The 110,884-nt window shown below is 62.7% G+C and carries 115 protein-coding genes (2 of these 115 only partly in view); 90 read left to right on the forward strand and 25 right to left on the reverse strand.

Going from position 1 to position 110,884, the window contains the following annotated elements; translation table 11 throughout:
* Together recQ and GWQ44_RS02640 are read left to right on the forward strand one after the other, a co-directional pair.
* On the forward strand, window positions 1-197 hold the 3' portion of the coding sequence (recQ, locus tag GWQ44_RS02635; RefSeq protein WP_275926591.1) for a DNA helicase RecQ. Its footprint begins 1,930 nt before the window's first position; the window shows 197 of its 2,127 coding nt (coding positions 1,931-2,127); its start codon lies off the left edge, out of view; its stop codon occupies window positions 195-197.
* 119 nt (window positions 198-316) lie between these two features.
* Window positions 317-751: a MarR family transcriptional regulator gene (locus GWQ44_RS02640; RefSeq protein ID WP_275926592.1), complete on the forward strand. Its 435-nt coding sequence runs from the start codon at window positions 317-319 to the stop codon at window positions 749-751.
* A 97-nt stretch (window positions 752-848) separates the two neighbouring features.
* Here the strand turns inward: GWQ44_RS02640 and GWQ44_RS02645 are convergent, their stop codons facing one another.
* Complete coding sequence (locus GWQ44_RS02645) at window positions 849-3,038, reverse strand: patatin-like phospholipase family protein (protein WP_275926593.1); 2,190 nt, start codon at window positions 3,036-3,038, stop codon at window positions 849-851.
* Between the two features lie 71 nt (window positions 3,039-3,109).
* On the opposite strand from GWQ44_RS02645, the gene GWQ44_RS02650 reads away from it, so the two are divergent.
* On the forward strand, window positions 3,110-3,397 hold the full coding sequence (locus GWQ44_RS02650; protein WP_016962631.1) for a SelT/SelW/SelH family protein: 288 nt from the start codon (window positions 3,110-3,112) through the stop codon (window positions 3,395-3,397).
* On the opposite strand, the gene GWQ44_RS02655 is transcribed toward GWQ44_RS02650, so the two are convergent.
* Both GWQ44_RS02655 and GWQ44_RS02660 read right to left on the reverse strand, forming a co-directional pair.
* Window positions 3,391-4,284 carry a DMT family transporter gene (locus GWQ44_RS02655; protein ID WP_275926594.1) on the reverse strand — a complete coding sequence of 298 codons (894 nt, stop codon included), beginning with the start codon at window positions 4,282-4,284 and terminating at the stop codon, window positions 3,391-3,393. The two genes, GWQ44_RS02650 and GWQ44_RS02655, sit on opposite strands and share 7 nt — an antisense overlap.
* Window positions 4,285-4,335: 51 nt before the next feature.
* Window positions 4,336-5,145 carry an AraC family transcriptional regulator gene (locus GWQ44_RS02660; RefSeq protein ID WP_103742140.1) on the reverse strand — a complete coding sequence of 270 codons (810 nt, stop codon included), beginning with the start codon at window positions 5,143-5,145 and terminating at the stop codon, window positions 4,336-4,338.
* 132 nt (window positions 5,146-5,277) lie between these two features.
* On the opposite strand from GWQ44_RS02660, the gene GWQ44_RS02665 reads away from it, so the two are divergent.
* Window positions 5,278-6,099, forward strand: a complete 822-nt coding sequence (locus GWQ44_RS02665) for a UDP-2,3-diacylglucosamine diphosphatase (protein ID WP_016962634.1) — start codon at window positions 5,278-5,280, stop codon at window positions 6,097-6,099.
* Between the two features lie 17 nt (window positions 6,100-6,116).
* On the opposite strand, the gene GWQ44_RS02670 is transcribed toward GWQ44_RS02665, so the two are convergent.
* Both GWQ44_RS02670 and GWQ44_RS02675 read right to left on the reverse strand, forming a co-directional pair.
* Window positions 6,117-6,707 carry an HD domain-containing protein gene (locus tag GWQ44_RS02670; protein WP_016962635.1) on the reverse strand — a complete coding sequence of 197 codons (591 nt, stop codon included), beginning with the start codon at window positions 6,705-6,707 and terminating at the stop codon, window positions 6,117-6,119.
* An 83-nt stretch (window positions 6,708-6,790) separates the two neighbouring features.
* On the reverse strand, window positions 6,791-7,102 hold the full coding sequence (locus GWQ44_RS02675; protein WP_016962636.1) for a DUF962 domain-containing protein: 312 nt from the start codon (window positions 7,100-7,102) through the stop codon (window positions 6,791-6,793).
* A 159-nt stretch (window positions 7,103-7,261) separates the two neighbouring features.
* Here GWQ44_RS02675 and GWQ44_RS02680 point away from each other — a divergent pair, with 159 nt between their 5' ends.
* Window positions 7,262-8,323 (forward strand): AraC family transcriptional regulator, encoded by a 1,062-nt coding sequence (locus GWQ44_RS02680; RefSeq protein WP_275926595.1) that lies wholly within the window; start codon window positions 7,262-7,264, stop codon window positions 8,321-8,323.
* On the opposite strand, the gene GWQ44_RS02685 is transcribed toward GWQ44_RS02680, so the two are convergent.
* A complete protein-coding gene (locus GWQ44_RS02685; RefSeq protein ID WP_016962638.1) occupies window positions 8,280-9,734 on the reverse strand; it encodes a TrkH family potassium uptake protein in 1,455 nt (484 codons plus the stop codon). The genes GWQ44_RS02680 and GWQ44_RS02685 overlap by 44 nt on opposite strands.
* Before the next feature lie 122 nt (window positions 9,735-9,856).
* Between GWQ44_RS02685 and GWQ44_RS02690 the strand changes: the two genes are divergently transcribed.
* Window positions 9,857-10,423 (forward strand): nitroreductase family protein, encoded by a 567-nt coding sequence (locus GWQ44_RS02690; RefSeq protein ID WP_275926596.1) that lies wholly within the window; start codon window positions 9,857-9,859, stop codon window positions 10,421-10,423.
* Between the two features lie 82 nt (window positions 10,424-10,505).
* Here GWQ44_RS02690 and GWQ44_RS02695 read toward each other — a convergent pair whose 3' ends face one another.
* The 6 genes from GWQ44_RS02695 to GWQ44_RS02720 form a co-directional block, all read right to left on the reverse strand.
* Complete coding sequence (locus GWQ44_RS02695) at window positions 10,506-11,846, reverse strand: HAMP domain-containing sensor histidine kinase (protein ID WP_275926597.1); 1,341 nt, start codon at window positions 11,844-11,846, stop codon at window positions 10,506-10,508.
* A 66-nt stretch (window positions 11,847-11,912) separates the two neighbouring features.
* Window positions 11,913-12,350 (reverse strand): LTXXQ domain-containing protein, encoded by a 438-nt coding sequence (locus GWQ44_RS02700; RefSeq protein ID WP_016965847.1) that lies wholly within the window; start codon window positions 12,348-12,350, stop codon window positions 11,913-11,915.
* 138 nt (window positions 12,351-12,488) lie between these two features.
* Window positions 12,489-13,166, reverse strand: coding sequence for a response regulator transcription factor (locus tag GWQ44_RS02705; RefSeq protein WP_016965848.1), 678 nt, complete (start codon window positions 13,164-13,166; stop codon window positions 12,489-12,491).
* A gap of 7 nt (window positions 13,167-13,173) precedes the next feature.
* Window positions 13,174-13,584: a translation initiation factor 2 gene (locus GWQ44_RS02710; RefSeq protein ID WP_047302622.1), complete on the reverse strand. Its 411-nt coding sequence runs from the start codon at window positions 13,582-13,584 to the stop codon at window positions 13,174-13,176.
* Between the two features lie 110 nt (window positions 13,585-13,694).
* Window positions 13,695-13,994, reverse strand: a complete 300-nt coding sequence (locus tag GWQ44_RS02715) for a YciI family protein (protein ID WP_016965850.1) — start codon at window positions 13,992-13,994, stop codon at window positions 13,695-13,697.
* Window position 13,995: 1 nt separating this feature from the next.
* On the reverse strand, window positions 13,996-14,592 hold the full coding sequence (locus tag GWQ44_RS02720) for a septation protein A (RefSeq protein WP_016965851.1): 597 nt from the start codon (window positions 14,590-14,592) through the stop codon (window positions 13,996-13,998).
* A gap of 87 nt (window positions 14,593-14,679) precedes the next feature.
* Between GWQ44_RS02720 and GWQ44_RS02725 the strand changes: the two genes are divergently transcribed.
* The 5 genes from GWQ44_RS02725 (at window position 14,680) to rluB (ending at window position 19,481) form a co-directional block, all read left to right on the forward strand.
* Window positions 14,680-15,540: a PHP domain-containing protein gene (locus GWQ44_RS02725; protein ID WP_016965852.1), complete on the forward strand. Its 861-nt coding sequence runs from the start codon at window positions 14,680-14,682 to the stop codon at window positions 15,538-15,540.
* Window positions 15,541-15,553: 13 nt separating this feature from the next.
* Window positions 15,554-16,183, forward strand: coding sequence for an L-threonylcarbamoyladenylate synthase (locus GWQ44_RS02730; protein WP_042941347.1), 630 nt, complete (start codon window positions 15,554-15,556; stop codon window positions 16,181-16,183).
* A 120-nt stretch (window positions 16,184-16,303) separates the two neighbouring features.
* Window positions 16,304-17,002, forward strand: a complete 699-nt coding sequence (locus GWQ44_RS02735) for a ScpA family protein (RefSeq protein WP_173655933.1) — start codon at window positions 16,304-16,306, stop codon at window positions 17,000-17,002.
* Window positions 17,003-17,014: 12 nt separating this feature from the next.
* Window positions 17,015-18,028 (forward strand): SMC-Scp complex subunit ScpB, encoded by a 1,014-nt coding sequence (scpB, locus tag GWQ44_RS02740; protein WP_275926598.1) that lies wholly within the window; start codon window positions 17,015-17,017, stop codon window positions 18,026-18,028.
* Window positions 18,029-18,290: 262 nt separating this feature from the next.
* Window positions 18,291-19,481 carry a 23S rRNA pseudouridine(2605) synthase RluB gene (rluB, locus tag GWQ44_RS02745; protein WP_275926599.1) on the forward strand — a complete coding sequence of 397 codons (1,191 nt, stop codon included), beginning with the start codon at window positions 18,291-18,293 and terminating at the stop codon, window positions 19,479-19,481.
* Between the two features lie 170 nt (window positions 19,482-19,651).
* Here the strand turns inward: rluB and GWQ44_RS02750 are convergent, their stop codons facing one another.
* From GWQ44_RS02750 to GWQ44_RS02760, 3 genes are all read right to left on the reverse strand, one after another.
* Window positions 19,652-20,617 carry a leucyl aminopeptidase gene (locus GWQ44_RS02750; protein ID WP_275926600.1) on the reverse strand — a complete coding sequence of 322 codons (966 nt, stop codon included), beginning with the start codon at window positions 20,615-20,617 and terminating at the stop codon, window positions 19,652-19,654.
* A 63-nt stretch (window positions 20,618-20,680) separates the two neighbouring features.
* Window positions 20,681-20,818 carry a hypothetical protein gene (locus tag GWQ44_RS02755; RefSeq protein ID WP_016964425.1) on the reverse strand — a complete coding sequence of 46 codons (138 nt, stop codon included), beginning with the start codon at window positions 20,816-20,818 and terminating at the stop codon, window positions 20,681-20,683.
* Window positions 20,819-21,093: 275 nt separating this feature from the next.
* Window positions 21,094-21,450 (reverse strand): hypothetical protein, encoded by a 357-nt coding sequence (locus tag GWQ44_RS02760; RefSeq protein ID WP_179597571.1) that lies wholly within the window; start codon window positions 21,448-21,450, stop codon window positions 21,094-21,096.
* Window positions 21,451-21,845: 395 nt separating this feature from the next.
* Between GWQ44_RS02760 and GWQ44_RS02765 the strand changes: the two genes are divergently transcribed.
* On the forward strand, window positions 21,846-23,267 hold the full coding sequence (locus GWQ44_RS02765) for an amino acid permease (protein ID WP_275926601.1): 1,422 nt from the start codon (window positions 21,846-21,848) through the stop codon (window positions 23,265-23,267).
* 156 nt (window positions 23,268-23,423) lie between these two features.
* Window positions 23,424-23,837, forward strand: coding sequence for an alternative ribosome rescue aminoacyl-tRNA hydrolase ArfB (gene arfB, locus GWQ44_RS02770; RefSeq protein WP_016964427.1), 414 nt, complete (start codon window positions 23,424-23,426; stop codon window positions 23,835-23,837).
* Here the strand turns inward: arfB and GWQ44_RS02775 are convergent.
* The 5 genes from GWQ44_RS02775 to GWQ44_RS02795 form a co-directional block, all read right to left on the reverse strand.
* A complete protein-coding gene (locus GWQ44_RS02775; RefSeq protein ID WP_016964428.1) occupies window positions 23,834-25,033 on the reverse strand; it encodes an MFS transporter in 1,200 nt (399 codons plus the stop codon). The two genes, arfB and GWQ44_RS02775, sit on opposite strands and share 4 nt — an antisense overlap.
* A 116-nt stretch (window positions 25,034-25,149) precedes the next feature.
* Window positions 25,150-25,332, reverse strand: coding sequence for a hypothetical protein (locus GWQ44_RS02780; RefSeq protein WP_275926602.1), 183 nt, complete (start codon window positions 25,330-25,332; stop codon window positions 25,150-25,152).
* Between the two features lie 85 nt (window positions 25,333-25,417).
* Complete coding sequence (locus tag GWQ44_RS02785) at window positions 25,418-25,549, reverse strand: hypothetical protein (protein WP_016964430.1); 132 nt, start codon at window positions 25,547-25,549, stop codon at window positions 25,418-25,420.
* Window positions 25,550-25,765: 216 nt separating this feature from the next.
* Entirely contained in the window at window positions 25,766-26,083 is a 318-nt protein-coding gene (locus GWQ44_RS02790) for a plastocyanin/azurin family copper-binding protein (RefSeq protein ID WP_016964431.1), read from the reverse strand.
* 12 nt (window positions 26,084-26,095) lie between these two features.
* Window positions 26,096-27,067, reverse strand: coding sequence for a metallophosphoesterase (locus tag GWQ44_RS02795; protein ID WP_275926603.1), 972 nt, complete (start codon window positions 27,065-27,067; stop codon window positions 26,096-26,098).
* Window positions 27,068-27,216: 149 nt separating this feature from the next.
* Between GWQ44_RS02795 and GWQ44_RS02800 the strand changes: the two genes are divergently transcribed.
* Together GWQ44_RS02800 and GWQ44_RS02805 are read left to right on the forward strand one after the other, a co-directional pair.
* On the forward strand, window positions 27,217-27,723 hold the full coding sequence (locus GWQ44_RS02800) for a sigma-70 family RNA polymerase sigma factor (protein ID WP_016964433.1): 507 nt from the start codon (window positions 27,217-27,219) through the stop codon (window positions 27,721-27,723).
* Window positions 27,723-28,493, forward strand: coding sequence for an anti-sigma factor (locus GWQ44_RS02805; RefSeq protein ID WP_042940853.1), 771 nt, complete (start codon window positions 27,723-27,725; stop codon window positions 28,491-28,493). The genes GWQ44_RS02800 and GWQ44_RS02805 overlap by 1 nt, the downstream gene beginning before the upstream one ends.
* A 105-nt stretch (window positions 28,494-28,598) precedes the next feature.
* Here GWQ44_RS02805 and GWQ44_RS02810 read toward each other — a convergent pair whose 3' ends face one another.
* The 3 genes from GWQ44_RS02810 to phhA form a co-directional block, all read right to left on the reverse strand.
* A complete protein-coding gene (locus tag GWQ44_RS02810; protein ID WP_275926604.1) occupies window positions 28,599-29,795 on the reverse strand; it encodes an amino acid aminotransferase in 1,197 nt (398 codons plus the stop codon).
* Window positions 29,795-30,151: a 4a-hydroxytetrahydrobiopterin dehydratase gene (locus GWQ44_RS02815; RefSeq protein ID WP_007930096.1), complete on the reverse strand. Its 357-nt coding sequence runs from the start codon at window positions 30,149-30,151 to the stop codon at window positions 29,795-29,797. Before GWQ44_RS02815 ends, GWQ44_RS02810 begins: the two co-directional genes overlap by 1 nt.
* A 69-nt stretch (window positions 30,152-30,220) precedes the next feature.
* On the reverse strand, window positions 30,221-31,012 hold the full coding sequence (gene phhA / locus GWQ44_RS02820; RefSeq protein ID WP_047302636.1) for a phenylalanine 4-monooxygenase: 792 nt from the start codon (window positions 31,010-31,012) through the stop codon (window positions 30,221-30,223).
* 305 nt (window positions 31,013-31,317) lie between these two features.
* On the opposite strand from phhA, the gene GWQ44_RS02825 reads away from it, so the two are divergent.
* From GWQ44_RS02825 to GWQ44_RS03140, 64 genes are all read left to right on the forward strand, one after another.
* On the forward strand, window positions 31,318-32,871 hold the full coding sequence (locus GWQ44_RS02825; protein ID WP_179597563.1) for a sigma-54-dependent transcriptional regulator: 1,554 nt from the start codon (window positions 31,318-31,320) through the stop codon (window positions 32,869-32,871).
* Between the two features lie 240 nt (window positions 32,872-33,111).
* A complete protein-coding gene (locus GWQ44_RS02830) occupies window positions 33,112-33,852 on the forward strand; it encodes a flagellar basal body rod protein FlgF (protein ID WP_016965788.1) in 741 nt (246 codons plus the stop codon).
* 45 nt (window positions 33,853-33,897) lie between these two features.
* The gene (flgG, locus tag GWQ44_RS02835; protein WP_016965789.1) at window positions 33,898-34,683 is read left to right on the forward strand and encodes a flagellar basal-body rod protein FlgG; all 786 of its coding nucleotides are present in this window, start codon (window positions 33,898-33,900) and stop codon (window positions 34,681-34,683) included.
* A gap of 61 nt (window positions 34,684-34,744) precedes the next feature.
* A complete protein-coding gene (gene flgH / locus GWQ44_RS02840) occupies window positions 34,745-35,440 on the forward strand; it encodes a flagellar basal body L-ring protein FlgH (protein ID WP_047302642.1) in 696 nt (231 codons plus the stop codon).
* Window positions 35,441-35,455: 15 nt separating this feature from the next.
* Window positions 35,456-36,565 (forward strand): flagellar basal body P-ring protein FlgI, encoded by a 1,110-nt coding sequence (locus GWQ44_RS02845; protein WP_275926605.1) that lies wholly within the window; start codon window positions 35,456-35,458, stop codon window positions 36,563-36,565.
* A 10-nt stretch (window positions 36,566-36,575) separates the two neighbouring features.
* A complete protein-coding gene (gene flgJ, locus GWQ44_RS02850) occupies window positions 36,576-37,841 on the forward strand; it encodes a flagellar assembly peptidoglycan hydrolase FlgJ (protein ID WP_275926606.1) in 1,266 nt (421 codons plus the stop codon).
* 10 nt (window positions 37,842-37,851) lie between these two features.
* Window positions 37,852-39,903, forward strand: a complete 2,052-nt coding sequence (flgK, locus tag GWQ44_RS02855; RefSeq protein ID WP_275926607.1) for a flagellar hook-associated protein FlgK — start codon at window positions 37,852-37,854, stop codon at window positions 39,901-39,903.
* Between the two features lie 13 nt (window positions 39,904-39,916).
* A complete protein-coding gene (locus GWQ44_RS02860) occupies window positions 39,917-41,485 on the forward strand; it encodes a flagellar hook-associated protein 3 (protein WP_047302648.1) in 1,569 nt (522 codons plus the stop codon).
* Between the two features lie 121 nt (window positions 41,486-41,606).
* Complete coding sequence (locus tag GWQ44_RS02865; RefSeq protein WP_275926608.1) at window positions 41,607-45,176, forward strand: glycosyltransferase; 3,570 nt, start codon at window positions 41,607-41,609, stop codon at window positions 45,174-45,176.
* A gap of 266 nt (window positions 45,177-45,442) precedes the next feature.
* Window positions 45,443-46,216: a glucose-1-phosphate cytidylyltransferase gene (gene rfbF, locus GWQ44_RS02870; RefSeq protein ID WP_275926609.1), complete on the forward strand. Its 774-nt coding sequence runs from the start codon at window positions 45,443-45,445 to the stop codon at window positions 46,214-46,216.
* Complete coding sequence (gene rfbG / locus GWQ44_RS02875; RefSeq protein ID WP_047302653.1) at window positions 46,198-47,280, forward strand: CDP-glucose 4,6-dehydratase; 1,083 nt, start codon at window positions 46,198-46,200, stop codon at window positions 47,278-47,280. Before rfbF ends, rfbG begins: the two co-directional genes overlap by 19 nt.
* A complete protein-coding gene (gene rfbC / locus GWQ44_RS02880; RefSeq protein WP_179597553.1) occupies window positions 47,277-47,837 on the forward strand; it encodes a dTDP-4-dehydrorhamnose 3,5-epimerase in 561 nt (186 codons plus the stop codon). The genes rfbG and rfbC overlap by 4 nt, the downstream gene beginning before the upstream one ends.
* Entirely contained in the window at window positions 47,834-49,060 is a 1,227-nt protein-coding gene (locus GWQ44_RS02885) for a class I SAM-dependent methyltransferase (RefSeq protein ID WP_275926610.1), read from the forward strand. Before rfbC ends, GWQ44_RS02885 begins: the two co-directional genes overlap by 4 nt.
* Before the next feature lie 5 nt (window positions 49,061-49,065).
* Complete coding sequence (locus GWQ44_RS02890) at window positions 49,066-49,923, forward strand: NAD(P)-dependent oxidoreductase (RefSeq protein WP_275926611.1); 858 nt, start codon at window positions 49,066-49,068, stop codon at window positions 49,921-49,923.
* Window positions 49,913-50,983, forward strand: coding sequence for a class I SAM-dependent methyltransferase (locus GWQ44_RS02895; RefSeq protein WP_275926612.1), 1,071 nt, complete (start codon window positions 49,913-49,915; stop codon window positions 50,981-50,983). The genes GWQ44_RS02890 and GWQ44_RS02895 overlap by 11 nt, the downstream gene beginning before the upstream one ends.
* Window positions 50,984-51,003: 20 nt before the next feature.
* The gene (locus GWQ44_RS02900) at window positions 51,004-51,741 is read left to right on the forward strand and encodes a cephalosporin hydroxylase family protein (protein ID WP_016963137.1); all 738 of its coding nucleotides are present in this window, start codon (window positions 51,004-51,006) and stop codon (window positions 51,739-51,741) included.
* Between the two features lie 50 nt (window positions 51,742-51,791).
* Entirely contained in the window at window positions 51,792-54,731 is a 2,940-nt protein-coding gene (locus tag GWQ44_RS02905) for a TIGR00180 family glycosyltransferase (RefSeq protein WP_275926613.1), read from the forward strand.
* 94 nt (window positions 54,732-54,825) lie between these two features.
* Complete coding sequence (pseC, locus tag GWQ44_RS02910; protein WP_016963138.1) at window positions 54,826-55,995, forward strand: UDP-4-amino-4,6-dideoxy-N-acetyl-beta-L-altrosamine transaminase; 1,170 nt, start codon at window positions 54,826-54,828, stop codon at window positions 55,993-55,995.
* A 110-nt stretch (window positions 55,996-56,105) separates the two neighbouring features.
* Window positions 56,106-56,813, forward strand: coding sequence for a pseudaminic acid cytidylyltransferase (gene pseF, locus GWQ44_RS02915; protein WP_199010259.1), 708 nt, complete (start codon window positions 56,106-56,108; stop codon window positions 56,811-56,813).
* The gene (pseG, locus tag GWQ44_RS02920; RefSeq protein ID WP_275926614.1) at window positions 56,810-58,315 is read left to right on the forward strand and encodes a UDP-2,4-diacetamido-2,4,6-trideoxy-beta-L-altropyranose hydrolase; all 1,506 of its coding nucleotides are present in this window, start codon (window positions 56,810-56,812) and stop codon (window positions 58,313-58,315) included. The genes pseF and pseG overlap by 4 nt, the downstream gene beginning before the upstream one ends.
* Window positions 58,308-59,360 carry a pseudaminic acid synthase gene (gene pseI, locus GWQ44_RS02925; protein ID WP_275926615.1) on the forward strand — a complete coding sequence of 351 codons (1,053 nt, stop codon included), beginning with the start codon at window positions 58,308-58,310 and terminating at the stop codon, window positions 59,358-59,360. Before pseG ends, pseI begins: the two co-directional genes overlap by 8 nt.
* A 219-nt stretch (window positions 59,361-59,579) precedes the next feature.
* Window positions 59,580-60,506: a ketoacyl-ACP synthase III gene (locus tag GWQ44_RS02930; protein WP_047302672.1), complete on the forward strand. Its 927-nt coding sequence runs from the start codon at window positions 59,580-59,582 to the stop codon at window positions 60,504-60,506.
* 82 nt (window positions 60,507-60,588) lie between these two features.
* On the forward strand, window positions 60,589-61,875 hold the full coding sequence (locus GWQ44_RS02935; protein ID WP_275926616.1) for a 6-hydroxymethylpterin diphosphokinase MptE-like protein: 1,287 nt from the start codon (window positions 60,589-60,591) through the stop codon (window positions 61,873-61,875).
* Window positions 61,872-62,141, forward strand: a complete 270-nt coding sequence (locus tag GWQ44_RS02940) for a hypothetical protein (RefSeq protein WP_275926617.1) — start codon at window positions 61,872-61,874, stop codon at window positions 62,139-62,141. Before GWQ44_RS02935 ends, GWQ44_RS02940 begins: the two co-directional genes overlap by 4 nt.
* A gap of 233 nt (window positions 62,142-62,374) precedes the next feature.
* The gene (locus tag GWQ44_RS02945) at window positions 62,375-63,226 is read left to right on the forward strand and encodes a flagellin domain-containing protein (protein WP_016963144.1); all 852 of its coding nucleotides are present in this window, start codon (window positions 62,375-62,377) and stop codon (window positions 63,224-63,226) included.
* A 73-nt stretch (window positions 63,227-63,299) separates the two neighbouring features.
* The gene (locus tag GWQ44_RS02950; RefSeq protein WP_016963146.1) at window positions 63,300-63,671 is read left to right on the forward strand and encodes a flagellar protein FlaG; all 372 of its coding nucleotides are present in this window, start codon (window positions 63,300-63,302) and stop codon (window positions 63,669-63,671) included.
* 82 nt (window positions 63,672-63,753) lie between these two features.
* On the forward strand, window positions 63,754-65,211 hold the full coding sequence (fliD, locus tag GWQ44_RS02955) for a flagellar filament capping protein FliD (protein ID WP_103741583.1): 1,458 nt from the start codon (window positions 63,754-63,756) through the stop codon (window positions 65,209-65,211).
* Between the two features lie 129 nt (window positions 65,212-65,340).
* Window positions 65,341-65,736, forward strand: coding sequence for a flagellar export chaperone FliS (gene fliS / locus GWQ44_RS02960; RefSeq protein WP_047302680.1), 396 nt, complete (start codon window positions 65,341-65,343; stop codon window positions 65,734-65,736).
* Window positions 65,737-65,747: 11 nt separating this feature from the next.
* Entirely contained in the window at window positions 65,748-66,044 is a 297-nt protein-coding gene (locus GWQ44_RS02965; RefSeq protein ID WP_016963150.1) for a hypothetical protein, read from the forward strand.
* A 171-nt stretch (window positions 66,045-66,215) separates the two neighbouring features.
* Window positions 66,216-67,691: a sigma-54 dependent transcriptional regulator gene (locus GWQ44_RS02970; RefSeq protein ID WP_016963152.1), complete on the forward strand. Its 1,476-nt coding sequence runs from the start codon at window positions 66,216-66,218 to the stop codon at window positions 67,689-67,691.
* 128 nt (window positions 67,692-67,819) lie between these two features.
* Complete coding sequence (locus tag GWQ44_RS02975; RefSeq protein WP_177435169.1) at window positions 67,820-69,013, forward strand: ATP-binding protein; 1,194 nt, start codon at window positions 67,820-67,822, stop codon at window positions 69,011-69,013.
* 5 nt (window positions 69,014-69,018) lie between these two features.
* Window positions 69,019-70,425 (forward strand): sigma-54 dependent transcriptional regulator, encoded by a 1,407-nt coding sequence (locus GWQ44_RS02980; RefSeq protein ID WP_047302682.1) that lies wholly within the window; start codon window positions 69,019-69,021, stop codon window positions 70,423-70,425.
* 129 nt (window positions 70,426-70,554) lie between these two features.
* A complete protein-coding gene (gene fliE / locus GWQ44_RS02985; RefSeq protein WP_016963157.1) occupies window positions 70,555-70,881 on the forward strand; it encodes a flagellar hook-basal body complex protein FliE in 327 nt (108 codons plus the stop codon).
* A gap of 15 nt (window positions 70,882-70,896) precedes the next feature.
* A complete protein-coding gene (fliF, locus tag GWQ44_RS02990; RefSeq protein ID WP_016963158.1) occupies window positions 70,897-72,684 on the forward strand; it encodes a flagellar basal-body MS-ring/collar protein FliF in 1,788 nt (595 codons plus the stop codon).
* The gene (gene fliG, locus GWQ44_RS02995; RefSeq protein ID WP_011059975.1) at window positions 72,677-73,696 is read left to right on the forward strand and encodes a flagellar motor switch protein FliG; all 1,020 of its coding nucleotides are present in this window, start codon (window positions 72,677-72,679) and stop codon (window positions 73,694-73,696) included. The genes fliF and fliG overlap by 8 nt, the downstream gene beginning before the upstream one ends.
* Before the next feature lie 9 nt (window positions 73,697-73,705).
* Entirely contained in the window at window positions 73,706-74,542 is an 837-nt protein-coding gene (fliH, locus tag GWQ44_RS03000) for a flagellar assembly protein FliH (RefSeq protein ID WP_275926618.1), read from the forward strand.
* Complete coding sequence (gene fliI, locus GWQ44_RS03005; RefSeq protein ID WP_103741581.1) at window positions 74,532-75,890, forward strand: flagellar protein export ATPase FliI; 1,359 nt, start codon at window positions 74,532-74,534, stop codon at window positions 75,888-75,890. The genes fliH and fliI overlap by 11 nt, the downstream gene beginning before the upstream one ends.
* Before the next feature lie 6 nt (window positions 75,891-75,896).
* On the forward strand, window positions 75,897-76,346 hold the full coding sequence (gene fliJ, locus GWQ44_RS03010; RefSeq protein WP_016963162.1) for a flagellar export protein FliJ: 450 nt from the start codon (window positions 75,897-75,899) through the stop codon (window positions 76,344-76,346).
* 87 nt (window positions 76,347-76,433) lie between these two features.
* Entirely contained in the window at window positions 76,434-76,739 is a 306-nt protein-coding gene (locus tag GWQ44_RS03015) for an STAS domain-containing protein (RefSeq protein WP_011059979.1), read from the forward strand.
* Window positions 76,740-76,753: 14 nt separating this feature from the next.
* The gene (locus GWQ44_RS03020; RefSeq protein ID WP_275926619.1) at window positions 76,754-78,451 is read left to right on the forward strand and encodes a fused response regulator/phosphatase; all 1,698 of its coding nucleotides are present in this window, start codon (window positions 76,754-76,756) and stop codon (window positions 78,449-78,451) included.
* A gap of 31 nt (window positions 78,452-78,482) precedes the next feature.
* On the forward strand, window positions 78,483-78,827 hold the full coding sequence (locus GWQ44_RS03025) for an Hpt domain-containing protein (RefSeq protein WP_016963166.1): 345 nt from the start codon (window positions 78,483-78,485) through the stop codon (window positions 78,825-78,827).
* 95 nt (window positions 78,828-78,922) lie between these two features.
* Window positions 78,923-80,353, forward strand: a complete 1,431-nt coding sequence (locus GWQ44_RS03030) for a flagellar hook-length control protein FliK (protein ID WP_275926620.1) — start codon at window positions 78,923-78,925, stop codon at window positions 80,351-80,353.
* Between the two features lie 182 nt (window positions 80,354-80,535).
* The gene (gene fliL, locus GWQ44_RS03035) at window positions 80,536-81,036 is read left to right on the forward strand and encodes a flagellar basal body-associated protein FliL (protein ID WP_016963170.1); all 501 of its coding nucleotides are present in this window, start codon (window positions 80,536-80,538) and stop codon (window positions 81,034-81,036) included.
* Between the two features lie 9 nt (window positions 81,037-81,045).
* Window positions 81,046-82,014, forward strand: a complete 969-nt coding sequence (gene fliM, locus GWQ44_RS03040) for a flagellar motor switch protein FliM (RefSeq protein WP_016963172.1) — start codon at window positions 81,046-81,048, stop codon at window positions 82,012-82,014.
* 55 nt (window positions 82,015-82,069) lie between these two features.
* A complete protein-coding gene (gene fliN / locus GWQ44_RS03045; RefSeq protein ID WP_042940599.1) occupies window positions 82,070-82,531 on the forward strand; it encodes a flagellar motor switch protein FliN in 462 nt (153 codons plus the stop codon).
* Window positions 82,532-82,975, forward strand: a complete 444-nt coding sequence (gene fliO / locus GWQ44_RS03050) for a flagellar biosynthetic protein FliO (RefSeq protein ID WP_275926621.1) — start codon at window positions 82,532-82,534, stop codon at window positions 82,973-82,975. It abuts the gene before it with no gap.
* The gene (gene fliP, locus GWQ44_RS03055; RefSeq protein WP_011059987.1) at window positions 82,975-83,724 is read left to right on the forward strand and encodes a flagellar type III secretion system pore protein FliP; all 750 of its coding nucleotides are present in this window, start codon (window positions 82,975-82,977) and stop codon (window positions 83,722-83,724) included. The genes fliO and fliP overlap by 1 nt, the downstream gene beginning before the upstream one ends.
* Before the next feature lie 24 nt (window positions 83,725-83,748).
* On the forward strand, window positions 83,749-84,018 hold the full coding sequence (gene fliQ, locus GWQ44_RS03060; protein WP_011059988.1) for a flagellar biosynthesis protein FliQ: 270 nt from the start codon (window positions 83,749-83,751) through the stop codon (window positions 84,016-84,018).
* A 4-nt stretch (window positions 84,019-84,022) separates the two neighbouring features.
* Window positions 84,023-84,805, forward strand: coding sequence for a flagellar biosynthetic protein FliR (gene fliR / locus GWQ44_RS03065; protein ID WP_047302698.1), 783 nt, complete (start codon window positions 84,023-84,025; stop codon window positions 84,803-84,805).
* A 3-nt stretch (window positions 84,806-84,808) separates the two neighbouring features.
* Complete coding sequence (gene flhB, locus GWQ44_RS03070; RefSeq protein ID WP_047302700.1) at window positions 84,809-85,984, forward strand: flagellar biosynthesis protein FlhB; 1,176 nt, start codon at window positions 84,809-84,811, stop codon at window positions 85,982-85,984.
* Window positions 85,985-86,268: 284 nt separating this feature from the next.
* Window positions 86,269-88,398 carry a flagellar biosynthesis protein FlhA gene (gene flhA / locus GWQ44_RS03075; protein WP_016963178.1) on the forward strand — a complete coding sequence of 710 codons (2,130 nt, stop codon included), beginning with the start codon at window positions 86,269-86,271 and terminating at the stop codon, window positions 88,396-88,398.
* 11 nt (window positions 88,399-88,409) lie between these two features.
* Window positions 88,410-89,732, forward strand: a complete 1,323-nt coding sequence (gene flhF / locus GWQ44_RS03080; RefSeq protein WP_060838154.1) for a flagellar biosynthesis protein FlhF — start codon at window positions 88,410-88,412, stop codon at window positions 89,730-89,732.
* 118 nt (window positions 89,733-89,850) lie between these two features.
* Window positions 89,851-90,681: a flagellar synthesis regulator FleN gene (gene fleN / locus GWQ44_RS03085; protein WP_016963180.1), complete on the forward strand. Its 831-nt coding sequence runs from the start codon at window positions 89,851-89,853 to the stop codon at window positions 90,679-90,681.
* Window positions 90,678-91,418 (forward strand): RNA polymerase sigma factor FliA, encoded by a 741-nt coding sequence (gene fliA, locus GWQ44_RS03090; RefSeq protein WP_011060003.1) that lies wholly within the window; start codon window positions 90,678-90,680, stop codon window positions 91,416-91,418. The genes fleN and fliA overlap by 4 nt, the downstream gene beginning before the upstream one ends.
* A gap of 165 nt (window positions 91,419-91,583) precedes the next feature.
* The gene (locus GWQ44_RS03095; RefSeq protein ID WP_003183998.1) at window positions 91,584-91,955 is read left to right on the forward strand and encodes a chemotaxis response regulator CheY; all 372 of its coding nucleotides are present in this window, start codon (window positions 91,584-91,586) and stop codon (window positions 91,953-91,955) included.
* Between the two features lie 30 nt (window positions 91,956-91,985).
* Entirely contained in the window at window positions 91,986-92,774 is a 789-nt protein-coding gene (locus GWQ44_RS03100) for a protein phosphatase CheZ (RefSeq protein ID WP_016963182.1), read from the forward strand.
* A 12-nt stretch (window positions 92,775-92,786) separates the two neighbouring features.
* The gene (locus tag GWQ44_RS03105) at window positions 92,787-95,060 is read left to right on the forward strand and encodes a chemotaxis protein CheA (RefSeq protein ID WP_275926622.1); all 2,274 of its coding nucleotides are present in this window, start codon (window positions 92,787-92,789) and stop codon (window positions 95,058-95,060) included.
* Window positions 95,061-95,107: 47 nt separating this feature from the next.
* The gene (locus GWQ44_RS03110; RefSeq protein ID WP_016963184.1) at window positions 95,108-96,223 is read left to right on the forward strand and encodes a chemotaxis response regulator protein-glutamate methylesterase; all 1,116 of its coding nucleotides are present in this window, start codon (window positions 95,108-95,110) and stop codon (window positions 96,221-96,223) included.
* Window positions 96,223-96,963, forward strand: a complete 741-nt coding sequence (locus tag GWQ44_RS03115; RefSeq protein WP_016963185.1) for a flagellar motor protein — start codon at window positions 96,223-96,225, stop codon at window positions 96,961-96,963. Before GWQ44_RS03110 ends, GWQ44_RS03115 begins: the two co-directional genes overlap by 1 nt.
* Before the next feature lie 2 nt (window positions 96,964-96,965).
* Window positions 96,966-97,850, forward strand: a complete 885-nt coding sequence (gene motD / locus GWQ44_RS03120; protein WP_275926623.1) for a flagellar motor protein MotD — start codon at window positions 96,966-96,968, stop codon at window positions 97,848-97,850.
* A gap of 50 nt (window positions 97,851-97,900) precedes the next feature.
* Window positions 97,901-98,689: a ParA family protein gene (locus GWQ44_RS03125; RefSeq protein ID WP_047302706.1), complete on the forward strand. Its 789-nt coding sequence runs from the start codon at window positions 97,901-97,903 to the stop codon at window positions 98,687-98,689.
* Window positions 98,690-98,773: 84 nt separating this feature from the next.
* Window positions 98,774-99,670, forward strand: a complete 897-nt coding sequence (locus tag GWQ44_RS03130; RefSeq protein WP_275926624.1) for a chemotaxis protein CheW — start codon at window positions 98,774-98,776, stop codon at window positions 99,668-99,670.
* Window positions 99,671-99,749: 79 nt separating this feature from the next.
* Complete coding sequence (locus tag GWQ44_RS03135; RefSeq protein WP_011060011.1) at window positions 99,750-100,232, forward strand: chemotaxis protein CheW; 483 nt, start codon at window positions 99,750-99,752, stop codon at window positions 100,230-100,232.
* Window positions 100,233-100,625: a DUF2802 domain-containing protein gene (locus tag GWQ44_RS03140; protein WP_016965424.1), complete on the forward strand. Its 393-nt coding sequence runs from the start codon at window positions 100,233-100,235 to the stop codon at window positions 100,623-100,625. It abuts the gene before it with no gap.
* 87 nt (window positions 100,626-100,712) lie between these two features.
* Here the strand turns inward: GWQ44_RS03140 and GWQ44_RS03145 are convergent, their stop codons facing one another.
* Together GWQ44_RS03145 and GWQ44_RS03150 are read right to left on the reverse strand one after the other, a co-directional pair.
* Window positions 100,713-101,042 carry an EscU/YscU/HrcU family type III secretion system export apparatus switch protein gene (locus GWQ44_RS03145; protein ID WP_016965423.1) on the reverse strand — a complete coding sequence of 110 codons (330 nt, stop codon included), beginning with the start codon at window positions 101,040-101,042 and terminating at the stop codon, window positions 100,713-100,715.
* On the reverse strand, window positions 101,039-102,628 hold the full coding sequence (locus GWQ44_RS03150) for a flagellar hook-length control protein FliK (RefSeq protein ID WP_275926625.1): 1,590 nt from the start codon (window positions 102,626-102,628) through the stop codon (window positions 101,039-101,041). The genes GWQ44_RS03145 and GWQ44_RS03150 overlap by 4 nt, the downstream gene beginning before the upstream one ends.
* 196 nt (window positions 102,629-102,824) lie before the next feature.
* On the opposite strand from GWQ44_RS03150, the gene ccmA reads away from it, so the two are divergent.
* From ccmA to GWQ44_RS03205, 11 genes are all read left to right on the forward strand, one after another.
* Window positions 102,825-103,460, forward strand: coding sequence for a cytochrome c biogenesis heme-transporting ATPase CcmA (gene ccmA, locus GWQ44_RS03155; protein WP_016965421.1), 636 nt, complete (start codon window positions 102,825-102,827; stop codon window positions 103,458-103,460).
* Window positions 103,457-104,125 carry a heme exporter protein CcmB gene (ccmB, locus tag GWQ44_RS03160; RefSeq protein ID WP_042941197.1) on the forward strand — a complete coding sequence of 223 codons (669 nt, stop codon included), beginning with the start codon at window positions 103,457-103,459 and terminating at the stop codon, window positions 104,123-104,125. The genes ccmA and ccmB overlap by 4 nt, the downstream gene beginning before the upstream one ends.
* A 78-nt stretch (window positions 104,126-104,203) precedes the next feature.
* Window positions 104,204-104,959: a heme ABC transporter permease gene (locus GWQ44_RS03165; RefSeq protein ID WP_016965419.1), complete on the forward strand. Its 756-nt coding sequence runs from the start codon at window positions 104,204-104,206 to the stop codon at window positions 104,957-104,959.
* Entirely contained in the window at window positions 104,956-105,132 is a 177-nt protein-coding gene (ccmD, locus tag GWQ44_RS03170; protein ID WP_016965418.1) for a heme exporter protein CcmD, read from the forward strand. Before GWQ44_RS03165 ends, ccmD begins: the two co-directional genes overlap by 4 nt.
* Entirely contained in the window at window positions 105,129-105,584 is a 456-nt protein-coding gene (ccmE, locus tag GWQ44_RS03175) for a cytochrome c maturation protein CcmE (protein WP_016965417.1), read from the forward strand. Before ccmD ends, ccmE begins: the two co-directional genes overlap by 4 nt.
* A 3-nt stretch (window positions 105,585-105,587) precedes the next feature.
* Complete coding sequence (locus GWQ44_RS03180) at window positions 105,588-107,576, forward strand: heme lyase CcmF/NrfE family subunit (RefSeq protein WP_016965416.1); 1,989 nt, start codon at window positions 105,588-105,590, stop codon at window positions 107,574-107,576.
* Window positions 107,573-108,109: a DsbE family thiol:disulfide interchange protein gene (locus tag GWQ44_RS03185; RefSeq protein ID WP_016965415.1), complete on the forward strand. Its 537-nt coding sequence runs from the start codon at window positions 107,573-107,575 to the stop codon at window positions 108,107-108,109. Before GWQ44_RS03180 ends, GWQ44_RS03185 begins: the two co-directional genes overlap by 4 nt.
* Window positions 108,106-108,576, forward strand: coding sequence for a cytochrome c-type biogenesis protein (locus tag GWQ44_RS03190; RefSeq protein ID WP_016965414.1), 471 nt, complete (start codon window positions 108,106-108,108; stop codon window positions 108,574-108,576). The genes GWQ44_RS03185 and GWQ44_RS03190 overlap by 4 nt, the downstream gene beginning before the upstream one ends.
* Window positions 108,573-109,772 (forward strand): c-type cytochrome biogenesis protein CcmI, encoded by a 1,200-nt coding sequence (gene ccmI, locus GWQ44_RS03195; RefSeq protein ID WP_275926626.1) that lies wholly within the window; start codon window positions 108,573-108,575, stop codon window positions 109,770-109,772. The genes GWQ44_RS03190 and ccmI overlap by 4 nt, the downstream gene beginning before the upstream one ends.
* A 14-nt stretch (window positions 109,773-109,786) precedes the next feature.
* The gene (locus tag GWQ44_RS03200; RefSeq protein WP_016965176.1) at window positions 109,787-110,188 is read left to right on the forward strand and encodes a hypothetical protein; all 402 of its coding nucleotides are present in this window, start codon (window positions 109,787-109,789) and stop codon (window positions 110,186-110,188) included.
* 142 nt (window positions 110,189-110,330) lie between these two features.
* On the forward strand, window positions 110,331-110,884 hold the start of the coding sequence (locus tag GWQ44_RS03205) for a hypothetical protein (protein ID WP_199011547.1). Its footprint extends 589 nt past the window's final position; the window shows 554 of its 1,143 coding nt (coding positions 1-554); the start codon lies at window positions 110,331-110,333; its stop codon lies beyond the right edge, outside the window.

The following is a 110,884-nucleotide window of genomic DNA, read 5'->3' on the forward strand; positions in this document are numbered from 1 at the left end:
TAGGCAAGCAGCAGTTGTCTCTGGAACAGGCTCTGGACCTGCCGGAGGACCTGCTGGGAGAAATCCAGGATGCTTTCCTCGACGGTGAGGGTGAACTGCCTCCGGTGGCCGAGATCAGCGAGTTGTTCGCCGGACGCGTGCCTGAAGGGGTTTTGTATTGCGTGCGCGCGGCTTTGCAGTCGGAGTTTGAAATTTGAGGGGGTGCGTCAATGTTGTAACGATTCAGTCCCTTACAGGCCTTGCCTCCGGGCAAGGGGCATGCTTAGCTGACTAATAATTAGGTTTTCTTTATTTTCAGTCTGATCATGAGTGTTTTATGCCGTTAACCGATGAACACCGTTTTGGTATGCAACTGGCGCATATGTCTCGCGGCTGGCGTGCCGAACTGGATCGCCGCCTGGCAGGGCTCGGCCTGTCCCAGGCCCGTTGGCTGGTGCTGTTGCACCTGGCCCGTTTCGAAGACGCGCCAACCCAGCGCGAGCTGGCGCAAAGCGTTGGCGTGGAAGGTCCAACCCTGGCCCGTCTGCTGGACAGCCTGGAAACCCAGGGCCTGGTCCAACGCCAAGCAGTAATGGAAGATCGCCGGGCGAAGAAAATCCTCCTCTGTCCTTCCGCCCGGCCCCTGATCGAACAGATCGAAACCATTGCTACCGCCCTGCGCCATGAATTGTTCATTGGCGTCGACGATGAAGACCTGCGGGTCTGCATGCGCGTCCATGGGCGCATCCTGGCCAATCTGGAAAAGTCCTGACGCCTTTCGCCGGGGTTGCCTGACCCCGGTTCGTCCTGTTTTCGCCTACCCCTGAATATTGCTGATGGCGCCACCCGGTGCGGCACTTGCGCGTCTGTCAGAAGGTCTGGCCGAGGTTCAGCGACAGGGCCTTCTGGTTGTCGTCATTGAAGCCGTAGCTGAAATTCAAGGGCCCCAGCGGCGTGTCAAACCCGAGGAAGATGCTCGCGGCGTTGATATAGCCACTGTCGAAGGCGTTGTCGTTGTTCCACACCCGGCCACGCTCCAGCGAGCCCCCCAGATACAGCGGGAAGTCCAGCGGCAGGTAGGAGCGTGGCGTGAGCCGGCGCAAGTACACCGCGCGGGCCAGGGTGAGGTTCTGCCCGGACAACGCGTCCTGGCGGAAGCCCGACAACTGCCTGGCGCCACCGAGGAGGAAGCTGGATGTCACCACCTCGGCGTTGTCCAGGGTCCGGCCGTAGCGTCCGCCCAGGACGAAGGTGTTGGGGCCGCTGCTCAAGGCCTTGTCCAGCTTGAATTCCCACTGACGGTAGCGGTTGTCCGAGCCCAGGCTGGGTTCGAACTGGCGCAGGGTCAGTCCGATGTCCTCGCCGGAGTGCGGGAAGTAGACGTTGTCCAGTGAGTCGAAGGAATACTGCAACTGGTAATAGCCTTCGTTGAAGTGCTCGCTGGGCAAGTCGTGATCGCCGATGCGCACATCGGCCTTGCCCCAGGCTTCGCCGACACCGAAGCGGACTTCGCCGCTGTTGCCGATCTGTCGTCCCAGGTTGAGGCCGAGGCCGTAGCGTTCCACGCGATACTCGGCGATCGGATCGTTGTCCAGCACTGCTTCAACGTTCTGGGCTTCGGCGGCGATGAAGGGCGCAATGAAGTAGCGCGAGCCAGCGTCCAGTGGCTGGTAGAACTCGCTGTAGATTTCCTGCCGGTCGCCAAGTTGCACGCGGGTCAGCCACTCCGCACCGAGGCTGTTGATTCCGTTCATGCGGTAGCTGGCGCCGATATTGAAGGCGCTGTCGCCACGCATGTCATCGGACAGGTTCAGGCCCAGGCGCAGGTAGTCGGTGCCGCTGCGCTTGCCGCGGGCACTGATCACCAGGGTGTTGTCCTGGCCCTTGTGGGTCACGCGATACTGCACCTGCTCAAAGAAATCCAGGCCGTACAGGGTGCCCATGTCGGTCTCCAGACGGCCCAGGTCCAGGGGTTCGCCGATCCGCTGGCGGATGTAGTAGCGAATGACTTCATCGCTGACCTTGGAATCGTTCTCCACCTTGATCGCGCTGATGATCGGCGTGCGCTGGTTGGGCTGGCGCGCGGCCGTCAACTGCGCGTCCTGCGGCTCGGCGGGGCGCAGGCGAGCCAGGCGTGCGTCGAGGATGCGGGTGGCGCGATAGCCGGCGTCGATCACTTCCTGGGCGCGACCGAAGTCGGTGACGCCGAAGCTCGACAGCGAAGGTTGGATCAGCACGTCGTCCTTGTGCAGGGTCGCCAGCTGTTCTTCGGAGTTGCGTCGAGTCATCAGGGTGATGGACTGATTGAGCACATCCACCACGGTATTGAGTTGCTTGCGCGAGCGCAGCGGGGTGCCGATGTCCACCACAATGGCAATGTCGACCCCCATGTCCCGGGCCACATCCAGGGGAATGTTGTCGGTCATGCCGCCGTCCACCAGCAGCCGGCCATCCAGTTCCACCGGGGCGAATACCGCCGGAATCGACATGCTGGCGCGGATGACCTGGGGCAGGTGGCCTTTGCGGAACACCACCTTTTCGCCGCTGGCGATGTCAGTGGCCACGGCCCGGAAGGGGATCGGCAGCTTGTCGAAGTCCCGGGTGTCACTGGCGTGGGCCAGCTTGCTTTCCAGCAGCAACGCCAGGTTCTGGCCCTGGATCACCCCCAGGGGCAGGCCGAGACTGCCGTCGTCACGGAAGCTGAGTTTCTGCTTGACCAGAAAATCCCGATCGTCCTGTTTGCGCCGAAAGGGCACGTCTTCCCGGGGCGGGGCATCGGACAGGGCCTGTTTCCAGTCAATGTTCAGGGCCAGTTTCTCCAGCTCGTCGATCTTGTAGCCCGAAGCGTAGAGCCCGCCAATCACCGCGCCCATGCTGGTGCCGGCGATCGCGTCGATGCGGATGCCTTGCTCCTCCAGGGCCTTGAGCACGCCGACGTGGGCCAGGCCACGGGCCGCGCCCCCTGACAGCACCAGGCCGATTTTCGGTCGCGGCGCTTCACTGGATTGAGCGATCAGGGGCAGCAGACAGAGCAACAGGCAGGACAGCAAGCGGCGCATCGTGGATCTCGGGACAGGCGATAAAGCCGGCTATTATAGCGACGCCCTTGCACCCAGGAGTCCGCCGTACCATGACTGAACGTAAACCCGAAGTGGTCATCACCTATTGCACCCAATGCCAGTGGCTGCTGCGGGCGGCCTGGCTGGCACAGGAGCTGCTAAGCACCTTCAGCGACGATCTGGGCAAGGTGTCCCTGGTGCCTGCTACCGGGGGAACCTTTCATATCAGCTGCGATGGCGTGCAGATCTGGGAGCGCAAGGCCGATGGCGGCTTTCCCGAAGCCAAGGTGCTCAAGCAAAGGGTTCGCGACTGCATCGATCCCGAGCGCGACCTGGGACACAACGATCGGGGTCAGTGAGAGCCGGCCGGCGCCGTGGTGGCCTGCTTGTTTGAACCGGTCGAGAGTCGGCTCGACACCACGATCGCGACGATGATCAAGGCGCCGCCCATCAGCATGCGCAGCGTCGGATTCTCGCCGAACAGCAGCCAGGCCAAGGTAATCCCGTAGACCGGTTCCAGGGCGAAGACCACCGCCGCGGTGCGCGCCTTGATCACCGCCAGGCTGGCGACAAACAGGCTGTGGGCCAGACCGGTGCAGAAGATCCCCAGCAGACTGATCCACAGCCAATCCATGGCCCGCACCTGAGCAAGCTCGGGGGCCGCCACCGGCAGCAGGCACAGGGCGACCACCAGGTTCTGGCAGAGGGCCGCCTGCACCGCGGGAATGCGCCCGGAGCTGGCGCGGTTGTTCAAGGACAGTAGGGCAAACAGCAGGCCCGAACCCACGGCCCAGAGCAGGCCGGTGGTGGCCTGGCTGGCCAGATCGAAATCCGGGGTCACCAGCACCAGGCCGACACTCACCAGCACCACCAGCAGCATCTCATTGAGGCGGATCCGCTCGCGGAAGATCAGCCCTTCGAGAATCACCGTAAAGGCCGGAAAACTGGCAAAGCCCAGGGTCGCGATGGCCACGCCGGCGACCTTCACCGCAACGAAAAAGCTGACCCAGTGTCCGGCCAGCAACAGGCCACTGAGCAGCAGGCGCCGGCAATCGGTGGCGGCCAGTTTGTGCCAGGGCGTGGCGCGGGCCAGGCGCGCGAAGCCAGCCAGGGCCAGCACGGCAAAGGCCGCGCGGCCGAACACGATAACGGCAGGCGAGGCGACAGCCAGTTTGCCGAACACGCCGGTCAGGCCGAACATCAGGGCGCCGATATGCAGGGCACCAAGGGCGGTACGCGGAGTCATCTTGATCCTTGGGTAAAAGACAGTGATGGCCTTGAAGGGCTGCGGTTGAGTTTAAGAAGGGCCGGTGCCTGCGTCTGTCGCGATCCTGGGATTTTTTGTCGAGAGATTAGCCTGGGCTCCCTGCCTGAGCCGGCGCGGGGAGTGACCGAATTGGCGCAGCATGGCGGCGGCGAAGGCGCTCTGTGAGCTGTAGCCCACCCGGCTGGCGATCTCGCCGACTGGCAGGGTCGAGCCGCGCAGCAGTTCCAGGGCCATGTGCAGGCGTCGTCGCCGCACGTACTCCATGGGCGTGTCGCCACACTCGGCGATGAACCGTGCGTGCAAGTGGGCGCTGGAAAGACCGGCCACTCGTGCCAGATCGGCCACCTGCAGCGGATGGGCGGCGTGGCGCTCTATGTGGGCGTTCATGGCGGCGTAGGGCAACCGTCGCTCGCCAGGGTTAACCGATGTGCAGTGGTTGAGACTGGCCAACAGCAGCACCGCGCCCTGCTCGGCGATCAGCGGATCGTCCACCGGGCTGTCCGCCAGCCAGTTGACCAGGCGGCTCTGGCTTGGCCCAAGGGTCAGGCGCCCGGGCTGGTCGAGCAAGCGCTGGCTGGCTTCGGCGTGTAGGCCCAGGGACTGGCGCAGCCATGGCTCGCCGGGCACGTCCAGTACCAGGCACTGGCTGCCACTGGGGCTGCCGCAGACATGCCGTGCGCCTGCCGGGACCACCATCAGGCTCTGTTGCTGCACCTGGCCGCCTTGCCCTTCGACTTCGAAGTCGAGCTTTCCGCACAGGCCAAACACCAGTTGCGCGTGCTCGTGGCTGTGGGCGATCAGGTCGTGAGTGTAATGGCGCAGAGTGAGGATAGATCCCATCACGGTCTCCTTGGCAGAGGCGCAGTCTACACCGCCAGTCGGGCGGTTCGGGCTGTCATTGCATTGCCGCATTTTTGTCATGGGCTATTAATCGCTGGGGCGCAAGCTCGCAAAAAATCCCGGAGAGCGTCCATGACCCATGTCGAACTCGCCAAGCCCAGCCGCAAGCAACGGGTACGCACCTTATGGATTTCCGATGTGCACCTGGGGACCCGGGATTGCCAGGCAGAGCACCTGGCGCAGTTTCTCAAGGGCTACCAGGCCGATCGCATCTACCTGGTGGGGGACATTATCGACGGCTGGAAGCTGCGCGGCGGCATGTACTGGCCCCAGGCCCATACCAATGTGATCCGCCGCCTGCTGACCATGAGCAAGCGCGGCACCGAGGTGATCTACGTCACCGGCAATCATGACGAGTTCCTGCGTCGTTACTCCAAGCTGATCCTGGGCAATATCCAGCTGGTGGACGAAGCGGTGCATGTCACGGCGGACGGTCGCCATCTGCTGGTGATTCACGGCGACCAGTTCGACGTCATCACCCGCTATCACCGTTGGCTGGCCTTTCTCGGCGACTCGGCCTACGAGTTCACCCTGACCCTCAACCGCTGGCTCAATCACTGGCGGGCGCGTTATGGCTACGGTTACTGGTCGCTGTCGGCCTACCTCAAGCACAAGGTCAAGACCGCGGTGAGCTTTATCAGTGACTTCGAGGAGGCCATTGCCCACGAGTGCGTCAAGCGCGAGCTGCACGGGGTGGTCTGTGGCCACATTCACCATGCCGAGATCCGCAAGGTCGGCGAGGTGGACTATCTCAATTGCGGTGATTGGGTCGAGTCCTGCACCGCCTTGATCGAACATTGGGACGGCAGCATCGAACTCTATCGCCTGGCCGACGCCCAGGCCCGGGAAGCCCAACTCAAGGCCGAGCTCACGAAAATGGCGGAGCCGGCCTGAGCAAGAGCGGTCGGGCCTCAGTCGGCGGCGGACTGTTCCATGGCCGCCTTGTAAAGGGACTGCCGGGGCTTTGCGAACAGCCGTTGCAGCATGGGCTCGAAGAAGCTCAGGGGCAGGCTTTCATAGGCCGGATCGAAGGCTGCGGCATCGTATTTGGCGCAGAATTCGGCAGTGCGCTGGTACAGCGGATGCTCGCAAAATTGCTCGCGCAGATGGCGGTCCATGCCCAGATGGTGGAAGAAGTAGTAGCCCTGGAAGATTCCGTGCTTTTCCACCATCCACAGGTTCTCCGGGCTGACGAAGGGCTTGAGGATGGCGGCGGCGATATCGGGATGATTGTAGGAGCCCAGGGTGTCGCCGATGTCATGCAGCAGGGCGCAGACCACGTACTCCTCGTCGCGCCCGTCATGCCAGGCGCGGCTGGCGGTCTGCAGTGAATGGGTCAGACGGTCCACCGGGAAACCGCCAAAGTCGCCTTCCAGCAGTTGCAGGTGGGCGAGGATTCGGGCGGGCAATTGCTTGGCGTAGGCACTGAAATCCGCGGCGATGATCGCCCAGTCCTCTTGGGTGCCGTCCTGCATGTGGGTGAAGCGCGCGTGAGCCTTCATCGTTCGGCCTCTGGTTGTCAGGGAAAGTCGAGCCTGGCCATGGCAGTGGCCGCAGGGGCGCGAGGACGGATGGCCGGTCGGCTCTAGAACGGCACCTTGCCCAGGATCATGTCGCGGTACATGACGAAGTCCCCCAGCAGGCTGTACAGCGGATGCTGAAAGGTGGCCGGGCGATTTTTCTCGAAGAAGAAATGCCCGATCCAGGCAAAGCCATAGCCGGCCACCGGCAGCGCCAGCAACAGCAGCCAGGCTCCCTTGCCGATGGCCAGGGCCAGGAGGAAGATCACCAGGCTGGTGCCGATAAAGTGCAGGCGACGGCAGGTGCTGTCGCTGTGTTCGCTCAGGTAATAGGGGTAGAACTCGGCGAAGCTGCTGAACTGTCTGATGTTTTCCATGGCCGCGATCTCGGTTGTTTGTTGTTGTGCGGGCGCAGGTTCTGCGGAAGCTTAGGTGAGTCTAGAGTCCCTGGCAGCGCTGGCCAGTGACAATAGGCGCCACTTTAGTATCCTTGGAAAATCGGCCGTAGCATGCGGCTTGTCATGTAAGAAACCCTCATGAGCGAACGAACGACTTCTGCAAGCTGGGCCTTGGGAATAGTCAAGGCTCTGGAGATGGATGGCCTGGACTGCCGCGCTTTGTTCAAGCAGTTGGGGCTCGACTACGGCGCTCTCGAAGATCCCGACGCGCGCTTCCCCCAGGACTCGATGACCCGGCTCTGGCAGCGCGCCGTCGAGTTGTCCGGCAACCCGGCGATTGGCCTGAACATGGGCAAGGTGGTCCGTCCCGCGTCCTTTCATGTGGCCGGTTACGCCTTGATGTCGAGTCGGACCCTGGTGGAAGGCTTTCAGCGTCTGGTGCGCTATCAGCGGATCATCGCCGAAAGCGCCGACCTGAGCTTTCGTCTTTTACCTGAGGGTTATGCGCTGATTCTGACCGTGCATGGTGATCATCTGCCGCCCACCCGGCAAAGCGCCGAGGCCTCGCTGGCCTGTGCGCTGGCCCTGTGCAGCTGGTTGACCGGGCGGGCCCTGCAGCCACGCAAGGTGCTGCTGCAGGGCGAGCAGCCCGAGAACGTGCAGCCTTACAAGGAGATGTTCCGTGCTCCGCTGGCGTTCGCCGCGCCCTTTGATGCGCTGATCTTCGAACCTGCCGACATGGAGGCGCCGCTGCCCACGGCCAACGAGGCCATGGCCTTGCTGCACGATCGTTTCGCCGGCGAGTACCTGGCGCGCTTCTCGGAAAGCCGGGTGACCCACAAGGCGCGGCAGGTGCTGTGCCGCCTGTTGCCCCAGGGCGAGCCCAAGCGCGAGGCGGTGGCGCAGACCCTGCACCTGTCCCAGCGCACCTTGCAGCGTCGTCTGCAGGAGGAGGGCACCAGCTTCCAGACCCTGCTGGATGACACCCGTCGGGAGCTGGCCGAGCAGTATCTGGCGCAGCCGCGCATGACCTTGCTGGAGATTGCCTACCTGTTGGGGTTCGCCGATCCGAGCAATTTCTTCCGGGCGTTCCGCCGCTGGTTCGACATCACGCCCGGTGAGTACCGGGCACGCCTGCTGGCGCTGCCGGCGTCGGTCAATGACGCCAGAACGCCGGAATGCACAGCACGAACACCGTAATGATCTCCAGTCGGCCCAGGAGCATGCCCAGGGACAGGATCCACTTGGCGGCATCCGGCAGGGTCGAGAAGTTGCCCGCCGGGCCGATGGTTTCGCCCAGCCCCGGGCCCACGCCGGACACGGTGCTGGCGGCGCCGGTCAGGGCGGTCATCCAATCCAGGCCCAGCAGCGACAGGGCCAGGGCAATCATGCAGATGGTGATGGCGAAGAAGAACGAGAAGGTCAGGATCGAACGGACGATTTCCTCGTCCAGGCGATGGCCGTTGTACTTCTGCTTGATTACCGCCCGGGGGTGGATCAGTTGATTGAGGTTGGCCTTGAGCAGGATGTAGGCCACCTGGAAGCGGAAGATCTTGATTCCCCCGGCCGTGGAGCCCGAACAGCCGCCGACGAACCCCAGATAAAAGAACAGCATCAGTGAGAAATTGCCCCACAGGCTGTAGTCACCCAAGGCGAAGCCGGTGGTGGTGACCACCGAAGTCACGTTCAGCGCCACGTGGCGCAGGGCGTCCAGCCAGTGCAGATCGGTGGTCCACCAGTACCAGGTGCCCAGCACCAGCCAGGTCACCAGCAGCATGCCGAGCAGGCCCTGGACCTGCTGATCCTTGATCAACGCCTTGCGGTTGCCGCGCAGCGTTGCCACATAGAGGGCGAAGGGCAAACTGCCAAGAATCATCACCACCACCGCCACCCAGTGCACCGCCGGTTGCTGCCAGTGGGCCAGTGAGTCATCCGAGGTGGAGAAACCGCCGGTGGAGATGGCCGACATGGCGTGGTTGATGGCGTCGAACACGTTCATGCCGGCCCACCAGAACGCCAGGCTGCCGAAGATGGTGATGCCGACGTAGGTGGCGACGATCAGGCGCGCCACCATGTGCGAGCGCGGCATGACCTTTTCCGAGCGGTCCGAGGATTCGGTCTGGAACAGGCGCATGCCACCAATGCGCAGCAGCGGCAGGATCGCCACCGCCATGCCGATAAAGCCGATGCCCCCCAGCCAGTGCAGCATCGAGCGCCAGATCAGGATGCCCGGGGACATGCTGTCCAGGCCGCTGAGCACGGTGGCACCGGTGGCGGTGATGCCGGACATGCTTTCGAAGAACGAATCGGTGTAGCTGATGTGCTGGGTCAGCAGGAACGGCAGGGCGGCGAAGATACACACCACCACCCAGCTGGACACCGTCAGCAGGTACATGTCTCGCGGACGCAGGTGGATGTGTTCGGGGCGCCCCGGGATCACCAGGGCCAGCCCGGCGATGAAGGTGATCATGCTGGCCCAGAGGAAGGACGGCAGGTCGCCGGTGCGTTCGAAGATCACCAGTGTCGCCATCGGTACCACCATGGCGATGGCCAGGGTGATGAGGAAGATGCCGATGATGAAGCCAATGATTCTTAAAGTCGGCAACGCCATGTATTGCGCTCGGGCTGGTAGCTGAAGGGCGCTCATTCTACCTGCGGGGCAGGGCATGTAAACCGGCACCCCGGCGGCAGATGCCGTTAGAATGGCCGGACATTTTTTTCAGGAGGTGGCCGATGGAGGCTCTCGACGCTTTGCTCAACCGTGTTTCCGTGCCGCGCCTGGTGGAGCCCGCGCCCAGCGCCGCGCAGCGCGAGGCACTGTTCGCCGCCGCCCTGCGGGCGCCGGACCACGGGCAATTGCGCCCTTGGCGGTTCCTCACCGTCGAAGGCCAAGCCCGTGAGCAGTTGGGCGAGCTGCTGGTCGAAGCGGTACAGCTGCAGGGCGGCGAGGTGACTCAGGCCGCGTTGGACAAGGCCCGGGCCATGCCCCTGCGTGCACCGCTGGTGGTCGTGGTCGTGGCGCGGTTGCAGGAACACTTCAAGGTGCCCAAGTCCGAGCAATTGCTGGCGGCGGGCTGTGCAGCCCACGGCATTTTGCTGGCGGCCTATGCCCAGGGCATTGGCGCGGTGTGGCGCACCGGCGAGTTGTCCTATTCGCCGCACGTGGCCAAGGGGCTGGGCCTGACTGAAGGGGAAGAGATCATTGCCTTCCTGTACCTGGGGACGCCGCTGAACGAGCCTCGGGTGGCACCGACAGTCGATACCAGCGAGTTTGTCAGCGCCTGGACCGCCAAAGCCTGATTGGCTCCAGCGGCCTCTTTGTGGCATCGCGGGCAAGCCCGTTACCGCCGGACCTGGCGTTAGCGGCTTGCCCGCGCTGGTTTCAGGCTGGCGCTGGGGCGCCGGGCAGCAGCGGCAATTCCAGGGTGGCGATGAAGCCGCCCTGGGGGTGATTGTCCAGTATCAGGCTGCCACCGTGACGCTCCGCCGCCCGGCGGGCAATGGCCAGGCCCAGGCCGTGACCGGGCGCGCTTTGCCCTGGCGCGCGGAAGAACGGCTCACCCAACTGTTTCAGGTGTTCGGCGTCCACCCCCGGCCCGTGGTCGCGCACGCTGATCAGGATCCTGTCGCCCTGGCGCCGGGCCTGTACCTGGATCGGCTGTCCTGCGGGGTTGAAGCGCTGGGCATTGCGCAGCAGATTGTCCACCGCCCGTTCCAGCATGGTCGGCCAGCCCCGCAGGCTCAGCTGCGGCTGGGCGTCGATCTGCACCTGTTGCTCCGGGCAGGCCAGTTGCGCGTCTTTTTGCAGGGTCAGCAGCAAGGCATTGAGGTCCACGTCCTCGGCGCTGGCGTTGTCCGCGTCGACCCGGGCCAGCACCAGGATCTCGCTGATCAGCGCCTCCAGGCGATCGCATTCCCGGGTCAATCGGGGCCAGAGCCTTTCCCGCTCTTCGGGGGCGGCCCGCTCGGCCAGGGCCAGGGCGATGCGCAGCCGTGCCAGGGGGGAGCGCAGTTCGTGGGACACATCCCGCAGCAACTGGCGCTGGCTGCCAATCAGGCTTTGCAGGCGCGAGCCCATGCGGTTGAAGTCCCGGGCCAGGACGCCGAACTCGTCGCGCCGATTGGCCAGGCGCGCCAGGCTGTTCTGCTGATAGCTGGCCTGGCCCAGATCGTGTACCGCGCCGCGCAGGCGGCTCAGCGGGCGGGTGATGGACAAGGTCACCAGCAGGCTGAACAGGGTCAGCACCACCAGGGCGATGGCCAGGGCGCTGAGGGGCCAGGTCAGGCTGTCGCGGTGCCAGGCGTCCAGCTCCGGATGGGGGATGCGGTAGATGAACAGGTAGGTGTCGCCGGTGGTCGGGCTGGTGTATTCCGCGGTCAGGCGGCGCCAGGGCAGATGCCGGTCGTCATTGTTCTGCCGAGCCTCGAAGGCCGCCGCGCGGCGCGGGAAAGTCCCGCGGACCACCGGGTCGCCGCTCTCATTGAGAACCTGAACATCGATGTGGTACTGGCGCTTGCGCTGCTGGAGGATGTCCTGGGCGGCGTCTTCGCCCTGAGTCTCGTAGGTTTGCGTCCACTCCGCGGTGAGGCTGTTGAGCCCCGGATGGCGGCTGAGGATCCAGGCGTCCTGATTGAGCATGTGCCCGAGCAGGATCGACAACCCGGCAACCAGGGTGATGGCCAGCCAGAAGCTGGCCAGGATGCGCCAGAACAATGAACGCACAGAGACTCCTCGAACGCGAAAGCCCAGTGGCGCGGGCCACTGGGCTGGGGGATGAACGCTAACGCATTATTGCGCTTTTTGCGGTTGTTGCGCTTTCCAGGCCTTGAACTCGGCCCATTCGGCGCGACGTTCCTCTTGTTTCTTGACGATGGCGTCGAACTCTTTCTGCTGCTCGGGCTTGAGCAGGGCGCGGATGTCGGCCTGGGTCTTCTGCTGTTTGGCGGCCAGTTCGTCTTTCATGGCTTTCTGGTCGGCCGGCGAGAGTTTCTCCAGGTATTTTTCCACCACGGCCTTGCGGTCGTGCATTTGCTCGCCCATCAGCTTGCCGATCTGCTGGCGTTGCTCACGGCTCAGATCCAGTTGACCGAAGGGGCCTTTGCCGCGCATGTGCTCGCTGTGCCGAGGGCCGTCCATCGGCCCCATAGGGCCGTTGCCTTCAGGCATGGCCATGGCCACGGTTGGCAGGGCGGCGGCGAACAGCAGGGCGATCAGGGTCTTGCGCATGGTGTGTCTCCTTGTCTCATTCCCGGTAAGTTCCGGATGAGTTCAGGTTACCCAGATCAAGGTCAGCGGCGGTCAGTGGAGGGTAAAGCTTGGGTAAAGACGCCGGGCCGGCGCCCTGACAATGGCGTCGGGACGCGCTTACAGGCTGTAGTAGTAGCCGCGGCTGCGCAGGGCAACGATGCGCGGGCGACCATCGGGATGGGGGCCGATCTTCTTGCGCAGGTTGCTCACGTGCATGTCCAGGCTGCGGTCGTACAGGGTCAGCTTGCGGCCCAGCGCGATCTGCGCCAGTTCCTGCTTGTCCAGCGGCTCGCCGGGTTGCTTGAGCAGGGCCTCCAGCAGGCGACTTTCGGAAACCGTGAGGCTGATGTCCTGTTCGTCGATGGTGGCCACGCCACGAATCGGGCTGAAGCACAGGTCGCCCAGCTCCAGCTGGCTGGAGGCCGCCACCGGGTGGCTGCGGCGCAGGACGGCGCGCAGGCGGGCGGTGAGTTCGCGAGGGTCGCAAGGCTTGGCCAGATAGTCGTCGGCGCCCAGTTCCAGGCCAAGGATGCGGTCCAGGGGCTCGCCGCGGGCCGAGAGCATCAGCACCGGCAGGTCGGGGTGGTCGTTGCGCAGTTGCTTGAGCAGTTCCAGGCCGCTGCCGTCGGGCAGCATGACGTCCAGCACCACGGCTGCCGGGGCCGCTTCGGCCAGGGCCCGGCGTGCGCTCAGGCCGTCGTGGCAGGCACGTACTTGAAAGCCTTCCTGGCCGAGCCAGCTGCTCAGGAGCTCGCACAGCTCCTGGTCATCATCAATCAGTAACAGGTCGCTCATGAATCACTCAATTTAGCCATTGTCGACGCTTGCGATGCCCGCCACTGGCGAAGATACCGCAGAGCAGGGCGATGAGGGCCACGCCGCCGCCGGTGACGAACCATTGCTGCTGATCGGTCAGCAGTCGCGGCACCGGGTTGGCCTGGGCCTCTTTGAGCTGCAGCTTGAGGCGCTGGTTCTCCTGGCGCAAGCGGACCAGCTGTGGGCTTTCCCGTTCGGCGTCGGCGCTTTGCAATTGTTTGCTCAGCTCTTCTCGCAGGCGCTCGCTTTCTTTCAAGCGTTGCTGCAACTCGGTGATCTGACTGCCGGCGCTCAGGGACAGCGGCGTCGAATGACCGGTTTCCTGGGTTTCTTCGGCAAGGGCCGGAGCCCCGATCGACAACATGACCAACAGCAGACACAGCGGACCTTGGCGCATCGAAACTCCTGATTCCAATCGAGTGTTGGGCAGGTTGTCGGCCGTCAAACGAGAATAATGAGCGATTGAGAACGCGATGGACCCTGAAGGTTCATCGCGCCGGGGAGGATTTACGGCATCGATTGCCTGAACGGCTTGACCAGCACATTGGCGTAGACGCCAGCGGTCACGAAGGGGTCGGCCTCGGCCCAGGCCTGGGCGGCTTCCAGGGACTCGAACTCGGCCACGATCAGGCTGCCGGTGAAGCCGGCGGCGCCAGGGTCATTGCTGTCGATCGCCGGGTGCGGGCCGGCCAGCACCACACGCCCTTGCTCCTTGAGTACTTGCAGTCGCTCCAGGTGCGCCGGGCGCGCGGCCAGGCGTTTTTCCAGGGAGTTGGCGACGTCTGTGGCAATGATTGCGTAAAGCATGTCAGTCCTCGGTTTTCGGGGTGGTGGGATCGGCGTCATGCAGGTGGCGCGACAGGTAGATGCCCTGGCCCACCAGGAACAATACGGTCATGCCCAGGCTGCCGAAGACCTTGAAGTCGACCCAGATGCTCTGGAACGTGAAGGCGACGAACAGGTTGGCGGCGCCGCAGAACAGGAAGAAGGCGATCCAGGCGATGTTCAGGCGGGTCCATACCGGCTCAGGCAGGGTCAGGGCGTGGCCCATGATGCGCTTGATCAGCAGGCGGTCGCCGATGAAATGGCTGCCGATGAAGGCCAGGGCGAACAGCCAGTTGACCACCGGGGCTTTCCATTTGAGGAAGGTTTCGCTGTGGAAGGCCAGGGTCAGGCTGCCGAAGACCAGGCAGGCGACCAGGGTCAGCCACTGGCTCTTTTCCAGTTTGCGCTGGGAAATGAACAGCGCGCCGTACACCACCAGGGAACTGATGATCAGCACCGCCGTAGCGCTGTAGATGCCGCCCACGCTGACTTCGTGCCCAGCCAGGTCGACGACTCGGGGATCAATTTTGTAGACGATGAAAAACAGGAACAGCGGGATGAAGTCGATGAATTGTTTCACAGTGGCAGCCAGAAGCAGGATGTGGCGGCATAATAACAAACATCCTTGGTCGCGAAAGCGCCAGCTGACTTGAGGTTTTAACATCCTGTGAATGTCGATTTGCACTGCCATAGCACGGCCTCCGACGGCGCCCTGGCGCCCGCGGTTCTGGTTGCGCGTGCGTACGAGAGAGGCGTGCGAATCCTGTCCCTGACCGACCACGACACCCTCGAAGGGCTGGACGAGGCCCGTCAGGCAGCGGCGCAACTGGGCATGCAACTGGTCAACGGCGTCGAGCTGTCCTGCACTTGGGGCGGCGCCACTATTCATGTGCTGGGCTACGGATTCGATACCCGAGCCCCGGCCCTGGTGACCGCCATCGAGAAGCTTCACGCAGGGCGCTGGCTGCGTTCCGAGGAGATCAGCCGCAAGCTTGCCCTCAAAGGCATGCCGGGCGCCTTGGAAGGCGCCCGGGCCATCCAGCAGGAACTGGGCGACAGCGGCAACGCCCCGGCGCGGCCGCACTTTGCCGATTACCTGGTGCGTGCCGGCTTCGTCAAGGACCGCGCCGAAGCCTTCCGCAAGTGGCTGGGGGCGGGAAAGCTGGGTGACGTCAAGCTGCACTGGCCCACCCTGGAGGAAACGGTCGGCACCCTGCGCGAGGCCGGTGCCTGGGTCAGCCTGGCCCATCCCTGGCACTACGATTTCACCCGCAGCAAGCGTCGCCGTCTGATTGCCGACTATATTCAAGCCGGTGGTCATGCCATTGAAGTGGTCAATGGCCATCAACCTGCGGAGCAAGTGGGCAGTCTGGCTATTCTTGCTCGTGAATTCGGACTGCTGGTCAGCGCCGGCAGTGACTTTCATGGTCCAGGAGGCTGGTCCGAGATCGGCGAATACCGTCCGGTCCCCGAGGATCTGCCGCCGCTATGGTGTCGCTTCAAACATGAGCCAATTATTGCCGCCTGAACAGGTAGAGACAGTGAGTCAATTTTTCCAGATCCACCCGGAAAACCCCCAGCCGCGCCTGATCAAACAGGCCGTCGAGATCATCCGTGGCGGTGGCGTGGTGATCTATCCCACCGATTCGTCCTACGCCGTCGCCTGCCAGATGGGCGACAAGGCCGCGATCGAGCGGGTGCGCCGCTTGCGCCAACTGGACGACAAGCACAACTTCGCGCTGATCTGCAGCGACCTCTCGCAGTTGGGCCTGTTCGCCAAGATCGACACCGGCACCTTCCGTCTGCTCAAGGCCCATGTGCCGGGGCCCTATACCTTTATCCTCAACGCCACCCGGGAAGTGCCGCGCCTGCTGTTGCACCCCAAGCGCCGCACCATCGGCCTGCGGGTGCCGAGCAACCCGATTGCCCTGGCGCTGCTGGCCGAGCTGGGCGAGCCGCTGATGAGCGTCAGCCTGATCATGCCCGGCGACACCGAGGCCCTGAGCGATCCCTACGAGATGCGCCAACTGCTGGAACACCAGGTGGACCTGATCATCGACGGCGGCTTTGGCAGCACCGAGTCGTCCACGGTGATCAGCCTGGCCGACGGTGAGCCGGAAGTGATCCGCGTCGGTTGCGGCGACCCAGCGCCGTTCATGGCCGAGGCCTAGATGTCCGCAGTAGAAACCGTCGACGAACAGGCCGGCGCCCAACAGGAGCTGCCCTTCGCCATGGTCTACGGCCAGGCGGTCATGGAAATGCCCCTGGACCTGTACATCCCCCCGGATGCCCTGGAAGTCTTCCTCGAAGCCTTCGAAGGCCCGCTGGACCTGCTGCTGTACCTGATCCGCAAGCAGAACATCAACATCCTCGATATCCCGGTGGCGGAAATCACCCGCCAGTACATGGGTTATGTGGAACTGATGCAGTCAGTGCGCCTGGAGCTGGCCGCCGAGTACCTGGTGATGGCGGCGATGCTGGCCGAGATCAAATCGCGCATGCTGCTGCCGCGTTCCGCCGAGGTCGAGGAAGAAGAGGACGACCCGCGCGCCGAACTGATTCGCCGCCTGCAGGAGTACGAGCGCTTCAAGGCCGCCGCCGAAGGCATCGATGGCCTGAGTCGGGTCGGCCGCGACGTGGTGGTGCCCAAGCTCGATGCGCCCGAGGCCCGGGTGCGCAAGCTGCTGCCGGATGTGGCCCTGGAAGAGTTGCTGATGTCCATGGCCGAGGTGCTGCGCCGTGGCGACATGTTCGAAAGCCATCAGGTCAGCCGCGAGGCCCTGTCCACCCGCGAGCGCATGAGCGATGTGCTGGAACGGCTCAAGGGCGGCGGTTTCGTGCCCTTTGTCGAGCTGTTTACCGCCGAGGAAGGGCGCCTGGGGGTGGTGGTGACCTTCATGGCGATCCTCGAACTGGTCAAGGAATCCCTGGTCGAGCTGGTGCAGAATGAGCCCTTTGCGGCCATCCACGTACGGGCACGCGCCGAATAACGAGCTTAAATCATGAACCTGAATGAACCCCGCGAGCTGGCTTCCCTGCTCGAAGCCTTTCTGTTGGCCTCGGGAAAACCCCAGTCCCTGGAACGTCTGTTCGAGCTCTTCGAAGAAGCCGAGCGGCCGGACCCGGCCGTCTTCAAGAAGGCCCTGACCCTGCTCGGCAAATCCTGCGAGGGGCGGGCCTTCGAACTCAAGGAAGTGGCTTCCGGCTATCGCCTGCAGATCCGCGAAAAGTTCGCGCCCTGGGTCGGCCGCCTGTGGGAGGAGCGCCCGCAGCGCTACTCCCGTGCCCTGCTGGAAACCATGGCCCTGATCGCCTACCGCCAGCCCATCACCCGCGGCGAGATCGAGGACGTGCGTGGCGTGGCGGTCAACAGCAACATCGTCAAGACCCTGCTGGAGCGCGAGTGGATTCGGGTGGTGGGCTACCGCGATGTGCCGGGCAAACCGGCGATGTTCGCCACCACCAAGGCCTTTCTCGACCATTTCAACCTGAAGAATCTCGATGACCTGCCGCCCTTGGCCGAATTGCGGGAGATCGAGGCCGAGCCGGTGCTGGAGTTCGATGACGCCCCCGTGCCCGAGCACCTGCAGCAACTGGCCGACGCCAGCGCCGAGCAGGAGGAGCCCAAGGAGGAAACCAGCTTCCATACCCTGTTGCTGGAGCTGGATTCGATGGAGGAGGGAATCAAGACCGACTTTGACGACCTGCATCGCGATGCTCCGGTAGCGCTGGAACAGGGGGAGCAGCAAGAGCCGGTGCTGGATCTCCCCCAGGAAGAGGTTCAGGCCGAAGCTGACATCCCCGTTGATGAAGCCGATGAATTCCCGGTCGAGCCCGAGGATGAGCCGCTGCTCGACGCGCAGGACGATGTGCTGGGTGTCGCCGAGGCCCGGGCCAAGTTGCTGGCCGCGGTAGCCGCGCTGGAACCTTCTGCACCGGAGCTGAGTGAAGAAGAGGCCGAAGCCCTGGCCCTGGCCGAAGCCATCGAAAACGAACGCCGCCTGCTGGACGACTGATCTTGTAGGAGCTGGCTTGCCAGCGAAGGCGTCAGCCGGTTGGGTGCAAGGCCTGCGGCCTTCTTCGCCAGCAAGCCGGCCCTGCGCTGCTTCACCGGTGGGCGGAAAAAAGCCCGGGCGGCGACTTATCAACTAGTCTGTGATGCGCAATCGCCGCCATGAGCGTATGATTCGCGACCCTTTGGCGATCCCTTCGCCACAGAACCTGTTTTCACGTCTTCAGGCCGCTCAAGCCTGAAGCGCTACACCGGGAGGTGCCCAGATGAGCGATACCGATCAGAACGACCAGGAAATCCGTCCAGCCGGCGAGAAACTGCAGAAAGTCCTCGCCCGCATCGGCGTCGGCTCGCGCCGCGACGTCGAGTCCTGGATCAGCCAGGGCCGGATCAAGGTTAACGGCAAAGAGGCCACCCTGGGCCTGCGCGTCGACCTGCATGACGCCATTTCCATCGATGGCAAGGTGATCAAGCGCGAAGAGGCCGCCGAATCGGTGCGCCGCGTGATCATGTACAACAAGCCCGACGGCGAGATCTGCACCCGTGACGACCCGGAAGGCCGTCCGACCGTGTTCGACAAGCTGCCGCGTCCGCGCGAAGGCCGCTGGATCAACATCGGCCGCCTGGACATCAACACCACCGGCTTGCTGATGTTCACCACCGACGGTGAGCTGGCCAACCGCCTGATGCACCCGTCCTACGAGATGGATCGCGAGTACGCGGTGCGTGTGCGTGGTGAAGTCGACGACGAGATGATCGAGCGCCTCAAGGCCGGGGTCATGCTCGAAGACGGCCCGGCCAAGTTCACCGACATCCAGCAGGCGCCCGGTGGCGAAGGCTTCAACCACTGGTATCACTGCGTGGTGATGGAAGGTCGCAACCGTGAAGTGCGTCGCCTGTGGGAGTCCCAGGGCCTGGTGGTCAGCCGCCTGAAGCGCGTGCGCTTCGGTCCGGTGTTCCTCAACTCCGACCTGCCGATGGGCCGCTGGCGCGAAATGAGCCAGTACGAAGTCGACGTGCTCAGCGCCGAAGTCGGCCTGACGCCGGTGGCCTTGCCGCAGCTCAACGCCAAGTCCAAGGACAAGCTGGAGCGCATGCAGCGCAAATCCTCGCGTCCGGTGGGCAAGAGCGAGCGCGTGCGCACCCTGCGTCCGGCCAACGGTGCAGCGGCCAACCCGCGTGTCTCCCGTGAGCCACAGATCGAAGGCGAGCGTCCAGGGCGCAAGCCGGCGGCCCGTCAGGATGGCGAGCGCGCTCCACGCGCGCCGCGCCCGGCCACTGGCCGTGGCACCCCGGTAGCCGAGCGTCCGGCGGACACCAAGCGCCCGGCCAAGCCGGCACCCAAGTCCAAGCGTCCCAGCCTGGTGCTGGACAAGGACGCGCCGTCCGGCAAGCGTCGTGGCGCCCCGGCCGGCACGGGCCAGCGTCCTGGCTTCGGTCGTCGCAAGCCGGAGTAAGCTTCGGCCCGCCGACAAGAACGCCAACCCTCGGGTTGGCGTTTTTTTTTGCCTGCAACTGCGTAGCAGCCAGCTTGCCGGCGAATAGGCTCTCACCTCCTGGGCAAGGCTTGTGATCGCCTTCGCTGGCCAGCCAGTTCCGACACAAGCCAGCGTCTACGCAAGGACGGTTAAAAGGCGAACTGGCCGTCGAACACCGGCTTGTTGTCCACCGCCAGCACTCCCGAGCTGAAGATCAGATCCAGGTGGTGGCTGCCCTTGGCGCCGCCTCCCAGCCCCAGGTGCAGGCCGCAGTGGCGCTCCTCGAAGCCGGAATTGCGCCCGTAGAGGGACTTGATGCCCTCGTTGGTGCCGATGCCCAGCTCCTCGATGCGCCGGTTGGACGGGTTGGCATCCAGGTATTTGTTGAAGTCATTGGCCAGCCCGGGCACCTCGGTGGCGACGCGGGTGATGGTCGAGTTGTCGATCCACAGCTCCAGCGGTGCCTGCAGTACCCCGTATTTGCGGGCGAAGGGGATGGTGCTGAGGAAGGTCCCGAGAAACTTCACATGACCGTTGATGGCCTCGCTGTGGGTGGCGATTTCCCCGGGTGCCAGGTCGTAGTTGCCGACGCCGTTGATGTCGGTCCATTTTTTCACGCTGCTCAAGGGCGCTTCGAAATAGGAGCCCTGGGGGTCACTGAAGCTCAGGGTCGAGGCCTGGGACAGGCGGCGGATCAAGGTGGCGTTGAGGTCGGCGATGCGCTGCGGCTCGACGCTGAAGGTGTCGTAGAAGTACTCGCCGTAATCCTTGAACAGCAGCGACTTCTTCCAGTGTTCGGCCATCAGAGCGTGCAGCGGGCGGAGAAATTCCGGGCCGTCGGGGCGCGGCTGGGCCAGGGTCGAGGAGTCGTAGAAAAAAATGTACAGGTCGCAGTCGATGATCGCCCGGGCCAGGCGTTCGGCCGGCTCCATGTCCAGGCGCAGGGCGCTGAGCGCCAGCGGCGTGGTCTGGTGCGACTGTTCGATGATGGCGCTGACCATGGCCTGGTAGTCGGCGGTGTGGCCGATCACCACCTGCGGCGCCCGGGCGTTGCTCAGGGCCGGGTGGCGTTCGAGGTAGTACAGGAAATGGCGGATGGCGCGGCTCTGGTCCATAAAACCTCCCTGGAGGACAAAGGTGACCGGAGCAGGCGCACGGCCCGCTCCGGTCCGGGCGCCTTACATCGGCCACATCGCCGTGCCGAACGGCACCACGGCGTCGGCCTGCATCATTTCCACGGCTGCATCATGAGTGGCCGCTTCGAACCACTCGTCCAGTTGCAGTTCGGTTTCCAGGTCTTGTTCCAGTGTTTGCATGGTGACTCTCCTAGATGACATAGCGCATAGCAGTCCATTGGCGGAGCGGTTCAACAGCGCTGAACGGGATGCTTGCAAAGGCTGCCCAGCCGCTCCTCGTACCTGTCGGACGAGGCATCCGGCAAGTGGCTGGAAACCTAGTTCAGGGCATTTTGAAGTGCAAAAAAATAATTAGATTATTTTCTACTGAACTTTATTTTCTATTTTTTGCGCGGAATATTTTTCGCCTGAAAACAAAAAGCTGAGGCCTTCCCGGGGCCGCCGTGGCCAGCGCGTCAATTTGCAGTCGCGGGGCCGGATGATCTGTCCCGGCAAGTTGGCGTTACGCGTTGTAAAGAAAAAATTACGAAATGTTGCGTGTTGCGCCCTGAAACCGCGCAGGTCACGGCGCTGTAAGGAAAAGCTGCCGCCGGGCCGTGAGCTTCCCGCTTGCCGAGGCTCTGGCCCGCTTGTTCCAGAGCGCCAAGGCGGGTGAGATGCACACCTGCCTGCGTACAGGTGCATAACAAGAAGGAGGCGCAATGAACGCCGTAACCGACTTTCACCGACACCCTTCGAAGGGCGATGGTCATCGCACCTTCATCGACGACCCCACGCGGTCCGTCCCATGTTCCGCCGCCGATGTCGAGCATCGAGCAGGCCCCGCAAGATCCCGGTTACCGGCACGCTGATACAGCAGTGTCTGGCGGCAGGGGGTCAGGGGTGTACAATGCGCGGCGTTTTAACTGTGACCCAACTGCGTACCCGCGCATTTTGCGTCTGCGCCGCGCGTTTCAGCCTGCCCCGAGGGCGCTGAAAGCACCGCTGCCGGGCCAATAAACTCAAGGTTATCCACCTTGTTCACTCCGCCGCGTCACGAGCGTGGTGGGTTCGATTTCGTCACAGATAAAAACAAACAGGTGACGCATGACCGTTAGAAAAACGCTGAATTTCGGGTGCCTGCGCTGGGGTTTGCTCCGCGCCGCTTAAGCCTCACCGGGCGGCAACGTCTTGCAAACATCATCAAACCTTGCGTGAGAACCTTTTCATGAGTGGACAAAACTCGCATTCGGGCGAGCTGAAACGCGGCCTGAAAAATCGTCATATTCAACTGATCGCCCTGGGCGGCGCGATCGGCACCGGTTTGTTCCTGGGCTCGGCCGGGGTACTCAAATCCGCCGGTCCGTCGATGATCCTCGGCTACGCCATCTGCGGTTTCATCGCCTTCATGATCATGCGCCAACTGGGCGAGATGATCGTCGAAGAGCCGGTGGCCGGTTCTTTCAGCCACTTCGCCCACAAATACTGGGGCGGCTTCGCCGGTTTCCTTTCCGGCTGGAACTGCTGGATTCTCTACATCCTGGTGGGCATGTCGGAGCTGACCGCGGTCGGCAAGTACGTGCACTACTGGTGGCCGGACGTCCCGACCTGGGCCTCGGCGGCGGTGTTCTTCGTGATGATCAACGCCATCAACCTGGCCAACGTCAAGGTGTTCGGCGAGGCCGAGTTCTGGTTCGCCATCATCAAGGTGGTGGCCATCGTCGGCATGATCGCCCTGGGCAGCTACCTGCTGGTTAGCGGTAACGGCGGCCCGCAGGCCTCGGTGAGCAACCTCTGGTCCCATGGCGGCTTCTTCCCCAATGGGGTCAGCGGTCTGGTGATGGCCATGGCGATCATCATGTTCTCCTTCGGCGGCCTGGAAATGCTCGGTTTCACCGCCGCTGAAGCCGACAAGCCGAAGACCGTGATCCCCAAGGCGATCAATCAGGTGATCTACCGCATCCTGATTTTCTACATCGGCGCTCTGGTGGTGCTGCTGTCGCTGACGCCATGGGACACCCTGCTGGTGACCCTGAACGCTTCCGGCGACGCCTACAGCGGCAGTCCGTTCGTCCAGGTGTTCTCGATGCTGGGCAGCAACACCGCGGCGCACATCCTCAACTTCGTGGTCCTGACCGCGGCGCTGTCGGTGTACAACAGCGGCACCTACTGCAACAGCCGCATGCTGCTGGGCATGGCCGAGCAGGGCGATGCGCCGAAAGTCCTGGCCAAGATCGACAAGCGCGGCGTGCCGGTGATGTCGATCCTCGCCTCGGCGGTGGTGACCTTCGTCGCCGTGGTGCTCAACTACCTGATCCCGCAGCATGCGCTGGAGCTGCTGATGTCCCTGGTGGTGGCGACCCTGGTGATCAACTGGGCGATGATCAGCTACTCGCACTTCAAGTTCCGCCAGCACATGAACCGCACCGGCCAGACCTCGTTGTTCAAGGCCTTGTGGTACCCCTATGGCAACTACATCTGCCTGGCGTTCGTGGTGTTCATCCTCGGCATCATGCTGATGATCCCGGGTATTCAGATCTCGGTGTACGCGATCCCGGTGTGGGTGGTGTTCATGTGGGTCTGCTACCTGATCAAGAACAAGCGCAGTGCCCAGCAACCGCTGCAGGCGGCCAGTGCTTCGCTGAAGTAAGCGCGGCCCAGGCAATGACTAACCCGGCTGCGGCCGGGTTTTTCATGCCTGTGATTTTTCTGCGGGTTGAGATCGCTTGCGCCGGCCAGCGAAGAGGCCCGCCAGAGCCGGGGGAATGGGGGTATCCTGTGCGCCCTGAAGACGGATTCCTGTTCCATGCTGGTGATTTCCAACAACGTGCATCTGCCGGATGCCGAGATCGAGCTGACCGCCATCCGCGCCCAGGGCGCCGGTGGGCAGAACGTCAACAAGGTGTCCAGCGCGGTGCATCTGCGCTTCGATATTCCGGCCTCATCCTTGCCGCCGTTCTACAAGGAGCGGCTGCTGGCGCTGCGCGACAGTCGCATCACCAGTGATGGCGTGATCATTCTCAAGGCCCAGCAATACCGCACCCAGGAGCAAAACCGCGCCGATGCCCTGGAGCGCCTCACCGAGCTGATCCTCAGCGCCATCAAGGTGGAAAAGAAACGCCGCCCGACCAAACCGACCCTGGGTTCGAAGAAGCGCCGTCTGGAGAGCAAGGCCAAGCGCGGCAACATCAAGGCCGGTCGCGGCAAGGTGGACTTCTAGCCGAGCGCGCGTTCCTTGCGCTGCCTGGGCGCCTGACGGTACAGGTACAGGCTCAGTACCAGGCCGCTGCAGGCGGCGATGGCGGCGAAGAGGAAGATCGAGGCAAAGCCGAAGCCGGCGGCAATCGCCCCGGCCAGGGGGCCGGTGATGCCCAGCGACAGGTCGATGAACAGCGAGTAGGCGCCCACCGCCGCGCCACGGCTGGAGGCCGGCACCAGGTTCACCGCTTCCACCCCCAGCGCCGGGAAGACCAGGGAGAAGCCGAAGCCGCTCAAGGCCGCGCCGGCCAGGGCCCAGTGGGCGTCGGGGGCCTGCCACAACAGCAACAGGCCGAGGGTTTCCACCGACAGGCAGGCGATCGCCACTCGGAAGCCGCCGAGGCGGTTGATCAGGTTGCCGAACAGCAAGCGCGCTCCGATGAAGCTGGCGCCGAACAGGCTCAGGCACAGCACCGCGTTGTCCCAGTGCTGAGTGGCGTAGTACAGGGTGATGAAGGTGGCGATGGTGCCAAAGCCGATGGAGCCCAGGGCCAGGCCGCAGCCGTGGGGAAAGACTTTGCCCAGCACATGGATGAAGGGCAGGCGTTCGCCGGCGACGATCGGCGCGGCGAGTTTTGGCCAGGCCAGTAGCAGGCCGAGCACGGCCAGCAGGATGATGCTCACGCCCATGCTCCACAAGCCGAGATGATCGACCAGCCAGGCGCCCAGGGGCGCGCCGATGGCCAGGGCGCCGTAGCTGGCGATGCCGTTCCAGGAGATCACCTTGGCGGTGTTGGCCGCGCCGACCCGACCGATGCCCCAGCCAATCGAACCCGAGCCCACCAGGCTTTCCGCGCTGCCCAGCACCAGGCGGCCAGTCAGCAGGCTGAGCAGGCTCAGGATCGGCAGGTGTTGCAGCCAGGCCGAGAGCAGCATGAACACGCCGCTTAGTCCGCAGCCGGCCAGGCCGTACATGACTGCGCGCTTGCTGCCCAGGTTGTCGATGATGCGTCCGGCGTAGGGGCGGCTGAGCAGGGTGGCCAGGTATTGCACGCTGATCACCAGGCCGGCGATCACCGCGCCAAAACCCAGGTCGCTGTGCACATAGCCCGGCAGGACCGCCAGGGGAATGCCGACATTCAGGTAGCCGATAAAGGTGAACAGGACGATGGAGACGACTTGCAGCGTGACCGCCAAGGGGCGCTGGGAATCTGGCATGGGGATGGGTCCACGGCGACAGCTGAATAGATAGGCTGCTTATGATACCGATGTGGACGCTGGCGCAGGGGGAGAATTCGACGCGTTGTGCAGATCTTTCGGGCCAGGGTTTTGACTCAGGCGTCGTTGTCTTGCAGCAGGCGCGTGGTGACCAGGGCGGCGATAGCGTTTTCCTGGGTGCCGAAACGGGCCAGCAGGGCGGCCTGTTTTGGCGCGCTCAGGCGGTTCCACACCTCGATCATTTTTTCCGCGGTGCCGATCAGCACGCTGGCCTGGGTTTCGCTGAAGGAGTCGGTCATGGCTGGGTAGGGCTCGGGGGGAGGTTTCAGGCGGTGTGGAAAGCGCTTGAGTAGCGCTTTCCACACGGTCTGGTTACAGCGTTTTTCAGTCGTCGCTGTCGGCCTTGCGGCTGTCGGCGGCTTCTTGCACTACAGGCTTTTCAGCGCTGGCTTGGGGCGGGGTGGTCTGCTCAGTTTCGTGCAGGCTTGGGAAGGGGAGATTCGGGATCTCATGCATGTCGTTGCTCCTCGCAAAGTCTGTTTTTTAAATCGCTGGGTAGGTCCGCGCTTTTAAAAAGCCTGGGCAGGATACAGCAGTACAAATGACAGAAAGATTTTTATTTCCCCTAGGTCGAGGGTTATTGGTCAGCTTCTGTGTGCTTTGGCGGCCCATGAACCCCGGCTACGGCGGCCCGGTGCGGCGCCGCACAGGGCGCGGCACCGGGCTGGTTGCCTAGGGTTGTGGTGGGCTGACGATGATCTTGCCGATCATCTGTGGGTGCAGGACGCAGAAGTACTGGTAGGTGCCGGGGGTATCGAATTGGTAGGAAAAGCGGTCGTTGGTGTCCAGTGCCGCGGAACGGAACAGCTTGTGGGTTTCAGTCACCGTGTGCGGTATCTGGTCGTCGTTGACCCAGGTGACCCGGGTGCCCGCGGTGATTTGCACATCCTGGGGGTTGTACATGAACGCGCGGATATCGATCGTCACCTCCTCGGCCCAGGCGGGTGTTGCCAGGCAGCCCAGAAGCAGCAGTGTGAGCCATGTCTTCATCGCACGAGGACCTCAGACCAGGGTGGAGTCGAGCAGGGCCAGGGGATGCTCGCCCTGGGTCGCGCGGACATCGGTGATGCCCAGGTAATTGCGCAACTGGTCGGCGGCCACGGTCATCGGCCCGGGGTTGGCCGCGGCGCCGGGAGCCGGTTGCGGGTAGGCCGTGCCGCGAGCGGTATGGAAGGTGATGTTGCCCTCGACCTTCTGGATGACCTGGTGGATATGGCCGTTGAGGACGGTCACCGAGCCGAAGCGCCGCAACAGGGCGATGGCCTGGTCGCCGTCTTCGGTGCCCCAGCCCCAGGGCTGGTAGATGGTCCACAACGGGATATGGGTGAAGACCACGATCGGCGTGCTGCTGGCCACGGCCCGCAGGTCATCCGCCAGCCAGGCCAGTTGCTCGGCGCCCAGGCTGGCTTCATGACCGGGCTGCAGGTTGAAGACATTCACCAGGGCAATGAAGTGCACGCCTTGCTGGTCGAAGCTGTACCAGCCGTTACCCCGGGTGCCCTTGCCATAGCGTTGCAGGTAGAGCTGGCCGCCGCCTTCATCGAGGGTGTCATGCTCGCCTGGTACGTAGTGCACGGTGGACGGCAGGCCCTTGAGCAATTGGGCGGCGGTGTCGAACTCTTCAGCCCGGGACAGGTGGGTGATGTCCCCGGTGTGGAGGATCAGCGCGGGCCGCTTGGGCAGGGCAATGACCTTGTCGATGGCCACTTGCAGGGTCTTCACCGGTTCCGGGTTGGCTTCCTTGTTGAAGCCGATATGCGAATCACTGATCTGCACGAAATGAAAGCTGCTGTTCAGGGCGCTGGGGTCGCTCGGTTGGCCTGCCTGGTCCAGGGCGAAGGCCCGCGGAATTCCTCCGCTCAAGGCCCAGATGACGCCGGCACCGGCCCAGGCCGAGCACTTGAGCAGGGTGCGCCGGTCGGGATTCTGCGGGCCTTCGGTGGCTTGGGTATGCGATGTGGCAGGAGTGTCCATGGTGCGCCCTCGGTAGCGGTCTACAGTGATGGGTCTCACATCTGTAAAACCGCGCGGTGCCGGGCTTTATTCCGGGGAAGGCGAATTTTTATTTCGGGAATAAAACGCCGGCTTTCACCGTTATAGGCTGCAAAGGAAACGGAGCCACCATGACGCGATTCGAGGAACTGTTCCTGCCGCATCTGAAGGCGGCCTATAACCTCGCGCGCTGGCTGACCGATAACGACAGCGCGGCCCAGGACGTGGTCCAGGAAAGCGCGTTTCGCGCGGTGAAGTTCCTCCATCGTTTTGACGGCGGCAATCCCAAGGCATGGTTTCTGACCATCGTGCGCAACGAAAGCTACAACTGGCTCAAGGCTGCGGCGCGCCAGGGGGCGGTGGCTTTCGACGAGGCCTGTGGCGAGGACGAGCCGGCCCTGGCCGATGGGCGCACCCCGGAATGGCAACTGATCCAGGGGCAGGAGGCGGCGCAGTTGCAACAGGCGCTGCTGGCCCTGGCTCCGGTGTTTCGTGAGGTGATAGTGCTCAAGGAGTTGGAAGATATGCCCTACAAGGACATTGCGAAGATCGTCGACATCCCCCTGGGGACGGTCATGTCGCGCCTGGCCAGGGCCCGCTCCATGCTCCGGCAGCAACTGCAGAAGTCCCGGCCATGATCCACGCCATCGACTGCAAGACCTGTCGGGCCTGGCTGCATGGCTACCTCGACAACGAGTTGGAAACCAATGCCGCCGCCGAGGTGGCCGAGCACCTGCATCACTGTGCCGAATGTGCCGGTGAATATGCCGATGCCCGGCGCCTGGTGGCGCAGCTCAAGGCTCACCTGCCCTATCACCAGGCGCCGGCAGGCTTGGCCCGGCGCCTGCGGGCCAGTATCGAGGCCCCGGCGTCGCCTTCTGCGGGGTTGCTCCAGCGCTGGCTGGGACCTGGCGGCCGGCGCTGGCTGGCCCCGGGGTTTTCGACCCTGGCGCTGGCCCTGTCCCTGGTGCTCTACCTGGCGGCGCCTTCTGCCGAGCGGCCATGGCTGGATGAGGCGGTGTCCAGCCATGTGCGTTCGCTGATGGTCGATCACTTGAATGACGTGGTGTCCTCGGACCGGCATACGGTCAAGCCCTGGTTCACCGGCAAGCTGGATTTTGCCCCGCCGGTCTTCGACTTCAGTCAGCAGGGCTATCCGCTGTTGGGCGGGCGCCTGGACTACCTGCAGCAGCAAAGTACGGCGGCCCTGACCTATGGTCATGGGCGGCATTTGATCAACCTGTTCATCCTGCCCACGGCGGATGCCGATGCAGCGGCGCAAAACCTCTCCTTGCGCGGTTATAACCTGGTGGCCTGGCGGCGCAATCACCTGCGCTTCATCCTGGTGTCGGACCTGGAGCAGGGCGAGCTGGCGGCGCTGGGGCAGTTGATCCAGAAAGATCTTTGAGGCGGGGGCGTTGTTGCGAGGGTGGAGCCAGGGCTTGCGAACTGGGGCAGCAAGCCCGGCCTCGGCACCGCGGTGCAGAGGCCGGGCATGCCGGCAGGGGAGGGATCAGCCCTTGCAGACGCTGGCGATGGCGCGGGCCAGCAGGTCTAGGCGGGTGGCGTCGATCCCGGCCACGTTGGCGCGGCCGGAGCTGACCATGTACACGCTGTGCTGTTCACGCAGCGCCTGCACCTGAGTCGGGCTCAGGCCGGTGTAGGAGAACATCCCGCGTTGCACACCGATATGGGCGAAGCGCTCGGCCAGACCATGGGGTTGCAAGGCTTCCACCAGACCAGCGCGCAGTTGCGCGATGCGCTGGCGCATGGCTTCCACTTCGTCTATCCACAGGCGCTTGAGCTCGGCATCGCCGAGGATGGTGGCGACCACTGCGGCGCCATGATCCGGTGGCGTGGACCACAGGTTGCGGGCGATGTGGGCCAGCTGGCTGCGCACGTCGAGCAGCTTCTCGGCGTCCTGGGTGCAGACGATCAGCGCGCCGGTGCGATCGCGGTACAGGCCGAAGTTCTTCGAGCAGGAACTGGTGATCAGCACTTCTGGCAGTTCGGCGGCGAACAGCCGCACGGCCCAGGCATCCTGCTCCAGGCCGTCGCCAAAGCCCTGGTAGGCGAAGTCGATCAGCGGCAGCAGCTGGCGGCGGCGCACCACCTCCAGCACCCGTTGCCAGTCGGCCTGGCCGAGGTCGAAGCCGGTCGGGTTGTGGCAGCAGGCATGCAGCAGCACCACGTCGCCCTCTGGCACCTGATTCAAGGTGGCCAGCATGGCCTCGACGTCCAGGCGGTTGTCGCTGCCCACGTAAGGGTAGTGACTGACCTTGACCCCGGCCGCGGCGAAGATGGTTTCGTGGATCGGCCAGGTCGGATCGCTCAGCCACACGCCACGGCCCGGCAGGCAGTGGGCGATGAAGTCGGCGCTCAGGCGCAGGGCACCCGTGCCGCCCGGGGTCTGGGTGGCGCCGGCGCGCTGGCTGGCGATCAGTGGCGAATCGCTGCCCAGCACCAGTTCATTGATCACTTTGCCGAAGGTCGCGTCGCCGTGGCCGCCGATGTAGATCTTGGTGTCCTGGCGATCCACCAGGCGCTGTTCGGCCAGCTTCACCGAGCGCGGGATCGGCGTCAGGCCCTGGGCGTCCTTGTAGACGCCCACGCCGAGGTCGAACTTGTTCGGGTTGGGATCGCTGGCGTAGGCCCCCATCAGGCCGAGAATCGGGTCGCCGGGTACCCGGCCGATGGCGTCGAAATGCATTACTTGCGTCCTTCTGCGGTCTTGGCCACTTCGTCGGTACGAGCCGCCATGATGAAGTCGTTGCGGTGCAGGCCCTTGATCGAGTGGCTCCACCAGGTCACGGTGACCTTGCCCCACTCGGTGAGCAGGCCTGGGTGGTGGCCTTCGGCCTCGGAGATCTCGCCCATGGCATTGGTGAAGGCCAGGGCGAACTTGAAGTTCTTGAACAGGAAGACTTTCTCCAGCTGCATCACGCCGTCGCGAACTTCGATGTTCCAGTCAGGGATCTGCTTGATCAGTACCGGCAGTTCTTCGTCGCTGACTTGTGGGGCATCGGCGCGGCAGGCTTCGCAATGGGCTTGGTTCAGAGCGGTCATGGTGTGTTCCTGAGTTCGATTCTTGTTGGAAGTTACTATCTTTCGCAGCGGCTCGCGAGTGCGAACCGCTCAGGCCGCCTTGGGTTTTGGCGGGAACTTGGGCGCGTGCAGGCCCAGCTGCATGCCTTGGTGGACCAGGGCCATGATGTCTTCATGGGCCAGGTCGAACAGGCGCTTGAGGTTGGGCAGGACGAAATAGATCGGTTGCAGGATGTCGATGCGATAGGGCGTGCGCATGGCTTCCAGCGGGTCGAAAGCCTGGTGTTCCGGCGCTTCGGAGAGGCTGTACACGGTTTCCTTGGGCGAGGAGAGGATGCCGCCGCCATAGATGCGCCGACCGGCCGGGGTTTCTACCAGGCCGAACTCGATGGTCATCCAGTACAGACGCGCCAGGTACACCCGCTCTTCCTTGGTGGCTTGCAGGCCGAGCTTGCCGTAGGTGTGGGTGAATTCGGCGAACCAGGGATTGGTCAGCAGCGGGCAGTGGCCGAAGATCTCGTGGAAGATGTCCGGTTCCTGCAGGTAGTCCAGCTCTTCAGGGGTGCGAATGAAGGTCGCCACAGGAAAGCGCTTGCTGGCCAGCAGTTCGAAAAAGGTCTGGAAAGGAATCAGCGCCGGCACCCGAGCCACTTGCCAGCCGGTGGTTTCGCCGAGGACCTTGTTGATTTCGCTCAACTGCGGGATGCGGTCGTGGGGCAATCCGAGCTTGTCGATGCCATCCAGGTACTCCTGGCATGCACGACCCTCGATGACTTTCAGCTGACGCGTGATCAGGGTGTTCCACACCGCGTGTTCTTCGGGTGGATAGTCGATAAAACCTTGCGCGTCGGGCTCGCGGGCCACGTACTGCGTCTGCTTCATGCTGCTCTCCTGCCAGGGGATGCGTTCTTGTTATGTGTGACCCCAGTGATACCCGAGGGTGCGACGCTTTGCAGCAGGCGGCGGGTGTCTGTGAGGGGCCACTCGGCGCCTATTCGTAAAGTATTCGTTACGAATTTGCCCGAATGGCCGGCATGTTGTGGGTTTCCAGGTTTGAAAAAGCCCTTGGCTGTCACATAATCTTGACGATTATCTGCATCACCCAGCAGAAACTTTGCAAGTGTCGACGGCAAAAGCGTCGGCTTCCGGCGTTTATGCCTTCCCTTATCCGTTTCGGGCCTTTCTTCATGCGCATCAAAGTTCACTGCCAGAACCGCATCGGCATCCTGCGGGACATTCTCAATCTGCTGGTGGAGTACGGGATCAACGTGGCCCGGGGCGAGGTGGGCGGCGAGCATGGCAATGCCATCTATCTGCATTGCCCGAACCTGATCAATCTGCAGTTCCAGGCGCTGCGCCCCAAGTTCGAGTCCATCGCCGGGGTCTTCGGTGTGAAGCGTGTCGGGCTGATGCCCAGCGAGCGCCGGCACATGGAACTCAACGCACTGCTGGGCGCCCTGGAGTTCCCGGTGCTGTCCATCGACATGGGCGGTTCCATCGTCGCCGCCAACCGGGCGGCGGCGCAGTTGCTGGGGGTGCGGGTGGATGAGGTGCCGGGGATTCCCCTGTCGCGCTACGCCGAGGATTTCGACCTGCCGGAGCTGGTGCGGGCCAATCAGTCGCGGATCAATGGGCTGCGGGTCAAGGTCAAGGGCGATGTGTTCCTGGCGGACATCGCCCCGCTGCAATCCGAGCACGACGACAGCGAGGCCATGGCCGGCGCGGTATTGACCCTGCACCGGGCGGATCGGGTCGGTGAGCGCATCTACAACGTGCGCAAGCAGGAGTTGCGCGGTTTCGACAGTATTTTCCAGAGTTCGAAAGTCATGGCGGCGGTGGTGCGTGAGGCGCGGCGCATGGCGCCGCTGGACGCGCCGCTGCTGATCGAGGGCGAAACCGGCACCGGCAAGGAACTGCTGGCCCGCGCCTGCCACCTGGCCAGCCCGCGGGGGCAGTCGCCACTGATGGCCCTCAATTGCGCCGGGTTGCCGGAGTCCATGGCCGAAACCGAGCTGTTCGGCTACGGCCCCGGGGCCTTCGAAGGGGCGCGGGCGGAGGGCAAGCTCGGGCTGCTGGAGCTGACCGCCGGTGGCACCCTGTTTCTCGACGGCGTGGGGGAGATGAGCCCGCGTCTGCAGGTCAAGTTGCTGCGCTTTCTGCAGGATGGCTGCTTCCGCCGGGTGGGCAGCGATGAAGAGGTGTACCTGGATGTACGGGTCATTTGCGCGACCCAGGTCGACCTGTCCGAGCTCTGTGCCCGGGGCGAGTTTCGCCAGGATCTCTATCACCGGCTGAATGTGCTGTCGCTGCACATACCGCCCTTGCGTGAATGCCTTGATGGCCTGACCCCGCTGGTGGAGCATTTCCTCGATCAGGCCAGCCGGCAGATTGGCTGCCCGCTGCCGCGGCTGGCGCCGGCCGCCATGGAGCGTCTGAGTCACTACCACTGGCCGGGCAACGTCCGGCAGTTGGAGAACGTGCTGTTTCAGGCGGTCTCGTTGTGTGATGGCGGCGTGGTCAAGGCCGAGCACATCCGCCTGCCTGACTACGGTGCCCGCCAGCCCCTGGGGGATTTCTCCCTAGAGGGCGGCCTGGAGCAGATCGTCGGGCGTTTTGAAAAGGCCGTGCTGGAAAGCCTGTACGCCGAACATCCCAGCAGTCGGCAGTTGGGCAAGCGCCTGGGGGTGTCCCACACCACCATTGCCAACAAGCTGCGCGAATACGACGTCGGCAAGCCGTAATCCTTGCCGCAGCCTTGAGTAGCGGTGGCAGCCGGGCATGTATCCGGGCCGTTACTTGCCGTTTGCGGCATAAGGCCGCCGTTTTTCCGTCTCCGCTACCACCCTCTGCATTCCCTGTGGACCGGGCAAAGCCCTGTCCCGCCTGGGGATAAACCTTCTCGAAAAAACTTGGTGCGCTTATTGCTTATGGCTTCGCAGTACAGCGGTGGGCGGCAAACGTCCGGCAGATGAGGAACGATTGTGGACAAGTACCTTTATGTGGCAATGACCGGCGCCAGCCAGAATGCACTGGCGCAAAAGGCTCATGCCAACAATCTGGCGAACATCTCCACCAACGGCTTTCAGCGCGACCTGGAGCAGGCGCGCGCGATGCCGGTGTTTGGTGACAGTTTTCCGGCGCGGGCCTTTGCCATGGGCGAGCGGCCGGCGACGGATTTTACTCCCGGCTCCATGGTGGAAACCGGTCGTGACCTGGACGTGGCCGTCAGCGGCAAGGGCTGGATCGCCGTGCAGAGCCCCGATGGCAGCGAAAGCTATGTGCGCACCGGCAGCTTGAACGTCGACGCCCTGGGTGTGCTGCGTGCCGGCAACGGCATGCCGGTCATGGGCAATGGCGGTCCTATCGCCGTGCCGCCGGAGCAGAAGATCGAAGTGGGGCAGGATGGCACCATCAGCATCCGGGCCATGGGTGAGGGGCCGCGAGTCATGGCCGAGGTCGATCGCATCAAGCTGGTCAACCCGGACATCAAGAACCTGACCAAGGGGCTCGATGGCTCGATCAAGACCAAGGACGGCCAGCCGGCGCCAGCCGATGCCAATGTGCAGTTGGTGTCGGGGTTCCTGGAGTCGAGCAACGTCAATGCCGTGGAAGAGATGACGGCAGTGCTGGCCTTGTCCAGGCAGTTCGAATTGCACATCAAGATGATGAACAGCGCCAAAGAAGACGACCAGGCCATGGCTCGGGTCTTGCAGATCAGCTAATTACCAGTACCTAGCGCCGTAAAACAGGCGCGAGAGGAGAATCGAATGCTTCCGGCTCTATGGGTTGCCAAAACCGGTCTGTCCGCCCAGGACACCAACCTGAGTGTGATTTCCAACAACCTGGCGAACGTCTCGACCACGGGTTTCAAACGTGATCGCGCCGAGTTCCAGGACCTGCTGTACCAGATCAAGCGTCAGCCGGGTGCCCAGTCGACCCAGGACAGTGAACTGCCAACCGGCCTGCAGGTCGGTACCGGTGTGCGCATCGTCGGCACCCAGAAGAACTTCACCGCCGGCAGCCTGCAAACCACAGAGCAGCCGCTGGACCTGGCGATCAACGGCCGTGGTTTCTTCCAGATCCTGCAGCCCGATGGCACCACGGCCTATACCCGTGACGGCACCTTCCACCTCAATTCCAATGGCCAGATCGTCACCGCCAGCGGCTTTGCCCTGGAGCCGGCGATTGTCGTGCCCAACGACGCGCAGACCTTCACCGTGGGTCAGGACGGCACGGTGTCCATCACCATCGCCGGCAACCCGGCGTCCCAGGTGATCGGCAACTTGCAAACCGCCGACTTCATCAACCCGGCCGGCCTGCAGGCCCAGGGCAACAACCTGTTCCTGGAAACCGCCGCCAGCGGCGCGCCGCAGATCGGCACTCCGGGTCTCAACGGTTTCGGCACCACTCTGCAGAACACCCTGGAAGCATCCAACGTCAGCACGGTCGAGGAGATGGTCAACATGATCACCACCCAGCGTGCCTACGAGATGAACTCCAAGGTGATCTCCACTGCCGACCAGATGCTCTCGTTCGTAACGCAGAAGCTGTAATCAAGTCTTGAGGTCGCCACGGGTCTGACGTGGCGTGCCGGCAACATCGTGAGGAAGGGTCATGAATCGGTTTATTTGTGTTCTAGCGCTGAGTGGGAGTGCCGTGCTTGCGGGCTGTGTTGCCCCGCCGCCCAAGCCCAATGACCCTTACTACGCGCCGGTATTGCCGCGCACGCCGCTGCCTTCCGCGTCCAACAACGGTTCGATCTACCAGGCCGGCTTCGAGCAGAACCTGTACAGCGACCGCAAGGCGTTCCGGGTCGGTGACATCATCACCATCACCCTCAACGAGAAGACCGCGGCCAGCAAGGGTGCCAACTCGGCGCTGACCAAGACCAGCTCCAACAGCGTTGGCCTGACCTCGCTGTTCGGTGCCGTGCCCAACACCAACAACCCCCTGGGCAGCGGTGACCTGACCCTGAATGCCGGCTACAGCGGCAACCGCGCCACCAAGGGCGACAGCAAGGCCGCCCAGAGCAATAGCCTGACCGGTTCGATCACCGTCACCGTGGCCGATGTATTGCCCAACGGCATCATCGCGGTACGCGGCGAGAAGTGGATGACCCTCAACACCGGCGACGAGTTGGTGCGGATCGCCGGCCTGGTGCGGGCGGACGATATCGCCACCGACAACACCGTGTCCTCGACCCGGGTCGCGGATGCGCGCATCACCTACTCGGGCACCGGCTCCTTCGCCGATGCCAACCAGCCTGGCTGGTTCGACCGTTTCTTCCTCAGTCCGCTGTTCCCTTTCTAGGTGATGAGAAGCCTCATGTTCAACTTCAAGCACCTGATGGCGGCGGCCTTGTTGATGTCCACTTCCCTCGGCGTTCAGGCCGAGCGGCTGAAGGACATCGCCAGTATTTCCGGCGTGCGTTCCAACCAGTTGATCGGCTACGGCCTGGTGGTCGGGCTTAACGGCACCGGCGACCAGACCACCCAGACCCCGTTCACCCTGCAGACCTTCAACAACATGCTGTCGCAGTTCGGCATCAAGGTGCCGGCCGGTTCCGGCAACGTGCAGTTGAAGAACGTTGCGGCAGTGTCGGTGAGTGCCGATCTGCCGGCGTTCGCCAAGCCGGGCCAGCAGGTGGACATCACCGTTTCGTCCATCGGTAACTCCAAGAGCCTGCGTGGCGGCACCCTGTTGCTGACGCCCCTGAAGGGGATCGACGGCAACGTCTATGCCATCGCCCAGGGCAACCTGGTGGTGGGTGGTTTCGACGCCGAAGGGCGCGATGGCTCGAAGATCACCGTCAACGTTCCATCCGCCGGGCGGATTCCCGGCGGCGCTTCGGTGGAGCGGGCCGTGCCCAGCGGTTTCAACCAGGGCAACAGCCTGACCCTGAACCTCAACCGTTCGGACTTCACCACCGCCAAGCGCATCGTCGACAAGATCAACGACATGCTCGGCCCGGGCGTGGCCCAGGCCATCGATGGCGGTTCGATTCGGGTCACCGCGCCCCTGGACCCCAGCCAGCGCGTGGATTACCTGTCGATCCTGGAGAACCTGGAAGTCGATCCGGGGCAGGCGGTGGCCAAGGTCATCATCAACTCCCGGACCGGCACCATCGTCATCGGCCAGAACGTCAAGGTGTCGCCGGCGGCGGTGACCCACGGCAGCCTGACCGTAACCATTACCGAGGATCCGATCGTCAGCCAGCCCGGTCCGCTGTCCAATGGACAGACCGCGGTGGTGCCTCGTTCGCGGGTCAATGCGCAGCAGGAAGCCAAGCCGATGTTCAAGTTCGGCCCGGGCACCACCCTGGATGAGATCGTTCGCGCGGTGAACCAGGTGGGCGCGGCCCCGGGCGACCTGATGGCGATTCTCGAAGCCTTGAAACAGGCCGGCGCGCTGCAAGCCGACTTGATCGTGATTTGAGGTGGCGGCCATGGATATACGTAAGAGCGGATTGATTGGCAGCGGCGATTCCGGGTCCTATTCCGACCTCAATCGCCTGCAGCAACTCAAGGTCGGTGACAAGAACGGCGAGGCCAACGTGCGCAAGGTGGCGCAGGAGTTCGAGTCGCTGTTCCTCAACGAAATGCTCAAGTCCATGCGCAAGGCCACTGATGTCATCGCCCAGGACAACCCGCTCAATACTCCGGCCGCCAAGCAGTATCAGGACATGTACGATCAGCAGCTCGCGGTGTCCCTGTCGCGCGAGGGCGGCGGTATCGGCCTGGCCAATGTGCTGATGCGCCAGATGATGAAGAACAAGCCGGCCGTGCCGGGTGCCACGCCACCCGCAGCGGCTGCGCCGGTGGTGGCAGCGACGCCGACGCCGATTGCCGCGGGCACCAGCGCCCAGGATGGTCCCTTGAGCCGGTCCAACGGCCAGCGGCCGTTGTGGGCGTCGCGAGCCCATGATCCGTTGCGGACCAGCGTGGCCCATAACGACATGGTCCTGCTCAACCAGCGTCGCTTGTCGCTGCCGAGCAAGTTGACCGATCGCCTGTTGACCGGGATCGTGCCGTCGGCCGGCGCTGTTGCCGATGCTTCCACTCAGAACGCTGCGCCGAGTCGCACCACGGCGGCCGCGGATGCGGTGCTGCGCGGCGAATGGCGGGTCAGCCAGGGCTATGCCGCGTCCCAGGGCAAGATGCGCGTGTATGGCCGGGCCATGGCCCAGCCGCCGTTGGCGCCGGCCAAGCGTGCCTTCAGCTCCGCCGACGACTTCGTCGCCACCATGCTGCCAATGGCGCAGCAGGCGGCGCAGCGGATCGGCGTCGATCCACGCTATCTGGTGGCCCAGGCCGCGCTGGAGACCGGCTGGGGCAAATCGGTGATGCGCCAGCAGGATGGCACCAGCAGTCACAACCTGTTCGGCATCAAGGCCGGCAAGAGCTGGCAGGGCGCCCAGGCCCGGGCGATCACCAGCGAGTTCCGCGATGGGCAGATGGTCAAGGAGACGGCGGCGTTCCGTTCCTACGATTCCTATCAGGACAGCTTCCACGATCTGGTGACCTTGTTGCAGAGCAACAATCGCTATCAAGAAGTGCTGAAGGTGGCCGATAAACCAGAACAGTTTGTTCGCGAGTTGCAAAAAGCCGGGTATGCAACGGACCCGGATTACGCTAGCAAGATTTCGCAGATAGCCAAGCAGATGAAGAATTACCAGAACTACGCTGCGGCGGGCGTTTCCACGAATTTATAAGGTCTGAATCATGAGTTTGCTCAATATCGGGATGTCGGGGCTGGCCGCCAGCCAAACGTCGTTGATGACCACGGGTAACAACATTGCCAACGCCGACACCGCCGGGTACTCGCGCCAGCAGACCGTACAGGGCACCAAGGCCTCCGCTCAATTCGGCAATGTCTTCATCGGCACCGGTACCACCCTGGCCGACGTGCGCCGGGTGTACAACAGCTTCCTCGATGCCCAGTTGCGCACCGCCACGTCCCTCAACAGTGACGTCGCGGCCTACCAGGGCCAGATCAGCCCGATCGACCAGTTGCTGTCGGACAACGGCACCGGCATGAACGGCGCCCTGACCAAGTTCTTCGCCTCGCTGCAGAACCTCAACGCCAAGCCCACCGACGAGGCCTCCCGACAGTTGCTGCTCAGCGATACCCAGGCCTTGAGCAACCGTTTCAACTCGGTGTCCAGCCAGCTCAACGAGCAGAACAGCAACATCAATGGCAACCTGGCGAGCATGGCCGACCAGGTCAACAAGCTGGCCAACACCGTGGCTCAGCTCAATCAGAAGATTTCCGAGTTGTCGACCAACGGCAACGGTATGCCCAACGACCTGTTGGATGCCCGTAACGAAACCGTGCGCCAGCTTTCGACGTTCATCGGCGTTCAGGTGTCGGAGCGCGGTTCGAGCCTCGACCTGTACTTGGGCAGCGGCCAGCCGCTGGTGATGGGCAACTCCGCCAACAGCCTGGAAGTGGTGCAGGGCAAGAATGATCCGACCCGCTCCATGCTGCAGATCAATCGTGGTACCAGCACCGCGGACATCACCAACGTCACCACGGGGGGCGAGATTGGTGGTCTGTTGCGCTATCGCAGCGAAGTGCTGGACCCGGCCATGAATGAACTGGGGCGCGTGGCCCTGGTGGTAGCCGACCAGATGAACAGCCAGATGGCCCAGGGCATCGACAAGAACGGTGAGTTCGGCGGCAACCTGTTCAACGACATCAACAGCCTGCGGATGATCAGTCAGCGCAGCATGGCCAGCGCCGCCAACAGTGCCGGTTCGGGCAACTTCAATGTAACGATCAAAGATACCGGCAAGCTGAGCGCCAGTGACTACACGGTGACCTTCAGCAGCGCCACGGATTACAGCGTCAAGCGTTCCGACGGTACCGACATGGGCAGCTTCAGCACGACCACCAGCCCGGCGCCGGTGATCGACGGTTTTTCGCTGAACCTCACGGGTACGGTGGCCGCCGGTGACAGCTTCAAGATCATCCCGACGCGCAATGCTGCGGCCACCATCCAGACGGAAATGACTGATGCCAAGCGCCTGGCTTTGGCTGCGCCGTTGAAGGCTGAGCTCGGTGCCGGGGTCAAGAGCTCCCTGAGCATTTCTGCGCAGCCGTCCCTGGCGGTGCCGATCGACAACTCCGATGCCGCCAGCAAACTGGAAATGCAGACCGCCCTGAAGAACTCCGGCCCGGTCAAGGTGGTGTTCAATACGGCGTCCGGCGGCAGTCAGACCTACGACTACTTCGACGCCAAGGGCGTCAAGATGGGCAGCGGCTCCATCGTGCCCGGGCAGAGCAATGTCCTGAACCTGCAAGTCAATATGCTCGACGCCAGCGGCAACCCGATCACCGACGGCGGCACGCCACCGGTGACCAAGACCTTCACGGTGCAGATGACCGTTGCCGGTTCGCCCAATGCCGGCGACAACATGAGCATCTCGGTGAATGGCGCCGGCTCTTCCGATAACCGCAACGGCCTGGCGTTGTCGGGCCTGCAGACCAAGCAGACCGTGGACACCGGCTCGGCGAGCAAGGGCATCACTCTGGTGGATGCCTACGGCAAGCTGATCGAGAACGTCGGCGCCAAGGCCAGTCAGGCCAAGCTCGACACCGCTGCCAACGGATCCATCCTGGCCAACGCCAAGGGCGCCCGGGACTCGTTGTCCGGAGTCGACCTGGATGAAGAAACCGGCAACCTGGTCAAGTTCCAGCAGTACTACACCGCGTCTTCGCAGATCATCAAGGCTGCGCAGGAAACCTTCAGCACGCTGATCAACAGCCTTTAAGGAGCCGTAGCCCATGCGCATTTCTACCGCCCAGTTTTACGAGTCTTCGGCTGCCAACTACCAGAAGAACTTCTCCAACGTAGTCAAGAGCAGCGAAGAGGCCAGCAGCCTGGTCCGGGTCAAGACCGCCGCCGACGATCCGGTGGGCGCTGCCCGCCTGCTGCAATTGGGTCAGCAGGCCTCCTTGCTCGATCAGTACAAGGCCAACAGCAACTCGATCAAAGCCTCACTGGGCCAGGCCGAGTCGGTGATGACCAGCATCAACAACGTCCTGGCCCGGGCCAAGGAACTGGCCACCGGCGCGGGCAGCGCCGGTTATACCGATGCCGACCGGCAGGCCAATGCTTCCGAGCTGGGGCAGATCGAAGAGCAGTTGCTGAGCCTGATGAACTCTCAGGACGAAAACGGCAAGTACCTCTTCGGTGGCTCCAAGGACGATGTTCCGCCGTTCAGCCGCAACTCCGATGGCACCTACAGCTACAACGGTGACCAGAGCAGCCTGAAGCTGCCGGTGGGCGACACCATGATGATGGCGGCCAACAGTACCGGTTGGGATGTGTTCCAGCAGGCGCTCAACACCAGCCGTAGCCAGGTCACCATGACTTCGCCGGCGGTGGATGATGGACGGGTTTCCCTGTCCAATGGCCAGATGAGCAACAGTGGCGCCTACAACAGCCAGTTCCGCGCTGGCGAGCCCTATACCGTGTCGTTCGTCAGCGGTACCCAGTTGAAGATCCTCGATGGCAGCGGCAACGATGTGACCGCCGAGGCCAGCAAGGGCGGCGTGGTGGATACTTCGCCGAATCAGACGGTGAGTTTCCGTGGTGTCGATCTGACCCTGAACGTCAACCTCAAGTCCGGCGATGTCGCTAACACGGTGCTGCCGGGACACAGCTTCACCTTGGCGTCGAAACCGGACACCTTCAACGTTGCGCGTTCTCCGGGCAACCCGAGCATGACTCAGGTTTCAGCCACCAGCGTGACTGATCCGGTGGCCTACAACTCGACGTTCCCGAGCGGCAATGCGGTGCTCAAGTTCACCAGCGCCACCAACTTCGACCTGTATGCCGCGCCGCTGACCGCTGACAGCAAGCCGGTGTCCTCGGGGGTGGTCGGTCCGGGCAATATTGCCACTGCGGCAGGCGTGAGCTTCACCCTGACGGGCGCTCCTTCGCCTGCAGCCAACGATCAGTTCAGCGTGTCGGTTAACACTCACGAAACCCAGAACATCCTGGACACCGTGAGTCAGTTGAAAAACGCGTTGAACACACCCACTGACGGTAACGTCCTGGCGACCCAGAAGCAGTTGGCCGACCTCGCCTCGGGGATAGCCAACCTGGCCAGTGGTGTCGATCAGCTGTCCATCGGCATCAGCTCCATCGGTGGTCGTGGTTCGGCGTTGGCCACCCAGAACGAAATCAACGAAAGCCTGGCGTCAGCCAACTCCACCACCCGTTCCGCGATCAGTGATTCCGATCCGGCCGAAGTCATGACCCGCCTGACCCTGCAACAGACCATGCTGCAGGCCTCGCAGTTGGCCTTCAGCAAGATCACTCAGCTCGGCCTGTTCAACAAGGTCTGAGTGCACGGCGTTCGAGCCCCGCCTCGAATGCCGTGATCGTCGAGCCGTCAGCCGTCTTTTTTAAGCGGTTTTGCAGCCCTGGTCTTTCTGGCCGGGGCTCGCCGCTCGAGAGTTTGCAACCGTGAACCAAGCCCCTCTTGTCAGCATCGTTATCCCCGCCTTCAACCCACGCTTCTTCAGTCAGGCTCTGGACAGTGCCCTGGCGCAGACCTACCAGCCGCTGGAGATCGTCATCTGCGATGACAGTGCCGACGATGAGATCCAGCGGATAGTCGAAGCCATCGGCGAGCCTGTGCATCCCGTGCGTTACCTGCGCAACCCGCAACGCCTGGGCTTGCAGAAGAACATCCTGCGTTGCGTTGAAGAGGCTCGTGGCGAGCTGATCAAGGTCTTGTGCGATGACGATCGGCTGTTTGCGCCGAGTGTTGCCTTGCAGGTTCCCGTGCTGCTGGAGAACCCCGATGTCAGCCTGGTGTGTGCGTTGCGGGTGTTTGGCGATGCGGGAAACTTCATCCTGCCGTCGCGAATTGAAAACTGCCGCTTCACCCGAGAGGATGCATTGCTCAAGGGAAGTGACTTGCTGGCACTCTTCGAGGGTACTCGGAAAAATTTCCTGGGTAATTTCAGTGCTGCCTTGATGCGCCGTGCCGACGTGCTGGAGTTGCTGCCGGCGTTGATTCAGGACAGTGGCGGATTTGTTGCCTTGCTGGACCTGGCGCTGTTCATCTGCCTGATGCGCCGTGGCAATTTCGCCGCGCTGACCAGTGTGTTGAGCTGCGAACGGCTCTACCCAGAACGGCTTAGCAGCACCCCGGAAATGCTCAGTCTTGCCACGACTGAATGGCAATGGCTGGCGCAGATGCTGGCGGTACGCAGTGGCGAGTCCGCCCCTGCCTCAGGCTGGGTGCGCTATGTCGATCTGCTTCAGGCTCATGAGCGGCCACGTCAGTGGCAAGAGTTGTTCGTGGCTCGGGTTCTGGGCAATCGCAATACTGTGGTCAACGGGCGGGTGGGTGGCGAGAGCCAGAGCTACGATGAGTTCTATCGAGAATGGCTGGCGGTGCGCAAGTTTTCGGTGTCGGAGCAGCGGCTGATGGCACAGCGCATCGACAGTTGGCCGCGCCGGGTGCGTATCGTTCCGGTGGTCATCGACTACCAGGTGGACAGTGCCGCGCTTCGGCTAACCCTGGACAGTCTGGACAATCAGCTCTACGCGCCCCAGGCCGTGGTGGTTCTGTCCGAGGCCGAGTGTGGCGTCCGCGAGCGGGTTCTGCAGCAGCCGCTGCGGGCCGATTGGGCTGGACAGCTGAACGAACTGGTGCCGCAACTGGAGGGATGTGACTGGTTCTATTTGCTGCAGGCCGGTGATCGTCTGCGGGATTCCGCGCTGCTGGTGCTGGCCGAGCGGATCGCCAATACCCCGGCCATGCTCTGTGCCTACAGTGATGAAGGTGCCTTGCTTCGGGGGGAGTCCTGCGAGCCGGTGTTCAAGCCCGACTTCAATCTCGACTTGATGCGCACTTATCCCTATGTCGGACGTGCCCTGGCGTTTTCCCGCGAGCGTTTCATGCTTGAGGGCGGGTTCGATCCGGTGCGCGGCGAGCTGGCTCCCCATGATTTGCTGTGGCGGCTGGTGGAAGCCGCTGGCCCGCAGACCATCGAGCATATTGCCGATATCCAGCTGGAATCCGAGTTCAGCTTTGCTCAGTGGTTGTCCCGGCCACAGGTGATCGAGGCCAGTGAAGGCCTGGTGGCTGCGCATTTGCGCCGTATCGGCGTGCAGCACCGGATCGGTCATGATGACTTGCCCTTGCTCAACCGAATCGACTACTTGCACGAGACGCGAGCGCTGGTGTCGATCGTGGTGACCTGTGGTGACTCCCTGGCGGCCTTGCAGCTCTGCATCGAAGGCCTGATCGAGCAGACCGCCTACAACCATTATGAAATTCTTCTGGTGGATGGCGGCAGCCGAGACCCGGCCATGGCTGACTGGCTGGTGGCCATGGCGCAATTGGGCGGCTCCATGTTGCGGGTGCTGCCGTATCGCGGTCCTGACAACCGGGCAAGTCTGGTCAACGCTGTTGCAGCGCACGCGCGTGGTGAATACCTGCTGCTGCTCAGCCATCATGCGCGGATCTGCAGCGGGGACTGGCTGGACGAGCTGCTCAATCAGGCCCAGCGCCCGGAGGTTGGTGTGGTGGGCGCGCGGATTCTGAGCACCGACGGTTCCGTCCTGCATGCCGGACATATCCTGGGCTTGGCCGGTCCCGTGGGTTCGCCCTTTGTTGGCGAGGCACTGGGTGTCCGGGGGTATATGCAGCGGTTGCAAGTGGTGCAGAACTGGAGTTCGGTCAGCGGCGATTGCTTGATGGTGCGCAAGGAGGTATTCGACAGCCTTGGTGGCCTGGACGAGCAAGGGATCAATGGCGAACTCAGTACTGCAGACCTGTGTCTGCGGGTCGATCGAAATGGCTATCTGGTGGTCTGGACGCCACATGCCACCTTGATGCTGGCGCAGGCCGACACGCCGCCGGAGGCGATCGAACAGCAGGCCGTGGAGGCCGAGCATGAAGCCTTCTACCGTCAGTGGTTGCCGAAGATCGCTCGCGACCCGGCTTACAATCCGGCCCTCAGTCTGGGTTTCTCCAGCTTCAGCCTGGAGCCGAGCCTGCGTGACAACTGGAGTCCGTTCTGCGCCCGCAACTTGCCGTTGGTGCTGGGCTTGCCGGTCAATACCAGCGCGGTTGGGCACTACCGGGTCACTGGGCCTCTGAGTGCGCTCGAGGCAGCGGGCAGGGTCATCGCGCGGGTAGCCTATGAGTCGCCATCGACGGTGGAAATCGAACGTCTGTCTCCCGATACCATCGTCCTTCAGGGGCGTTATAGCGAAGGTGCCGTCGGCGATATCCTGCGGATGAAAAAGTACTCCCGGGCGCTGCGCATCTTTGAGATCGACGACTACATCGTCAGCGCGCCGAAGAAGAACGTCCACACGCGAAACCAACCGCTCAATACCGAACAACTGCTGCGCGAGGGCATTGCCTTGTGTGATCGGGTGGTGGTCACCACTCAGCCGCTGGCCGACGCCCTGTCCGGTATGCACGGTGATATTCGGGTCGTGCCCAACATGCTGGCGCCGGATCCATGGGCCACGCTCAGCAGTCGTCGAGGCACTTCCAGCAAACCGCGGGTTGGATGGGGGGGCGGTACCAGTCACACCGGCGATCTGGAGATCATCGCCGAGGTGGTGCGCGAGTTGGCCAATGAAGTGGAGTGGGTGTTCTTCGGCATGTGCCCGGATGCATTGCGCCCCTACGTGCATGAGTACCATCCGGCGATTGGCCTGCGAGGCTATCCCTTCAAGCTGGCCAGCCTGAACCTCGATCTGGCTCTGGCTCCCTTGGAGTTCCATATCTTCAACGACTGCAAGAGCAACCTGCGGTTGCTGGAATACGGGGCCTGCGGTTATCCGGTGATCTGCACCGATACCGAGGCCTATCGTGGCTTCCTGCCTTGTACCCGGGTCCGCAGCAATAGCACCGAGGAGTGGTTGCAGGCGATCCGCATGCACCTGGCCGATCCGGTAGCCAGCTATCGCATGGGTGATGAGTTGCGTGAGGCGGTGCATCGCGACTTCATGCTGCGCAGTGACAACCTGCAGCACTGGTTATGGGGTTGGTTGCCGGACTGATTCCATCGCTGGCCGGGACGTTCCGTAAGGTGACCGGCTGCTCTGCCAAGCCCCTGTCGCAGGTAGCGGCCAGGGGCTTTCTTTTGCCGCGTCCCAAGGCGTCGCCTGCGCAATTGGCGCACTTCCTGCAAGTCCCTCGCATATCGCCATAAAACCTTCGCAGCGAGGCTGTGCAAGGTATCTGGCTGCGAATGAATGATCTGCGGCTGGTGCTCAGCCAGGTCTCAGGAGGGCTGATTCAGCCCGCGAAGAGCAAGAGGACAGCGATGAAGGCCGTAATTCTGGCTGGTGGACTGGGTACGCGAATCAGCGAAGAGTCCCACCTCAAGCCCAAGCCCATGATCGAGATCGGCGGCAAGCCAATTCTTTGGCACATCATGAAGCAGTATTCCGCTCACGGGATTCATGATTTCGTGATTTGCCTGGGCTACAAGGGCTACGCGATCAAGGACTTCTTTGCCAACTACTTCCTGCACACCTCGGACGTGACCTTCGACATGCGCAACAACCGCATGGACGTGCATCAGAACTACAGCGAGCCCTGGAGCGTGACGCTGATCGACACCGGCGAGGAAACCATGACCGGTGGTCGTCTGCGCCGTGCCGGGCGCTACCTGCAGAATGAAGAGGCGTTCTGCTTTACCTACGGCGATGGTGTGTCCGACCTGAACATTGGCGCCCTGGTGGATTTTCATAAGGCCCACGGCAAGCTGGCCACCGTCACTGCAGTCCAACCGCCTGGCCGCTATGGCGCCCTGGAGCGTGATGGCGACCGGGTCCTGGGGTTCACTGAAAAACCCCGTGGCGACGGCGGCTGGATCAATGGCGGGTTCTTCGTGTTGTCGCCCAAGGTGCTGTCCTACATTGATGGCGACAGCACCACCTGGGAAGCCGAGCCGCTGATGCAACTGGCCATGAACCAGCAATTGCGTGCATTCGAGCACGGTGGGTTCTGGCAGCCGATGGATACCCTGCGCGACAAGAACCATCTGGAACAGCTCTGGCAAAGCGGGGAGGCCCCGTGGAAGCAGTGGGACTGAGTCCGGAGTTCTGGCGCGGCAAGCGGGTCCTACTGACCGGCCATACCGGCTTCAAGGGCAGTTGGCTGAGCCTGTGGCTGCAGAGCCTGGGGGCAGAAGTCAGTGGTTTCGCCCTGGATCCGGGGACTGAGCCGAGCCTGTTCGAACTGGCCCGGGTGGCCGAAGGGATCAATGATCATCGTGGCGACCTGCGGGACCTAGGCAGCCTGCTGGAGCTGATCGCCCAGGTCGAGCCGGAAATCGTCCTGCACCTGGCGGCCCAGCCCCTGGTGCGTGAAGGCTATCGTGATCCGCTGGGAACCTACTCGAGCAATGTCATGGGCACCCTCAACCTGCTGGAGGCGATCCGCCAGGTCGGTGGGGTGCGCGCCTGCGTCCTGGTGACCACCGACAAGGTCTACGCCAATCAGGAATGGCTGTGGCCCTACCGGGAAAACGAACCCTTGGGCGGCCATGATCCCTACAGCAGCAGCAAGGCCTGTTGCGAGCTGCTGGCCCAGTCCTATGCCTCCTCGTTCTTTGCCGCCGAGCGTTACGCCGAGCACGGCCTGGCCCTGGCCACGGCCCGCGCCGGTAACGTCCTGGGTGGGGGCGACTTCGCGCCCGAGCGGCTGATTCCCGATGTGCTCAGGGCCTGGTCCGCGGATGAACCTGTGACCCTGCGTTTTCCCCAGGCGGTGCGCCCCTGGCAGCACGCCCTGGAGCCGTTGGCCGGCTACCTGCAACTGGCGGCTGGTTTGTATGAGCAAGGTCCGCAATACGCAGGGGCCTGGAACTTCGGCCCCGGCGAGCAAGACATGTGCAGCGTCGGTGACGTGGTGGGGCTGCTGGCCCGGCACTGGCCCGAAGCCCCGGGGCTGCGGATCGAGCCCAGTGAGTTGCACGAAGCCGGCCTGTTGCGCCTGGACAGCAGTCGCGCCCGCCAGTTGCTCGGCTGGATGCCACGCTGGACCCTGGAGCAGTGCCTGGTGCAAACCCTGGACTGGCACCTGGCCTGGAAGAGCGGCGCGGACATGCGCGCCGTGACCCTCGGGCAATTGAATCTGTACCGGGGGGCGCTGTGAGCGAGTTCCAGGTACTGGCCCTGCCATTGGCCGGGTTGTTCGAGGTACGCCACAAGCGTTTCGAGGACCAGCGCGGGCACTTTTCCCGCCTGTTCTGCGAAGGCAGCCTGAGTGCCTTCGGCCAGCCGTTTCATATCCGCCAGATCAACCACTCCTGCACCCGGGAACGGGGCAGCGTGCGTGGCCTGCACTATCAAACCGCCGCGCGTCCCGAGGCCAAGCTCATCACCTGCCTGCGGGGCGAGGTCTGGGACGTGGCAGTGGACCTGCGCCCCGAGTCGCCGACGTTCCTCCACTGGCACGCTGAGCACCTGAGGGCGGGCGACGGCCGCAGCCTGTTGTTGCCGGCGGGCTTCGCCCATGGTTTCCAGACCCTGAGCGAGGATGCCGAACTGCTCTACCTGCACAGCGCCGACTACGCCCCCGAGCACGAGGCCGGGTTGTCGGTGCTGGACCCGCGCCTGGCGATCAACTGGCCGTTGCCTGTCAATAATCTGTCGACCCGGGATGCCAGCCACCCCTTGCTCGATGCTGCTTTCGCTGGAGTGAGTCTATGAATTGCCGCGGTTGTGGCGCCTGCCTGAGCCTGCCTCTGATCGACTTGGGCACCTCGCCGCCGTCCAACGCTTACCTGCGGGCCGAGCAATTGGATCAGGCCGAGCAATGGGTGCCGCTCAAGGTCCAGGTCTGCCAGCAATGCTGGCTGGTGCAGACCGAGGACTACACCCGCGCCGACCACTTGTTTGACGCTGACTACGCCTATTTCAGCTCGTTCTCCAGTACCTGGCTGCAGCATGCCCGGGACTACGTGGCGCAGATGGTCGAGCGTTTCGGCCTGGATGCCCGGAGCCGGGTGGTGGAAGTGGCGGCCAATGATGGCTACCTGCTGCAGTACGTGGCCCAGCGTGACATCCCTTGCCTCGGGGTCGAGCCGACCCGCAGCACCGCCCAGGCGGCGCGGGCCAAGGGTCTACAGATCCGTGAGCTGTTCTTCGGCCGTGGCACTGCCGCGCAGTTGCTGGAGGAGGGCTGGGCCGCGGACCTGATGGCGGCCAACAACGTGCTGGCCCACGTGCCGGACATCAACGATTTCCTCTGCGGTTTCGCTACTTTGCTCAAGCCGACGGGCGTGGCGACTTTCGAGTTTCCTCAGCTGCTGACCCTGATGGCCGGGCAGCAGTTCGACACCCTGTACCACGAGCACTACTCCTACCTGTCGCTGACCGCGGTCCAGGGCTTGTGCCAGCGCAACGGTCTGGAAATCTTCGATGTCGAAACCCTGTCGACCCATGGCGGCTCGCTGCGGGTGTTCGTGCAGCGTGTCGATGGCCCGCGTCGTGCCGTACTGGACAGCGTGGCGCGTCAGTTGCAGCTGGAGCAGCAGGCCGGGGTGAGCACCCCCGAGTACTACCAGACCCTGGCGCCGGCCGCCGAGCGGATCAAGCACGAGCTGCTGCGCTTTTTGCTCCAGGCCAAGGCCGAAGGCAAGCGCGTGGTGGGTTATGGCGCGGCGGCCAAGGGCAATACCTTGCTCAATTACGCCGGGGTCAAGCCCGACCTCCTGGCCTGGGTTGCCGATGCCAGCCCGTACAAGCAGGGCAAGTACCTGCCGGGCAGCCGTATTCCCGTGGTCGCGCCTGAGCGTATCGATCAGGAGCGTCCGGACTATGTGCTGGTCCTGCCGTGGAACCTGCTCGGCGAAGTCAGCGAGCAATTGGCCCAGGTGCGGCAATGGGGCGGGCGCTTCGTGATCGCCGTGCCCGAGTTGCAGCTGCTGTGAAGGGCATGACGGTGCTGGTCACCGGCGCCACCGGCTTTGTCGGTCGGCATCTGGTCGCGGCCTTGCTGGCCCGGGGATGCCGCGTGCGCGCGCTGGCGCGGGATGCTGACAAGGCGCGACAGCTGCCCTGGTTCGACGCGGTGGAGTTTCGCGCCCTGGACGTGCACGCCCCACAGCTCGATATCGCGGCGCTGGTGGATGGCGTCGATGCCTTGGCCCATCTGGCCTGGCCGGGGCTGCCCAACTATCAGGCGCTGTTTCATCTGGAACACAACCTGATGGCCGACTACCGCTTTATCAAGGCGGTGGTCGAGGCCGGGGTGAGCCAGGTGCTGGTCACCGGCACCTGCTTCGAGTACGGCATGCAGAGCGGGCCCTTGAGTGAAGAGGTCGAGGCGCGCCCGAGCAATCCCTACGGTTTGGCCAAGTACAGCCTGCATCTGTTTCTGCAAGCTCTGCAGCAGCAGTTGCCCTTCAGTTTGCAGTGGGCGCGGCTGTTCTACCTGCATGGCCCGGGGCAGAACCCCAAGAGCCTGCTGGCGGCGCTGGACCGAGCGATCGATGCCGGTGATGAGGTTTTCAACATGTCCGGCGGCGAACAACTGCGGGACTACCTGGCCATCGAGGCGGCCGCCGGCTACCTGGCGGCGCTGCTCGAGCAGCGAGGATTTTCCGGGGTGGTCAATTGCTCCAGTGGTCGGCCGATAGCCGTGCGCTCCCTGGTGGAGCAGCGTATTGCTCAGCGCGGCGCGGCGATCCGCCTGAACCTGGGGCATTACCCGTATCCGGACTACGAACCCATGGCGTTCTGGGGCTTGAACCAGCGCTTGTTGGACATAACAGGAGCCGAACATGGCGCATGAGTTGTATCGGGTTGCCGACTTGCCGGTGCTGCAGAACCGCACCTTCGCCGATGCCCAGAGTGCCCGGGCCTCGGCGTCTGCGGACATCGTGCTGGTGCAGGACCTGCAGAGCGGGCTGATCTTCAATCAGGCCTTCGATGCCGGCAAGCTCAGCTACGACAGCGACTATCAGAACGAGCAGGCTCACTCGGCGCAGTTCCAGCAGCACCTGACGGACGTCGAGGGCATCATCGCCCGCCACTTCAAGGGCCAGGAACTGATCGAGGTCGGTTGCGGCAAGGGCTATTTCCTTGAGCTGTTGCGCGGCAAGGGCTATGCCATCACCGGCATTGACCCGGCCTACGAGGGGAGCAACCCCGAGGTGATCAAGGCGCCGTTCACCCGCGGCCTGGGGCTGGCGGCCGAGGCCATCGTGCTGCGGCATGTGCTGGAGCATATTGCCGATCCGCTGGCCTTTCTGGCGGAGATTGCCGATGCCAACCAGGGCGGGCAGATCTACATCGAAGTGCCGTGTTTCGACTGGATCCTCGAACATCGCGCCTGGTTCGACGTGTTCTATGAGCACGTCAACTACTTCCGTCTAGAAGACCTGCAGCGCATGTTCGGCACCGTGCATGAAGCCGGGCATCTGTTCGGCGGCCAATACCTGTATGTGGTGGCGGACCTGGGCAGCTTGCAGTCGGCATTGCCGGCGCCGCTGCAGCCGCTGCAGATGCCGGCGGATTTCACCGCCAGCATCGAGTCTGCCAAGCGCATCATCCAGTCGGCGCCGCACACCGCCGCCGGGATCTGGGGCGCATCGTCCAAGGGCGTGATCTATTCGCTGTTTTTGCAACGCGCGGGCGTGGCAGTGGATCAGGTCGTCGATATCAACCCGGCCAAACAGGGCCGCTACCTGCCGCTCAGTGGCATGCGCGTGTCCTCGCCACAAGAAGCCATGCAGGCACTGCCGGCGGGCGCCAACCTGTTCGTGATGAATTCCAACTACCTCGAAGAAATCAAGCGCATGACCGACGGCCGTTATGTCTATCACGCCGTTGACAGCGCTTCGTTCAGCTAATTTGCCATTGAGAACCGAACATGACCGAGCACAACGTCATTCAAGCCTTTGAACAAGAATGCCAGGCGCAGATCAGCGCCCAGGGCCAGGATGAAAAGCTCAAGGGCCTGGCCCGCGATTTTTTCAATGAATCCGCGGCGCACAAGTACAGCTATCACTTTTCCTGGATGGGCCGGCCGATCATCCAGCTGCCCCAGGACATGATGGCGATGCAGGAGATCATCTGGCGGGTCAAGCCGGACCTGGTGATCGAATGCGGCATTGCCCATGGCGGTTCGATCATCTACTACGCCTCGCTGCTGGAGCTGCAGGGTCATGGCGAAGTGCTGGGCATCGACCTGGACATCCGCCCGCACAACCGCGAAGCCATCGAGCAGCATCCGATGAGCAAGCGCATCCGCATGATCGAAGGTTCGAGCATCGATCCGGCCATCGCCGAGCAGGTGCGGGCCGCGGCGGCGGGCAAGAAAGTGATCCTGGTTCTGGACTCCAACCACACCCACGAGCACGTGCTCGAAGAGCTGCGCCTGTATGCGCCGCTGGTGTCGGTCGACAGCTACTGCGTGGTCATGGACACCGTGGTCGAGGATATGCCGCCGGAGTTCTTCCCGGATCGTCCCTGGGGCCCTGGCGACAACCCGAAAACCGCGGTCTGGGCCTATCTGGAGGAGAACCGCGATTTCGAGATCGACCAGCAGATGCAGAACAAGTTGCTGATCACCGTGGCACCGGACGGTTACCTGCGTCGGGTTCGCTGAATATCAATGGTTGCAGTTCCGGACGTGTGGCCGGTGGTGGGGAAGGTTTTATGTGGGGTGAAGACAAAGTGATGAACAACAGCGCAACGCCGATGAGCGAACGTTTCACCCTCGTGGTGATGACCCACAACCGCAAGGCGTTCCTGCAACGCACCTTGCAGTACTACAGCACTTACCCCTGTTCGATCCTGGTTCTGGATTCCTCCCTGGAGGCGAATCAGGCATTGGCCGAGCGCTACCCTCAGGTCGACTACCGGCACCTTCCGCAGTTCAACTACAAGGGCTTGCAGGACAAGCTCACCTACGGTGTGAACCAAGTCACTACCCCTTACATGGTGTTTGCCGCCGATGACGACTTCCTGATCCATGATGCGCTGACTGCATCGGTGGAGTTTCTCGAAGCCAACCCGGATTACGGTGTGTGCCATGGGTACGGAATGATGTACCTGGCTCGGGCTTCGGAAACCAACTTCTACCGCCGCGATCGTCGGGTGATGGAGGACTACGCCTCTGATGATCCCGAAGATCGGGTGATGAGTTTCATGGGGCAGTTCCTGCCGCCGTTCTATGCGGTGACGCGCACCGATCTGCTGCGCCAGTGGTACAACCAACTGCCGCCGGGAGTCAGTTTCGAGTGGCAGGAAATTGGCCATAGCTTCTACCTGCTGGCCTGCGCCAAGGCGCGTATCCTGCCAATTCCCTTTGCCGTGCGGGAAGCCAATTACGGGGTTTCGGATCACGACACCGATGTGTTGACGGTGCTGGCCTACCAGGACGCCCGGTCGATGGCGCAACGCGAGGCTTTTGCCGAGTTCCTGGCCTCGCTGCCCACGGGCTTCAGTGGCCGTGACCCGCAGCAGGTGAAGCAGATCGCCCTGGACAGTTTTGCCGCCTTGGCCGATTGCCTGCTGTCGAGACGCTCCCTCAAGGGCGCGATCATTTTCCGTTCGGCCTGGGTCGAGGTGGGGGCTGAGCCGATACGTTCTTTCGCTCCTGAGCAGTTCGTCGAGATGCCGTTCTACAACCAGCCGATGTTCGATCTGTTGACCCAGTTCGAATTCCTCATGCATGCCATGCCGGCGGGTCGGGTTCAGCTTCAGGAGCTGGAAGGCGTGCTACTGCGTCAGGAAGAGCTGATGCGCGAGCACCCCAATGACACCGTGCAGACCCTGCGCAGTCGGCTCTGGGAAGCCTTGACCCTGAATCTGTTCAATCGCCGGGTTGTAAAGCGCCTGGCCGAATCGATGCGCGACAGTGACGAACCCGATGAGGCGCGCAAGCTGCAGGCCTGGGCTGAGCGCCTGGAGTCGGTGCCGGGGCCGGACAGCCTGGAATTGCTCAGTGCTACCCAGTCGGGCCGACTGCTTGAATGGCTGCAGGCGCGTGAGCCGCAACCAGCTCAGTTGAAGGCCATCAATGCTCATCTGGCGCGCCATGCTGGCGGCCCTCAGGTGCAGATCCTGCTGCTCGACCTCGATGCCGACATGGTCAAGCTGCAAGCCACGTTCGACAGCCTGGTAGCCAGCCATTTCAGGGCGTTCAAGCTGGTGGTGCTGACCACCGGCGACTTGCCGGCGACCACCCGGGCCGAGGACACCCTGCACTTCGTCAAAGTGACCGAGAGCAACTACGTCGAGCGGCTTAATCAGATCGTCGAGCAGTCCCGCGCCGACTGGGTGCTGCTGGCCGAAGCAGGTGATCAGTTCACCCGCAGCGGGTTGTTGCGAGCCAGCCTGGAACTGTTGGGCGCTGAAGGCATCCGCGCGGTGGCGATGGATGAGGTCCAGCGTCGAGAGGATTTCACCTTGAGTGCGGTGTTCCGCCCTGGGGTCAATCTGGACCAGCTACAGAGTGCCCCGTCGCTGATGGCGCGGCACTGGCTGCTGCAGCGCGAAGCTTTGCAGCAGGTCGGTGGCTTTTCCCGGGATCTGAAGCAGGCGCTGGAGTTCGATCTGTTGTTGAAACTGATCCAGGACGGCGGCCTTGGCGGATTGGCGCATCTGGCCGAGCCGTTGCTGATCTGCCGGGAGCCGGGGCGCGCAGCCGCGGCTGAAGAGGCTCAGGTGCTGACCCGGCATCTGGCCGCGCGGGGCTACCGCGCCCAGGTCAGCTCGGCGCAGCCGGGCACCTATCAGATCGATTATCAGCATGCCGAGCGGCCGCTGGTGTCGATCATCCTGCCCAGCCAGGACAACTTCGCCGAACTGCAGCGCTGCCTGGTCAGCGTGCTGCAGCGTACCCGCTACCAGCGCTACGAAGTGCTGATTGCCGAGAACCACAGTCAGAATGTCGCGCTTGATAGTTGGCTGACCAGCCTGGAGAACCGTGGCGAGCGCATTCGCGTGCTGCGCTGCGGCCAGCGCCTGAGCACGTCGGCCCTGCACAACCTGGCTTGCCAGGAAGCGCGTGGCGATTACCTGGTGCTGCTCTCGGCGGAGGCTGAAGTGGTCAATGCCAATTGGCTCGAAAGCCTGCTCAACCAGGCCCAACGGCCGGAAGTGGGGATTGTCGGCGCCAAACTGGTGAATGCCAGCGCAGAGACCACCCAGGCTGGCTTGATCCTCGGCCTCAATGGTCACCTGGGCGCAGCTTTTGCCGGCGAGGCCAAGGACGCCGCGGGCTACATGAACAGCCTGTGGGTGGAGAAGAACTACTCGGCGGTATCCGGTGCCTGCCTGATGATCGCCAAGACCCTGTTCGAGGCGGTGGGCCGACTGGACGAAGAGCATTTCGACCAGGCCTTCGCCGATGTCGACCTGTGCCTGAAAGCCTCCGATGCCGGATACCTCACCGTAGTGACTCCCCAGGCGCAGATTCAGCATCCGGGCACCCTGGCGCAGGATCCACAAGCCGCAGCGGCGCTGCGGGACAAGTGGGCGGCGCGCTTTGCCCAGGATAGTGCCTATAACTCGAACCTTTCGTTGAGTGGCAAGGGCTTCGTTCTGGGTGCAGCCGCCACTGTGGATTGGCTGCAGATGCTTTCCCATTGATCGCTGTTTCGAAGGATTCGAGCATGCTCAGTAGCCTATTGATTGTGCGCATTGCGTATCACGACCTGACGCCTGCTTGCAGAAGGAGTGGATCATGACGCCCTACCGGATTCCCTATGGTTGCCAGAGCATCAATCAGGCTGACATCGATGCAGTGGTTCAGGTGCTCCAGTCTCCCTGGCTGACCCAGGGGCCTACTATCGAGCGTTTTGAGCAGGCTCTGGCCGATTACTGCCAGGCGGGGCATGCCGTTGCCGTTTGCAATGCCACGGCAGCGCTGCATATTGCCTGTCTGGCGGCGGGGCTGGGACCGGGGGATGTTCTCTGGACCAGCCCTAATACCTTTGTCGCCTCGGCCAACTGCGCGCGTTACTGTGGCGCGCAAGTGGACTTTGTCGACATTGATCCGCACACCTGGAACATGGATGCGGATCTGTTGGCGCAGAAGCTCGAGATCGCCGAACGCAACGGCGCCTTGCCGAAGGTGGTGGTGGCTGTCGCGTTTGCCGGGCAGAGTGCCAATTTGCGGCTTATCGCCCAGCTTGCCGATCGTTATGGCTTTGTCTTGATCGAAGATGCGGCGCACGCCGTAGGGGCGTCGTATTTGGGGCGTCCGGTGGGCTCTGGAGCCCATGCGGCGATGACCATCTTCAGTTTTCACCCGGTGAAGATCATCACCAGTGCCGAAGGCGGGATGGTGCTGACCAACAGGCCGGAGTTGGCCGAGCGCCTGCGCCGCTTGCGCAGTCATGGCATCAGTAGTGATCCGGCGCTGATGCAGGTCCCGGAAAAGGGCCTGTGGTATTACCAGCAGCTTGAGCTGGGATTCAACTATCGGATGACTGATCTGCACGCGGCGCTTGGACTCTCACAGATGGCCAGGCTTGACGAGTTCGTGGCCCGGCGTCGTGAGCTGGCGGCACGCTATCAAGTGCTGTTGGCCGACTTGCCACTGACCTTGCCGGTGGCGCAGGAAGGTGCCGACTCTGCCTGGCATCTGTATGTGGTGCGCCTGGATCTGAGTCGTATCCAACTGACACAGACGCAGGTGTTCGAGCAGTTGCGTGCAGCGGGCCTGGGGGTGAATCTGCACTACATCCCGGTGCACCTGCAGCCGTATTACCAGGAGCAAGGTTTTGCCGAGGGAGATTTCCCTGAGGCAGAACGCTATTTCCTCGAGGCCCTTAGTCTGCCCCTGTTCCCCGAACTGACCGCTGAGCTGCAGGATGAAGTGGTGGCGCACCTGCAACGGATTCTGGAGTGAAAGATGTTCGTGAAGGCTATTTTCCGGGGCGTTCTGCAAGGCGCCGAGACGGTTGCTGTCCGCCCAGGCTGTGTGCCTGAGATCGGTGTTTGCAACGTGGAGAGACGCCTGTGAGTTGTGTGGCGTTGATCCCGGCCCGAGGCGGCAGCAAGCGTATTGCACGCAAGAACCTCAAGGCCTTCGATGGCGTGCCGATGCTCGCGCGCTCCATCGACAAGGCGCTGAGTTGCGGGTTGTTCCGGCAGGTGGTGGTCAGTACCGATGACCCTGAGATCGCGGAGTTGGCGCTCGCCTGTGGGGCCGAGGTGCCCTTTATCCGGCCGCCGGCCCTGGCGGATGACTTCACGGGCACCGCGGCGGTGATTGTCCATGCCTTGCAGGCGTTGCGGGAGCTGGGGCGGGAATTCGAGTACGCCTGTTGCATCTACGCCACGGCGCCCTTGCTGCAGGCGCGTTATCTGCGTCAGGGGCTGGAGATATTGATGCGGCACCCGGACAAGGGGTTTGCCTTTTCGGTGTGCGGTTTCGGCTTTCCCGTGCAACGCGCTTTGATCCTCGATGAGCAAGGGGCGCTCGATGCGCTGTACCCGCAATTTCGCCAGAGCCGTTCCCAGGATCTGCCAGCGGCCTATCAGGATGCGGCGCAGTTCTATTGGGGGCGGAGCCAGGCCTGGCTGCAAGGTGAGGCGCTGTTCTCGCCTCGTAGCCTGCCGGTGATCCTGCCCCGGCACCTGGTGCAGGACATCGATACCGAAGAGGACTGGCGGCGCGCTGAGTACCTGTACGCCGCGCTCAAGGCCGGGGGAGAGCTGGAGTGAGGGTGCTGATTCGCGCCGACGCTTCGCCGGCCATCGGCAGTGGCCATGTGGCCCGCTGCCTGACCCTGGCTCAGGAGCTGCGCCGCCAGGGCGCCAGTGTGGCATTTGCCTGTCGGCGTCTGTCCGGGCATCGCCTGGAGGCGCTGCAGGCCGAGGGTTTCCAGACTTTCGAATTGCCAGAACGCTATATCGACGAGCATCCCGAGTTGGGGATCGAGACGCCCTTGCCCTGGCAGGCGGACATCGCCGCGTTGCAGCAGGCGCTGGCCACTGAGCCAGCCTTCGATTGGGTGCTGGTGGACCATTACGGCCTTGATCATCAATGGCAGCGTGCGGCTCGGCAGTGGGCGCCGAGGATCGCCGCCATCGACGACCTGGCCAACCGCAGGCACGCCGTGGACCTGTTGCTGGACCAGAATTTCAGCGGCAGCGCCCAGGCTTATGCCGGGTTGCATGACGAGCACTGCCGGACCCTGTTCGGCCCGCATTTCGCCTTGCTGCGTGAAGAGTTCCGACGTCCCGCGATCCCGATTCGCCCCCAGCCGCGGCGGGTGCTGGTGAACTTCGGTGGCTTCGATGCCGCCGGTCAGACCCACAAGGCCATGTTGGCGCTGGCGGATTTCCACCAGTTACAGGTGGATTTCGTCGCCGGCAGCGGCAATCCGGACTGGCAGGCCATGCAGGCCTTGGCCGCCGAGCGGCCGCACTGGCGCCTGCACAGCTATGTGAAGAATTTTGCCGCTCTGCTGGCCGAGGCCGATCTGTGCCTGGGCGCCGGGGGCGGTACCAGTTGGGAGCGCGCGGTGCTGGGCGTGCCCACGCTGTGCGTCACCGTGGCTGGCAACCAGGAGCTCAATGCGCGCTTGCTGGCTGAAGCCGGCGCTCACTTGTATCTGGGGCCTTGTGAGCCGGTCAGTGTGGAGCAGGTGCGGCAGGCCGTGAGCCTGCTGCTGGACAACCCATGGTTGCGTCATAGCCTGGCCCGGCGGGCCCGCGAGCTGGTGGATGGCCGGGGTGTGCAGCGCGTGGCGGCGGCGTTGTTCGCCGCCGCGCTGCGCTTGCGTCCGGCGACCCTGGATGATGCCCGCCTGCTGTTCGACGGGCGCAATGCCGAGCTTGTCAGGTGTTGGTCGCAGCAGCCCGGGACGCTTGAGTGGCCGGACCATCTGCGCTGGCTGGAGGCTTGTCTGAAGGATCCGCAGCGCTTGTTGCTGATTGCGCAAGTGCCCGAGGGGCCGGTGGGGGTGCTGCGTTATGACCGCCAAGGCGTCCAGGCCGAAGTGTCGATCTACCTGTTTGCCGAGCGCCTGGGGCTGGGCTGGGGGGCTGCGTTGCTGGAGCAGGGCGAGGCTTGCCTGGTGCGCCATTGGCCTGATGTACGGCGCCTGCGGGCGCAGGTCATGGCAGAGAATCAGGTGTCGCTGAATTTGTTTCGCCGGGCCGGCTATCACCAGGGCACCTGCGAATTCACCCGAGTATTGAAGGAACATCTGGATGACTAGCTTCAAGATCGGTTCGCGCCCTGTGGGCGCCGGCCATGCGCCGTTGATCATCGCCGAGATGAGCGGCAACCATAATCAGTCACTGGATGTGGCCTTGCAGATTGTCGAGGCGGCGGCCAAGGCCGGTGCCCATGCCCTGAAATTGCAGACCTACACTGCGGACACCATGACCCTGGATCTGGATCAGGGCGAATTCTTCATCAAGGATGCGGATAGCCTCTGGGCTGGCTCATCGTTATACAACCTGTACCAGAAGGCCCATACGCCCTGGGAATGGCACCAGCCGATTTTTGCCCGGGCCAAGGCCCTGGGCATGCTGGCGTTTTCCACGCCGTTCGATGAAAGCGCGGTGGATTTTCTTGAGGGCCTGGACGTTCCTGCCTACAAGATCGCCAGCTTTGAAAACACCGATCTGCCGTTGATTCGTCGGGTCGCCGCTACCGGCAAGCCGCTGATCATCTCCACCGGCATGGCCAGCATCGCCGAGCTGGACGAAAGTGTCCGCGCTGCCCGTGAAGCAGGCTGCCGTGACCTGGTGCTGCTCAAGTGCACCAGCACCTACCCGGCCTCGCCGGAGAACAGCAATCTGCTGACCATTCCCCACCTGCGGGAGCTGTTCGGTTGTGAAGTGGGGTTGTCCGACCACAGCATGGGGGTTGGCGTCTCGGTGGCGGCGGTGGCGCTGGGTGCCACGGTGATCGAAAAGCACTTCACCCTGGATCGCGCCGCTGGCGGGGTCGATGCCAGCTTCTCTTTGGAGCCTGCGGAACTGGCCAGCCTGGTGCTGGAAACCGAACGCGCCTGGCAGGCCATGGGGCAGGTACGCTACGGCGCCACCCAGGCCGAGAGCAAATCCCTGGTTTACCGTCGGTCGCTGTATGTCACCCGCGACATGCAGGCCGGAGAGCTGTTCAGCGCCGACAATGTACGGGCCATCCGTCCCGGGCTGGGGCTGGCTCCCAAGCACTACGACGCGCTGCTTGGCCGTCGCGCGCGTCAGGCCCTCAAGCGCGGTACCGCACTGGACTGGGCATTCGTCGAATAGGTCTTTGTGGGGCTGATTCGGCAAAATGGCGTGACCTGTGAGTCATAACGTGCATCTTCACTGTATTGTATTGCCCGGGAAGATGGCGCCAGCCCTGCGTGACAGCCCTTGGTTCTTCCCGATGCCGTTGTGTTCGGCGCAAGTATCTGTGTTTTTTTCGGCAGCCCCTGCTCAGTGACTGAGCGGGGGTATTGAGCTGTTTATTATTGGGAAGCCGTAATGATTGGCATAAAAAGCATTGCGAGCTACGTGCCTGTAGCCGGCGTGGACAATTACGCACAAGGTGCAAAATTCGCCAAGGATGAAGACTTCATCCTGGGCAAGATCGGTTCTGCTTTTCTGCCGCGCAAAGACGCCGGACAAGAAACCTCCGATCTGTGTGTCGAAGCGGTCAATGCCCTGTTCGCCAGCAATCCGGATCTCAAGCGCGAAGCCGTCGACGTATTGATCGTGGTCACCCAGAACGGTGACGAGGAAGGGTTGCCCCACACCGCCGCGATCGTGCAGGACAAATTGGGCCTGCCGACCACCGTCGCCGCTTTCGATATCTCCCTGGGCTGTTCCGGGTATGTCTACGGCATCTATGCCATCAAGGGCTTCATGGAAGCCGCGGGCCTGAAGAACGGCCTGTTGGTCACCGCCGATCCCTATTCGAAGATCGTCGATCCCGAAGACCGCAACACCACCATGCTGTTCGGCGATGCCGCCACCGCCACCTGGCTCGGCGAGGGGGCGACCTGGCAATTGGGCAAGGCCAAGTTCGGCACCGACGGTTCCGGCGCTCCGCACCTGAAGGTCAGCGATGGCGTGTTCTTCATGAACGGTCGTCAGGTGTTCAACTTCGCGTTGCTCAAGGTGCCGGCGCATCTGCATGAGTTGTTGGCCGAGTCTGGCTTGCAGCCGGACGACATCGATGCGTTCTGCATTCACCAGGGCAGTGCGGCCATTGTCGATGCCGTGGCCCGGCGCTTTGAGGGCGATCCGGACAAGTTCATCAAGGACATGGTGGAAACCGGCAATACGGTTTCCTCGAGCATTCCGCTGTTGCTGGAAAAACACATGTTCGATTCCAGCTGGAAGCGCGTGGCCTTGAGTGGTTTCGGCGTTGGCCTGTCCTGGGGCTCGGCGATCATCTATCGCGCCTGAGTTGCCGTTCCCGGCGGTACATATAGCGCTCAAGGTGTAATCTTGAGCGCTATTTTTTTGCGCGAGTGATAAGCGAGGCAGCATGAGCGATAGCTTGGAAGACAATGCCCAGGTACTGAGGGAGCGCTGGCCGGCCCTGCTGGAGCGGCTGTTGGCTGAGGACAGCGCTGCATTGCAGGCGGACCTGGTGGAAGGCCTGGGGTCGACCCTGAGCGTCGTCGGTATCCAGCTCACCAGTCGCCATGATCGCGCTCGTGAGGCTCGTACCCAGGCGGCCAGTCTGCCCGAGGCGCCGGTCCTGCATCTGTATGGCTGTGGCTTGGGGGATCTGCAACAGGTGTTGCTTGAGCGGCCGGGGCTGACGCGACTTTACGTGCATATCCTCAACGGCGCGCTGTTCAAGCTGGTGCTGCAGTTGCTCGATCAGCAGTTCTGGTTGACCGATCCGCGGGTCGAGCTGCTCTATGCCGGCGACCTGTCGGAGATTCAGTTGCCGTTCTTTGCCCTGCCGGCCGAGTTGGTGCTGGCCGATGACTACAACGCGAAGATCCGCGACCGCTTGGTCAGTGAAACTCATGTGTCGTTCAACAACCGCCTGTTCACCGAGGAGGCGGGTGTCGCCGAGCGCCTGGCTGCCGTTGAGCCCTGGGTGCGGGCTGATGCCGATGTCGCCGAGTTGTTTGGCCGCGACAGTGGGCGCGAGGTTTTTGTGATCGCGACCGGTCCGAGCCTGGAGCAGCATTTTGCGGCCTTGCAGGCGTTGCGCGAGCGACCGCAACGACCGTTGCTGATCTGTGTCGACACCGCTTATCAGCCCCTGCAGCGCCACGGTATTGAGCCGGACGTGGTGGTGAGTATCGATCAGCGTATTTCCAGCCGGCATCTTCCGGCTCAGGGGAGTGCCAACACGACCCTGGTGTATATGCCTCTGGCGGATCCGCTGGTGCTTGCAGGCTGGCAAGGGCCGCGTTACGTCGCTTATTCGGCCAGCCCGGTCTTTGCGCCTATGCGCCAGCGATGGCCGAAGGCGCTGTTACACGCTGGAGGTAGCGTGATCCATCCCGCGGTGGACCTGGCGGTGAAGATGGGGGGGCGGCGGATCACGTTGTTCGGTGCGGATTTTGCCTTTCCGATGGATCGAACCCATGCCGGCTGGCAGGACGGCGACCTGGGGCCGCAACTCAAGGCCGCCAAGCATTGGGTGCTGGACGGCAGCGGGCAGCGAGTCAAGACCCAGCTCAATTTCCGCAGCTACCTGTGCGAGCTGGAGCGCTACATTCAGAGTCGGCCCGAGGTCAGGTTTTTCAATACCAGTCGTAGCGGCGCAATGATCGCGGGCACCACCTTCCATGAGGATTTTGTTCAATGAGCCGGCTTGAGTCTTTGATTGCCCGTGCCCGGGAGGTTGCCGATCTGTTCCGCCTGGGACGGGATGTCGAAGCGGCGGTAAACATGATCGAGCTGTTCGATCCGGTGCAAGGCCTGGTCGATGTCGCGCCCCTGGCGGTTCAGCAGGATTGGGCTGGGTTGCTGGGTCTGATGCTCAAGTGTCAGGAGGCGCAGGACTGGCTGGGGTTGGCTGACTACCTGGAGTATGAGCTGGTGGAGTGGCTGTCCATGGCATTTGGAGACTGAGGAGCGGATGCATCAAGCGGGTTCTGGTTGGGGTTTTTCTGGCGTCATTTTTTAGTTGGGCAGGGGTTTAAGCCCTTGTTTTTCAAGGGGTGGCAGGGTGATGGCAAATATTTTTGAAAAAGCCCTAAAGCAACTTGCATTGGCGACGATAACTATTACGAAGGTTCTCTAGGCCATTACCCGGCGGTTGCCAGGGCCGGAAGCCGCAGTACCCAACCAACGAGGAATTCGTCATGGCTTTAACAGTAAACACTAACGTCACGTCGTTGAACGTTCAGAAAAACCTGAACCGCGCTTCCGACGCTCTGTCGACTTCGATGACTCGCCTGTCTTCCGGCCTGAAAATCAACAGCGCAAAAGACGACGCCGCCGGCCTGCAGATCGCTACCCGTATGACCTCGCAGATCCGTGGTCAGACCATGGCGATCAAGAACGCCAACGACGGTATCTCCATCGCCCAGACCGCTGAAGGCGCGATGCAAGAATCCACCAACATCCTGCAGCGTATGCGTGAACTGGCTGTTCAGTCGCGAAACGACTCCAACGGTACTCAAGACCGTGTTGCTCTGAACAAAGAATTTGCTCAGATGTCGGACGAGCTGACTCGTATCGCCAAGTCGACCAACCTGAACGGCAAGAACCTGATCGACGGTTCCGCTGGCACCATGACCTTCCAGGTTGGTTCCAACACTGGTGCTACCAACCAGATCACCATCACCCTGGCTAGCGGTTTCGACGCTACCACCCTGGGTGTTGCTTCCGGCACCATCAACATTACCGGTAACGACTCCGCTACTGCTGAAACCAACACTTCGGCTGCAATGAACGCGATCGACACCGCTCTGGCTACCATCAACTCCAGCCGTGCTGACCTTGGTGCTGCCCAGAACCGTCTGACCAGCACCATCTCCAACCTGCAGAACATCAACGAAAACGCCAGTGCTGCACTGGGTCGCGTACAAGATACCGACTTCGCTGCTGAAACTGCCCAGCTGACCAAGCAGCAGACTCTGCAACAAGCTTCGACCGCAGTTCTGGCCCAGGCCAACCAACTGCCATCCGCTGTACTGAAACTGCTTCAGTAATAGCTGGCTAAGCTTTGGCGGGGGAGTGCGCTGGTCGTGCTCTCTCGCTTTTTTACTTTAAGAGGTGGTGGACATGGATATGAGCGTGAAGCTGAACTTGTCTTATCCTGCGGCCAAGCCGGTGACGCCAGTCACTGACAAGCCCGTCGAGAAGCCTCGAGAGGTGGTCCCGGCTGTGGTCGAAACCACCAGTCAGGACAGTAAGAAGGAAGCTCGGACCGAGCAGGAAAAGTTGAAGATGGCCGTCCAGGAAATCGAAAAATTCGTCCAGTCGGTCAAGCGTAACCTGGAGTTCTCTATCGATGAGCCCTCCGGCCAGGTTGTGGTCAAGGTCATTGCCAGTGATTCGGGTGAGGTGGTTCGTCAGATCCCCAACGAAGAAGTGCTGAGATTGGCCCACAGCTTGAATGACGCCAGTAGCCTGCTGTTCAGCGCGAAAGTCTGATAGCTGGCATGAAATTTGTTGCTGGGTTCTTTTGGGCACTCTAGTGGTCAAAAGACTGGCGGCACTATGAAGGGAGACACACATGGCAAGTCCAATTCTACCGGGTACTGGTTTGGGTTCTGGTCTCGACACAGGTGCTATCGTCAAGGCGCTTGTGGCGTCTGACAAAGCGGCCAAGCAGGGTCAGATCGATCGTGCGACCACCACCAATAGCGCCAGTATTTCTGGTATCGGGACCTTGCAGTCGCTGCTGTCGACCTTTCAGAGCACCTTGTCGGTCGCCGGATTGGGGAGTGCTGTCAATCCTGCCTTTGCCGGCTTTGCTGCAACCTCCAGCGACAGCAAGACCGTGGATGCCACGGCGGACAACTATGCGGTTGCCGGCAAATACACGGTTACCGTTAAAAATCTTGCAACCTCCTCAAAAGTGGCCAGCGCTGCTTTTTCCGGAGGCAATACCAGTGCCATTCCGAGTGGTACGTTAAACATCACTCAAAATGGCATTAACTATCCGCTGACCATCGGCGCCAATGCGACGTTGCAGTCGGTACGCGATTCGATCAACGCTGATTCGAAGATGAACATGGCTGGGCTCAGCGCGAACATCGTGACTGATTCGTTCGGTTCACGACTGGTGATCGGCTCCGACAAGACGGGCGTCGGCTCTGATATTTCGGTCAGCGGTATTGCCGGGCTGGAGATCGATGGCACCCAGTCCATGTCGACTGATGCCAATCCAGCCACGGCAACCTCGTCCGGTAATATCGGCGGGTTGGCCAAGGACGCGGTTTTCACCGTCGATGGCATGCAACTGACCAGCAAAACCAATACGGTGACCCAGGCCATTTCCGGTCTGAAGCTCAACCTTGTTGCTCCGACCGCGGCTAACACGCCTATCACCGTGACGGTCGCGACCAACACCGAGGGTTTGAAAACCTCGATCCAGAAATTTGTCGATGCCTACAACGCTGTGGCCAACGGTATTACTACCCTGACCAAGCCTTCTCTGGACGACAGCGGCAACCCGACAGTACCGGCGCAGTTGACTGGTGACTCGCTGCCTCGCTCGATTCTGTCAGCCATTCGTGCGCCGCTGTCCGAGACCGGCGCAGGCGATAAGCTCACCGTACTGGCGCAGTTGGGGATTACCACCAACCAGAAGACCGGTGCGCTGGATTTCGACGACAAGAAGTTCACTGCCGCCATGACCGACAAGAAGCTCGGTGGCGAAGTGCAGAAGCTGTTTACCGGTGATGGCACCAACCCGGGCCTGCTGGACCGCATGACCAAGGCGATCAAGCCGTTCACTGAGGGCGTAGGCGGTAAAGAGGGGATCTTGACCACTCGGAGCAAGACCCTGGATCTGACCAAGAAAAAGCTTTCTGATCAGCAGGATGCTCTGGATCGTCGAGTAGCAACGCTGACGGCGGTGCTGACCAAGAAGTACAACGATATGGATACCCTGGTGGGCAAGTTGAAGGCCACTGCCAGCAACATCACGTCGATGTTCGATGCGCTGAACGCACAGAAAAAAGGCTAATATCCGGCCTGTGCCAAAAGCCCGGCAGCGTTTTTTAAGCGCTCCGGGCTTTTGCATTTGACCTAAAGTTTTTTGACGTTACGTCGATACATTGCATATACGAACCCTTGAGTTTTGAAGAGGTATCACATGAATCCGATGTTAGCCCTCCGGCAGTATCAGAAAGTCGGCGCGCAGGCGCAGACCTCCGAAGCCAGTCCACATCGTCTGGTGCAGATGTTGATGGAAGGCGGCCTGGATCGTATCGCGCAGGCCAAGGGTGCGATGGAACGCAAGGATATTGCCAACAAGGGCGTGTTCATCAGCAAAGCCATCGGCATCATCGGCGGCTTGCGCGAAGGCCTGGATCTGGAAAACTCCATGGACACTCTGGGGGACCTGGACAGTCTTTATGCGTACATGATGAAGCGTCTGGCTGAGGCCAACATCAAGACCGATCCGAAAATTCTGGACGAGGTCGCCGATCTGCTGCGTACGGTCAAAGAGGGCTGGGACGCCATCGCCGCACCGGGTCCGCAGTTTTAAGGAGAAATTCCATGAGCGCTGTCCTGCAACGTATCGAAGAAACTCGCGAGGCATTGGTCGACGCCCTTGCTGAGCGCAATTGGCAAGCCATTGGTGAGTTGGATCTGGCTTGTCGTTCGTGCATGGAGGACGTGCTCAGCGAGGCTCAGGTCGATGAGGTCGCTTTGCGTGACAATCTGGAGGAGTTGTTGGGGGTTTACCGGCAGCTGCTTGAGGTGGCAACCGGCGAGCGCCAGGCGATAGTCGACGAGATGTCGCAGATCACCCAAGCGCAGAACGCGGCAAAGGTTTACCATTTGTTCGGTTGATGTTGAGTTAATCCGAACGTTGCGCGCCATAAATTTGACTGTGCACGCATTTTTGACTTAACTAGTGGCTGTTTTCAGATTTCAGGCGTCTATAAGGCAGAAAATGCCTACAAGCGCGTCTAGCTTGCCCCTTATTCTGGGCATTGAGTTGACTAGGGAAGTTGCTATTGCATGTGGCGTGAAACCAAAATTCTGCTGATCGATGACGATAGCGTGCGCCGCCGCGACTTGGCGGTGATTTTAAATTTTCTCGGCGAAGAAAATTTACCCTGCGGTAGCCATGACTGGCAGCAGGCTGTCGGCTCTTTGTCGTCAAGTCGTGAAGTAATTTGCGTCCTCATCGGGACCGTAAATGCTCCTGGCGCGCTTCTGGGTCTGCTAAAGACACTCTCGACCTGGGATGAGTTCCTTCCGGTTTTGCTAATGGGCGAAAATTCTTCCATTGATTTACCGGAAGACCAGCGGCGTCGAGTGCTTTCCACCCTGGAAATGCCGCCCAGCTACAGCAAATTGCTTGATTCCCTGCACCGCGCCCAGGTCTATCGTGAAATGTACGATCAGGCCCGCGAGCGCGGCCGTCACCGCGAGCCCAATCTGTTCCGTAGCCTGGTAGGCACCAGTCGCGCGATCCAGCATGTGCGGCAGATGATGCAGCAGGTCGCGGATACCGACGCCAGCGTGTTGATCCTTGGTGAGTCGGGAACCGGCAAGGAAGTGGTGGCGCGCAACCTGCACTATCACTCCAAGCGCCGTGATGCGCCTTTCGTACCGGTCAATTGCGGAGCCATCCCTGCCGAGCTGCTGGAAAGCGAGTTGTTCGGTCATGAGAAGGGCGCGTTCACCGGGGCGATTACCAGTCGTGCCGGTCGCTTCGAGTTGGCCAATGGCGGCACTCTGTTCCTCGATGAGATTGGCGATATGCCGTTGCCGATGCAGGTCAAGCTGCTGCGGGTGCTGCAGGAGCGGACCTTCGAGCGTGTGGGGAGCAACAAGACCCAGGGTGTCGATGTGCGAATCATTGCCGCCACCCACAAAAACCTGGAAAGCATGATCGAGGTCGGGACCTTCCGTGAGGATCTGTACTACCGCCTCAACGTGTTCCCTATCGAGATGGCGCCGCTGCGTGAGCGGGTGGAAGATATTCCGCTGCTGATGAATGAATTGATTTCGCGCATGGAGCACGAGAAGCGCGGTTCGATTCGTTTCAACTCCGCCGCCATCATGTCGCTGTGCAGGCATGGCTGGCCGGGCAACGTCCGAGAGCTGGCCAACCTGGTGGAGCGCATGGCGATCATGCATCCGTACGGGGTGATCGGTGTGGTCGAGCTGCCCAAGAAATTCCGCTACGTCGATGATGAAGACGAGCAATTGGTGGACAGCTTGCGTAGTGACCTGGAAGAGCGGGTGGCGATCAATGGTCATGCGCCGGACTTCGCTGCCACCGCCATGCTGCCGCCGGAAGGCCTGGACCTGAAGGATTACCTCGGTAGCCTGGAGCAGGGGTTGATCCAGCAGGCTCTGGATGACGCCAATGGCATCGTGGCGCGCGCCGCAGAGCGCCTGCGCATCCGTCGCACGACCCTGGTGGAGAAGATGCGCAAGTACGGCATGAGCCGTCGTGAAGGTGATGAACAGGCGGATGATTGACGCCTGTTTTTCAAGTCGTTGAAAACTGGGTGGTTTTTTTTAGGCACGGGTATTGCTAAGTCTCTTGCAACGTTCCGTTTAACTGACGGTCAGCCAAGCGAGAGAGCACGATGCCCCAAGCCGCCCAGATGTCTCCTGCCCCCGATGCTGCGGGGCAATCGTCGTCCGTAGAGCAGGCAAGCCGGCTAGGTCTTGAGCAGGCCTTCGCCTTGTTCAACCAGATGTCGAGCCAACTTACTGACTCCTACAGCATGCTTGAGGCCAGGGTGACCGAGCTCAAGGGCGAGTTGGCCGTGGTCAGCGCCCAGCGCATGCAGGAGCTGGCGGAAAAAGAGCGCCTGGCCAACCGTCTGCAGAATCTTCTCGACCTGTTGCCGGGTGGCGTCATCGTCATCGATGGCCAGGGCATCGTCAGCGAAGCCAACCCCGCGGCGTGTGACCTTCTGGGCTTGCCCCTGGAAGGGGAGCTGTGGCGCAACATCATCGCCCGCAGTTTTGCGCCCCGTGAGGACGACGGTCATGAAATTTCCCTGCGCGACGGTCGGCGCCTGTCGATTGCTACCCGTTCGCTGGATGCCGAGCCCGGGCAACTGGTGTTGCTCAACGACTTGACTGAAACCCGCCATCTGCAGGATCAACTGGCTCGTCACGAGCGCCTGTCCTCCCTGGGCAAGATGGTCGCCTCCCTGGCGCACCAGATTCGCACCCCCCTCTCGGCAGCCTTGCTGTATGCCAGTCACCTCACCGAACAGGAGTTGCCACTGGCCACCCATCAGCGGTTCGCTGGGCGGCTCAAAGAGCGCTTGCATGAGCTGGAGCACCAGGTGCGCGACATGCTGGTGTTCGCCCGTGGCGAATTGCCCCTGACCGATCGCCTGTCCCCCAAGTCGCTACTGCAGTCATTGCAGGCAGCGGCCCAGACCCACGTCCAGGATGTTGCCGTGCGCTGGCAGTGCGACAGTCATCAAGGGGAATTGCTGTGCAATCGCGACACCCTGGTCGGTGCCTTGCTCAATCTGATCGAAAACGCCGTGCAGGCCAGTGCGGGCGCGGCGCGGCTCAAAGTGCATCTGTATACCCGCGGCGACACCCTCAGGTTGTGTATCAGTGACAGTGGCAGCGGCATAGACGCTGCGGTTCTGGAGCGCTTGGGCGAGCCGTTTTTCACCACCAAGGCCAATGGCACCGGGCTTGGCCTGACGGTGGTCAAGGCGGTGGCCCGTGCTCATCAGGGAGAATTGTCCCTGCGTTCGCGTCCTGGGCGCGGTACTTGTGCGCTGGTGACACTGCCTCTGTTCTCCAGTGCTCATGGAGTGGAGTGAAGGCAATGGCAATCAAGGTTCTACTGGTTGAAGACGATCGCGCTTTGCGCGAGGCCCTGGCGGATACCCTGCTGCTGGCCGGTCATGACTACAAGGCGGTCGGCAGCGCGGAAGAGGCGCTGGACGCGGTCGCTGTCGAGTCCTTCAGCCTGGTGGTCAGCGATGTGAACATGCCGGGCATGGATGGCCACCAGTTGCTGGGGCTGCTGCGTGCCCGTCAGCCGCAATTGCCGGTGTTGCTGATGACCGCCCACGGCGCCGTCGAGCGTGCCGTGGAGGCCATGCGTCAGGGGGCTGCCGATTATCTGGTCAAACCCTTCGAGCCCAAGGCGCTGCTGGAACTGGTGGCTCGTCATGCCTTGGGCTGTCTGGGGGCGAGTGACGGGGAAGGGCCGGTGGCATTCGAGCCGGCCAGTGCGCAGTTGCTGGAGTTGGCCGCGCGCGTGGCTCGCAGCGATTCCACGGTGCTGATCTCTGGCGAATCCGGCACCGGCAAGGAAGTGCTGGCGCGCTATATCCATCAGCATTCCCATCGGGCCAGCCAGCCTTTCATCGCCATCAACTGCGCGGCGATTCCCGACAACATGCTTGAAGCCACCTTGTTCGGGCATGAGAAAGGATCCTTTACCGGTGCCATTGCGGCCCAGCCCGGCAAATTCGAGCAGGCCGACGGCGGCACCATCCTTCTGGATGAAATCTCCGAAATGCCCCTGGGATTGCAGGCCAAGTTGCTGCGGGTGTTGCAGGAGCGCGAGGTGGAGCGGGTCGGCGCCCGCAAGCCCATCACCCTGGACATCCGCGTGGTGGCCACCACCAACCGCGATCTGGCGGGGGAAGTGGCGGCCGGGCGCTTCCGTGAAGACCTGTACTATCGCCTGTCGGTATTTCCCTTGGCGTGGCGCCCACTGCGGGAGCGGACCGCCGATATCCTGCCGCTGGCCGAGCGACTGTTGGCCAAGCACGTCAATAAAATGAAGCATGCCGCCGCCAGACTCTCTGCCGAGGCCCAGGCCTGTCTGTTGGCCTATCCCTGGCCGGGCAACGTTCGCGAACTGGACAATGCCTTGCAGCGCGCCCTGATCCTGCAGCAAGGAGGGCTGATCCAGCCGGAGGACTTCTGTCTGGCCGGGCCGGTTGCCTGTGCGCCACTGCCGGCCTTGGCGGTGGCCGCTCAGTCGGCGCCGCGCAGCGTGGTCAATGCCGGTGAAGGCGCGCCCCAGGAATCGGGTGGCCTGGGCGATGATCTGCGGCGCCGGGAATTCCAGATGATCATCGATACCTTGCGTTCCGAACGCGGGCGTCGCAAGGAGGCGGCGGAGCGATTGGGGATCAGTCCGCGCACCCTGCGTTACAAGTTGGCGCAGATGCGTGACGCCGGAATGGATGTCGAAGCCTATCTGTTTGCCACTTGATCGTTCATGGGCGAAGCCACGGAGAGGCTTTTGTCGCGCAAGGCCATGGAGCTGGCACCCTTGTTGCTAACACCTCACTAACCGCACAGTGAGTGTCAAAAAATTGCGGGCCGTCAGAGAGAGTAGACCATGAGCCAAGGTGTTGAATTTAATCGGTTGATGCTGGATATGCGGGCCATGCAGATGGACGCGATGTCGCAGCCTAAATCCGCCGCAGTGGCAGAAGTCGGCGGCAGCAGCTTCGCTGACATGCTTGGTCAGGCTGTGAACAAGGTCAATGACACTCAGCAGGCTTCCAACCAGCTGGCCAGCGCTTTTGAAATTGGCAAAAGCGGCGTCGACCTGACTGACGTAATGATTTCCTCGCAAAAGGCCAGTGTGTCTTTTCAAGCTTTGACCCAGGTGCGCAACAAGCTGGTTCAGGCGTATCAAGACATCATGCAGATGCCGGTTTAAGGACGAGATTGAGTCATGGCAGAAGCAGTCGCCGATAACGTACCGGCCAAGGCCACCCCAATAGACGGTAAACCGCCGCTGTTCGGTCTGTCCTTCCTGGAAAACCTGTCCCAGATGACCATGCTGCGTCAGGTTGGCCTGTTGGTAGGCCTGGCCGCCAGCGTGGCGATCGGCTTTGCCGTGGTGCTCTGGTCGCAGCAGCCCGATTACCGGCCGCTGTATGGCAGCCTGGCCGGTATGGATGCCAAGCAGGTCATGGATACCCTGGCTTCTGCCGACATTCCTTACACCGTCGAGCCCAATTCCGGTGCCTTGCTGGTCAAGGCCGATGATCTGTCCCGGGCCCGCATGAAGCTGGCGGCCGCTGGCGTGGCGCCGGGAGACGGTAACGTCGGATTCGAAATCCTCGATAAGGACCAGGGCCTGGGCACCAGCCAGTTCATGGAGGCGACCCGCTATCGTCGCGGCCTGGAAGGCGAGCTGGCCCGGACCATCTCCAGCTTGAACAACGTCAAGGGTGCCCGCGTGCACCTGGCGATTCCGAAAAGCTCGGTGTTCGTCCGCGACGAGCGCAAGCCCAGCGCTTCGGTACTGGTAGAGCTTTACTCCGGCCGCTCTCTGGAGCCGGGTCAGGTCATGGCCATCGTCAACCTGGTGGCCACCAGCGTCCCTGAGCTGAGCAAGTCCCAAGTCACAGTGGTCGACCAGAAGGGCAACCTGCTCTCCGATCAGGCGGAAAACTCCGCATTGACCATGGCTGGCAAGCAGTTCGATTACAGCCGCCGCCTGGAAAGCATGCTGACCCAGCGGGTGCACAACATTCTGCAGCCGGTGCTGGGCAACGATCGCTACAAGGCTGAAGTCTCGGCGGACGTCGACTTCAGCGCAGTGGAATCCACTTCCGAGCAGTTCAACCCCGATCAGCCGGCCCTGCGCAGCGAGCAATCGGTCAACGAGCAGCGCTCCAGCAGCAATGGCCCGCAAGGCGTGCCAGGCGCTCTGAGCAACCAGCCGCCGTCACCGGCGTCCGCGCCGCAAACCACTGGTGGCGCCACGGCCTCTGCGGGCATGGTGCAACCCGGCCAGCCGCTGCTGGACGCCAATGGTCAACAGGTCATGGATCCGGCCACCGGTCAGCCGATGCTGGCACCGTACCCGGCGGACAAGCGTCAACAATCCACCAAGAACTTCGAACTCGATCGCTCCATCAGCCACACCAAGCAGCAGCAGGGGCGAGTCAATCGCCTGTCGGTAGCGGTGGTGGTGGACGATCAGGTCAAGGTCAATCCGGCCAATGGCGAAACCACCCGCGCTCCCTGGAGCGCCGACGAATTGGCGCGTTTCACCCGACTGGTGCAGGACGCGGTAGGTTTCGACGCCAGCCGTGGCGACAGCGTCAGTGTGATCAACGTGCCGTTCTCCGCCGAGCGCGGAGAAGTGGTCGCCGATATTCCGTTCTATTCGCAGCCCTGGTTCTGGGACATCGTCAAGCAGGTCCTGGGTGTGCTGTTCATCCTGGTACTGGTGTTCGGCGTGCTGCGCCCGGTGCTCAACAACATCACCGGCGGCGGCAAGAACAAGGAACTGGCAGGGCTGGGCAGCGATGTCGAGCTGGGCGGCATGGGCGGCCTGGATGGCGAACTGGCCAACGATCGCGTCAGCCTCGGTGGCCCGCAAAGCATCCTGCTGCCGAGCCCGAGCGAGGGTTATGACGCTCAGTTGAACGCAATCAAGAGTCTGGTGGCTGAAGACCCGGGTCGTGTGGCTCAGGTCGTGAAAGAGTGGATTAACGCAGATGAGTGATAACCGAGCCGCTACCGCCAAACTGACCCGGGTCGACAAAGCCGCGATTCTGCTGCTGTCCCTGGGTTCCACCGATGCCGCACAAGTGCTGCGCCACATGGGGCCCAAAGAGGTCCAGCGTGTGGGCGTGGCCATGGCGCAGATGGGCAACGTGCACCGCGAGCAGGTCGAGCAGGTGATGAGCGAGTTCGTCGACATCGTCGGCGATCAGACCAGCCTCGGCGTGGGTTCCGATGACTATGTGCGCAAAATGCTCACCCAGGCCCTGGGCGAAGACAAGGCCAACGGCCTGATCGACCGCATCCTGCTGGGTGGCAACACCAGCGGCCTGGACAGCCTGAAGTGGATGGAACCCCGGGCCGTGGCTGACGTGATCCGCTACGAGCACCCGCAGATCCAGGCGATCGTCGTGGCCTATCTGGATCCGGATCAGGCCGGCGAAGTGCTGGGCAACTTCGACCACAAGGCGCGTCTGGACATCATTTTGCGGGTTTCCTCGCTCAATACCGTGCAGCCGGCGGCGCTCAAAGAGCTGAACCAGATTCTCGAGAAGCAGTTCTCCGGCAACTCCAACGCTTCTCGTACCACCTTGGGTGGTATCAAGCGTGCGGCCGACATCATGAACTTCCTCGACAGCTCGATCGAAGGCCAGTTGATGGATTCGATCCGCGAAGTCGACGAAGACCTGTCCGGTCAGATCGAAGACCTGATGTTCGTGTTCAACAACCTGGCCGATGTCGACGACCGTGGCATTCAGGCGCTGTTGCGCGAAGTGTCCTCCGACGTGCTGGTACTGGCCCTCAAGGGGTCGGACGAAGGGGTCAAGGAAAAGATCTTCAAGAACATGTCCAAGCGTGCGGCGGAGCTGCTGCGCGACGATCTGGAAGCCAAGGGGCCGGTTCGCGTCAGCGACGTGGAAACGGCGCAGAAGGAAATCCTCACCATTGCCCGCCGTATGGCCGAAGCCGGAGAGATCGTTCTCGGCGGGAAGGGCGGCGAAGAAATGATCTAAGGTCGCTTTATGTCGTCCAGCAGTGATGAGTCCCACAGCGAACTGATTCGTGCCCGGGACGTCGAGGGTTTTGACGTCTGGGCGCTGCCCAGTTTCGACCCCGAGCCGCCCGAGCCTGAACCGGAGCCTGAAGAAATTCCGGAAGAGATCGAGGAGGTGCCGCTGGATGAAGTCCAGCCGCTGACCCTCGAAGAGCTCGAGAGCATTCGTCAGGAAGCCTATAACGAAGGTTTCGCCACCGGCGAGAAGGAAGGCTTCCACAGCACGACGCTCAAGGTCCGGCAGGAGGCTGAGGTGGCTTTGAACGCCAAGCTGCAGGCCCTCGAGCAACTGATGGTCAACCTGTTCGAGCCGATTGCCGAACAGGACACGCAGATCGAGAAAACCCTGGTGGAGCTGGTCAAGCATGTTACCCGTGAGGTGATCCAGCGTGAATTGGCGATGGATTCCAGCCAGATCGAGCACGTCATGCGCGAAGCTCTCAAGCTGCTGCCCCTGGGTGTTGGCAACGTGCGTCTCTACGTCAATCCGCAGGACTTCGAGCAGGTCAAGAGCCTGCGCGAGCGGCACGAGGAAAGCTGGCGCATCGTCGAGGACGAAGCGCTGCTGCCCGGCGGCTGTCGGGTCGAAACCGAGCACAGCCGCATCGATGCCAGCGTCGAAACCCGCATCACCCAGGCCATGGATCAGTTGTTCGATCAGATGCACGAGCAATCGCTGCACCCGGCGGCCGCGGACCTGAGCCTGGATCTTGGTCCACGGACGCCGTCGTTGCCGGATATCGATGCCGAGCAATCTTTGCTCACCGAGCACCCCGAGCCTGTGGAAACTGCTGATGCGCCTTGAACGCACCAGTTTCGGCAAGCGTCTGGGGGGCTACGCCGGCGCCGTCAAACTGCCGGGGCAGCCCATCCTGGAAGGGCGCCTGCTGCGCATGGTCGGCCTGACCCTGGAGGCGGAAGGGTTGCGTGCGGCCATGGGCACTCGTTGCCTGGTGATCAACGATGACAGCTATCACCCGGTCCAGGTCGAGGCCGAGGTCATGGGGTTCTCCGGGGGCAAGGTGTTCCTGATGCCGGTGGGCAGCGTGGCCGGGATTGCCCCGGGTGCCCGCGTGGTCCCGCAGGCCGACACCGGGCGCCTGCCCATGGGCATGAGCATGCTCGGGCGCGTGCTGGATGGCGCCGGACGGGCGCTGGACGGCAAGGGTTCCATGCGCGCCGAAGACTGGGTGCCGATGGATGGTCCGACCATCAACCCCCTCAAGCGCGACCCCATCAGCCAGCCGCTGGACGTGGGGATCCGCAGCATCAACGGTTTATTGACGGTAGGCCGCGGCCAGCGTCTTGGCCTGTTCGCCGGTACCGGCGTGGGCAAGAGTGTGCTGCTGGGCATGATGACCCGCTTCACCGAAGCCGACATCATCGTGGTCGGGCTGATCGGTGAGCGGGGGCGTGAGGTCAAGGAGTTCATCGAGCACATTCTCGGCGAAGAAGGCCTCAAGCGTTCAGTGGTGGTGGCTTCGCCAGCGGACGACGCGCCGTTGATGCGTTTGCGGGCGGCGATGTACTGCACGCGGATCGCCGAATATTTTCGCGACAAGGGCAAGAACGTCCTGTTGCTGATGGACTCCCTGACCCGTTTCGCCCAGGCCCAGCGGGAAATCGCCCTGGCCATTGGTGAGCCGCCTGCCACCAAGGGTTATCCGCCTTCGGTGTTCGCCAAGCTGCCCAAGCTGGTGGAGCGGGCCGGTAATGCCGAGGCCGGCGGTGGTTCGATCACGGCCTTCTATACCGTGCTGTCCGAGGGCGATGACCAGCAGGACCCTATCGCCGACTCGGCCCGAGGCGTGCTCGACGGGCATATCGTGCTGTCCCGGCGCCTGGCGGAGGAGGGGCATTACCCCGCCATCGACATCGAAGCCTCCATCAGCCGGGTCATGCCGGCGGTGATCAGCCCCGACAACATGGCGCGCGCCCAGTACTTCAAGCAGTTGTGGTCGCGTTATCAGCAGGCGCGGGATCTGATCAGCGTCGGCGCTTATGTGGCCGGCGGTGATCGCGACACCGATACCGCGATTTCCCTGCAGCCGGCCATGGTTGCCTACCTGCGCCAGGGGCTGAACGACAACGTCAGCCTGGGCCACAGCCAAACCCACCTGGAGATGCTTTTCGCTCCGGCGACGGGCGGTTAACCGGCCATGGCCGATAGCCGTGCGGCGCGTCTGGCGCCGGTGGTGGACATGGCTGAAAGCGCCGAGCGTACCGCTGCCCAGCGCCTGGAGTACTTCCATGGGCAGGTGCGCGTGGCCGAGAGCAAGCTGGGGGATCTGGAGCGCTTTCGCGGCGATTACCAGGAGCAGTGGGTCGAGCGCGGCAAGCTGGGCGTCAGCGGTCACTGGCTGATGAACTACCAGTACTTTCTCAGTCAGTTGGACACGGCGGTGGCCCAGCAACGGCAGAGCCTGGCCTGGCATCAGAACAACCTCGATCGCGCGCGGGAGGCCTGGCAGCAGGCCTATGCCCGGGTAGAAGGGCTGCGCAAGCTGGTGCAGCGCTACATCGACGAGGCTCGGGCGCTTGAGGACAAGCGCGAGCAAAAGCTACTGGATGAACTTTCCCAGCGTCTGCCCCGTCAGAATCCTTACTGATAGCGCTCATTTTCGGTCTGCAGGTTGTTCGACTGCCAGCTGGGTGCTACACCTTTTAGACGTCGTCAATGACAAGGAAGCAGTCACATGTCGGTCGTTACAGAAATATCCCCGGACGGTCAGAAACTCACGATTTCCATTCGCGGGCGCTTTGATTTCGGGCGTCATCAGGAGTTTCGCGAATCCTACGAGCGGCTCAACCGGACGCCGGAGTCCATCGTGGTGGACCTCAAGGAGGCCACCTACCTCGACAGCTCCGCCCTGGGCATGCTGCTCCTGTTGCGTGACCATGCCGGCGGCGACAACGCCGATGTCCGGGTGATCAACAGCAACTCGGATGTGCGCAAGATTCTCGCCATCTCCAATTTCGACAAGCTTTTCGACATCAGTTGAGCGGGCCGCGCTCCATGGCCGAGCCCCTGTGTGTGCTGATTGCCGAAGATGGCGCGGCGGATCGTCTGCTGCTGTCCAGCATTATCCGGCGCCAGGGGCATCAGGTGCTGGCGGCCAGCAATGGCGCCGAGGCCCTGGCGTTGTTCGAGCAGCAGCGACCACAGATCGTCCTGATGGATGCGCTGATGCCGGTGATGGACGGCTTCGAGGCTGCGCGGCGGATCAAGGCCCTGGCGGGCGAGACGCTGGTGCCGATCATCTTTCTGACCTCCCTGAGCGAGAGCGAGGCGCTTGCCCGTTGTCTGGAAGCGGGCGGCGACGACTTTCTGGCCAAGCCCTACAACCCGGTGATCCTTGGCGCCAAGATCAATGCCATGGACCGGCTGCGCCGCCTGCAGGAAACCGTGCTGGCGCAGCGCGATCAGATCACCCGCCACCACGATTACCTGCTCAACGAGCAGCGCGTGGCCAAGGCCGTGTTCGACAAGGTGGCCCATTCCGGCTGCCTGGACGCGCCGAATATCCGCTATCTGCAATCGCCTTATGCGCTGTTCAACGGCGATCTGTTGCTGGCGGCCTATACCCCGGCGGGGGACATGCATGTGCTGCTGGGGGACTTCACCGGGCACGGTTTGCCCGCGGCCGTGGGGGCGATGCCCCTGGCTGAGGTGTTCTATGGCATGACCGCCAAGGGCTACGGTTTGCCGGAAACCCTGCGGGAGATGAACGCCAAGCTCAAGCGCATCCTGCCGGTGGACATGTTCTGTTGCGCGACCCTGTTGTGCCTGAGCTGCCAGCGACGGTCGGTGGAGGTGTGGAACGGCGGCATGCCCGAGGGCTACCTGTATCGTCATGCCAGTGACGCGCGCACGCCCCTGGTGGCGCGGCATCTGCCCCTTGGAATATTGAGCGCCGAGGCGTTCGAGGATCGTACCGAGGTGTTCTCCATGATGCCCGGGGATCGGGTGTTCCTGTTGTCCGACGGGGTGATCGACACCTGCAATGCCGACGAGGAGCTGTTTGGCGTGGAGCGGCTGTATCGGGTGTTTGCCGCCAACCGCCAGCCGGAGCGGCTGTTCGAGGAGGTCCAGCAGGCCCTGGAGCGCTTTGGTGGCAGTGCCCGGGACGATGTGAGCATGGTCGAGGTCGGGTTGCCGGAGTTCCCCAGGTTGGCGCCGCCGGCCCCGGTGTACTCCGACAGCGGTCAGTCCTGTCCACTGGACTGGTCGGTGAGTTTCGAGTTTCGCGCGGCCACTCTCAAGCGCTTCAATCCGCTGCCATACCTGCTGCAACTGTTGCTTGAAGTGCACGGCCTGCGCTCCCAGAGCGGGGTGCTCTACAGTGTTCTGGCCGAGCTTTATTCCAATGCTCTGGAGCATGGCGTGCTCAAGCTCGATTCTCGGCTCAAGCGCGATGCCGAGGGGTTTACCCGCTATTACCGCGAGCGCGCGTTGAGGCTGGAGCAGTTGCAGGAAGGTTTTGTCCGGGTGCACCTGCAGGTGCAGCCTCTGGAAACCGGAGGGCGCTTGGTGGTTCGGGTCGAAGACAGTGGTGATGGGTTTGATGTGGCGGCCGTTATGGCCCGTCCCAACGATGCCGGACGGTTTTCGGGGCGTGGCGTCAGCCTGATCCGACAGATGAGCCGTCAGGCGCAGTGGTCGGACGATGGGCGCAGTGTCTGCGTGGAGTTTTCCTGGGACGCTCTGGCATAATCCCGCGGGTTCTTGATCAAGGAGTGAACAAGTGGCTGAGATACATCTGGACCACACGGTGCTCAATGCATTGCAGGAAGTGATGGAGGATGAATACCCCGTCCTGCTGGATACTTTCGTCTGCGATTCCGAGGAGCGGGTGCGGCTGCTGCACAAATCCGAGGACGCTTTGCAATTGGTAGCCACCGCTCACAGCCTCAAGGGCAGCAGTAGCAACATGGGCGCCATCCGCCTGGCGGAACTCTGCCATGAGCTGGAGTTGCGGGCCGGGCAATCCGCCACCGATGGCATCGCCCGCCTGGTGGGAGAGATCGACGGCGAGTTCGCCATTGTCCGGCGCCTGTGCGAGCAGGAACTGCAACGCTTTCACTGTTGAGCAATATTTTTTCAGCGGGTTGACGAAACTGGCTCGACCCTTGCAATCAAGTCTCGTGACTGTACCTATGATCCCCGTGCAGCGGAGACTGTCCCATGGCTGTTACCCCCAATACGCTTCTTCAGGCCGCCGCTCAGGCCAGCGCTAAGTCCAAGACTCAAGCGACTCCTGCCAGCCCCCTGGCAAGCGTTGCCGAGCCTGGTGACAAGGCGCCCAGCTTCGCCCAGCTCTATGCCAAAGAGGCCCAGAGCAAGCCGCAGAACAAGTCGCTGACCTTTGCCGACAACTCGCCCAAGCCGGTGCGCGACAAGGGTGCCGACAATAGTCCAAAGAAAGATGTCGCCAGCGATCAGTCTGCCGCGTCGCAGCCCGTGGTTGCCGATAGCGGCAAATCCTTGCCTGCCGACAAAGCGACGAGCAGCGACAGCAAACCGGCCAGCGCCGCCAGTGACGCCAGCAAGCCGGCCGACAGCAAGTCGGCTGATAGCCAGCCGGTCGACAACACCCAGGCTGATGCCCCGGTCAATCCGGTGCCGCTGGACCCTAGCCTGTTGCCGGCCATCCAGCCGCAACCTCAGGTCGCGGAAGTGCCGCCGCCGGTGGTGGCGCCGCAACCTCAGGTAGAAGTCCCCGTGGTAGTGCCGGCAGTGGTGGCCGCGGCAGTGCCGGCGGTGCCCCCTGCGGCCGAGCCGCCCAAGGCGGTGTTCGATCCCGAAGCCGATCCTCTGGATGCCATGCCGGCCGTGCGTCTGGCCATGGAGCAGGGCGGTCACGTCTCGGCTTCCAGTCAGGCGCAGCCCAAGGCCGCCCCTGCAAGCGCCAATGCCGAGGGCCAGTTGACGTCGGTGCAGAATTTCGCCAATGCCATGGTCGGCATGCTGGAGCAGCAGGCCGGCAAGGGCAGTACCGAACAAGGTGGCGAAAAAGCCTTCACCGGTCTGATTGCCGATGGCCTGAAAGACCTCAAGGGCGCGTCCAGCGATACCCGGGTGGATGATTTCGCCAATCGCCTGGCGGCCCTGACGCAGGCGGCAACGCCCAAGACCGCCAACGCGGTGCCGGTCAACCAGCCCCTGGCCATGCACCAGAGCGGCTGGACCGATGAAGTGGTCAACCGGGTGATGTACCTGTCCAGTACCAATCTCAAGTCGGCGGACATCCAGTTGCAGCCTGCGGAACTGGGGCGCCTGGATATTCGCGTGCACATGATTCCGGACCAGCAGACCCAGGTCACCTTCATGAGCGCCCATGCTGGCGTGCGCGAAGCCCTGGAAGGGCAGATGCACCGCATGCGCGACATGTTCAACCAGCAGGGTCTGGGGCAGGTGGACGTCAACGTGTCCGATCAGTCCCGTGGCTGGCAGGGGCAGGAACAGGCGCAACAGGAGCAGAATCGTCGCAGCGGTTCCAGCACCAGCGGTGGGCGCCTGGACGCTGGTGATGATGAGTTGTCGCCTGTCGTGGCAGAAGTGCAGGCTCCGGTACAGACAGTGATTGGTAGCAGCGCCGTCGACTACTACGCTTGACCCTTGTCGGGGGCCGGTTCCCGGTCCCCACGCCGATCCCTGCGGTGTGGCTGTCACCGCAGGTTTCCCCTCGCAGCCTTGCCCTTGGCCGTTCATCCCCGGCTTTCTGACAAATCTGGCATAACACTTGCTCTTGCCTTGCCGTGCGACTGTGAACCCCCGAATAGTGACGGATTATTGGCATGGCGAAGAGCGAAGCAGCAGAGAAACCCACCGCAGGGAAAAGCAAACTCAAGCTTATCCTCTTGATTGTCCTGGCGTTGTTGCTGGCCATCGGCCTGTCGGTCGGCGCCACCTGGTACTTCATGCACAGTGCTCAGAGCAAGCCCGCACCGGTTGCGGAAACCGCCAGCAACGTCAAGCCGGCGGCGATCTACGAGCCCATGGCCCCGGCCTTTGTCGCCAACTACACGCAGAATGGCCGGCAGCGCTACATGCAGGTGAGCATTACCCTGCTGGCGCGCAACCAGGCCGATCTGGACGCGCTGAAAGTGCACATGCCGGTGATCCGCAACAACCTGGTGATGCTGTTCTCCGGACAGAGTTTCGACACCTTGGCGACTCCGGTCGGCCAGGAAATGCTCCGCCAGAAGGCCACGGCCAGCGTCCAGGAAGTGGCGCAGAAAGAGGTGGGCAAAGTGGTGGTCGAACAGTTGCTCTTCACTAACTTCGTACTGCAGTAGGAACACGACATGGCCGTGCAGGACCTGCTGTCCCAGGATGAGATCGACGCGCTGTTGCATGGTGTCGACGACGGTCTGGTACAGACCGAACATGCTGCCGAACCCGGCAGTGTCAAAAGCTACGACCTGACCAGCCAGGATCGCATCGTCCGCGGACGCATGCCGACCCTGGAAATGATCAACGAGCGTTTCGCCCGCTATACAAGGATCAGCATGTTCAACATGCTGCGGCGTTCCGCCGATGTGGCGGTAGGTGGCGTGCAGGTCATGAAGTTTGGTGAGTACGTGCACTCGCTGTACGTGCCCACCAGCCTCAACCTGGTGAAGATCAAGCCGCTGCGCGGCACGGCGTTGTTCATTCTTGACGCCAAGCTGGTGTTCAAGCTGGTGGACAACTTCTTCGGCGGCGACGGCCGCCACGCCAAGATCGAAGGGCGTGAGTTCACCCCCACCGAGCTGCGGGTGGTGCGCATGGTGCTGGAACAGGCCTTCATCGACCTCAAGGAAGCCTGGCAGGCGATCATGCCGGTCAACTTCGAGTACATAAACTCCGAAGTGAACCCGGCCATGGCCAACATCGTCGGCCCCAGCGAAGCCATTGTGGTGTCGACCTTCCATATCGAACTCGATGGCGGTGGCGGCGACCTGCACGTGACCATGCCGTACTCGATGATCGAGCCGATCCGGGAAATGCTCGACGCCGGCTTCCAATCCGACCTGGACGACCAGGACGAGCGCTGGAGCAAGGCCCTGCGCGAGGACGTGCTGGATGTGGCCGTGCCGCTGAGCGCCACCGTGGCCCGGCGTCAGCTGCGCCTGCGCGACATCCTGCACATGCAGCCGGGCGATGTGATCCCGGTGGAGCTGCCGGAAGACATGATCATGCGCGCCAACGGCGTGCCGTCGTTCAAGGTCAAGCTGGGTTCCCACAAGGGCAACCTGGCGCTGCAAGTGATCGAGCCGATCGAGCGCCGTTGAGCGGCGCACCAACCTGTTTGCTGTTCAATGAATTTTTGCCCGTCGAGGACCCATGATGGCTGACGAAATTAACTCCCAGGACGACCAGGCTCTGGCCGACGAATGGGCTGCTGCGCTGGAAGAAACCGGTGATGCCGGTCAAGCGGATATCGACGCTCTGCTGGCGGCGGACGCGGGGGCTGCGTCAAGTTCCGGGCGTTTGCAGATGGAAGAGTTCGGCAGCGTGCCCAAGAGCCACGAGCCGGTCACCCTGGATGGTCCCAACCTGGATGTGATTCTCGACATTCCGGTGTCGATCTCCATGGAAGTGGGCAGCACCGATATCAACATCCGCAACCTGTTGCAGCTCAACCAGGGTTCGGTGATCGAGCTTGACCGCCTGGCCGGCGAGCCGCTGGACGTGCTGGTCAACGGCACCCTGATCGCTCACGGCGAGGTGGTGGTGGTCAACGAAAAGTTCGGCATTCGCCTGACCGACGTGATCAGCCCCAGCGAACGCATCAAGAAGCTGCGCTAAGTGAACAAGCTGCTTGGCATTGCGCTCGCGTTGCCCCTGAGCGCCCTGGCCGCAGAGCCGGCGGCCACCGCTGCGGTGGCTGCGACCGCGCCGGCAACGGGCAGCGTCAGTGGCCAGTTGACCCAGCTGGTGCTGGGCCTGCTGCTGGTGATCGGGCTGATCTTTTTCCTCGCCTGGCTGTTGCGCCGGGTGCAGCAGGCCGGTCCTGCGGGCAAGGGCCAGGTGATCGAGCTGATCGGTTCCCGGGCCCTGGGGCCGCGGGATCGCCTGGTGCTGGTGCAGGTCGGCAATGAGCAGATTCTGCTGGGCCTGACCCCGGGCACCATCACGCCGTTGCATGTACTCAAAGAGCCGGTGCAGGTGTCCACTGCCGAGCAGGCGACGCCCGAGTTCGCCCAGCGCCTGATGGAGCTGTTGGGCAAGGATCAGAAGGATAAGAAGTAATGCCGTTGCGCATCATCTTGACATTGGCACTGATGTTGGCGGCGCCACTGGCGCTGGCCGCCGACCCGTTGTCGATTCCGGCGATCACCCTTGGCACCAACGCCAGCGGCCAGCAAGAGTACTCGGTCAGCCTGCAGATCCTGCTGATCATGACCGCGCTGAGCTTCATCCCGGCGTTCGTCATGCTGATGACCAGCTTCACCCGGATCATCATCGTCTTCTCGATCCTGCGTCAGGCCCTGGGCCTGCAGCAGACTCCGTCGAACCAGATCCTCACCGGCATGGCGCTGTTTCTGACGATGTTCATCATGGCGCCGGTATTCGATCGGGTGAACCAGGACGCCTTACAGCCGTACCTGGCGGAAAAGCTCACGGCCCAGGATGCGGTGGCCAAGGCGCAGGTGCCGATCAAGGACTTCATGCTGGCGCAGACCCGCAGCAGCGATCTGGAGCTGTTCATGCGCCTGTCCAAGCGCACTGACATCGCCAGTCCCGACCAGGCGCCGCTGACCATCCTGGTGCCGGCCTTCGTCACCTCCGAGCTTAAGACCGCGTTCCAGATCGGCTTCATGATCTTCATCCCGTTCCTGATCATCGACCTGGTGGTGGCCAGTGTGCTGATGGCGATGGGCATGATGATGCTCTCGCCGCTGATCATTTCCCTGCCGTTCAAGATCATGCTGTTTGTCCTGGTGGATGGCTGGGCATTGATCATCGGCACCTTGGCGGGCAGTTTCGGTGGTGTCTAAAACCTTGTTGGCGGGTATTCGACAATGACTCCTGAAGTCGCGGTAGACCTGTTTCGCGAAGCGCTCTGGCTGACCACCATGATGGTGGCGGTGCTGGTGGTGCCCAGCCTGCTGGTGGGCTTGATGGTGGCGATGTTCCAGGCGGCCACCCAGATCAACGAGCAGACCCTGAGCTTTCTGCCGCGCCTGCTGGTGATGCTGGTGACCCTGATCGTCGCCGGCCCCTGGCTGGTGCAAACCTTCATGGAATACATCCGTCAGTTGTACGGCAGTATTCCTCAGCTGATCGGCTGAGCCGATGTCCCTGCTGGCGTTGACCGACACCCAGATCAGTACCTGGGTGGCGAGCTTCATGCTGCCGCTGTTCCGGGTCACTTCCTTGCTGATGGTGATGCCGATCTTCGGTACCACCCTGGTGCCGCGCCGGGTGCGTTTGTACTTTGCCCTGGCGATTACCGTGGTCATCGCCCCGGGCCTGCCGCCCATGCCTGAGGTGCATGCCCTGGACCTCAGCGGCCTGCTGCTGATTGCCGAGCAGATCCTGATCGGCGCGGTGCTCGGCTTCTCGCTGCAGTTGTTCTTCCAGTCCTTCGTGATTGCCGGGCAGATCGTGGCGATCCAGATGGGCATGGGCTTCGCTTCCATGGTCGACCCCACCAATGGCGTGTCGGTGGCGGTGATCGGGCAGTTCTTCACCATGCTGGTCAGCCTGCTGTTCCTGGCCATGAACGGCCATCTGGTGGTGTTCGAGGTGCTCACCGAGAGCTTTACCACGCTGCCTGTTGGCGGTGGCCTGATGGTCAATCACTACTGGGAGCTGGCGGGCAAGCTGGGCTGGGTGCTGGGGGCGGCGCTGCTGCTGGTGTTGCCGGCGATCACCGCCTTGCTGGTGGTCAACATCGCCTTTGGCGTGATGACCCGAGCCGCCCCGCAGTTGAACATCTTCTCCATCGGCTTCCCGCTGACCCTGGTGCTGGGCATGGCCATTGTCTGGATCAGCCTGGCCGACATTCTCAACCAGTATCAACCGCTGGCCTCCGAGGCCCTGCAGTTCTTACGCGAACTGGCAAAGGCGCGCTGAGCCATGGCGGAAAGCGAGAGCGGTCAGGACAAGACAGAAGACCCCACGGAGAAGCGCAAGAAGGACTCCCGGGAAAAGGGCGAGATCGCCCGTTCCAAGGAGCTCAACACCCTGGCGATCATGTTGGCGGGGGCGGGCGGCCTGCTGGTGTATGGCGGTGGCCTGGCCCTGGACCTGCTGGAAATCATGCGTCTGAATTTCTCCTTGCCCCGGGAGGTGCTGCTGAGCCCGGGATCCATGGGGCAGTACCTGCTGCACTCGGGCAAGATCGCCATCCTGGCGGTGCAGCCGGTGCTGTTGACCTTGTTGCTGGCGGCCATCATCGGCCCGATTTCCCTCGGGGGCTGGCTGTTCGCGGGCAAGAGTCTGGCGCCCAAGTTCAGTCGGATGAACCCGGCTGCCGGTCTCAAGCGGATGTTTTCTTTCTCGGCGGTGATCGAGCTGCTCAAGGCCCTGGCCAAGTTCGGCCTGGTGCTGTTCGTGGCGCTTTCGGTGTTGTCGTCGGACATTGACGACCTGCTGCGGATCGCCCACGAACCCCTTGAGCTGGCGATCATCCACAGCGTCCAGGTGGTGGGCTGGAGCACCTTGTGGATGGCGTGCGGGCTGATCCTGATCGCGGCGGTGGATGTGCCGGTGCAGATCTATCAGGCCCACAAGAAGCTGTTGATGACCAAGCAGGAGGTGCGTGACGAGCACAAGGATCAGGAAGGTCGTCCTGAGGTCAAGCAGCGGATTCGCCAGACTCAGCGCGAGATGTCCCAGCGACGGATGATGGCGGCGATTCCCGAGGCCGACGTGGTCATCACCAACCCGACCCACTACGCCGTGGCTCTCAAGTACGACGCCGAGAAGGGCGGGGCGCCGGTGCTGCTGGCCAAGGGCAGTGATTTCCTGGCCTTGAAGATCCGCGAGATTGCCGTGGCCCATGAAGTGATGCTGCTGGAATCCCCGGCCCTGGCGCGTTCGATCTACTACTCCACCGAGCTCGAGGAAGAGATTCCTGCGGGCCTGTATCTGGCGGTGGCTCAGGTCCTGGCCTACGTCTATCAGATCCGCCAGCATCGCGCGGGCAAGGGCAAGCGCCCCGATCCGCTCAAGGACCTGCCGATTCCGCCGGACTTGCGGCGTGACACGTCCGGCAAGCAATCCCCCGGTGGCCCCGTCGAGCCGCTCTAGTCACAGGCATTCAGGTCCGGCCTGGTCGGCGACCAGGTCTTGTCTTTGTCAGAAAAATGGCTAATTGCCATTATTTGGCCTCGTAACCCTGGCTCCTTTGGCTGGCCTTGCGCCGTCCCATCTGGCGGTTAAGAGTGGACCCGCGATCCTGTCCGTCGATACCCGTATTGCTTCAGGTTTGGCGCACGTTTGCGCTCCCCCGGCAAAGTTGGAAGGCTTCTTGCAGTAGCAGCCCCGTGCCGCTTCAGGCGTCAAAAGTTTGCTTTACGGAACGGGGTAAATCGGTGGATCGCTCTCAGTTAATCAGCACGGCTCGCAGTAACCTGGCTGACCTCGGTCGAGGCAACCTGGGTGTACCGGTGCTGCTGTTGGTCATGCTGGCCATGATGATGCTGCCGGTGCCGGCGTTCCTGCTGGACGTGTTCTTCACCTTCAACATCGCCCTGTCGATCGTGGTCCTGCTGGTCTGCGTGTACGCCCTGCGACCGCTGGATTTCGCGGTATTCCCGACCATCCTGCTGGTGGCCACGTTGCTGCGTCTGGCGCTCAACGTCGCCTCGACCCGGGTGGTGATGCTCCACGGCCAAGAGGGCCACGCAGCTGCGGGCAAGGTGATCCAGGCCTTCGGTGAGGTGGTGATCGGCGGCAACTACGTGGTCGGTATCGTGGTCTTCGCGATCCTCATGATCATCAACTTCGTGGTCGTGACCAAGGGCGCCGGGCGGATCTCCGAGGTGAGCGCGCGCTTCACCCTGGATGCCATGCCCGGTAAGCAGATGGCCATCGACGCCGACCTCAATGCCGGGCTGATCGATCAGAACCAGGCCAAGCTACGCCGTCTGGAAGTGGCCCAGGAGGCCGAGTTCTACGGTTCCATGGACGGTGCCAGCAAGTTCGTCCGCGGTGACGCCATCGCCGGTCTGCTGATCCTCTTCATCAACCTGATCGGCGGCATGGCCGTTGGTATCTTCCAACACAACATGACCTTTGCCGACGCCGGCAAGGTCTACGCCTTGCTGACCATTGGTGACGGTTTGGTGGCGCAATTGCCATCGCTGTTGCTGTCCACCGCGGCGGCCATCATGGTCACCCGGGCTTCGGGCTCCGAAGAGATGGGCAAGCAGATCAACCGGCAGATGTTCGCCTCGCCCAAGGCGCTGGCGGTGGCTGCGGGCCTGATGGCGGTGATGGGGCTGGTGCCGGGCATGCCGCACTTCTCCTTCCTCAGCCTGGCGGCAGTGGCCGGCGGCGCAGCGTACCTGGTCTGGCGGAAGCAGAATCTGGTCAAGGTCAAGGCGCAGGAAGAGATCCAGCGTCAGCAGGACCTGCTGCCGTCTCCGGCCCGCGCCATGGAAACCAAGGAGCTGGGCTGGGACGACGTCACTCCGATCGACATGATCGGCCTGGAAGTGGGGTATCGCCTGATTCCCCTGGTGGACCGCAACCAGGGTGGGCAGTTGCTGGCGCGGATCAAGGGGGTGCGCAAGAAGCTCTCCCAGGACCTGGGGTTCCTCATGCCCACCGTGCATATCCGCGACAACCTGGACCTGGCGCCCAGCGCCTATCGCCTGACGCTGATGGGGGTGATCCTGGCCGAGGCCGAGATCTACCCGGATCGCGAGCTGGCGATCAATCCGGGGCAGGTCTACGGCACGCTCAACGGTATCTCGGCCCGGGACCCGGCGTTCGGCCTGGAGGCGGTGTGGATCGAGATCAGCCAGCGGCCCCAGGCGCAGTCCCTGGGCTACACCGTGGTGGACGCCAGCACCGTGGTCGCCACCCACTTGAACCAGATTCTCTACAAGCACTCCAGCGAGCTGATCGGCCACGAGGAAGTGCAGCAACTGATGCAACTGCTGGCCAAGAGTTCGCCAAAGCTGGCGGAGGAGTTGGTGCCGGGGGTGCTGTCGCTGTCGCAACTGCTCAAGGTGTTGCAGGCGCTGCTGGCCGAACAGGTGCCGGTGCGCGACATCCGCAGCATCGCCGAGGCCATCGCCAACAATGCCGCCAAGAGTCAAGATACTGCCGCTTTGGTCGCGGCGGTTCGCGTCGGACTGTCCCGTGCAATCGTCCAAAGCATTGTAGGCACTGAGTCTGAGCTGCCTGTGATCACCTTGGAGCCAAGGTTGGAACAAATTTTGCTCAGCAGTTTGCAGAAGGCAGGACAAGGCCAGGAAGAAGGCGTTCTGCTGGAGCCAAGCATGGCTGAGAAGCTGCAACGTTCGCTGATCGAAGCGGCGCAGCGTCAAGAGATGCAAGGTCAACCGGTGATTCTGTTGGTAGCGGGTCCGGTCCGCGCCATGCTTTCGCGGTTCGGGCGTCTCGCCGTTCCAGGTTTGCATGTGCTGGCGTACCAGGAAATTCCTGACAACAAGCAAGTGACCATCGTTGCGACAGTAGGGCCCAACGGCTGAGGTAGTGGGTTATGCAAGTTAAGCGTTTTTTCGCCGCCGATATGCGTCAGGCCATGAAACTGGTTCGTGATGAGTTGGGCGCTGAAGCTGCCATCATCGGCAACCGGCGGATTGCCGGCGGGGTCGAGCTGACGGCTGCGCTGGATTACAAGTTGTCGGCCCTGTCGCCGCGGGTTCCGAACATGGAGCTTGAGGACGAGTTGCGCAAGACTCAGTCGCGGATCGTCACCGCTCAGGCCGAACTGAGCCTGCGGGGCGAGGGCGACAATGCCTCGATCACCAATCGCCAGCTGTTCGCCGGCCTGCCGCTGACCGCTGCCGAACCATTGATCGAGCCGACCCTGACCGAGCGTCCGCGCCCGGCCCCGGCGCCAGTCGCACCGGCTGCTGATTCCCGTGCGCTGGACTCCATGCGTTTCGAGCTCAACGGCCTGCGCGAGCTGCTGGAAGTGCAGCTCGGTTCCCTGGCCTGGAGCCAATTGCAGGGCAGTCGTCCGGAGCAGGCTAACCTCTGGCGCCGTCTGCAGCGCATCGGCCTGTCCGGTCCCCTGGCCCGTGATCTGCTGGCACTGATCACCGATATCGATGAGCCGCGCCAGGCCTGGCGCATGCTGCTGGCGCACTTGGCGCGGATGATCCTGACGCCGGAAGTCGAGCCTCTGGAAGAAGGGGGCGTGATCGCCATGGTCGGCCCCGCCGGCATGGGCAAGACCACCACCCTGGCCAAGCTGGCCGCGCGCTATGTACTCAAGTACGGCGCACAGAACATTGCCCTGGTCAGCATGGACAGCTTCCGTATCGGTGCCCAGGAGCAGCTCAAGACCCTGGGGCGCATCCTCAATGTCTCGGTGACCCATGTCGATCCTGGCCAGTCCCTGGCCCAGGCCCTGGATCCGCTGCTGCGCAAGCGCGTGGTGTTGATCGACACCGCCGGCCTGCAGGCCAGCGACCCGGCATTGCGCATGCAGTTGGAGAGCCTGGCCGGTCGCGGGATCCGCGCGAAGAACTATCTGGTGCTGGCGACCACCAGCCAGAAGCAGGTGCTGACCGCCGCCTACCACAGCTACAAGCGCTGCGGTCTGGCCGGCTGCATCCTGACTAAACTGGATGAAACAGCCAGTCTTGGCGAGGTCTTGAGCCTGGCCATCAGTCATGAATTGCCGGTTGCCTATCTGACCGATGGCCCGCGGATTCCTGACGATTTGCACCTGCCTCGCCGGCATCAACTGGTGAGCCGCGCAGTGAGCGTGCAGATGCAGGAAGAACCCAGCGAAGAAGCCATGGCCGACATGTTCGCTGACCTCTATCACAGCCCGACCAAGCGGGTCGGCTGAGTTAGACATGAATAGATTGCAGTGTATCTACATCGATGGTCTGCCATGCATTGTTCCAACGGTGAACGCGCAGCCAGTTATGTGGCCCCGTCTAAGTAAGACAAGGTAAAGAAAGAACATGGGCAGCATGCATCCCGTACAGGTGATTGCGGTGACCGGCGGCAAGGGTGGCGTCGGCAAGACTAATGTGTCAGTGAACTTGTCCCTGGCTCTGGCTGAGCTCGGCCGGCGGGTCTTGCTGCTGGATGCCGACTTGGGACTGGCCAACGTCGATGTCCTGTTGGGCCTGACACCCAAACGCACCCTGGCGGATGTCATCGAAGGGCGCTGTGAGTTGCGCGATGTGCTGCTCCAGGGTCCTGGCGGTATCCGTATCGTCCCGGCCGCCTCCGGCACCCAGAGCATGGTGCACCTGAGTCCCGCCCAGCACGCCGGCCTGATCCAGGCCTTCAGCGACATCGGCGACAACCTCGATGTGCTGGTGATCGATACTGCTGCGGGTATTGGTGACTCGGTAGTCAGTTTTGTCCGCGCGGCCCAGGAAGTGTTGCTGGTGGTCTGCGACGAACCGACTTCGATCACCGACGCCTATGCGCTGATCAAGTTGCTCAACCGTGACTACGGCATGAACCGTTTCCGGGTCCTGGCCAACATGGCCCAAAGCCCTCAAGAAGGGCGCAACCTGTTTGCAAAATTGACCAAGGTCACGGATCGCTTTCTGGACGTGGCCTTACAATACGTCGGCGCAGTTCCCTACGACGAAAGCGTGCGCAAGGCCGTGCAAAAGCAGCGTGCGGTCTATGAAGCCTTTCCTCGTTCGAAGTGTGCATTGGCGTTCAAGGCCATCGCGCAAAAAGTCGATACCTGGCCGTTGCCGGCGAACCCACGCGGGCATCTGGAGTTTTTTGTCGAGCGCCTAGTGCATCAAACAGCGGGACCGGTGCTATGACTGCCAGCGGCTACAACCTCTACAAGAAGTCCGCGCGTGACAGCCAGTACGAATTGATCGAGCGCTACGCGCCCCTGGTCAAGCGTATTGCCTATCACCTGCTGGCGCGGTTGCCGGCCAGTGTTCAGGTGGAAGACCTGATTCAGGCCGGGATGATCGGTTTGCTCGAAGTGTCGACCAAGTACGACGCGAGCAAGGGGGCGAGTTTCGAGACCTATGCGGGTATCCGTATCCGCGGGGCGATGCTCGACGAGGTTCGCAAAGGCGACTGGGCACCGCGTTCGGTGCACCGTAATACACGCATGGTCAGTGATGCCATTCGTGCAATTGAAGCTAAAACCGGCCGTGACGCTAAAGATCACGAAGTTGCGGCCGAACTTCAATTGAGTCTCGACGATTATTACGGGATTTTGAACGACACCCTGGGCAGCCGCCTGTTCAGTTTCGACGACCTGTTGCAGGACGGCGAACATGAAGGGCTGCATGAGGATGGCGCCAGTGCTCATCTCGAGCCGTCACGGGACCTGGAGGATGAACGCTTCCAGGCCGCCTTGGCGGATGCGATTGCCAATTTGCCGGAGCGCGAGCGACTGGTGTTGGCGCTGTACTACGACGAAGAACTGAATCTCAAGGAAATCGGTGAGGTCCTGGGGGTCAGCGAATCGCGGGTCAGCCAGTTACACAGCCAGTGCGCGGCCCGTTTGCGGGGGCGTTTGGGGGAGTGGCGAGCGCGCTGACAGGCAGTGTGGGGACACTGCGATCGGGACCGGTAAGGCAAGCGCTGCGCCGGTCTTGCAGTATGTGCTCCATGCAGTCGTTGTGTGTTATGCCGAATTGATTGAATGGCGCGTTCAGGTGCTGGATGCGTTTAAGACTGCTTGGAGGTCGAATTGGACAAGAACATGAAAATCCTCATCGTTGATGACTTTTCAACGATGCGGCGGATCATAAAAAACCTGTTGCGTGATCTGGGTTTCACCAACACGGTCGAGGCCGACGATGGCACTACCGCCATTCCGGTACTCAACAGCGGGAGCATCGACTTTCTGGTAACGGACTGGAACATGCCGGGCATGACCGGGATCGACCTGCTGCGCCACGTGCGTGCCGATGAAAAGCTCAAGCACCTGCCGGTGTTGATGGTGACTGCGGAAGCCAAGCGCGAGCAGATCATCGAAGCGGCCCAGGCCGGCGTTAACGGCTATGTAGTCAAACCATTCACGGCTCAGGCGTTGAAAGAGAAGATCGAAAAGATCTTCGAACGCATCGGTTGATGTACGTAGCCATTCCGCCACGGGGGAGCTATGGAGCATAACGAATCTTCACTGGGCGACTTTGAGTCGACCCTGAAAAAACATGCGCTGGAACTGGTCGAAAGCCTGGAAAAGGGCAAGTTCGGCGAAGCGGTGCAATTGATCCATGAGCTCAATCAGACCCGTGACCGCGGCCTGTATCAGGAAGTGGGCAAGCTCACCCGCGAGCTGCATAGCGCGATCGTCAATTTCCAGATTGACCCGCACATGCCGCAAGCCGAGGAAGTTTCACAGATCACGGATGCCACTGAGCGCCTGTCCTATGTGGTCCGGCTCACGGAAGCCGCCGCCAACCGCACCATGGACCTGGTAGAGAGCAGCACCCCGCTGGTCAATGGCCTGAGCACTGAAGCCCAGGCCCTGAGCGCAGATTGGGGGCGCTTCATGCGGCGCGAGGTCGGTGCTGAAGAGTTTCGTGAACTAGCGCGCCGGGTCGACAGTTTCCTGACGCGCAGCGAGCAGGAAACCCGTACCGTTTCAGGCCACCTCAACGACATTCTGCTGGCGCAGGATTACCAGGACCTGACCGGTCAGGTGATCAAGCGTGTGACCCAGTTGGTCACGGAAGTCGAAAGCAATCTGCTCAAACTTGTCTTGATGGCCAGCCAGGTCGATCGCTTCGCCGGTATCGAACATGACCGTGAATCGATCCTCGCGGAAAAAGATCCGCAAAAACATCTCGCCAAGGGTGAAGGTCCGCAGATTCATGCCGATAAACGGGAAGACGTTGTGTCCGGTCAGGACGATGTAGACGATTTGCTTTCCAGCCTTGGATTCTAGGAGCACCCATTAATGAGCTTCGGCGCCGATGAAGAGATCCTTCAGGATTTCCTGGTTGAGGCCGGCGAGATTCTAGAGCAACTGTCCGAACAACTGGTCGAGCTGGAAAGCCGACCGGATGATGCGGACCTGCTCAATGCAATTTTTCGCGGTTTTCACACTGTTAAAGGGGGCGCCGGCTTCCTCCAGCTCAATGAGCTGGTGGAGTGCTGCCACATCGCCGAGAACGTCTTCGACATCCTGCGCAAGGGTGAGCGACGGGTCGATTCGGAGCTGATGGACGTGGTGCTCGAGGCGCTGGACGCGGTGAACGGCATGTTCAGCCAGGTCCGTGAGCGCAGCGAAATCACTGCCGCGACACCGGAACTGCTGGCCGCCTTGGCGCGTCTGGCCGAACCTGCCGGTGCCGAGCCTGCAGCGCCGGTGGTCGAAGAAGTGGCCGAAGTTGCTGTCGAGCCTGAGCCTGAGCCTGAGGCCCCGTCAGGGGATATCACCGATAACGAATTCGAACTCTTGCTCGATTCGCTGAATGCCGCCAAGGCCGACGCCGAAGCCGCACCTGCTGCCGCGCCGGCGGCCGAGGGCGAGCCTGCCAGCGACGAGATCACCGACGCCGAGTTCGAGTCCCTGCTGGACCAGCTGCATGGCAAGGGGCAGTTCGCTCCCGATGCCGTAGCTCCCGCAGCGCCTCCTGCTGCCGCTGGCGCTGCCGCGGCGGGCGACGAAATCACCGATGACGAATTTGAAGCGCTGCTGGACCAGTTGCATGGCAAGGGCAACTTTGCCGTGGATGCACTGGAGTCGGCAGTGGCCGCCGTGCCTGCCGCGCAGGCGCCCAGCGCCGCCGCAGCCGGTAGCGATCTGATCACCGATCACGAATTCGAATCCCTGCTCGATGAGCTGCACGGCAAGGGCAAGTTCTCTGAAGCTCCGGGTGCGGCCAAACCGGCAGCGGCAGTTGCCGCGGCACCGGCTGCTGCAACCAGCGCCGCCGTCGCCAAACCCGTGGCCAAGAAGCCCGAAGCCAAGGCCGAGGCGCCAAAACCGGCAGCGGCTGCAGCGCCGGCACCTGCTCGTGCCGCCGCGGCGCCGCCGGCAGAAAAACCGGCCAGCGAAGCGGAAACCACGGTGCGGGTCGATACCGCGCGCCTGGACGAAATCATGAACATGGTGGGCGAGCTGGTGCTGGTGCGTAACCGTCTGGTGCGCCTGGGCCTGAACAGCGGCGACGAAGCCATGTCCAAGGCGGTGTCCAACCTGGACGTGGTGACCGCCGACCTGCAGACCGCGGTGATGAAGACCCGCATGCAGCCGATCAAGAAGGTCTTCGGGCGCTTCCCGCGCCTGGTTCGCGACTTGGCCCGGCAGCTCAAGAAAGAGATCAACCTGGAACTGGTGGGGGAAGAAACCGACCTCGACAAGAACCTGGTCGAGGCCCTGGCCGACCCGCTGGTGCACTTGGTGCGCAACGCGGTGGACCACGGCATCGAATCCCCTGAAGAGCGCGAAGCCTCGGGCAAGGCCCGTGGCGGCAAAGTGGTGCTGGCGGCGGAGCAGGAAGGTGACCACATCCTCCTGTCGATTTCCGACGACGGCAAGGGCATGGACCCCAACGTTCTGCGCGCCATTGCCGTCAAGCGCGGCGTGATGGACAAGGACGCCGCCGACCGCCTGAGCGATACCGAGTGCTACAACCTGATCTTCGCCCCGGGCTTCTCCACCAAGACCGAGATCTCCGACGTCTCCGGCCGTGGCGTGGGCATGGACGTGGTGAAGACCAAGATTTCCCAGCTCAATGGCTCGATCAACATCTACTCGACCAAGGGCCAGGGTTCGAAGATCGTCATCAAGGTGCCGTTGACCCTGGCGATCATGCCGACCCTGATGGTGATGCTGGGCAACCAGGCGTTCGCCTTCCCGCTGGTCAACGTCAACGAAATCTTCCACCTCGACCTGTCCCGCACCAATGTGGTGGACGGCCAGGAAGTGGTGATCGTGCGTGACAAGGCATTGCCCCTGTTCTACCTCAAGCGCTGGCTGGTCAGTTCCGCCGCTCATGAAGAGCAGCGTGAAGGCCACGTAGTGATCCTTTCGGTGGGCACTCAGCGGATCGGCTTTGTCGTCGATCAGTTGGTGGGCCAGGAAGAAGTGGTCATCAAGCCCTTGGGCAAAATGCTCCAGGGAACCCCAGGCATGTCCGGCGCCACCATTACCGGTGACGGCCGCATCGCGCTGATTCTCGATGTTCCGAGCATGCTCAAGCGTTACGCCGCACGGCGTATTTGATTCGGCGGGGAGGGGCGGTTGGCCTCGCCCCACCTAACGGAGTGTTTATGGCAGTCAAAGTCCTGGTGGTGGACGATTCGGGTTTTTTCCGCCGCCGCGTCTCGGAAATTCTTTCAGCGGATTCGAATATCCAGGTCGTCGGTACGGCGACCAACGGTAAAGAGGCGATCGATCAGGCCCTGGCACTCAAGCCGGACGTGATCACCATGGACTACGAGATGCCGATGATGGATGGCATCACCGCAGTGCGGCATATCATGCAGCGCTGCCCGACGCCGGTCCTGATGTTCTCTTCCCTGACCCACGAAGGCGCTCGAGTGACCCTCGATGCGCTGGATGCCGGGGCCGTGGATTTCCTGCCGAAGAATTTCGAGGACATCTCGCGCAATCCCGAGAAGGTCAAGCAACTGCTGTGCGAGAAAGTCCACAGCATCTCGCGCAGCAATCGTCGTTTCAGCAGCTACAGCGCCCCGGCGCCGCAACCGGCTGCACCGGCTCCGACCCCGTCGAGCTTTGGCGGCAGTCGTCCGGCGCCAGCGCCGGCTCCGGTTCGTGCTCCGGCAGCGGCTGCAGGTCCTGCATCGCCGGCGCCCAAGCGCAAGGCCTACAAGCTGGTGGCGATCGGTACCTCCACCGGCGGTCCGGTGGCTTTGCAGCGGGTCCTGACCCAGCTGCCGGCCAACTTCCCGGCCCCCATCGTGCTGATCCAGCACATGCCCGCGGCGTTCACCAAGGCCTTTGCCGAGCGCCTGGACAAGCTCTGCCGCATCAGCGTCAAGGAAGCCGAGGATGGCGACATCCTGCGTCCAGGCTTGGCGCTGCTGGCGCCGGGTGGCAAGCAGATGATGATCGACGGTCGTGGCGCGGTGAAGATCCTGCCCGGCGACGAGCGCCTGAACTACAAGCCTTGCGTGGACATCACCTTCGGTTCGGCGGCCAAGTCCTACAGCGACAAAGTTCTGGCGGTGGTACTCACCGGCATGGGTGCCGACGGTCGTGAAGGCGCGCGCCTGCTCAAGCAGGGCGGCAGCGCGGTCTGGGCCCAGGATGAAGCCAGCTGCGTGATCTATGGCATGCCCATGGCCATCGTCAAGGCCAACCTGGCGGACGCGGTGTACAGCCTGGACGACATCGGCCGGCACCTGGTCGAGGCCTGTCTCTGATGGATGTACTCAGCCTAATCGGGATCATCATGGCGTTTGTCGCCATCATCGGCGGCAACTACCTGGAAGGTGGCCACCTGTCGGCACTGGCCAATGGCCCGGCCGCGCTGATCGTGCTCGGCGGCACCATCGGCGCAGCCTTGCTGCAGTCGCCGTTGAGCGCTTTCAAGCGAGCCATGCAGATCCTGGTGTGGATCCTGTTTCCGCCTCGGGTCGATCTGCCTGGCGGCATCGACCGGGTGGTCAACTGGAGCCTGACCGCGCGCAAGGAGGGCCTGCTGGGCCTTGAAGGCGTGGCCGATGCCGAGCCGGACACCTATTCGCGCAAGGGCTTGCAGCTGTTGGTGGACGGCGCCGAGCCGGAAGCCATCCGCAGCATCCTCGAAGTGGATTTCTACACCCAGGAAAGCCGTGATATCGAGGCCGCCAAGGTTTTCGAGAGCATGGGCGGCTATGCGCCGACCATCGGCATCATCGGTGCGGTCATGGGGCTGATTCACGTCATGGGCAACCTGGCCGATCCGTCGCAGCTGGGCAGCGGCATTGCCGTGGCCTTCGTCGCCACCATCTACGGGGTGGCCAGCGCCAACCTGGTGTTGCTGCCGATCGCCGCCAAGCTGAAGTCCATCGCCCTGCGTCAGTCCCGTTACCGGGAAATGCTGCTCGAAGGCATCCTGTCGATCGCCGAAGGCGAAAACCCCCGCTCCATCGAGTTGAAGCTGCAAGGCTTCATGGACTGACTATGGCCCGTCGTCGCCAGCAAGAAGAACACGTCAACCACGAACGCTGGTTGGTTTCCTACGCCGACTTCATCACCCTGCTGTTCGCGTTTTTCGTGGTCATGTACTCGATTTCCTCGATCAACGAGGGCAAGTACAAGGTGATTTCCGAGGCGCTGATCGGGGTCTTCACCGACTCCGACCGCAGCCTCAAGCCGATTCCCATCGGTGATGAACGGCCCAAGACCGTGACCCCGGCCAAGCCGCTGGTCAAGGACAGCGAGCAGACCGACGCCGGGATTTCCGGCGGCAGCGATCCGCTCAAGAGCATCGCCGATGACATCAGCGCGGCCTTTGGCGACCTGATCAGCTCGAACCAGATGACCGTGCGCGGCAACGAGCTGTGGGTGGAGATCGAACTCAACTCCAGCCTGTTGTTCGGCAGTGGCGACGCCATGCCCAGCGACCAGGCGTTCACCATCATCGACAAGGTGGCGAAGATCCTCAAACCCTTCGACAACCCGATCCATGTCGAAGGCTTCACCGACAATCAGCCGATCCAGACCGCGCAGTACCCGACCAACTGGGAACTGTCCTCGGCTCGTTCGGCGAGCATCGTGCGCATGCTGGCGATGCAGGGCGTCAATCCGGCGCGGATGGCCTCCGTGGGCTATGGCGAGTTCCAGCCGGTGGCCAACAACGCCACCGCCGAAGGCCGGGCGCGCAATCGGCGGGTGGTGCTGGTGGTGTCGCGCAACCTCGATGTGCGGCGCAGCCTGACCGGTACCGGCACCGCCCATGCAACACCGGATGCGGCACTCAAGCGTGCTGGCACACAAACTGCACCAACCCCGGTCAAAACGCCGGTACAGGGAAGCGCCGTCAATTCTCCGTCACCCGCTTTATAACTTAGCGCTATGTCTCGCCCTGCTGTGGCCGGGCGGGAGGAACCAACCGAATGAGAGTCTGGGCAGTCGCCAATCAAAAGGGTGGTGTTGGTAAAACCACCAGTTCCATCGCTTTAGCCGGCTTGCTGGCCGAGGCGGGCAAGCGCGTGGTCGTGGTCGATCTCGACCCCCACGGTTCCATGACCAGCTACTTCGGCTATGACCCGGACAGCCTGGAGCACAGCAGCTACGACTTGTTCCTGCACAAGGGCAACGTGCCCCAGGACCTGCCGGGCCAACTGCTGCTGGGCACCAGCCACGAACACATTTCCCTGTTGCCGTCGAGCACCGCCCTGGCCACCCTCGAGCGTCAGTCGCCGGGGCAGAGCGGCCTGGGCCTGGTGATCGCCAAGAGCCTGGCGCAGCTGTGGCAGGATTTCGACTATGCGGTGATCGACAGTCCGCCGTTGCTCGGCGTGTTGATGGTCAACGCCCTGGCGGCCAGCCAGCAGCTGGTGATCCCGGTGCAGACCGAACACCTGGCGGTCAAGGGCCTGGAGCGCATGGTCAACACCCTGGCCATGGTCAACCGCTCGCGCAAGCAACCCCTGCCGTTCACCATCGTGCCGACCCTGTTCGATCGCCGGACCCAGGCGTCCCTGGGTACGTTGCGGATCCTGCGGGACAAGTTTCCCGACGAAATCTGGCAAGGCTACATCCCGGTGGATACCCGCCTGCGGGACGCCAGCCGGGCCGGTGTCACGCCTTCCCAGTTCGATGGCAAGAGTCGCGGTGTACTGGCCTACAAGGCCTTGCTCAAGCACTTGCTGGCCCAGCAACTCGTGGCGCAGGTGGCTTGACGTGAAGGCTTATTCAAGTCGCCCGACGGCCTGGCCGATAACCTCCACAGGTCACTGTGTCGAGGTTTGCGCGTGGGTATCCTTATGAACCGTCCGCTGGATATCAAGAGCCGGCCCCAGCTGGCGCTGCAGTCGTACCTGGACGCTTTGCTGCAGGATGCCACCGAAGAAGAATTGATCCCGGAACCTGCGGTTGCGGTCGAAGTCGCGCCGCCAGCTGCGCCGACCACGGCCGAGGCCGGCAGCGCAGTGCTGGACGAGTTCCAGGCGGCGGTGCTGGAAGAGCAGGCGCGGGATGCGTTGCTTCAGCGGCAGGCGGCTCCGCTCGCCCGGGTGGCGGACCCGATGCCGGCGCCAGCCGTTCTGGAAGCACCGCCGCCGGTGCTGACCTCGATCTCCCCCGTAGTGCCGATGCTCCAGGCGCTGGTGCCGCCGGTGGTCGAAGTGCACCTGCCACCGAGCAATACACCGCCTCCGGTCACCGGCAGCGACCGTCCCAGCTGGGCGGCGGAGCCTTTCGAATGCCTGTTGTTCGATGTCGCCGGCCTGACCCTGGCGGTGCCGCTGGTGTGCCTGGGTTCGATCTATTCTCTGGCAGGGCAAGAGCTGACGCCGCTGTTCGGTCAGCCCGAGTGGTTCCTCGGTATCCTGCCGAGCCAGGCCGGTAACCTGAAAGTGCTGGATACCGCCCGTTGGGTCATGCCGGATCGTTACCGCGATGATTTCCGCCAGGGCCTGCAGTACGTGATCTCGGTCCAGGGCTACGAGTGGGGGTTGGCGGTGCATCAGGTCAGCCGTTCCTTGCGCCTGGACCCTAATGAAATCAAATGGCGCAGTCATCGTGGCCAACGCCCGTGGCTCGCCGGCACCGTGATCGAACACATGTGCGCCTTGCTCGACGTGGCCGAACTGGCGGAGTTGATCGCCACCGGTGGTGCCAAGCAGTTGGCGATCAGTCAAGCGGCCCACAAGCCGAAGTGAAGCAAACACAGGCGGCGTCCGTTGGACGCAGCCACACAGAACACACGCCGTTTTCAACGGTTTTTTGAGGGGTCAGGGTATGAATAAGTCGTCGTCTGCACAGGGTTCCGAAGATCCGATCCTGCAATGGGTCACCTTCAAGCTGGATAACGAGTCCTACGGCATCAACGTGATGCGCGTCCAGGAAGTGCTGCGCTACACCGAGATCGCTCCGGTGCCGGGTGCGCCGAGCTACGTGCTGGGGATCATCAACCTGCGGGGCAATGTGGTCACCGTGATCGACACCCGCCAGCGTTTCGGCCTGGTGCCTACCGAAGTCAACGACAACACCCGGATCGTCATCATCGAAGCCGACAAGCAAGTGGTCGGGATCATGGTCGACAGCGTGGCGGAAGTGGTTTACCTGCGTCAGTCGGAAGTCGAAACCGCACCCAATGTCGGTAACGAAGAGTCGGCCAAGTTCATTCAAGGCGTCTGCAACAAGAACGGCGAACTGCTGATTCTGGTGGAGCTGGACAAGATGATGAGCGAAGAGGAATGGTCGGAACTGGAGAGTATCTGATTGATCCTCGAGGTAGCGGTGATTGTCCTGGCGATCCTCTGGGTCGCCACTGTGGCGCTATTCCTGTCGTACACCCGCAATCAGCGGCAGATCGCCGCCCAGCAGGCCGAAGGCGATGCCGTGCGCGATCAGCGGATCAAGGAGCTGGCCAAGCGCGTCGACCATTACCAGAACGGTACGGTACGCATGGGCGAGGATCTGCATGAACTGCGGGCGGTGGTGGCGCCGTTGCCGGACAAACTGGCCCAGCTGGAGCAGCGTGACCCCTCCAGCCTGTCCTTCGCCCAGGCCGCGCGCCTGGTGGGCATGGGTGCCAGCGTCGACGAACTGACCCAGTCCTGCGGCCTGACCCAGGCCGAAGCGGAACTGGTCAGCAAGCTGCACAAAGGTTGACTAGCAGCTGCAAGCTCCAAGACGCGAGCTGCAAGTTACAGCTCGCCAGCTTGAAGCTTGTGGCTTGCAACTTGTAGCTGTTTCCCTTCAGTAATCGTCGCCGCGCGCGGTGATGTCTTTCTCCTGTTCGACCTGTTGCGGATCCTGTCCGGCTGGGAACTTGCCCTTGAGGTTCCAGGCGAAGGCGATGATTTCGGCGATGGTCCGGTACAGCTCCGGCGGAATGCTCTCGCCCAGCTCCAGGCGTGCCAGCAGCTTCACCAGTTCGGCGTTCTCATAGATCGGCACTTCATAGTCCCGGGCGATCTTCAGGATGGCTTCGGCCAGTTCATCGTCGCCCTTGGCGGTGAGGGTCGGGGCTTGCTGGCCGTCGTACTTGAGGGCAATGGCCTGGCGTGGTGCGGGTGTGTGTTTCATGCGGTTTCGTCGACCCAGCGTTGTTCCAATCGGGTTTGCGGGCCCCGGGGCGGGATACCCAGGTGGCAGTCCAGATCGCCGACATCCAGTCCCGAGGCCAGCAGGCGTTCGCGCAGGTGGCCCAGGTGGCTCTCGATCAGGCTTGCCGTGTAGGGACGCTCGGCCCACAGCTGGCTGGACAGGCGCCCTTGAATCAGTTGCGCCTGGACCTGCAGCGGGCCCAGGGGGTCGAGGTCGAACGCCAGGTCGACCCGCCACAGCGCCTGCTTGGACGGACGCTCTTCGCGCTTGTGCGAGGATTCGGGTTCTGGATCCGCTCTCTCTTCCCTTTGCAGCTTGACCTGCAAGGGCACGATGTCCTGCAGGTTGCGCATGGGGATTTCCAACTGCCAGGTGGTCAGTGGCCGGCCATCGTCGGTCAGGCCGCTCTGTTCCAGGCTCGCCAGCTGGTGGCTTTGCAGGCGTGATACCGCCGCAGCGGCCAGGCGCAGCAGATGTTGCAGATCGCCTTCGCCTTCCAGGCTTTGCAGCAGTCGCTCCGGCAGTGGGAAGCCGCCGGGCGGTGTCTTGGCGCTGACTTGACCCAGGGTGCCCAGAGCGCTGCGCACGAAGCTGGGCAGCGATTGCGCCAGGGTGTTGGCGGCGATGATTGCATTGAGGCTGCTGGAGGAGGGCAGCCCCGGGGTCAGCTGGGCGATCAGGCGCAGCAGGTCGCCCTTCAGGTCTGGCGTCTGGCCGGGATTGCTTGCGGCCAGCAACTTGGCTTCCAGAAACAGGCCGCTGCCCAGCAGGGCCTGGGCCACTCCTCGCGCGGTGCTCAACTGCTGCAGGTCCGGCAGGCCGGCCAGCAAGCGCTCCACGGCGGCCCGCAGGTCGGCCGATGCAGTGGGCAGTTCGCTGTCGGCGGGCAGGTTCTGCAGGAGGTTAAGCAGTCCGTTCAGGGAACCCTGGCGGCTTTGCTGGCTGGCCAGTTGGGCGGCGATGGCCAGCTGTTCCTGGCGGTTGCCCAGGGGGACGAAGTTGAGGGTCTGTGCATCCGAGACCATGGCGCTGAGCAGGCTGCCGATACGCAGCGGCTGCGGGCTGTCGATGCTCAGGGTAGCGCCGCTTTGGGCAGTATTGAGCAGGCTGACCAGCGAGCGGTAGATCGCCGGCTGGTTGGCGCCCTGGGGCAGGAGCTGGGTCGTCAGGACCTTGCCCTGGAGCAGGGTGCCCGCTGGCAGTTGGCTGGTGTCCAGGCGGGTCAGGGCGGCGACGCTGGAGGCAATGGCCTGCTGCACGGTGATCGCCAGGTTGCCCGCCGAAGGCTGGATCACCGCCAGGCTGGTGCCCTGGGGCAAGGGCTGGCTGCTGGTGGCCTGCACGGTGGTTTGCCGGCCGTTGTCCAGGGTCACCTTGAGCAGCAGCTGGAAGCTCTGGTCGGTCTGCTTGAGCGACAGCACTTCGGCCTTGGCGCTCTGACCGGCGGCTATCAAGCCTTCCAGGGGCGGCACCAGCTTGAGCAATTCGCCGCTGATCGGCTGAGGGCGCGAGGCGCCGGGAGCGGGCGCCTGGGGCAGTGGCAGGATGTTTATTTCGCCAGTCATTCGGACACAACCTGTGGAAATTAGCCCTCTTGAGAGTAGGGCTTCGCATGTATAATGCCGCCCGTCTTTGGGGGAGTGGGGAAAACATTGCAAATGTTTGACGCAGCTCTCTAGAACAGGCCGCCAATGCATTTATCCTGCATCCCTTTAACGGCCGCTCCACCGCCGACTTGAACCCGTAAAGGCCCGCCATCCCTTGACCAGCCCTCTTCTCGAAGCCGTAGCACTCGCCTGTGAGCGTGACTGGCGGATGCTGTTTGAACACCTGGAGTTGCGTCTGACTGGCGGAGACATGGTGCAGATCAGCGGTCCCAACGGCAGTGGCAAGACCAGCCTGCTACGTTTGCTCGCCGGCCTGATGCAACCCACCAGCGGCCAGGTCCTGCTCAATGGCCAGCCCCTGCGCGCCCAGCGCGCCGAACTGGCGCGCAACCTGTTGTGGATTGGCCACGCCGCTGGCATCAAGGATGTCCTGACCCCCGAGGAAAACCTCAACTGGCTCTGTGCCCTGCACCAGCCGGCCACGCGCGATGCCATCTGGCAGGCCCTGGCGGCCGTCGGCCTGCGCGGTTTCGAGGACGTCGCCTGTCACACCCTGTCCGCCGGCCAGCAGCGTCGCGTGGCCCTGGCCCGGCTGTATCTGAACGGCCCGCCGCTGTGGATCCTCGACGAACCCTTCACCGCCCTGGACAAACAGGGGGTGGCCCAGCTCGAGGAACACCTGGCCAATCATTGCGAACGTGGCGGCATGGTGGTCCTGACCACTCACCACACGCTGACCCGCATGCCCTCGGGCTACCGCGATCTGGACCTGGGGCGGTGGGCAGCATGAGCGTCTTTGCCCAATTGCTGGCCCGTGAAGCGCGCTTGCTGTTCCGACGTCCGGCGGAGTTGGCCAACCCCCTGGTGTTCTTCGCGATCGTCGTCGCACTGTTCCCTTTGGCCGTGGGACCTGAGACAAATCTGTTGCAAACCTTGTCTCCGGGGCTGGTCTGGGTAGCGGCCTTATTGTCCGTCCTGCTCTCGCTGGACGGGCTTTTTCGCAGTGATTTCGAGGACGGATCCCTGGAGCAGTGGGTCCTTTCGTCGCACCCCCTGGCTCTTCTGGTTTTGGCCAAGGTACTGGCACACTGGGCCTTTTCCGGCCTGGCACTGGTATTGCTTGCCCCCTTGCTGGCCTTGATGCTCGGCTTGCCTACCGCCTGCCTGCCGGTGTTGTTGCTGTCATTGCTGCTGGGCACTCCGGTGCTGAGCCTGCTGGGCGCAGTGGGCGCGGCATTGACGGTGGGTTTGAAGCGTGGCGGCTTGCTGCTGGCGTTGCTGATCCTGCCTTTGTACATCCCGGTACTGATTCTCGGCAGCGGCGCCCTGCAGGCCGCGTTGCAGGGCATGCCAGCGACCGGTTATCTGCTGTGGCTTGGGAGCCTGACCGCCCTGGCAGTGACCCTTACACCCTTTGCAATAGCTGCTGGCCTGAAGATCAGCGTCGGCGAATAATGAGGTCTGGTTGTTTTTTGACCAGTAAAGACCCTGGCTGTTCGTGAACGCGAAGAGCAACCGTGATGGAAACAACGAATGAACTGGACCTGGTTTCACAAGCTCGGCTCGCCTAAATGGTTCTATGGCATCAGCGGAAAAATGCTGCCCTGGCTCAGCGTCGCGGCGTTCTTGCTGATTGCTGTCGGCGTGGCCTGGGGCCTGGCCTTCGCGCCACCGGACTACCAGCAGGGCAACAGCTTCCGCATCATCTATATTCATGTCCCGGCGGCCATGCTGGCGCAGTCCTGCTACGTGATGCTGGCAGTCTGCGGCGTGGTTGGGCTGGTGTGGAAGATGAAGCTGGCGGACGTGGCGCTGCAATGCGCGGCGCCAATCGGTGCCTGGATGACCGCCGTGGCCCTGGTGACCGGTGCCATCTGGGGCAAGCCGACCTGGGGTTCATGGTGGGTCTGGGATGCACGACTTACGTCGATGCTCATTCTTCTGTTTCTGTACTTCGGTCTGATTGCCCTGGGCAACGCCATCAGCAATCGTGACAGCGCCGCCAAGGCCTGCGCGGTACTGGCCATTGTCGGCGTGGTGAACATCCCGATCATCAAGTACTCGGTGGAGTGGTGGAACACCCTGCACCAGGGCGCGACCTTCACCCTTACGGAAAAGCCGGCGATGCCGGTGGAAATGTGGTTGCCGCTGCTGCTCACGGCCCTTGGTTTCTACTGCTTCTTCGGCGCCGTGCTGTTGCTGCGCATGCGCCTCGAAGTGCTCAAGCGCGAAGCCCGGGCCAGTTGGGTCAAGGCCGAAGTACAAGGTTGCCTGGAGACCGTTCGATGAGTTTTGCATCCTTCAGCGACTTTCTTGCCATGGGCCATCACGGCCTCTATGTCTGGTCGGCTTATGGCATCTGCCTGGCAGTCCTGGCCATCAACGTGGCGGAGCCGATCCTGGCCCGCAAGCGCTATCTGCAACAAGAGGCGCGTCGTCTGCGCCGGGAGAACGGTAAGTGAATCCGCTGCGTAAAAAGCGTCTTTTGATCATCCTGGCGATCCTGGTGGGCGTCGGCATTGCCGTGGGCCTGGCCCTCAGCGCGCTGAAGGAAAACATCAACCTGTTCTACACCCCGACCCAGATTGCCAACGGCGAAGCGCCGCTGGACACGCGGATTCGCGCCGGTGGCATGGTCCAGGCCGGCTCCCTGGAGCGCTCCGCCGATTCCCTGGACGTCAAGTTCGTGGTCACCGACTTCAACAAGTCGGTGACCATCACCTACCGCGGCATCCTCCCGGACCTGTTCCGCGAAGGGCAGGGCATCGTTGCCCTGGGCAAGCTCAACGCCGACGGCGTGGTGGTGGCCGATGAAGTACTGGCCAAGCACGACGAGAAGTACATGCCACCGGAAGTCACCAAGGCCCTGAAAGACAGCGGCCAGTCGGCGCCGACACCAGCGAAAGAGGGTTAAGCCATGAGTTCCGCACTGTTCATTCCTGAACTCGGCCAACTGGCGATGATCCTCGCCCTGTGCTTTGCCCTGGTCCAGGCCGTGCTGCCGCTGCTGGGCGCCTGGCGTGGCGATCGGCTGTGGATGAGCCTGGCCCAGCCGGCGGCCTGGGGGCAGTTCGCCTTCCTGGTGTTCGCCTTCGGCTGCCTGACCCATGCCTTCATGACCGACGACTTCTCGGTGGCCTATGTGGCCCACAACTCCAACAGCGCCTTGCCCTGGTACTACAAGTTCAGCGCCGTCTGGGGCGCCCACGAAGGATCGCTGCTGCTCTGGGCGCTGATCCTCGGTGGCTGGACCTTCGCCGTGTCGGTGTTCTCGCGCCAGTTGCCCCAGGTCATGCTGGCCCGGGTACTGGCGGTGATGGGCCTGATCAGCACCGGCTTCCTGTCGTTCCTGATCGTCACCTCCAACCCGTTCGCGCGGATCCTGCCGCAAGTGCCGGCCGATGGGCGTGACCTCAATCCGTTGCTGCAGGACATCGGCCTGATCGTGCACCCACCCATGCTCTACATGGGCTACGTCGGTTTCTCGGTGGCCTTCGCCTTCGCCATTGCGGCCTTGCTCGGCGGTCGCCTGGACGCTGCCTGGGCCCGCTGGTCGCGGCCCTGGACCATCGTCGCCTGGGCCTTCCTCGGCATCGGTATCACCCTGGGCTCGTGGTGGGCCTACTACGAACTCGGCTGGGGCGGCTGGTGGTTCTGGGACCCGGTGGAAAACGCCTCGTTCATGCCCTGGCTGGTGGGCACGGCGCTGATCCACTCCCTGGCGGTCACGGAAAAGCGTGGCGTATTCAAGAGCTGGACCGTCTTGCTGGCGATTGCCGCCTTCTCCCTGAGCCTGCTGGGAACCTTCCTGGTGCGTTCTGGGGTCCTGACCTCGGTGCACGCCTTCGCCGCGGATCCCGAGCGTGGCGTGTTCATCCTGATCTTCCTGCTGTTCGTGGTAGGCGGCTCGCTGACCCTGTTCGCCCTGCGCGCGCCGGTGGTCAAGAGTCATGTGGGCTTCAATCTGTGGTCCCGGGAAACCCTGCTGCTGGGCAACAACCTGGTGCTGGTGGTGGCGGCCTCGATGATCCTGCTGGGCACTCTGTATCCGCTGGTGCTGGACGCCCTGACCGGCGCCAAGCTGTCGGTCGGCCCGCCGTACTTCAATGCCCTGTTCATTCCGCTGATGGCCTTGCTGATGGTGGTGATGGCGGTGGGCGTGCTGGTGCGCTGGAAAGACACCCCGGTGAAATGGCTGATGGGCATGCTCGGTCCGGTATTGCTGGGCAGCGTGGCCCTGGCCGTGGTCGCGGGCATTGCCTACGGCGATTTCAACTGGGCGGTGCTGGCGACCTTCCTGCTGGCGGCCTGGGTGCTGCTGGCCGGCGTGCGCGACATCTTCGACAAGACCCGGCACAAGGGCCTGATCAAGGGCCTGCCCGGCCTGACCCGCAGTTACTGGGGCATGCAGCTGGCGCACCTGGGCATCGCGGTCTGCGCCCTGGGGGTGGTGCTGTCGAGCCAGAACAGCGCCGAGCGTGACCTGCGCCTGGAGCCGGGTGAGTCCATGGAACTGGCCGGCTATCACTTTATCTTCGAAGGCGCCAAGCACTTCGAAGGGCCGAACTTCACCTCCGACAAGGGCACCGTGCGCGTGGTGCGCAATGGCAAGGAAGTGGCGGTGCTGCATCCGGAAAAACGCCTGTACACCGTGCAGAGCTCGATGATGACCGAAGCCGGGATCGATGCCGGTTTTACCCGTGACCTGTATGTCGCCCTGGGCGAACCCCTGGGTGAAGGCGCCTGGGCGGTGCGGGTGCACGTCAAGCCGTTCGTGCGCTGGATCTGGTTCGGCGGCCTGCTCACCGGCTTCGGTGGCTTGCTGGCGGCCATGGACCGGCGTTATCGGATCAAGGTTAAAAGCCGCGTGCGCGAAGCACTGGGCATGACAGGAGCCACCGCATGAGACGCTGGATGATGATGTTGCCCCTGGCGGTGTTCCTGGTGGTGGCGGTGTTTCTCTATCGCGGGTTGTACCTGGACCCGGCCGAGCTGCCATCGGCAATGATCGGCAAGCCGTTCCCGGAGTTCTCCCTGCCGTCGGTGCAGGGCGACAAGACCCTGACCCGTGCCGACCTGCTGGGCAAGCCGGCGCTGGTCAACGTCTGGGGCACCTGGTGCATTTCCTGCCGGGTCGAGCACCCGGTGCTGAACAAGCTGGCGGAGAAGGGCGTGGTGATCTACGGCATCAACTACAAGGACGTCAACGCCGACGCCCTGAAGTGGCTGGCCGAATTCCACAACCCCTACCAGCTGGACGTGCGCGACGAGGAGGGCTCCCTGGGGCTCAACCTCGGCGTCTACGGCGCCCCGGAAACCTTCTTCATCGATGCCAAGGGCATCATCCGCGACAAGTTCGTCGGGGTGATCGACGAAGTGGTGTGGCGTGAACAACTGGCTGCCAAGTACCAGGCACTGGTCGATGAGGCCAAGCCATGAAGCGCTGGTTAGCCGCCGCCCTCCTGGGCCTGAGCATCGCCGGCGTGGCCCACGCGGCTATCGATACCTATCAGTTCGCCAGCGACGCCGATCGCGAAAGGTTTCACCAACTGACTAAGGAACTGCGCTGCCCCAAGTGCCAGAACCAGGACATCGCCGACTCCAACGCGCCGATTGCCGCCGACTTGCGCAAAGAGATTTTCCGCATGCTCGGCGAGGGCAAGGACAATCAGCAGATCATCGACTTCATGGTCGACCGCTACGGCGACTTCGTGCGCTACCGGCCGGCCCTGACCGGCAAGACCGCGCTGCTCTGGTTCGGTCCCGCCGGGCTGCTGCTCGGCGGTCTGGTGATCATTGCCGTGATTGTCCGGCGTCGTCGCCTCGAACTGCGCGACAGCCCGCACACGCTTTCCGTCGAAGAGCGTCAGCGCCTCGACCAACTGCTGGATAAAAACCACCCATGATTGATTTCTGGCTTGCAGCAGGCCTGCTGCTCCTGATCGCCCTGAGTTTCCTGTTGATCCCGGTATTGCGCGAGCGTCGTGCCCAGCGTGAAGAGGATCGTACCGCGCTGAACGTGGCGCTTTATGAAGAACGAGTGGCCGAGCTCAACAGTCAGCAAGCCGAAGGCGTGCTCAGTGCCGAACAGATGGACGCCGGGCGCGCCGAAGCGGCCCGCGAGCTGCTGGCGGACACCGAAGGCAGCGGTCCGCTGCGCACCTCGCGCCTGGGCAAGCCGCTGCCGTTGCTGGCGGCGCTGCTGGTGCCGGTGCTGGGGCTTGGCCTCTACCTGCACTTTGGCGCCAGCGACAAGGTCGAGCTGACCCGGGAGTTCGCCCAGGCGCCGCAGTCCATGGAGGAAATGACCCGGCGCCTGGAGCGGGCGGTGGCGGCCCAGCCGGATTCTGCCGAAGGCCTGTATTTCCTCGGGCGCACCTACATGGCCCAGGATCGCCCGGCGGACGCGGCGAAGATCTTCGAACGCACCGTGGCCGTGGCCGGTCGTCAGCCTGAACTGTTGGGGCAATGGGCCCAGGCCCAGTACTTCGCCGACAACAAGCAATGGTCGGACAAGGTCCAGGGCCTGACCGACGAAGCGTTGAAAGCCGATCCCAATGAAGTCACCAGCCTCGGGCTGCTGGGGATCGCCGCCTTCGAAGGCGAGCGCTACCAGGACGCCATCGATTACTGGAAACGGCTGCAGGCGCAATTGCCGCCGGACGACAATTCCCGCGCCGCGCTGCAGGGCGGGATCGACCGCGCCAGCGAGAAGCTGGTGGCCGGTGGCGGCAAGGTTGCCAGTGAACCTGTGGCCAAGGGCGCCTTGCTCAAGGTCCGCGTCGATCTGGCGGCGCAGCTCAAGGCCAAGGTCCAGCCGGGCGACAGCGTGTTCATCTTTGCCCGTGCCACCCAGGGTCCGCCCGCGCCGCTGGCGGCCAAGCGCCTGACGGTGGCCGATCTGCCGGCCACGGTCGAGCTGGGCGATAGCGACGCGATGATGCCGCAGTTGAAACTGTCGAACTTCCCTGAAGTCCAACTGGTGGCGCGCATTTCCCGCGCTGGCAAACCCACCGCCGGCGAGTGGGTGGGGCGTAGCCAGCCATTGCCCAGCAGCACCACCGCCGCGCAACAGCTGACCATCGACAGTCCGGATCAATAACCAGAGAAGCCGCCATGACCGCCATCGCTCGTATCACCCTGTTGTCACTGGTTCTGGGGTTGAGCGCTTGTACGGTCCAGCGGCCGGCGCCAACCTCCTCTGAACCCATTCCGCCCGCGGGGCCGAGCACACGCCCGGCGCCGTCCACGGCCCCGGGCAAGCCCAGTGCGCCGATCCCGGCGGCCAAGCCCTTGCCTCGCACCTCCGCCAGTTTTGCTCCGCCGCCGGGTGGGCACAGCCACTGGGACGCCCGGCTCGGGGTCTACGTGCTGGACGACCAGAGCAACACCTTCTACCGCCAGCGCACCTATTACCGCTGGAACAACGGTTGGAGCCGCTCCATCAGCCCCGACGGACCTTGGGAAGACACCGATGTTCATGGGGTGCCCGCAGGGCTGGGGCGTCAGTTCCAGTAGTTGCCGGGCCCCTGGCCTGGTTGATTGCACCGGCGGCGCTGCACGGCGGCGTGCGCCTTGCCGCGACCAGCGGATGATTTAAGCCCCGGGTCGGCTGGCCGATACAGCGGGGTGTTCCTGAGTATCTGCCGTTGAGCGCCCGATGAAGAAAGACCTGAACAAACCCTATGTCGCGCCGATGGTGTTTTGGCTGGCCGTGGTCGTTGTCCTGCTGTTGCTGTATGGCCTGGGACCGGCAGAGGTGCCGGAACTGATCTACCTGTCCCTGGCACCGCTGTACCTGCTGGTGGCCTTCGCCTTCATGTATTACTTCTTCTGCTGGAGCCTGATCTCGGTGTTGCGCCTCGGCGAGATCGGCTGGAAGAAGGTCGACTACGGCTGGCTGCTGCTGGCTTCCCTGGCGTTGATCAGCGCCACCCAGGCAGTTCGGGTGGACTGGTTCCAGAGCGACTATCAGTGGGCCCAAAGCGAGCAGGCCGGCTTGCAGCGCCGGGTGCTGGCCGAGATCGACGACATGCTCGGCAGTGCGCACTGTCAGGCCGCGCTTGAGCTGCATGAGCCCCAGGACGCGGCCCAGGTCAGCAGCCTGTGCGAGCGTTTTGGTGCGCTGGAGCGCAGCGCCGATGGGCGTCCGTCGACCCTGGCGGTGAGCAAGGTGCAGCAGGCTCTGGATGACCTGCGCGGTGAGTATTCAGC

Source organism: Pseudomonas sp. 3MA1 (assembly GCF_029237275.1).
Taxonomy (GTDB): domain Bacteria; phylum Pseudomonadota; class Gammaproteobacteria; order Pseudomonadales; family Pseudomonadaceae; genus Aquipseudomonas; species Aquipseudomonas fluorescens_AP.

Bases quoted from the DNA above. Each gene is read 5' to 3' on its own strand.
- GWQ44_RS02700 (WP_016965847.1), bottom strand. From the start codon at position 12,350: ATGCGCAAGACCCTGATCGCCCTGCTGTTCGCCGCCGCCCTGCCAACC.
- GWQ44_RS03030 (WP_275926620.1), top strand. From the start codon at position 78,923: ATGGCTGTTACCCCCAATACGCTTCTTCAGGCCGCCGCTCAGGCCAGC.
- GWQ44_RS02965 (WP_016963150.1), top strand. From the start codon at position 65,748: ATGAGCGCTGTCCTGCAACGTATCGAAGAAACTCGCGAGGCATTGGTC.
- GWQ44_RS02655 (WP_275926594.1), bottom strand. From the start codon at position 4,284: ATGACTCCGCGTACCGCCCTTGGTGCCCTGCATATCGGCGCCCTGATG.
- GWQ44_RS02935 (WP_275926616.1), top strand. From the start codon at position 60,589: ATGAGCGATAGCTTGGAAGACAATGCCCAGGTACTGAGGGAGCGCTGG.
- ccmB (WP_042941197.1), top strand. From the start codon at position 103,457: ATGAGCGTCTTTGCCCAATTGCTGGCCCGTGAAGCGCGCTTGCTGTTC.
- flgH (WP_047302642.1), top strand. From the start codon at position 34,745: ATGAATCGGTTTATTTGTGTTCTAGCGCTGAGTGGGAGTGCCGTGCTT.
- GWQ44_RS03095 (WP_003183998.1), top strand. From the start codon at position 91,584: ATGAAAATCCTCATCGTTGATGACTTTTCAACGATGCGGCGGATCATA.
- scpB (WP_275926598.1), top strand. From the start codon at position 17,015: ATGAACCTGAATGAACCCCGCGAGCTGGCTTCCCTGCTCGAAGCCTTT.
- fliM (WP_016963172.1), top strand. From the start codon at position 81,046: ATGGCCGTGCAGGACCTGCTGTCCCAGGATGAGATCGACGCGCTGTTG.
- GWQ44_RS02665 (WP_016962634.1), top strand. From the start codon at position 5,278: ATGACCCATGTCGAACTCGCCAAGCCCAGCCGCAAGCAACGGGTACGC.
- rfbF (WP_275926609.1), top strand. From the start codon at position 45,443: ATGAAGGCCGTAATTCTGGCTGGTGGACTGGGTACGCGAATCAGCGAA.
- GWQ44_RS02790 (WP_016964431.1), bottom strand. From the start codon at position 26,083: ATGAAGACATGGCTCACACTGCTGCTTCTGGGCTGCCTGGCAACACCC.
- GWQ44_RS02815 (WP_007930096.1), bottom strand. From the start codon at position 30,151: ATGACCGCTCTGAACCAAGCCCATTGCGAAGCCTGCCGCGCCGATGCC.
- GWQ44_RS02800 (WP_016964433.1), top strand. From the start codon at position 27,217: ATGACGCGATTCGAGGAACTGTTCCTGCCGCATCTGAAGGCGGCCTAT.
- GWQ44_RS02845 (WP_275926605.1), top strand. From the start codon at position 35,456: ATGTTCAACTTCAAGCACCTGATGGCGGCGGCCTTGTTGATGTCCACT.
- GWQ44_RS02780 (WP_275926602.1), bottom strand. From the start codon at position 25,332: ATGACCGACTCCTTCAGCGAAACCCAGGCCAGCGTGCTGATCGGCACC.
- flhF (WP_060838154.1), top strand. From the start codon at position 88,410: ATGCAAGTTAAGCGTTTTTTCGCCGCCGATATGCGTCAGGCCATGAAA.
- GWQ44_RS02705 (WP_016965848.1), bottom strand. From the start codon at position 13,166: ATGAGCGACCTGTTACTGATTGATGATGACCAGGAGCTGTGCGAGCTC.
- fliL (WP_016963170.1), top strand. From the start codon at position 80,536: ATGGCGAAGAGCGAAGCAGCAGAGAAACCCACCGCAGGGAAAAGCAAA.
- GWQ44_RS03190 (WP_016965414.1), top strand. From the start codon at position 108,106: ATGAAGCGCTGGTTAGCCGCCGCCCTCCTGGGCCTGAGCATCGCCGGC.
- GWQ44_RS03180 (WP_016965416.1), top strand. From the start codon at position 105,588: ATGAGTTCCGCACTGTTCATTCCTGAACTCGGCCAACTGGCGATGATC.
- GWQ44_RS03165 (WP_016965419.1), top strand. From the start codon at position 104,204: ATGAACTGGACCTGGTTTCACAAGCTCGGCTCGCCTAAATGGTTCTAT.
- arfB (WP_016964427.1), top strand. From the start codon at position 23,424: ATGCTGGTGATTTCCAACAACGTGCATCTGCCGGATGCCGAGATCGAG.
- GWQ44_RS02675 (WP_016962636.1), bottom strand. From the start codon at position 7,102: ATGGAAAACATCAGACAGTTCAGCAGCTTCGCCGAGTTCTACCCCTAT.
- GWQ44_RS02975 (WP_177435169.1), top strand. From the start codon at position 67,820: ATGTCTCCTGCCCCCGATGCTGCGGGGCAATCGTCGTCCGTAGAGCAG.
- flgJ (WP_275926606.1), top strand. From the start codon at position 36,576: ATGGATATACGTAAGAGCGGATTGATTGGCAGCGGCGATTCCGGGTCC.
- GWQ44_RS03125 (WP_047302706.1), top strand. From the start codon at position 97,901: ATGAGAGTCTGGGCAGTCGCCAATCAAAAGGGTGGTGTTGGTAAAACC.
- ccmI (WP_275926626.1), top strand. From the start codon at position 108,573: ATGATTGATTTCTGGCTTGCAGCAGGCCTGCTGCTCCTGATCGCCCTG.
- GWQ44_RS02690 (WP_275926596.1), top strand. From the start codon at position 9,857: ATGGAGGCTCTCGACGCTTTGCTCAACCGTGTTTCCGTGCCGCGCCTG.
- fliA (WP_011060003.1), top strand. From the start codon at position 90,678: ATGACTGCCAGCGGCTACAACCTCTACAAGAAGTCCGCGCGTGACAGC.
- flgK (WP_275926607.1), top strand. From the start codon at position 37,852: ATGAGTTTGCTCAATATCGGGATGTCGGGGCTGGCCGCCAGCCAAACG.
- GWQ44_RS02950 (WP_016963146.1), top strand. From the start codon at position 63,300: ATGGATATGAGCGTGAAGCTGAACTTGTCTTATCCTGCGGCCAAGCCG.
- fliQ (WP_011059988.1), top strand. From the start codon at position 83,749: ATGACTCCTGAAGTCGCGGTAGACCTGTTTCGCGAAGCGCTCTGGCTG.
- GWQ44_RS02940 (WP_275926617.1), top strand. From the start codon at position 61,872: ATGAGCCGGCTTGAGTCTTTGATTGCCCGTGCCCGGGAGGTTGCCGAT.
- fliS (WP_047302680.1), top strand. From the start codon at position 65,341: ATGAATCCGATGTTAGCCCTCCGGCAGTATCAGAAAGTCGGCGCGCAG.
- GWQ44_RS03130 (WP_275926624.1), top strand. From the start codon at position 98,774: ATGAACCGTCCGCTGGATATCAAGAGCCGGCCCCAGCTGGCGCTGCAG.
- GWQ44_RS02860 (WP_047302648.1), top strand. From the start codon at position 39,917: ATGCGCATTTCTACCGCCCAGTTTTACGAGTCTTCGGCTGCCAACTAC.
- GWQ44_RS02980 (WP_047302682.1), top strand. From the start codon at position 69,019: ATGGCAATCAAGGTTCTACTGGTTGAAGACGATCGCGCTTTGCGCGAG.
- GWQ44_RS02750 (WP_275926600.1), bottom strand. From the start codon at position 20,617: ATGGACCAGAGCCGCGCCATCCGCCATTTCCTGTACTACCTCGAACGC.
- fliR (WP_047302698.1), top strand. From the start codon at position 84,023: ATGTCCCTGCTGGCGTTGACCGACACCCAGATCAGTACCTGGGTGGCG.
- GWQ44_RS02645 (WP_275926593.1), bottom strand. From the start codon at position 3,038: ATGCGCCGCTTGCTGTCCTGCCTGTTGCTCTGTCTGCTGCCCCTGATC.
- fliH (WP_275926618.1), top strand. From the start codon at position 73,706: ATGTCGTCCAGCAGTGATGAGTCCCACAGCGAACTGATTCGTGCCCGG.
- GWQ44_RS02810 (WP_275926604.1), bottom strand. From the start codon at position 29,795: ATGCATTTCGACGCCATCGGCCGGGTACCCGGCGACCCGATTCTCGGC.
- GWQ44_RS03015 (WP_011059979.1), top strand. From the start codon at position 76,434: ATGTCGGTCGTTACAGAAATATCCCCGGACGGTCAGAAACTCACGATT.
- GWQ44_RS02670 (WP_016962635.1), bottom strand. From the start codon at position 6,707: ATGAAGGCTCACGCGCGCTTCACCCACATGCAGGACGGCACCCAAGAG.
- GWQ44_RS02900 (WP_016963137.1), top strand. From the start codon at position 51,004: ATGACCGAGCACAACGTCATTCAAGCCTTTGAACAAGAATGCCAGGCG.
- pseI (WP_275926615.1), top strand. From the start codon at position 58,308: ATGACTAGCTTCAAGATCGGTTCGCGCCCTGTGGGCGCCGGCCATGCG.
- GWQ44_RS03150 (WP_275926625.1), bottom strand. From the start codon at position 102,628: ATGACTGGCGAAATAAACATCCTGCCACTGCCCCAGGCGCCCGCTCCC.
- GWQ44_RS03200 (WP_016965176.1), top strand. From the start codon at position 109,787: ATGACCGCCATCGCTCGTATCACCCTGTTGTCACTGGTTCTGGGGTTG.
- fliJ (WP_016963162.1), top strand. From the start codon at position 75,897: ATGGCCGATAGCCGTGCGGCGCGTCTGGCGCCGGTGGTGGACATGGCT.
- GWQ44_RS03135 (WP_011060011.1), top strand. From the start codon at position 99,750: ATGAATAAGTCGTCGTCTGCACAGGGTTCCGAAGATCCGATCCTGCAA.
- GWQ44_RS03020 (WP_275926619.1), top strand. From the start codon at position 76,754: ATGGCCGAGCCCCTGTGTGTGCTGATTGCCGAAGATGGCGCGGCGGAT.
- fliF (WP_016963158.1), top strand. From the start codon at position 70,897: ATGGCAGAAGCAGTCGCCGATAACGTACCGGCCAAGGCCACCCCAATA.
- pseC (WP_016963138.1), top strand. From the start codon at position 54,826: ATGACGCCCTACCGGATTCCCTATGGTTGCCAGAGCATCAATCAGGCT.
- GWQ44_RS03100 (WP_016963182.1), top strand. From the start codon at position 91,986: ATGGAGCATAACGAATCTTCACTGGGCGACTTTGAGTCGACCCTGAAA.
- GWQ44_RS03110 (WP_016963184.1), top strand. From the start codon at position 95,108: ATGGCAGTCAAAGTCCTGGTGGTGGACGATTCGGGTTTTTTCCGCCGC.
- GWQ44_RS02775 (WP_016964428.1), bottom strand. From the start codon at position 25,033: ATGCCAGATTCCCAGCGCCCCTTGGCGGTCACGCTGCAAGTCGTCTCC.
- GWQ44_RS02885 (WP_275926610.1), top strand. From the start codon at position 47,834: ATGAATTGCCGCGGTTGTGGCGCCTGCCTGAGCCTGCCTCTGATCGAC.
- GWQ44_RS02945 (WP_016963144.1), top strand. From the start codon at position 62,375: ATGGCTTTAACAGTAAACACTAACGTCACGTCGTTGAACGTTCAGAAA.
- flgG (WP_016965789.1), top strand. From the start codon at position 33,898: ATGCTTCCGGCTCTATGGGTTGCCAAAACCGGTCTGTCCGCCCAGGAC.
- GWQ44_RS02905 (WP_275926613.1), top strand. From the start codon at position 51,792: ATGTGGGGTGAAGACAAAGTGATGAACAACAGCGCAACGCCGATGAGC.
- GWQ44_RS02710 (WP_047302622.1), bottom strand. From the start codon at position 13,584: ATGCGCCAAGGTCCGCTGTGTCTGCTGTTGGTCATGTTGTCGATCGGG.
- GWQ44_RS02715 (WP_016965850.1), bottom strand. From the start codon at position 13,994: ATGCTTTACGCAATCATTGCCACAGACGTCGCCAACTCCCTGGAAAAA.
- GWQ44_RS02765 (WP_275926601.1), top strand. From the start codon at position 21,846: ATGAGTGGACAAAACTCGCATTCGGGCGAGCTGAAACGCGGCCTGAAA.
- fliP (WP_011059987.1), top strand. From the start codon at position 82,975: ATGCCGTTGCGCATCATCTTGACATTGGCACTGATGTTGGCGGCGCCA.
- flhB (WP_047302700.1), top strand. From the start codon at position 84,809: ATGGCGGAAAGCGAGAGCGGTCAGGACAAGACAGAAGACCCCACGGAG.
- phhA (WP_047302636.1), bottom strand. From the start codon at position 31,012: ATGAAGCAGACGCAGTACGTGGCCCGCGAGCCCGACGCGCAAGGTTTT.
- GWQ44_RS02660 (WP_103742140.1), bottom strand. From the start codon at position 5,145: ATGGGATCTATCCTCACTCTGCGCCATTACACTCACGACCTGATCGCC.
- fliN (WP_042940599.1), top strand. From the start codon at position 82,070: ATGGCTGACGAAATTAACTCCCAGGACGACCAGGCTCTGGCCGACGAA.
- GWQ44_RS02785 (WP_016964430.1), bottom strand. From the start codon at position 25,549: ATGCATGAGATCCCGAATCTCCCCTTCCCAAGCCTGCACGAAACTGAG.
- ccmD (WP_016965418.1), top strand. From the start codon at position 104,956: ATGAGTTTTGCATCCTTCAGCGACTTTCTTGCCATGGGCCATCACGGC.
- GWQ44_RS02685 (WP_016962638.1), bottom strand. From the start codon at position 9,734: ATGGCGTTGCCGACTTTAAGAATCATTGGCTTCATCATCGGCATCTTC.
- GWQ44_RS02755 (WP_016964425.1), bottom strand. From the start codon at position 20,818: ATGCAAACACTGGAACAAGACCTGGAAACCGAACTGCAACTGGACGAG.
- fliI (WP_103741581.1), top strand. From the start codon at position 74,532: ATGCGCCTTGAACGCACCAGTTTCGGCAAGCGTCTGGGGGGCTACGCC.
- GWQ44_RS03105 (WP_275926622.1), top strand. From the start codon at position 92,787: ATGAGCTTCGGCGCCGATGAAGAGATCCTTCAGGATTTCCTGGTTGAG.
- GWQ44_RS03115 (WP_016963185.1), top strand. From the start codon at position 96,223: ATGGATGTACTCAGCCTAATCGGGATCATCATGGCGTTTGTCGCCATC.
- fliG (WP_011059975.1), top strand. From the start codon at position 72,677: ATGAGTGATAACCGAGCCGCTACCGCCAAACTGACCCGGGTCGACAAA.
- GWQ44_RS02825 (WP_179597563.1), top strand. From the start codon at position 31,318: ATGCGCATCAAAGTTCACTGCCAGAACCGCATCGGCATCCTGCGGGAC.
- fleN (WP_016963180.1), top strand. From the start codon at position 89,851: ATGGGCAGCATGCATCCCGTACAGGTGATTGCGGTGACCGGCGGCAAG.
- fliD (WP_103741583.1), top strand. From the start codon at position 63,754: ATGGCAAGTCCAATTCTACCGGGTACTGGTTTGGGTTCTGGTCTCGAC.
- motD (WP_275926623.1), top strand. From the start codon at position 96,966: ATGGCCCGTCGTCGCCAGCAAGAAGAACACGTCAACCACGAACGCTGG.
- GWQ44_RS02640 (WP_275926592.1), top strand. From the start codon at position 317: ATGCCGTTAACCGATGAACACCGTTTTGGTATGCAACTGGCGCATATG.
- GWQ44_RS02760 (WP_179597571.1), bottom strand. From the start codon at position 21,450: ATGCTCGACATCGGCGGCGGAACATGGGACGGACCGCGTGGGGTCGTC.
- GWQ44_RS02890 (WP_275926611.1), top strand. From the start codon at position 49,066: ATGACGGTGCTGGTCACCGGCGCCACCGGCTTTGTCGGTCGGCATCTG.
- GWQ44_RS03145 (WP_016965423.1), bottom strand. From the start codon at position 101,042: ATGAAACACACACCCGCACCACGCCAGGCCATTGCCCTCAAGTACGAC.
- GWQ44_RS02930 (WP_047302672.1), top strand. From the start codon at position 59,580: ATGATTGGCATAAAAAGCATTGCGAGCTACGTGCCTGTAGCCGGCGTG.
- rluB (WP_275926599.1), top strand. From the start codon at position 18,291: ATGAGCGATACCGATCAGAACGACCAGGAAATCCGTCCAGCCGGCGAG.
- fliE (WP_016963157.1), top strand. From the start codon at position 70,555: ATGAGCCAAGGTGTTGAATTTAATCGGTTGATGCTGGATATGCGGGCC.
- GWQ44_RS03185 (WP_016965415.1), top strand. From the start codon at position 107,573: ATGAGACGCTGGATGATGATGTTGCCCCTGGCGGTGTTCCTGGTGGTG.
- GWQ44_RS02795 (WP_275926603.1), bottom strand. From the start codon at position 27,067: ATGGACACTCCTGCCACATCGCATACCCAAGCCACCGAAGGCCCGCAG.
- GWQ44_RS02970 (WP_016963152.1), top strand. From the start codon at position 66,216: ATGTGGCGTGAAACCAAAATTCTGCTGATCGATGACGATAGCGTGCGC.
- GWQ44_RS02895 (WP_275926612.1), top strand. From the start codon at position 49,913: ATGGCGCATGAGTTGTATCGGGTTGCCGACTTGCCGGTGCTGCAGAAC.
- GWQ44_RS02650 (WP_016962631.1), top strand. From the start codon at position 3,110: ATGACTGAACGTAAACCCGAAGTGGTCATCACCTATTGCACCCAATGC.
- GWQ44_RS02680 (WP_275926595.1), top strand. From the start codon at position 7,262: ATGAGCGAACGAACGACTTCTGCAAGCTGGGCCTTGGGAATAGTCAAG.